At 64.4% G+C, this 115343-nt stretch carries 92 protein-coding genes, 3 tRNA genes and 3 rRNA genes (2 of these 98 only partly in view); 74 read left to right on the forward strand and 24 right to left on the reverse strand.

The features are described 5' to 3' along the window. Positions 1-1420, reverse strand: partial view of a ribonuclease G gene (gene rng, locus AB3147_RS08720; RefSeq protein ID WP_218345251.1) — the 5' portion only. The gene continues 44 nt to the left of window position 1, outside the view; only the first 1420 of its 1464 coding nucleotides appear in the window; its start codon is at positions 1418-1420; its stop codon lies off the left edge, out of view. 884 nt (positions 1421-2304) lie between these two features. Between rng and AB3147_RS08725 the strand changes: the two genes are divergently transcribed. The 5 genes from AB3147_RS08725 to rrf all read left to right on the forward strand — a co-directional run bounded on the left by AB3147_RS08725 (position 2305) and on the right by rrf (position 7642). Continuing rightward, positions 2305-3835 (forward strand): 16S ribosomal RNA (locus tag AB3147_RS08725). Between the two features lie 132 nt (positions 3836-3967). Next, a tRNA-Ile gene (locus AB3147_RS08730) sits at positions 3968-4044 on the forward strand. 24 nt (positions 4045-4068) lie between these two features. Beyond that, a tRNA-Ala gene (locus tag AB3147_RS08735) sits at positions 4069-4144 on the forward strand. 297 nt (positions 4145-4441) lie between these two features. Next, a 23S ribosomal RNA gene (locus AB3147_RS08740) occupies positions 4442-7326 on the forward strand. A gap of 203 nt (positions 7327-7529) precedes the next feature. Next, positions 7530-7642 (forward strand): 5S ribosomal RNA (gene rrf / locus AB3147_RS08745). The 16S, 23S and 5S rRNA genes sit together here with 2 tRNA genes alongside, the layout of an rRNA operon. A 296-nt stretch (positions 7643-7938) precedes the next feature. Here the strand turns inward: rrf and AB3147_RS08750 are convergent. Both AB3147_RS08750 and AB3147_RS08755 read right to left on the reverse strand, forming a co-directional pair. Continuing rightward, a complete protein-coding gene (locus AB3147_RS08750; protein WP_367351731.1) occupies positions 7939-9309 on the reverse strand; it encodes a sigma-54-dependent transcriptional regulator in 1371 nt (456 codons plus the stop codon). A gap of 91 nt (positions 9310-9400) precedes the next feature. Then, on the reverse strand, positions 9401-11347 hold the full coding sequence (locus tag AB3147_RS08755) for a sensor histidine kinase (RefSeq protein ID WP_367351732.1): 1947 nt from the start codon (positions 11345-11347) through the stop codon (positions 9401-9403). A 293-nt stretch (positions 11348-11640) separates the two neighbouring features. Here AB3147_RS08755 and AB3147_RS08760 point away from each other — a divergent pair, with 293 nt between their 5' ends. Then, a complete protein-coding gene (locus AB3147_RS08760) occupies positions 11641-12993 on the forward strand; it encodes a dicarboxylate/amino acid:cation symporter (protein ID WP_175125085.1) in 1353 nt (450 codons plus the stop codon). Between the two features lie 122 nt (positions 12994-13115). Here AB3147_RS08760 and AB3147_RS08765 read toward each other — a convergent pair whose 3' ends face one another. The 7 genes from AB3147_RS08765 to AB3147_RS08795 form a co-directional block, all read right to left on the reverse strand. Further along, positions 13116-13742 carry a Maf family protein gene (locus AB3147_RS08765; protein WP_367351733.1) on the reverse strand — a complete coding sequence of 209 codons (627 nt, stop codon included), beginning with the start codon at positions 13740-13742 and terminating at the stop codon, positions 13116-13118. Positions 13743-13773: 31 nt separating this feature from the next. After that, entirely contained in the window at positions 13774-14244 is a 471-nt protein-coding gene (gene rlmH / locus AB3147_RS08770; RefSeq protein ID WP_056315576.1) for a 23S rRNA (pseudouridine(1915)-N(3))-methyltransferase RlmH, read from the reverse strand. Positions 14245-14251: 7 nt separating this feature from the next. Beyond that, positions 14252-14662, reverse strand: a complete 411-nt coding sequence (rsfS, locus tag AB3147_RS08775) for a ribosome silencing factor (protein WP_191577071.1) — start codon at positions 14660-14662, stop codon at positions 14252-14254. A 62-nt stretch (positions 14663-14724) separates the two neighbouring features. After that, the gene (nadD, locus tag AB3147_RS08780) at positions 14725-15312 is read right to left on the reverse strand and encodes a nicotinate (nicotinamide) nucleotide adenylyltransferase (RefSeq protein ID WP_175139271.1); all 588 of its coding nucleotides are present in this window, start codon (positions 15310-15312) and stop codon (positions 14725-14727) included. Beyond that, positions 15309-16220 carry an oxygen-dependent coproporphyrinogen oxidase gene (gene hemF / locus AB3147_RS08785; RefSeq protein WP_191577069.1) on the reverse strand — a complete coding sequence of 304 codons (912 nt, stop codon included), beginning with the start codon at positions 16218-16220 and terminating at the stop codon, positions 15309-15311. Before hemF ends, nadD begins: the two co-directional genes overlap by 4 nt. A 12-nt stretch (positions 16221-16232) precedes the next feature. Further along, positions 16233-17540, reverse strand: coding sequence for a phosphoribosylamine--glycine ligase (gene purD / locus AB3147_RS08790; protein WP_175125079.1), 1308 nt, complete (start codon positions 17538-17540; stop codon positions 16233-16235). A gap of 63 nt (positions 17541-17603) precedes the next feature. Further along, positions 17604-18335 carry a YebC/PmpR family DNA-binding transcriptional regulator gene (locus AB3147_RS08795; protein ID WP_175125078.1) on the reverse strand — a complete coding sequence of 244 codons (732 nt, stop codon included), beginning with the start codon at positions 18333-18335 and terminating at the stop codon, positions 17604-17606. A gap of 159 nt (positions 18336-18494) precedes the next feature. Here AB3147_RS08795 and AB3147_RS08800 point away from each other — a divergent pair, with 159 nt between their 5' ends. The 3 genes from AB3147_RS08800 to AB3147_RS08810 all read left to right on the forward strand — a co-directional run bounded on the left by AB3147_RS08800 (position 18495) and on the right by AB3147_RS08810 (position 22220). Beyond that, positions 18495-20033, forward strand: a complete 1539-nt coding sequence (locus AB3147_RS08800) for a helicase HerA-like C-terminal domain-containing protein (protein ID WP_175125077.1) — start codon at positions 18495-18497, stop codon at positions 20031-20033. 127 nt (positions 20034-20160) lie between these two features. Beyond that, a complete protein-coding gene (locus AB3147_RS08805; protein WP_191577066.1) occupies positions 20161-21228 on the forward strand; it encodes a tartrate dehydrogenase in 1068 nt (355 codons plus the stop codon). A 32-nt stretch (positions 21229-21260) separates the two neighbouring features. After that, on the forward strand, positions 21261-22220 hold the full coding sequence (locus tag AB3147_RS08810; protein WP_367351734.1) for a hypothetical protein: 960 nt from the start codon (positions 21261-21263) through the stop codon (positions 22218-22220). 92 nt (positions 22221-22312) lie between these two features. Here AB3147_RS08810 and AB3147_RS08815 read toward each other — a convergent pair whose 3' ends face one another. The 5 genes from AB3147_RS08815 to AB3147_RS08835 form a co-directional block, all read right to left on the reverse strand. Then, entirely contained in the window at positions 22313-23926 is a 1614-nt protein-coding gene (locus AB3147_RS08815; RefSeq protein WP_367351735.1) for a DHA2 family efflux MFS transporter permease subunit, read from the reverse strand. Continuing rightward, positions 23923-25116: an HlyD family secretion protein gene (locus tag AB3147_RS08820; protein WP_175125074.1), complete on the reverse strand. Its 1194-nt coding sequence runs from the start codon at positions 25114-25116 to the stop codon at positions 23923-23925. Before AB3147_RS08820 ends, AB3147_RS08815 begins: the two co-directional genes overlap by 4 nt. A 21-nt stretch (positions 25117-25137) precedes the next feature. Continuing rightward, a complete protein-coding gene (locus AB3147_RS08825; protein ID WP_367351736.1) occupies positions 25138-26553 on the reverse strand; it encodes an efflux transporter outer membrane subunit in 1416 nt (471 codons plus the stop codon). Positions 26554-26647: 94 nt separating this feature from the next. Beyond that, a complete protein-coding gene (locus tag AB3147_RS08830; protein WP_175185189.1) occupies positions 26648-27172 on the reverse strand; it encodes a MarR family winged helix-turn-helix transcriptional regulator in 525 nt (174 codons plus the stop codon). Between the two features lie 31 nt (positions 27173-27203). After that, a complete protein-coding gene (locus AB3147_RS08835) occupies positions 27204-28091 on the reverse strand; it encodes a DMT family transporter (protein WP_175184936.1) in 888 nt (295 codons plus the stop codon). Positions 28092-28160: 69 nt separating this feature from the next. Between AB3147_RS08835 and AB3147_RS08840 the strand changes: the two genes are divergently transcribed. Both AB3147_RS08840 and AB3147_RS08845 read left to right on the forward strand, forming a co-directional pair. Then, complete coding sequence (locus tag AB3147_RS08840) at positions 28161-29138, forward strand: DMT family transporter (protein WP_175125071.1); 978 nt, start codon at positions 28161-28163, stop codon at positions 29136-29138. Between the two features lie 50 nt (positions 29139-29188). Continuing rightward, positions 29189-30178 carry a quinone oxidoreductase family protein gene (locus AB3147_RS08845; RefSeq protein ID WP_175125070.1) on the forward strand — a complete coding sequence of 330 codons (990 nt, stop codon included), beginning with the start codon at positions 29189-29191 and terminating at the stop codon, positions 30176-30178. Positions 30179-30292: 114 nt separating this feature from the next. Here the strand turns inward: AB3147_RS08845 and AB3147_RS08850 are convergent, their stop codons facing one another. Both AB3147_RS08850 and glnE read right to left on the reverse strand, forming a co-directional pair. Continuing rightward, positions 30293-30967 carry an epoxyqueuosine reductase QueH gene (locus AB3147_RS08850; RefSeq protein ID WP_218345294.1) on the reverse strand — a complete coding sequence of 225 codons (675 nt, stop codon included), beginning with the start codon at positions 30965-30967 and terminating at the stop codon, positions 30293-30295. A gap of 48 nt (positions 30968-31015) precedes the next feature. Beyond that, positions 31016-33811 carry a bifunctional [glutamate--ammonia ligase]-adenylyl-L-tyrosine phosphorylase/[glutamate--ammonia-ligase] adenylyltransferase gene (glnE, locus tag AB3147_RS08855; RefSeq protein WP_367351737.1) on the reverse strand — a complete coding sequence of 932 codons (2796 nt, stop codon included), beginning with the start codon at positions 33809-33811 and terminating at the stop codon, positions 31016-31018. Positions 33812-33914: 103 nt separating this feature from the next. Here glnE and AB3147_RS08860 point away from each other — a divergent pair, with 103 nt between their 5' ends. Beyond that, the gene (locus AB3147_RS08860; protein WP_367351738.1) at positions 33915-37547 is read left to right on the forward strand and encodes a YhdP family protein; all 3633 of its coding nucleotides are present in this window, start codon (positions 33915-33917) and stop codon (positions 37545-37547) included. A gap of 63 nt (positions 37548-37610) precedes the next feature. On the opposite strand, the gene rho is transcribed toward AB3147_RS08860, so the two are convergent. Further along, a complete protein-coding gene (gene rho, locus AB3147_RS08865) occupies positions 37611-38870 on the reverse strand; it encodes a transcription termination factor Rho (RefSeq protein WP_043541410.1) in 1260 nt (419 codons plus the stop codon). 116 nt (positions 38871-38986) lie between these two features. Further along, positions 38987-39313: a thioredoxin TrxA gene (gene trxA, locus AB3147_RS08870; protein ID WP_006218534.1), complete on the reverse strand. Its 327-nt coding sequence runs from the start codon at positions 39311-39313 to the stop codon at positions 38987-38989. Positions 39314-39636: 323 nt separating this feature from the next. Between trxA and parE the strand changes: the two genes are divergently transcribed. From parE to AB3147_RS08890, 4 genes are all read left to right on the forward strand, one after another. Next, positions 39637-41598: a DNA topoisomerase IV subunit B gene (gene parE / locus AB3147_RS08875; protein WP_175125067.1), complete on the forward strand. Its 1962-nt coding sequence runs from the start codon at positions 39637-39639 to the stop codon at positions 41596-41598. Continuing rightward, on the forward strand, positions 41598-42197 hold the full coding sequence (locus tag AB3147_RS08880; protein ID WP_175125066.1) for a YcxB family protein: 600 nt from the start codon (positions 41598-41600) through the stop codon (positions 42195-42197). The genes parE and AB3147_RS08880 overlap by 1 nt, the downstream gene beginning before the upstream one ends. A 45-nt stretch (positions 42198-42242) precedes the next feature. Next, positions 42243-44579, forward strand: a complete 2337-nt coding sequence (parC, locus tag AB3147_RS08885; protein ID WP_367351739.1) for a DNA topoisomerase IV subunit A — start codon at positions 42243-42245, stop codon at positions 44577-44579. 79 nt (positions 44580-44658) lie between these two features. Continuing rightward, positions 44659-45861, forward strand: coding sequence for a DUF418 domain-containing protein (locus tag AB3147_RS08890; RefSeq protein ID WP_367351740.1), 1203 nt, complete (start codon positions 44659-44661; stop codon positions 45859-45861). Between the two features lie 52 nt (positions 45862-45913). Here AB3147_RS08890 and AB3147_RS08895 read toward each other — a convergent pair whose 3' ends face one another. Beyond that, complete coding sequence (locus tag AB3147_RS08895) at positions 45914-47254, reverse strand: aspartate aminotransferase family protein (RefSeq protein WP_367351741.1); 1341 nt, start codon at positions 47252-47254, stop codon at positions 45914-45916. A 47-nt stretch (positions 47255-47301) separates the two neighbouring features. Continuing rightward, a complete protein-coding gene (locus tag AB3147_RS08900; RefSeq protein ID WP_367351742.1) occupies positions 47302-48234 on the reverse strand; it encodes a MurR/RpiR family transcriptional regulator in 933 nt (310 codons plus the stop codon). A 274-nt stretch (positions 48235-48508) separates the two neighbouring features. Here AB3147_RS08900 and AB3147_RS08905 point away from each other — a divergent pair, with 274 nt between their 5' ends. The 6 genes from AB3147_RS08905 to AB3147_RS08930 all read left to right on the forward strand — a co-directional run bounded on the left by AB3147_RS08905 (position 48509) and on the right by AB3147_RS08930 (position 53378). Beyond that, entirely contained in the window at positions 48509-49057 is a 549-nt protein-coding gene (locus AB3147_RS08905; protein ID WP_246282994.1) for a MarR family winged helix-turn-helix transcriptional regulator, read from the forward strand. After that, positions 49054-49614 (forward strand): diaminobutyrate acetyltransferase, encoded by a 561-nt coding sequence (gene ectA / locus AB3147_RS08910; protein ID WP_175125060.1) that lies wholly within the window; start codon positions 49054-49056, stop codon positions 49612-49614. Before AB3147_RS08905 ends, ectA begins: the two co-directional genes overlap by 4 nt. Positions 49615-49738: 124 nt before the next feature. After that, positions 49739-51046 carry a diaminobutyrate--2-oxoglutarate transaminase gene (gene ectB / locus AB3147_RS08915; RefSeq protein ID WP_239214650.1) on the forward strand — a complete coding sequence of 436 codons (1308 nt, stop codon included), beginning with the start codon at positions 49739-49741 and terminating at the stop codon, positions 51044-51046. After that, complete coding sequence (locus AB3147_RS08920; protein WP_056571502.1) at positions 51043-51441, forward strand: ectoine synthase; 399 nt, start codon at positions 51043-51045, stop codon at positions 51439-51441. Before ectB ends, AB3147_RS08920 begins: the two co-directional genes overlap by 4 nt. A 15-nt stretch (positions 51442-51456) precedes the next feature. After that, complete coding sequence (thpD, locus tag AB3147_RS08925) at positions 51457-52383, forward strand: ectoine hydroxylase (RefSeq protein ID WP_175125058.1); 927 nt, start codon at positions 51457-51459, stop codon at positions 52381-52383. Positions 52384-52505: 122 nt separating this feature from the next. Further along, entirely contained in the window at positions 52506-53378 is an 873-nt protein-coding gene (locus AB3147_RS08930; protein ID WP_367351743.1) for an MOSC domain-containing protein, read from the forward strand. 67 nt (positions 53379-53445) lie between these two features. On the opposite strand, the gene sugE is transcribed toward AB3147_RS08930, so the two are convergent. Continuing rightward, positions 53446-53763, reverse strand: a complete 318-nt coding sequence (gene sugE, locus AB3147_RS08935; RefSeq protein WP_367351744.1) for a quaternary ammonium compound efflux SMR transporter SugE — start codon at positions 53761-53763, stop codon at positions 53446-53448. 207 nt (positions 53764-53970) lie between these two features. On the opposite strand from sugE, the gene panD reads away from it, so the two are divergent. From panD to AB3147_RS09005, 14 genes are all read left to right on the forward strand, one after another. After that, positions 53971-54339 carry an aspartate 1-decarboxylase gene (gene panD, locus AB3147_RS08940; protein ID WP_343738505.1) on the forward strand — a complete coding sequence of 123 codons (369 nt, stop codon included), beginning with the start codon at positions 53971-53973 and terminating at the stop codon, positions 54337-54339. A gap of 69 nt (positions 54340-54408) precedes the next feature. Continuing rightward, positions 54409-55455 (forward strand): CDP-6-deoxy-delta-3,4-glucoseen reductase, encoded by a 1047-nt coding sequence (locus AB3147_RS08945; RefSeq protein WP_175139257.1) that lies wholly within the window; start codon positions 54409-54411, stop codon positions 55453-55455. Positions 55456-55582: 127 nt separating this feature from the next. Continuing rightward, a complete protein-coding gene (locus AB3147_RS08950; protein ID WP_367351745.1) occupies positions 55583-56839 on the forward strand; it encodes a D-amino acid dehydrogenase in 1257 nt (418 codons plus the stop codon). Positions 56840-56843: 4 nt separating this feature from the next. Continuing rightward, a complete protein-coding gene (locus AB3147_RS08955; protein WP_175125053.1) occupies positions 56844-58184 on the forward strand; it encodes an extracellular solute-binding protein in 1341 nt (446 codons plus the stop codon). A 211-nt stretch (positions 58185-58395) separates the two neighbouring features. After that, positions 58396-59307, forward strand: coding sequence for a TcpQ domain-containing protein (locus AB3147_RS08960; RefSeq protein ID WP_218345285.1), 912 nt, complete (start codon positions 58396-58398; stop codon positions 59305-59307). Further along, entirely contained in the window at positions 59304-60929 is a 1626-nt protein-coding gene (locus tag AB3147_RS08965; RefSeq protein WP_367351746.1) for a hypothetical protein, read from the forward strand. The genes AB3147_RS08960 and AB3147_RS08965 overlap by 4 nt, the downstream gene beginning before the upstream one ends. 2 nt (positions 60930-60931) lie before the next feature. After that, positions 60932-62293 carry a hypothetical protein gene (locus AB3147_RS08970; protein ID WP_367351747.1) on the forward strand — a complete coding sequence of 454 codons (1362 nt, stop codon included), beginning with the start codon at positions 60932-60934 and terminating at the stop codon, positions 62291-62293. Then, entirely contained in the window at positions 62280-62774 is a 495-nt protein-coding gene (locus AB3147_RS08975) for a hypothetical protein (protein WP_367351748.1), read from the forward strand. The genes AB3147_RS08970 and AB3147_RS08975 overlap by 14 nt, the downstream gene beginning before the upstream one ends. Continuing rightward, positions 62771-64546, forward strand: a complete 1776-nt coding sequence (locus AB3147_RS08980) for an ATPase, T2SS/T4P/T4SS family (protein ID WP_367351749.1) — start codon at positions 62771-62773, stop codon at positions 64544-64546. Before AB3147_RS08975 ends, AB3147_RS08980 begins: the two co-directional genes overlap by 4 nt. Then, positions 64539-65675: a type II secretion system F family protein gene (locus tag AB3147_RS08985; RefSeq protein ID WP_367351750.1), complete on the forward strand. Its 1137-nt coding sequence runs from the start codon at positions 64539-64541 to the stop codon at positions 65673-65675. The genes AB3147_RS08980 and AB3147_RS08985 overlap by 8 nt, the downstream gene beginning before the upstream one ends. 61 nt (positions 65676-65736) lie before the next feature. Next, the gene (locus AB3147_RS08990) at positions 65737-66354 is read left to right on the forward strand and encodes a type 4 pilus major pilin (protein ID WP_175184951.1); all 618 of its coding nucleotides are present in this window, start codon (positions 65737-65739) and stop codon (positions 66352-66354) included. Continuing rightward, positions 66351-67427 (forward strand): prepilin, encoded by a 1077-nt coding sequence (locus AB3147_RS08995; protein ID WP_367351751.1) that lies wholly within the window; start codon positions 66351-66353, stop codon positions 67425-67427. The genes AB3147_RS08990 and AB3147_RS08995 overlap by 4 nt, the downstream gene beginning before the upstream one ends. 80 nt (positions 67428-67507) lie before the next feature. Then, positions 67508-70132, forward strand: coding sequence for an alanine--tRNA ligase (alaS, locus tag AB3147_RS09000; protein ID WP_367351752.1), 2625 nt, complete (start codon positions 67508-67510; stop codon positions 70130-70132). Then, a complete protein-coding gene (locus tag AB3147_RS09005) occupies positions 70132-70401 on the forward strand; it encodes a sulfurtransferase TusA family protein (RefSeq protein WP_239214620.1) in 270 nt (89 codons plus the stop codon). Before alaS ends, AB3147_RS09005 begins: the two co-directional genes overlap by 1 nt. 122 nt (positions 70402-70523) lie before the next feature. Here AB3147_RS09005 and AB3147_RS09010 read toward each other — a convergent pair whose 3' ends face one another. Then, positions 70524-71105, reverse strand: a complete 582-nt coding sequence (locus AB3147_RS09010) for a hypothetical protein (protein WP_239214619.1) — start codon at positions 71103-71105, stop codon at positions 70524-70526. Positions 71106-71587: 482 nt separating this feature from the next. On the opposite strand from AB3147_RS09010, the gene rpsP reads away from it, so the two are divergent. From rpsP to AB3147_RS09050, 8 genes are all read left to right on the forward strand, one after another. Then, positions 71588-71848, forward strand: a complete 261-nt coding sequence (gene rpsP / locus AB3147_RS09015; protein WP_008165084.1) for a 30S ribosomal protein S16 — start codon at positions 71588-71590, stop codon at positions 71846-71848. A gap of 126 nt (positions 71849-71974) precedes the next feature. After that, entirely contained in the window at positions 71975-72592 is a 618-nt protein-coding gene (gene rimM / locus AB3147_RS09020; RefSeq protein ID WP_175125044.1) for a ribosome maturation factor RimM, read from the forward strand. Next, entirely contained in the window at positions 72592-73494 is a 903-nt protein-coding gene (gene trmD, locus AB3147_RS09025) for a tRNA (guanosine(37)-N1)-methyltransferase TrmD (protein ID WP_367351753.1), read from the forward strand. Before rimM ends, trmD begins: the two co-directional genes overlap by 1 nt. 105 nt (positions 73495-73599) lie before the next feature. Next, on the forward strand, positions 73600-74271 hold the full coding sequence (locus AB3147_RS09030; protein ID WP_218345281.1) for a helix-turn-helix domain-containing protein: 672 nt from the start codon (positions 73600-73602) through the stop codon (positions 74269-74271). A 96-nt stretch (positions 74272-74367) separates the two neighbouring features. Then, positions 74368-75123 carry an ABC transporter substrate-binding protein gene (locus AB3147_RS09035; protein ID WP_367351754.1) on the forward strand — a complete coding sequence of 252 codons (756 nt, stop codon included), beginning with the start codon at positions 74368-74370 and terminating at the stop codon, positions 75121-75123. 145 nt (positions 75124-75268) lie between these two features. Then, positions 75269-75922, forward strand: coding sequence for an amino acid ABC transporter permease (locus AB3147_RS09040; protein ID WP_175125042.1), 654 nt, complete (start codon positions 75269-75271; stop codon positions 75920-75922). Continuing rightward, positions 75919-76650: an amino acid ABC transporter ATP-binding protein gene (locus AB3147_RS09045; RefSeq protein WP_175139245.1), complete on the forward strand. Its 732-nt coding sequence runs from the start codon at positions 75919-75921 to the stop codon at positions 76648-76650. The genes AB3147_RS09040 and AB3147_RS09045 overlap by 4 nt, the downstream gene beginning before the upstream one ends. A 13-nt stretch (positions 76651-76663) precedes the next feature. Continuing rightward, positions 76664-77953: an NAD(P)/FAD-dependent oxidoreductase gene (locus AB3147_RS09050; RefSeq protein ID WP_367351755.1), complete on the forward strand. Its 1290-nt coding sequence runs from the start codon at positions 76664-76666 to the stop codon at positions 77951-77953. 115 nt (positions 77954-78068) lie between these two features. On the opposite strand, the gene AB3147_RS09055 is transcribed toward AB3147_RS09050, so the two are convergent. Next, positions 78069-80963, reverse strand: coding sequence for a valine--tRNA ligase (locus AB3147_RS09055; protein ID WP_367351756.1), 2895 nt, complete (start codon positions 80961-80963; stop codon positions 78069-78071). Positions 80964-81284: 321 nt separating this feature from the next. Here AB3147_RS09055 and ndk point away from each other — a divergent pair, with 321 nt between their 5' ends. The 30 genes from ndk to AB3147_RS09205 form a co-directional block, all read left to right on the forward strand. Then, the gene (gene ndk / locus AB3147_RS09060; protein ID WP_175125038.1) at positions 81285-81710 is read left to right on the forward strand and encodes a nucleoside-diphosphate kinase; all 426 of its coding nucleotides are present in this window, start codon (positions 81285-81287) and stop codon (positions 81708-81710) included. A 44-nt stretch (positions 81711-81754) separates the two neighbouring features. Further along, a complete protein-coding gene (rlmN, locus tag AB3147_RS09065) occupies positions 81755-82909 on the forward strand; it encodes a 23S rRNA (adenine(2503)-C(2))-methyltransferase RlmN (RefSeq protein ID WP_105238151.1) in 1155 nt (384 codons plus the stop codon). Next, entirely contained in the window at positions 82906-83400 is a 495-nt protein-coding gene (locus tag AB3147_RS09070) for a helix-turn-helix domain-containing protein (RefSeq protein ID WP_175184960.1), read from the forward strand. Before rlmN ends, AB3147_RS09070 begins: the two co-directional genes overlap by 4 nt. 14 nt (positions 83401-83414) lie before the next feature. Beyond that, a complete protein-coding gene (ispG, locus tag AB3147_RS09075) occupies positions 83415-84701 on the forward strand; it encodes a flavodoxin-dependent (E)-4-hydroxy-3-methylbut-2-enyl-diphosphate synthase (protein ID WP_175125035.1) in 1287 nt (428 codons plus the stop codon). 54 nt (positions 84702-84755) lie between these two features. Further along, positions 84756-86042 carry a histidine--tRNA ligase gene (hisS, locus tag AB3147_RS09080; RefSeq protein ID WP_175125034.1) on the forward strand — a complete coding sequence of 429 codons (1287 nt, stop codon included), beginning with the start codon at positions 84756-84758 and terminating at the stop codon, positions 86040-86042. Between the two features lie 3 nt (positions 86043-86045). Next, positions 86046-86684, forward strand: a complete 639-nt coding sequence (locus AB3147_RS09085; protein WP_175125033.1) for a YfgM family protein — start codon at positions 86046-86048, stop codon at positions 86682-86684. A 5-nt stretch (positions 86685-86689) separates the two neighbouring features. Continuing rightward, positions 86690-87847 carry an outer membrane protein assembly factor BamB gene (bamB, locus tag AB3147_RS09090; protein ID WP_175125032.1) on the forward strand — a complete coding sequence of 386 codons (1158 nt, stop codon included), beginning with the start codon at positions 86690-86692 and terminating at the stop codon, positions 87845-87847. 25 nt (positions 87848-87872) lie between these two features. Continuing rightward, complete coding sequence (gene der, locus AB3147_RS09095) at positions 87873-89225, forward strand: ribosome biogenesis GTPase Der (protein WP_105238156.1); 1353 nt, start codon at positions 87873-87875, stop codon at positions 89223-89225. A gap of 3 nt (positions 89226-89228) precedes the next feature. Beyond that, positions 89229-90302: a histidinol-phosphate transaminase gene (gene hisC / locus AB3147_RS09100; RefSeq protein ID WP_367351757.1), complete on the forward strand. Its 1074-nt coding sequence runs from the start codon at positions 89229-89231 to the stop codon at positions 90300-90302. Positions 90303-90458: 156 nt separating this feature from the next. Then, a complete protein-coding gene (gene hfq, locus AB3147_RS09105; RefSeq protein ID WP_006218585.1) occupies positions 90459-90695 on the forward strand; it encodes an RNA chaperone Hfq in 237 nt (78 codons plus the stop codon). Between the two features lie 84 nt (positions 90696-90779). After that, positions 90780-91886: a GTPase HflX gene (hflX, locus tag AB3147_RS09110; protein ID WP_175125030.1), complete on the forward strand. Its 1107-nt coding sequence runs from the start codon at positions 90780-90782 to the stop codon at positions 91884-91886. Beyond that, on the forward strand, positions 91852-93150 hold the full coding sequence (gene hflK / locus AB3147_RS09115; RefSeq protein ID WP_175125029.1) for an FtsH protease activity modulator HflK: 1299 nt from the start codon (positions 91852-91854) through the stop codon (positions 93148-93150). The genes hflX and hflK overlap by 35 nt, the downstream gene beginning before the upstream one ends. Positions 93151-93168: 18 nt before the next feature. After that, a complete protein-coding gene (gene hflC / locus AB3147_RS09120; RefSeq protein ID WP_175125028.1) occupies positions 93169-94071 on the forward strand; it encodes a protease modulator HflC in 903 nt (300 codons plus the stop codon). A gap of 267 nt (positions 94072-94338) precedes the next feature. Beyond that, positions 94339-95496 carry an ATP phosphoribosyltransferase regulatory subunit gene (locus AB3147_RS09125; protein WP_175139278.1) on the forward strand — a complete coding sequence of 386 codons (1158 nt, stop codon included), beginning with the start codon at positions 94339-94341 and terminating at the stop codon, positions 95494-95496. Between the two features lie 76 nt (positions 95497-95572). Next, positions 95573-96868: an adenylosuccinate synthase gene (locus tag AB3147_RS09130; RefSeq protein ID WP_218345276.1), complete on the forward strand. Its 1296-nt coding sequence runs from the start codon at positions 95573-95575 to the stop codon at positions 96866-96868. Positions 96869-96949: 81 nt separating this feature from the next. Further along, on the forward strand, positions 96950-97492 hold the full coding sequence (locus AB3147_RS09135) for a phosphoribosyltransferase (RefSeq protein WP_056315724.1): 543 nt from the start codon (positions 96950-96952) through the stop codon (positions 97490-97492). A 257-nt stretch (positions 97493-97749) separates the two neighbouring features. Further along, a complete protein-coding gene (rpsU, locus tag AB3147_RS09140; protein ID WP_006218592.1) occupies positions 97750-97962 on the forward strand; it encodes a 30S ribosomal protein S21 in 213 nt (70 codons plus the stop codon). Between the two features lie 19 nt (positions 97963-97981). Next, the gene (gene dnaG / locus AB3147_RS09145; protein ID WP_367351758.1) at positions 97982-100063 is read left to right on the forward strand and encodes a DNA primase; all 2082 of its coding nucleotides are present in this window, start codon (positions 97982-97984) and stop codon (positions 100061-100063) included. Positions 100064-100758: 695 nt separating this feature from the next. Then, the gene (rpoD, locus tag AB3147_RS09150) at positions 100759-103026 is read left to right on the forward strand and encodes an RNA polymerase sigma factor RpoD (protein ID WP_175139236.1); all 2268 of its coding nucleotides are present in this window, start codon (positions 100759-100761) and stop codon (positions 103024-103026) included. Between the two features lie 7 nt (positions 103027-103033). Continuing rightward, positions 103034-103112: transfer RNA gene (locus AB3147_RS09155), tRNA-Ile, on the forward strand. A gap of 987 nt (positions 103113-104099) precedes the next feature. Then, positions 104100-106670: an autotransporter family protein gene (locus AB3147_RS09160; protein ID WP_367351759.1), complete on the forward strand. Its 2571-nt coding sequence runs from the start codon at positions 104100-104102 to the stop codon at positions 106668-106670. Between the two features lie 361 nt (positions 106671-107031). Then, on the forward strand, positions 107032-107298 hold the full coding sequence (locus AB3147_RS09165) for a hypothetical protein (RefSeq protein WP_367351760.1): 267 nt from the start codon (positions 107032-107034) through the stop codon (positions 107296-107298). A 14-nt stretch (positions 107299-107312) separates the two neighbouring features. Continuing rightward, positions 107313-108716, forward strand: a complete 1404-nt coding sequence (locus AB3147_RS09170) for a hypothetical protein (RefSeq protein ID WP_367351761.1) — start codon at positions 107313-107315, stop codon at positions 108714-108716. Next, on the forward strand, positions 108713-109330 hold the full coding sequence (locus AB3147_RS09175) for a TadE/TadG family type IV pilus assembly protein (protein ID WP_367351762.1): 618 nt from the start codon (positions 108713-108715) through the stop codon (positions 109328-109330). Before AB3147_RS09170 ends, AB3147_RS09175 begins: the two co-directional genes overlap by 4 nt. Further along, positions 109327-110028 carry a hypothetical protein gene (locus AB3147_RS09180; protein WP_367351763.1) on the forward strand — a complete coding sequence of 234 codons (702 nt, stop codon included), beginning with the start codon at positions 109327-109329 and terminating at the stop codon, positions 110026-110028. Before AB3147_RS09175 ends, AB3147_RS09180 begins: the two co-directional genes overlap by 4 nt. After that, a complete protein-coding gene (cpaB, locus tag AB3147_RS09185) occupies positions 110025-110828 on the forward strand; it encodes a Flp pilus assembly protein CpaB (protein WP_367351764.1) in 804 nt (267 codons plus the stop codon). The genes AB3147_RS09180 and cpaB overlap by 4 nt, the downstream gene beginning before the upstream one ends. After that, positions 110825-112192: a type II and III secretion system protein family protein gene (locus AB3147_RS09190; RefSeq protein WP_367351765.1), complete on the forward strand. Its 1368-nt coding sequence runs from the start codon at positions 110825-110827 to the stop codon at positions 112190-112192. The genes cpaB and AB3147_RS09190 overlap by 4 nt, the downstream gene beginning before the upstream one ends. After that, complete coding sequence (locus AB3147_RS09195) at positions 112192-113883, forward strand: ATPase, T2SS/T4P/T4SS family (protein WP_367353525.1); 1692 nt, start codon at positions 112192-112194, stop codon at positions 113881-113883. The genes AB3147_RS09190 and AB3147_RS09195 overlap by 1 nt, the downstream gene beginning before the upstream one ends. Beyond that, positions 113880-114725: a type II secretion system F family protein gene (locus AB3147_RS09200; protein ID WP_175184973.1), complete on the forward strand. Its 846-nt coding sequence runs from the start codon at positions 113880-113882 to the stop codon at positions 114723-114725. Before AB3147_RS09195 ends, AB3147_RS09200 begins: the two co-directional genes overlap by 4 nt. Positions 114726-114736: 11 nt before the next feature. Further along, positions 114737-115343, forward strand: partial view of a type II secretion system F family protein gene (locus tag AB3147_RS09205; protein WP_438860969.1) — the 5' portion only. The gene runs 266 nt beyond the window's last position; the window shows 607 of its 873 coding nt (coding positions 1-607); it begins with the start codon at positions 114737-114739; the stop codon falls past the right edge of the window.

The following is a 115343-nucleotide window of genomic DNA, read 5'->3' on the forward strand; positions in this document are numbered from 1 at the left end:
CCACTTCCAGCGACACCCGCTTGCCCACGAAGTCACCCAGCATCGCCAGGTGCTGGCTTTCCTCTTCCAGAAAAAGGTCGACCACTTCCTGCGAAGCCAGAATGCGAAACTCCTTCGGGTTGAACTGCCGTGCTTCTCGCAGAATCTCCCGCAGGATTTCGTAGCAGACCGTGCGCGGCGTGCGCACATTGCCGCGCGACTCGCACATGGGGCAGGGCTCACAAAGCTGATGCGCCAGCGAATCGCGCGTGCGCTTGCGCGTCATTTCAACCAGACCCAGCTGCGTAAAGCCATTGACCGTCATGCGGGTCCGATCGCGTGACAGCGCCTTCTTCAGTTCCGCCAGCACCGTGTCACGGTGTTCCTGTTCCTCCATGTCAATGAAGTCCAGGATCACGATGCCACCCAGGTTCCGCAAACGCAGCTGGCGCGCGATCGCCTGCGCAGCCTCGAGGTTGGTCTTGAAGATCGTGTCATCGAAATTGCGGCCGCCCACAAAGCCACCCGTGTTGACGTCCACCGTCGTCAACGCTTCCGTCTGGTCGATGATCAGATAGCCGCCCGACTTCAAGTCGACCCGGCGCGACAGTGCGCGCGCAATCTCGTCATCCACATTCGCCGTATCGAACAAGGGCCGTTCGCCGCTGTAATGCTGAATGCGGTCCACCACCGACGGCGTGTAGACACGCGCCCATTCCAGCATCGCGGCAGTCGTCGTCCGCGAATCGACCAGAATCGACCCGGTATCGGGCCCGACCATGTCACGCAGCACGCGCTGCGCCAGCGTCAGGTCCTGGTGCAACAACGCGGGGGCGGGCTGTGTGCGGGCCGACGCCTGCACACTCGTCCACAGCTTGCGCAGATACTCCACGTCCGCCGTCAGCTCAGCGTCATTGGCGCCCTCGGCCTGCGTGCGCACGATGAACCCGCCTTTTTCATCAGACGGCATCAACGCTTGCAGACGTTCCCGGAGCTGGATGCGTTCCGACTCCGAATCGATCTTTTGCGAAATCCCGATATGCGGATCGTGCGGCAGGTACACCAGCATCCGCCCCGCCATACTGATCTGCGTGGAAAGCCGCGCGCCCTTGGTGCCAAGCGGATCCTTGACGACCTGCACCATCAGGGTCTGTCCCTCAAAAATCAGCTTTTCAATCGGCGTGGGCGTCAGCCCTTGACTGCGTTCGGCGCGATTCTCACGAAGATCCGCAATATGGATGAACGCCGCACGCTCCAGCCCAATGTCGATAAAGGCGCTTTGCATTCCTGGCAGCACGCGGACGACCCGCCCCAGATAAATGTTGCCGACGTGGCCCCGTTGAATGCTTCGTTCGACGTGCAGTTCCTGAACCGAACCTTGTTCCACCAGCGCAACGCGGGTTTCGAACGGGGTGACGTTGATCAGGATGTCTTCGCTCATGGCGATCGCAGGGGGCATAACGGGTCTGTCTCCAATGAGATGCGGCGTACAGGCGAATAGTAAACGTACATGCTAGCCCCGCCATCAGGGGCTGCCGCCCTCTATATATATAGGGAAGACCGTTCGCAGGCCATGCCGCTGTCGACGGAGCAGGGCAGTCGGCCGGAAACCGCAGAGACCAACAACAATTTTGCGACGCCGCCATGACAGCGCAAAATTCTGTGCTATAGTCTCGCTCCTTCGCAGCTCACACAGTTTTTGAGACGCGAAGCCAAGCAAGTGCAACAGGCGAGGCGGGGCATCCCGACATCACCTGCCGCAACGGCAATCAGAAATGAGCGCTCCGCGGTTATTGCAAAGATCGGCGCAAATTAGGCAAAAGCCAGTTGCAAGATCTGCAAAAATTGTGCTATAGTCTTGGGCTTGGCAGTTGCTGAAAAATTAGGGTTTACCCTGATGTTTCGACAGCTGCTAGGGCAGGACGAAAGTCCTGGCGAGACCTGAAGAGGTCGCCGCAAGAAAGCAAAGCAAAATGCGAAGCTGACTTGACAAGCGATAAAAACTTCTTCATAATCTCGCTTCTCTGCTGCAACGACAGCGACGACGCGAAAGCGAAGTTGGCCGAAGTCGAAGGCAGGAACCAGTAGTACAGAATTTAGCAGTACCGCTCTTTAACAATTAAACAACCGATAAGTGTGGGCGCTTGATGCGAGTGCAGCGTTTTGGGTTTCGGCCTGGATCGCAAGCACAAGAAATCAAGTGCTCACTAGAAGTGAAGTACCTTAGACGTCAAGTTTAAGAACATACCTCACTTCCTTTGAGTAGCGACGTATGACCTGGTTTGGATTTATCCGGACCAAGAATACGAAACAAATACAGAGATTAAACTGAAGAGTTTGATCCTGGCTCAGATTGAACGCTAGCGGGATGCCTTACACATGCAAGTCGAACGGCAGCACGGACTTCGGTCTGGTGGCGAGTGGCGAACGGGTGAGTAATGTATCGGAACGTGCCTAGTAGCGGGGGATAACTACGCGAAAGCGTAGCTAATACCGCATACGCCCTACGGGGGAAAGCAGGGGATCGCAAGACCTTGCACTATTAGAGCGGCCGATATCGGATTAGCTAGTTGGTGGGGTAACGGCTCACCAAGGCGACGATCCGTAGCTGGTTTGAGAGGACGACCAGCCACACTGGGACTGAGACACGGCCCAGACTCCTACGGGAGGCAGCAGTGGGGAATTTTGGACAATGGGGGAAACCCTGATCCAGCCATCCCGCGTGTGCGATGAAGGCCTTCGGGTTGTAAAGCACTTTTGGCAGGAAAGAAACGTCGTGGGTTAATACCCCGCGAAACTGACGGTACCTGCAGAATAAGCACCGGCTAACTACGTGCCAGCAGCCGCGGTAATACGTAGGGTGCAAGCGTTAATCGGAATTACTGGGCGTAAAGCGTGCGCAGGCGGTTCGGAAAGAAAGATGTGAAATCCCAGAGCTTAACTTTGGAACTGCATTTTTAACTACCGAGCTAGAGTGTGTCAGAGGGAGGTGGAATTCCGCGTGTAGCAGTGAAATGCGTAGATATGCGGAGGAACACCGATGGCGAAGGCAGCCTCCTGGGATAACACTGACGCTCATGCACGAAAGCGTGGGGAGCAAACAGGATTAGATACCCTGGTAGTCCACGCCCTAAACGATGTCAACTAGCTGTTGGGGCCTTCGGGCCTTGGTAGCGCAGCTAACGCGTGAAGTTGACCGCCTGGGGAGTACGGTCGCAAGATTAAAACTCAAAGGAATTGACGGGGACCCGCACAAGCGGTGGATGATGTGGATTAATTCGATGCAACGCGAAAAACCTTACCTACCCTTGACATGTCTGGAATGCCGAAGAGATTTGGTAGTGCTCGCAAGAGAACCGGAACACAGGTGCTGCATGGCTGTCGTCAGCTCGTGTCGTGAGATGTTGGGTTAAGTCCCGCAACGAGCGCAACCCTTGTCATTAGTTGCTACGAAAGGGCACTCTAATGAGACTGCCGGTGACAAACCGGAGGAAGGTGGGGATGACGTCAAGTCCTCATGGCCCTTATGGGTAGGGCTTCACACGTCATACAATGGTCGGGACAGAGGGTCGCCAACCCGCGAGGGGGAGCCAATCCCAGAAACCCGATCGTAGTCCGGATCGCAGTCTGCAACTCGACTGCGTGAAGTCGGAATCGCTAGTAATCGCGGATCAGCATGTCGCGGTGAATACGTTCCCGGGTCTTGTACACACCGCCCGTCACACCATGGGAGTGGGTTTTACCAGAAGTAGTTAGCCTAACCGCAAGGAGGGCGATTACCACGGTAGGATTCATGACTGGGGTGAAGTCGTAACAAGGTAGCCGTATCGGAAGGTGCGGCTGGATCACCTCCTTTCAGAGCTTACGTGCTCGTGTTAAGCGTCCACTCTTATCGGTTGTTTGATATAGCTGGGATCAGTTGTAGGCTTGGGTCGAGGGAATCTTCCCTGGGTCTTCAGCTTCCTGACTACTGATCCGAGAAGGTTTTGGGTCTGTAGCTCAGTCGGTTAGAGCACCGTCTTGATAAGGCGGGGGTCGTTGGTTCGAATCCAACCAGACCCACCAGGTATTTCGCGATGTGCGGAATATGGGGGTGTAGCTCAGCTGGGAGAGCGCCTGCTTTGCAAGCAGGATGTCATCGGTTCGATCCCGTTCACCTCCACCATTGATTCTCATTGATCGCCGGTGGCGATGTAGAGGCCAACTCATAGTGTCGTATCTCACGGTGTTATGAGTTGGGTTTTACCCAACAGCTATATTTGTTCTTTAACAATCTGGAAGAAGCACAACGAAAAGGTGTTCATCGAGTAATCAGCATTGCTGATGAAGATGGGCACGGGTTGTGATTGCATTATTTTTTGTTCCAAGTTCTCAAGACTGAGGTGATAAGCCTCAGACTGCTTTGAAACTTATGAACGGCACAAACGCTAATACTCAGGTCCTATAGCCTACAGCGTTATAGGATCAAGCGACTAAGTGCATATGGTGGATGCCTTGGCGATCACAGGCGATGAAGGACGTAGTAGCCTGCGAAAAGCTGCGGGGAGCTGGCAAACAAGCTTTGATCCGCAGATATCCGAATGGGGAAACCCACTGCAGCAATGCAGTATCCCTAGCTGAATACATAGGCTAGTGGAAGCGAACCGGGTGAACTGAAACATCTCAGTAGCTCGAGGAAAAGAAATCAACCGAGATTCCGAAAGTAGTGGCGAGCGAAATCGGATGAGCCTTTACGTTTTAGCGCGCAGGATAGTCGAACGGAATGGAAAGTCCGGCCGTAGCAGGTGATAGCCCTGTAGACGAAATTCTGTGCGTGGAACTAAGCGTAAGACAAGTAGGGCGGGACACGTGAAATCCTGTTTGAAGATGGGGGGACCATCCTCCAAGGCTAAATACTCGTGATCGACCGATAGTGAACCAGTACCGTGAGGGAAAGGCGAAAAGAACCCCGGAAGGGGAGTGAAATAGATCCTGAAACCGTATGCATACAAACAGTAGGAGCCTCCTTGTGGGGTGACTGCGTACCTTTTGTATAATGGGTCAGCGACTTACATTCAGTGGCAAGGTTAACCGAATAGGGAAGCCGTAGCGAAAGCGAGTCCGAACAGGGCGAATTAGTCGCTGGGTGTAGACCCGAAACCAGATGATCTATCCATGGCCAGGTTGAAGGCACGGTAACACGTGCTGGAGGACCGAACCCACTAATGTTGAAAAATTAGGGGATGAGCTGTGGATAGGGGTGAAAGGCTAAACAAATCTGGAAATAGCTGGTTCTCTCCGAAAACTATTTAGGTAGTGCCTCAAGTATTACTGCGGGGGGTAGAGCACTGTTATAGCTAGGGGGTCATGGCGACTTACCAAACTATGGCAAACTCCGAATACCCGCAAGTACAGCTTGGGAGACAGAGCACCGGGTGCTAACGTCCGGACTCAAGAGGGAAACAACCCAGACCGCCAGCTAAGGTCCCAAATTATCGCTAAGTGGGAAACGAAGTGGGAAGGCATAGACAGTCAGGAGGTTGGCTTAGAAGCAGCCATCCTTTAAAGAAAGCGTAATAGCTCACTGATCGAGTCGTCCTGCGCGGAAGATGTAACGGGGCTAAGCGATAAACCGAAGCTGCGGGTGTGCACTTTTAGTGCACGCGGTAGGAGAGCGTTCTGTAAGCCTGCGAAGGTGGCTTGTAAAGGCTGCTGGAGGTATCAGAAGTGCGAATGCTGACATGAGTAGCGATAAAGGGGGTGAAAAGCCCCCTCGCCGTAAGTCCAAGGTTTCCTGCGCAACGTTCATCGGCGCAGGGTGAGTCGGCCCCTAAGGCGAGGCAGAGATGCGTAGCTGATGGGAAGCTGGTTAATATTCCAGCACCGTCGTACAGTGCGATGGGGGGACGGATCGCGGAAAATCATCAGGGTGTTGGATGTCCCTGTTGCTGCATCGAAGATGGCGCTTAGGCAAATCCGGGCGCGTAAATCAAGGGTGTGGCACGAGCGAGCATTGCTTGCGAAGTGATCGGAAGTGGTTCCAAGAAAAGCCTCTAAGCTTCAGCTGTACGAGACCGTACCGCAAACCGACACAGGTGGACGGGATGAATATTCCAAGGCGCTTGAGAGAACTCAGGAGAAGGAACTCGGCAAATTGATACCGTAACTTCGGGAGAAGGTATACCCCGGTAGTGTGAAGCGCCTGCGCGCTTAGCATGATGGGGTCGCAGAGAATCGGTGGCTGCGACTGTTTATTAAAAACACAGCACTCTGCAAAGACGAAAGTCGACGTATAGGGTGTGACGCCTGCCCGGTGCCGGAAGGTTAAGTGATGGGGTGCAAGCTCTTGATCGAAGCCCCGGTAAACGGCGGCCGTAACTATAACGGTCCTAAGGTAGCGAAATTCCTTGTCGGGTAAGTTCCGACCTGCACGAATGGCGTAACGATGGCCACACTGTCTCCTCCTGAGACTCAGCGAAGTTGAAGTGTTTGTGATGATGCAATCTACCCGCGGCTAGACGGAAAGACCCCATGAACCTTTACTGTAGCTTTGCATTGGACTGTGAACCGGCCTGTGTAGGATAGGTGGGAGGCTTTGAAGCGTGGTCGCTAGATCACGTGGAGCCATCCTTGAAATACCACCCTGGTTTGTTTGCGGTTCTAACCTTGGTCCGTTATCCGGATCGGGGACAGTGCATGGTGGGCAGTTTGACTGGGGCGGTCTCCTCCCAAAGTGTAACGGAGGAGTTCGAAGGTACGCTAGGTACGGTCGGAAATCGTGCTGATAGTGCAATGGCATAAGCGTGCTTGACTGTGAGACTGACAAGTCGAACAGGTGCGAAAGCAGGACATAGTGATCCGGTGGTTCTGAATGGAAGGGCCATCGCTCAACGGATAAAAGGTACTCTGGGGATAACAGGCTGATACCGCCCAAGAGTTCATATCGACGGCGGTGTTTGGCACCTCGATGTCGGCTCATCTCATCCTGGGGCTGTAGCCGGTCCCAAGGGTATGGCTGTTCGCCATTTAAAGAGGTACGTGAGCTGGGTTTAAAACGTCGTGAGACAGTTTGGTCCCTATCTGCCGTGGGCGTTGGATACTTGACGGAGCCTGCTCCTAGTACGAGAGGACCGGAGTGGACGTACCTCTGGTGTACCGGTTGTCATGCCAATGGCATTGCCGGGTAGCTAAGTACGGAAGAGATAACCGCTGAAGGCATCTAAGCGGGAAACTCGTCTGAAGATTAGGTATCCCGGGGACTTGATCCCCCTGAAGGGTCGTTCGAGACCAGGACGTTGATAGGTCGGGTGTGGAAGCGCAGTAATGCGTTAAGCTAACCGATACTAATTGCCCGTGAGGCTTGATCCTATAACACTGATGGTTATGACCTGGTGATATGGCGTTCCAAGTGTCGTTCAATACAAAATACTGGCTGCCCCGTCAGCAGCCAGCCAACACAATTACACCCCACTGTGCGCCGATCATCGAGCCCTAGCGCTCTGATCGCCACACGTTGCGCTTCTTCCAAGATTGGAGCCGTTGCCTGAACCGCAACCGCTCAACCAGTTACGCCTGACGACCATAGCAAGGTGGTACCACTCCTTCCCATCCCGAACAGGACAGTGAAACGCCTTTGCGCCGATGATAGTGGACGGACGTCTGTGAAAGTAGGTCATCGTCAGGCTTTTATTGCTCAAAACCCCGCAGGTATCCCCTGCGGGGTTTTGTCTTTGTGGCGTCGGGAGTAAGCCGGCTGCATTGCCGGCGCGTGTCGAGCGGTGCCCTATGCCTGACAACAGAAGCAGGTCGGGCGCGGAGCGCTAATACGTCGGCGCGGGGCGCGGCTATGCGCTGCTGGCCTCAAAACATCCTTGGTATATCGCTTTAATTAAGAAACCCCTCGCGGCTGGCGCCGCGAGGGGTTTTGTTTTGTTGCGAGGGGGATGGCATGCGCTGCAGCGGATTCTCGACGTGGCTGCTTTATACAGGGCTACGGGATCCGCCGACGTAATCCTGGCGGTCAATGCCGTGGCGTTGGAGTTTGTCGTAGAACGTCTTGCGCGGAATGCCTAGCGCGTCGAGTGTGGCCTTGATGTCGCCGCGGTGGGCGGTGAGGGCGTCGCGGATGATTTGCGCTTCGATCTGCTCCATGCGTTCCGGAAGGCTGAGGGCGCCCGCTTGCGGTTGGACAGGCTCAGGTGCGGAGCTATTGAGAACCCCAAGCACGAAACGTTCTGCGAAGTGCGCGAGTTCGCGAACGTTGCCGGGCCAGTCGTGCGTCATCAGGTGTTGGCGGATCGAGGCGGGCATGTCGGGGATGTCGCGCTGGAATCGGCGTGAGGCGTGGCCGAGGTAGTGGGCGAAGAGTAGCGGGATGTCCTCACGGCGTTCCCGCAACGGTGGGAGGCGGATCGTGACGACGTTGAGGCGGTAGAACAGATCTTCGCGGAACTTGGCGCGTATGGCGGGGCTACCTAGATCTTCTTTTGTGGCGGCGACAACGCGCAGGTCGAGATTGCGGACTTCGTTGCTGCCGAGCGGCGTGATCTGGCGTGATTCGAGCACGCGCAGCAGTTTGACCTGGACGGCGAGCGGCATGCTTTCGATTTCATCGAGAAACAGGGTGCCGCCGCTGGCATGTTCGATGCGGCCGATTCGTTTCTTTTGGGCGCCCGTGAAAGCGCCAGGCTCGTGACCGAAGAGTTCGCTTTCGATGACGCTTTCGGGCAAGGCGCCGCAATTGATGGCGACCAGCGCACGGTGCCGGCGGCGGCTCAGGCGGTGCAGTGCGGTTGCGACGACTTCCTTGCCGGTGCCCGTTTCACCTTCAACGAGCACATCGACGTCGGCGTCTGCAATGTGGCGCAACGTTTGCTTGATGCGCTGCATGGCGGGCGTGGTGCCGATGAACGGCACTTCGTCGGCTTCGACGGTGAAGGCGGCTTCGCGCAGACGGCGGTTTTCGAGAACGAGGCGCCGCTTTTCGGCGGCATGACTGATGGCGGCTACCAGGCGATCGGCCGGATAGGGCTTTGACAGGAAGTCGTACGCACCTTCCTGCATGCATTGAACTGCTGTGGCGATGTCGCCGTGGCCTGTAATCAGGATGACTGGAATGTCAGGGTCGATGGCGCGTAGCCGCTGGAAAAGCTCGAGGCCGTCGATATCAGGCATGCGGATATCCGTGACCACTACGCCGTCGAAGTTCCGGTCCAGGGCCGGCAACGCAGCACGCGCGTTGGCGTGCGCCTCGACCGAGATGCCGTGAAGCTTCAGCGTCTGCTGGGCCGCGCGGCGCAGTTCGTCGTCGTCGTCAATGAACACGGCGTGGGGCGCGACGGGCCGTTGCATGCGGTCGTCCGTCACGTCCGCGACCTTTGCTGTATTACGGGCATTTGCGGAATTTGCGGAAGTTGGGGCCTCGGCGCCGGGGGATTGAGGATCAGGGGCACGCGTCATGGTGAGTGCTCGGGGTGTGAGTTTGATCCGGCGCTTTGCGCAGGGTCAGAATGAACAAGGCGCCGGTCGCGGGCGCATGAGGGGACGGCAAGCTGGCATCGCCTGGGCGGGCGGCGCGGAGTTCGCCGCCGAACTCTGTGACGATGTCGCGGCTGATGACGAGACCCAGGCCCATGCCGTCCGGCTTGGTCGTGTGAAAGGGGGTGAAGAGGTGGGCGCGGGCTTGGTCGGACAGGCCGGGGCCGTTGTCGTGAACCTGCAGCTGCACGGTGTCGCCGAGGTCTTGCAAGGCGATGATGATTCGCCCGTTCTGGGCGCCTTCCAGCGCCTCGAGCCCGTTCTGCAGCAGATTGACCAAAACCTGCTCCAACCGAACGCGATTGGCCAGGACGTGGCAGTTCTGGTTGCGAGGCGGGCTTTTCAGCGTGACGCCTTGGCGGCGGGCGCGGGGACCCACGAGGAGAATCGCCCCTTCCAGAGCTTCCATCAGCTCGGTCGGGCCGACTGTTGCACCTGCCTTGCGCGAAAAGGCGCGAAGCTCGCCGGTGATGTGGCCGATTCGATCGGTCAGTGCGGCGATGGTGCTCAGGTTCTCCTGGACGGCGCTTTCGTCGCGCCGTCGCAGAAACTCGGCGGCATTGTCGGCGTAGGCGCGGATGGCAGCGACGGGCTGGTTGACCTCGTGCGCGACGCCGGCCGCGACCTGGCCCAGCAATGCCAGCTTGCTGGCTTGGACGAGTTCGTCCTTCATGGTGTGAAGCTGGGATTCGGCGCTTTGGCGTTCGTCCATTTCGTCGACGAGCTTGGCGTTCACGTCTCGCAGCTGCGCTGTGCGCTCGTCCACCAGCGCTGCGAGCTGTTGTTGAATCGCGGCCTGTTGCTCGGCGCGTTCCTGGTTGCGATGACGGCGGTACAGCACCACGCCGATCAGCGCGGCGAGCACGCTCTGCGTAAGTAATGCGCCGAGTTGGGCATTGGCGCTGGCCTGATTCATGGCCGCCTGCACCGGGGATAGCTGGTGCAGCGTCCAGCCGGGCGATTCGATGACCGGCAGGGTGGTGTGCAGCAGTGGAGCGCCGGCGGCGGCGCGGGGCAGCGCGTCGTCGGTGCGGATGAGTTGGCCGTTGCTGGCCGGTTGCAGGGGCGGTGTGACGGGAAGCGGTTGGAATTTTGCGTCACCGAACTGCAGGCTGGTGCGCAGCGTCTCTGCCAGCGCGGCCGACAGCGGCGCCAGTACCCGGAAGCGCCAGTCTGGAATATTGCCCAGCAACACCACGCCATGTTCGTCGGTCACGAAGATGACGGCGTTGGCTTGGCGCCAATCGGCCTCCAGGTCCCGGAAGTCGACCTTCAAGACCACCACGCCCAGCATTGCGCCCTGCGCGTCGTCCACACGCCGCGACAGGTACAGGCCCGCTTCGTGACTGACCGTGCCCAGTGCGAAGTGTTCGGCCGAGCCGTGCAGGACCGATCCCTGGAAGTAGGGGCGGAATTTGTAGTCGACGCCGACGAAGGTGGCTGGTTCGCGCCAATTGCTGGCGGCGATCGCCAGCCCTTTTTTGTCGAGCACGTAGATGGCGGAGGCGCCGACGCCGCGGCTGAGCGCTTCGAGCTTTTCGTCCAACGCCTCGATCTGTCTTGAACTGGCTCCTTGAAGCGCTGCGCGCAGGTCGACGTCCTGGGTCAGCACAAAGGGCAGCGCCCGGAATTTGTCGAGGTTGTTGCGCAGCAGCGCGGCGTTGATCTGGCCGGTGCTGCGGGCCTGGAGGGCGGCCTCGCGCAGCGCCCCGTCGCGCGCCCACTGGGTGGCCGCGTGCAGCGTGATCGCGACGATGCCGACGGCCAGCAGTGTCAGCGCGACGCGCCATGGCCAGGACCGGGCGCGGGGAGAGGTGGTTGGGGGGAGGGGTGAGGAAGAGGAGCCGTTCATGGTGTGCGGTTTTCCGCACATTTTAGCGGGTTTCTGTGCGGAGATTCGCCTATTAATGCTTCTCGGTGGACAAGGAGCGATTGCGAAATCCTATATTTTTCAATGCTTTATCTGAATTGTTGCGGGGCCGCCTGACTTGGCATGGGTATTGCGTTTATACCGGCAAGCCGCGCGGCACACCCCCGCGGTGAAATCGGCCGGCGGCAGGATCGCATGGCCATAAAACAGATAACGCCCCGACGTCGCACGCGCCACGCTGCGCGGAGCAAGGGGCCCTGGTGGGGACAATCCCAATGATCGAAGTGGATCAAAGCGCGCCCGCGCGCAAGCTCAAGTTCTATCAAATCCTGTACGTGCAGGTGATCTTCGCCATCGTGGTGGGCATCTTGCTTGGCGCATTCAAGCCGGAACTCGGCCAGCAGATGCAACCGCTGGGCGACGCCTTCATCAAGCTGGTGAAGATGATCATTGCGCCGGTCATCTTCCTGACCGTGGCAACCGGCATTGCCGCCATGAGCGACCTGAAGAAGGTCGGGCGCGTGGCCGGTAAGGCCATGCTGTATTTCCTGGTGTTCTCGACGTTGGCGTTGGTCGTCGGCATGGTGGTCAGCCATATCGTGCAGCCCGGCGCCGGCATGCACATCGACCCGACCACGCTGGATCAGAAGGCCGTATCCGGATATGTCGCCAAGGCGCATGATTCGACGATCACCGGCTTCCTGATGAACGTGATTCCCACGACCATCTTCAGCCCGTTCGTCGGTGGCGACATCCTGCAGGTGCTGTTCGTGGCGGTGCTGTTCGGCATTTCGCTCGCCATGGTCGGCGAGCGCGGCAAACCGATCCTGAATTTCATGACGGCGCTGGCGCAGCCCATCTTCAAGATGGTGGCGATCCTGATGAAGGCCGCGCCCATCGGCGCCTTTGGCGCGATGGCGTTCACCATCGGCAAATACGGCATCAAGTCAGTCGTGAACCTGGCGATGCTGGTGGGCACGTTCTACGCGACGTCGGTGCTGTTCGTGGTGGTCGTGCTGGGCCTGGTTGCCCGCTACAACGGCTTCTCGATCTTCAAGCTGGTCCGCTACATCCGCGAAGAACTGCTGCTGGTGCTGGGCACGAGCTCGTCGGAAGCCGCTCTGCCGACGTTGATGCAGAAGATGGAACGCGCTGGCTGCTCGAAGTCGGTGGTCGGCCTGGTGGTGCCTACCGGTTACTCGTTCAATCTGGACGGCACCAACATCTACATGACGATGGCCGCGCTGTTCATTGCGCAGGCGTGCGACATTCCGCTGTCGCTGGGTGATCAGATCCTGCTGCTGCTCGTGGCGATGCTGAGCTCGAAGGGCGCGGCCGGCGTGACCGGCGCGGGTTTCATCACGCTGGCGGCCACGCTGTCGGTGGTGCCTTCGGTGCCGGTCGCCGGCATGGCGCTGATCCTGGGTGTGGATCGCTTCATGTCGGAATGCCGCGCCCTGACCAACCTGGTCGGCAACGCGACTGCGACCGTGGTCGTCGCGCGCTGGGAAGGCGAGCTCGATCAGGAGCAATTGCATGCCACGCTGGACAGCGCAGGCACGCCCGCGGCGGCGCAGACGCAATCGCAGCCGCAAGTCGCCATCGGCGAACCTGCCCGCCAGAGCTGAACTTCTTCGCCGCGCACGCCCGGCGGCGAATGAAACATGGCCTGCGCCGAATCGCGCCCCGGTCAAAAAAAATCCCCCGAAAGCCTTGCGGCGCGGGGGATTTTTTTCGGGCTGGATTGGTGTCAGGGCACTTGGATGCCGGCCTCGCGGAGCAGGTTGGCGGTTTCGAAGAGCGGCAGGCCCATTACGCCGGTGTAGCTGCCGGCGATGCGCGAGACGAATGTGCCCGCCAGGCCTTGAATGCCATACGCGCCCGCCTTGCCGAAGGGTTCGCCGCTGTCGCAATAGCGGCTGATTTCGTCGTCTTGCAGGGCGCGCATGTGGACTTCGGTGATGGAGACGGCTTCCAGCAGGCGGTCGCCACTGCACACGGCAATCGCGGTATGGACTTCGTGCGAGGCGCCGGACAGCGCTCGCAGGATACGGATCGCGTCGTCGCGGTCTGCGGGCTTGCCCAGGACCTCGCCCGCCAGGATGACGGTGGTGTCGGCGGCAAGCAAGGGCAGGACGGGCATGGCGTGCGCGCGCATCCAGTCGCGGCCGCGCAGGGCTTTGTCCCGGGCGGTGCGCTGCACGTAATCAGCGGCGCTTTCGCCCGGATGCTGCGGTTCGTCCTCGCCGGGCGGGGCCGGAACGAGCAGGACCTCGTGCGCGAGGCCGATCTGATTCAGCAATTCGCGGCGGCGCGGGCTGGCGGAGGCGAGATACAGGCGCAGGGAGGAACGGGAGAGAGTGGCGGTGTCGGTCATGCGCAGCAGGGCAGGCGCCGCCGGGCGGCGGTCACGCGCGGTGGTAGGGATGGTTGGTCATGATGGCCCAGGCGCGGTAGAGCTGTTCGGCCAGGACCACGCGCACCATGGGGTGGGGCAACGTGAGGGACGACAGGCGCAACTGGCCGCTGGCGGATGCCTTGAGGGCGGGATCCAGGCCGTCGGGGCCGCCGACAAGAAACGCGACATCCTGCCCGCCCGCGCGCCACTGTTCGAGTTTTTGCGACAGCGCCATCGTGGTGAGGTCGCGGCCGCGTTCGTCCAGGGCCAGGCGCAGCGCATTGGCGGGCAGGGCGGCCTCAATGCGCTTGGCCTCCGCCGCCATCATCTGGGCCGGGGTCTTGCCTGTGGTGCGGGGCTCTGGCTTGATTTCGCGCAGTTCAAGCGCGCAGTCGGCCGGCAGGCGCTTGGCGTAGTCGTCCCAGGCGGTCTGCACCCAGTCCGGCATCCGCGTGCCCACCGCGACGACGATCAGCTTCACGGCGTGATCAGTCTTCGGTGTCGTCGTAACCGCTGCCGCTGTCGCTGGGGACAGGCGCGACGCGGGTCGATTCGGGCAGGAGCTTCACGCGCACCGGCTTGCCGCCCCAGATTTCTTCGAGGTTGTAATACTGGCGAATGGCCGGCTGCATGATGTGCACCACGACGTCGCCAAGGTCGACGACGACCCATTCACCGGTGTCCTCGCCTTCGATGGTGATGCCGGTAAGCGACATGGCGCGGCCGCGATCGGCGACGCTGGATGCCAGCGCGCGGGTCTGGCGATTGGAGGTGGCGCTTGCAATCACGACGCGATCGAACAAGCTGGTCAGATGCGTGGTGCTGAAGACCTTGATGTCTTGCGCCTTGACGTCTTCGAGGGCGTCGATGACGGCGCGTTGGAGTTTCTGTATATCCATAGGTGCAAATATAACCCGCTCGAGGGCGGCGGCGGCTGACCGGCCGCGCCGGGCGGGAAGGTTTATCGGTAGAGTTTGTGCGCCGCAATATAGGCGGCGACGGACGCGTCGAGCAGTCCGTCGGTGGATTCGCCCTGCGCCAGGCGCTGGCGGATTTCGGAAGCCGACACCGGCATGGGCGGAAAAGGCAGTTCTTGCAGCGTGCGGCCCTGGTCCTCTAGCCATTGCGCAAGTTCCGGCGGTGCGCTGAGGGGCGTGCCGGGGCGGGTGGCCACGGCCAGGTCGACCAGGCTGGAAATGTCGCGCCAGTTGCGCCAGGTGCAGAAATTGGCGAGCTGGTCGGCGCCCAGCAGCCATGCATAGCGCGCGTCCTGCGGCAGGGCGCGCAGCGTGTCGATGGTGTAGGTGGCGCCGCCCCGCTCGATTTCAATGGGGTTGACCGCCAGTCCCGGATGGCCGGCGATGGCCAGTTCCAGCATCGCAAGGCGATGTTCGGCGGTGGCGTTCAGCGCAGCGCGCTGCCAGGGGTTGGCGGCGGGGATGAGCTGCACCTGGTCTAACCCCAGCGACTGCAGGGCATTCTGCGCCAGCGCGATGTGGGCGACGTGAACGGGATCGAAGCTGCCGCCGAAGAGGCCGATGCGTTTCAAACCCAGTCCCGCGGTTTGAGATAGGCGGCCAGTTCGGCCTCGGGGGTGCCGGCTTCAGGCTGCCAGTCGTAGCGCCATTGCGCGAGCGGCGGCATGGACAGCAGGATTGATTCGGTGCGGCCCCCGGATTGCAGGCCGAAGAGGGTGCCGCGGTCGAAGACCAGGTTGAATTCGACGTAGCGGCCGCGGCGGTAGGCCTGAAAATCGCGCTCGCGTTCGGTGTAGGCGATGCCGCGGCGCTTGTCGACGATGGGCAGGTAACTGTCCAGGAATGCGTCGCCGACTGAACGGGTCAGGGCGAAGGACGCGTCGAAGCCGGGGGCGTTCAGGTCGTCGAAGAAGACGCCGCCGATGCCGCGGGTTTCGTCGCGATGCTTGAGGAAGAAGTATTCGTCGCACCAGCGCTTGTAGCGCGGATAGTAATCGGGCCCGTGGGGCGCCAGCGCGTCCCGGCACACCGTGTGGAAGTGGCGGGCATCTTCTTCGAAGGGATAGTACGGGGTGAGGTCGATGCCGCCGCCGAACCAGAAGACGTCGGCCTCGTCATGGCCGGGCCGCGCGGCCGCGACGAACATGCGCACGTTCATGTGCGTGGTGGGCACGTACGGATTGCGCGGGTGCAGCACCATGGACACGCCCATGGCTTCCCAGGAGCGGCCGGCAAGTTCTGGGCGGTGCGCGCTGGCCGACGGCGGCAGCTTGGAACCCTTGACGTGGCTGAACAGCACGCCGGCGCGTTCGAAGAGCTGGCCGCCTTCGAGCAGGCGCGACAGACCGCCGCCGCCCTCGGGCCGCACCCATTCGTCGGCGCGGAAGGGGCCGCCTTCGGCCGCTTCCAGCGCGCCCACGATACGGGCCTGCAAGCCGGTGAGGTAGTCCCGGACAGCGGAGACGGGCAGAGCGGTCATGGGCGGTTCCGGTTACGCGTTGGACTTGGGCTTTTGCTGCGACGGCTTGAGCGCGCGCCAGCCGATGTCGGAGCGGTACTGGCGGCCATCGAAGTGGATGCGGTCAATGGCTTCGTAGACACGGTCGCGCGCCATTTTGACGGAATCGCCCAGGGCAGTGACGCACAGTACGCGGCCGCCAGTGGTCTTGACTTCTTCGCCATCGAGCTGGGTGGCGGCGTGAAAGACCATGCAGTCTTCGGCGTCGGCGGGCAGGCCGCGGATGACGTCGCCGGTGCGCGGCGTGTTGGGGTAGTTGTGAGCGGCCAGCACGGCGCCCAGGGCGGTGCGGCGGTCCCAGACGATGTCAGCCTGGTCGAGCGTGCCTTCGACGGCGTGCTCGAGGGCATCCAGCAGGTCGCTCTTGACGCGCATCATGATGGGCTGGGTTTCGGGGTCGCCCATGCGGCAGTTGAATTCCAGCGTTTTGATTTCGCGGTCGGGGTCATCGCCCGGGGCGATCATCAGGCCGGCGTACAGGAAACCCGTGTACGGAATGCCGTCGCGCGTCATGCCCTGCACGGTAGGCAGGATGATTTCGCGCATGATGCGGTGATGCAGTTCGGGCGTGACGATGGGCGCGGGCGAGTAGGCGCCCATGCCGCCCGTGTTGGGACCGCGGTCGCCGTCCTGCAGGCGCTTGTGGTCCTGGCTGGTGGCCAGGGCGAGCACGTTGCGGCCATCGCACATGACGATGAAGCTGGCTTCTTCGCCGATCAGGCATTCTTCGATGACGACGCGCGCGCCGGCTTCGCCCATGGAGCCGTCGCCCAGCATGGCGTCGACGGCGGCGTGCGCTTCTTCGAGGGTGGCGGCAACGACCACGCCCTTGCCCGCGGCCAGACCGTCAGCCTTGATGACGATGGGCGCGCCTTCCTGGTCAATGTAGGCATGAGCCTTGGCCGGGTCGGTGAAGGTTTCGTAGCGCGCGGTCGGGATGTTGTGCCGGACCATGAAGGCCTTGGCGTAATCCTTGGAGCTTTCAAGCTGCGCGGCGGCCTTGGTGGGCCCGAAGATCTTCAGGCCACGGGCGCGGAAGACGTCGACGACACCGGCGGCCAGGGGCGCCTCGGGGCCGACGACCGTCAGGGCGATGCCCTCGCGCTGGACGAAATCGGCCAGTTCCTCGGCATTGGTGAGCGGGATGTTCTCCATCTGCTCGGCCCGTTGCGTGCCGCCGTTGCCCGGAGCGACATACACCTTGTGCACGCGCGGGGAGCGGGCCAGCCGCCAGGCGAGGGCATGTTCGCGGCCGCCCGAGCCAATTACCAGGAGTTTCATGTTGCGTGAGTCTGAAGAGGCGCGCAGGCAGACGGAACCGCCGGCGCGCCAGGAAAGGGAGAGTTACTGCGCTTCGTCGAAAATGACGGTCGTATAGACTTCCTGCACGTCGTCCAGGCTTTCCAGGGCGTCGAGCAGTTTCTGCATCTTGGCGGCGTCGTCGCCGGCGAGTTCGGTTTCGTTCAGGGCCTTCATGACGATGCCGTCGACTTCTGCCTTCAGGCCGGCCTCGTCGAAGGCCTTGCGCACGGCAGCGTAATCGGACGGCGCGCAGACGACTTCGATCACGCCTTCTTCGTCGGTGGTGACGTCTTCGGCGCCGGCCTCGAGGGCGGCTTCCATGACCTTGTCTTCAGGGGTGCCCGGGGCGAACACGAATTGGCCGCAGTGCTTGAACATGAAGGCGACCGAGCCTTCCTGGCCGAGGTTGCCGCCGTTCTTGGAGAACGCGTGGCGCACTTCAGCGACGGTGCGGGTGCGGTTGTCGGTCATGCAGTCGACGATGACCGCTGCGCCGCCAATGCCGTAGCCTTCGTAGCGGACTTCTTCGTAGGCCTCGCCGTCGGCGCCGCCCGCGCCACGCTGGATGGCGCGCTGGATGTTGTCCTTGGGCATATTGGCGTCGGTGGCCTTGTCCCAGGCCATGCGCAAACGCGGGTTGCTGTCCGGGTCGGGGCCGCCGGCGCGCGCCGCCACGGTGATTTCACGAATGATCTTGGTCCAGAGCTTTCCGCGCTTGGCGTCTTGGCGCCCTTTGCGGTGCTGAATATTGGCCCATTTGCTGTGTCCGGCCATGGCTTCCCAGGGTAATGTGTCTGCAAAAACGGCATTTTACCGTGCCGGCGGCCCTCCCGTCCGGCAAGAGGGACGCTTGTGTCCATATAGCCACGCGCACAAGGCGGGCGGCAGGCTCTACACTTGGGCATCCATCTGATCCCTGGTCCGGAGCCGCCCATGCCCAACCCCCTTGTCATCGCCAAGAACGCGCAGACCGAGTTGGCGCTGCTGCCGGCCCTGGCCAACCGCCACGGGTGCATCACGGGGGCCACCGGCACGGGCAAAACCGTCACCCTGCAGGTCCTGGCCGAGTCTTTTTCCCGGATCGGCACGCCCGTGTTCATGGCGGACGTCAAAGGCGACCTGACCGGCATTTCGCAGGCGGGCGTGTCCAGCCCCAAACTGCAGGAACGCCTGAAGAACCTGGGGCTGCCGGAGCCCGCCTGGGGCGCCAGCCCGGTCGCCCTGTGGGACGTCTTTGGCGAGCAGGGGCTGCCGGTGCGGGCCACCATTACCGATATGGGGCCGCTGCTGCTGTCGCGCATTCTTGAACTGAACGACACGCAGGAAGGCGTCCTGACCCTGGTTTTCAAGGTGGCGGACGACGAGGGACAGCTGCTGCTGGACTTGAAGGATTTGCGGGCGATGCTGCAGGACGTCGCCGACCGCGCCGGCGAACTGAAGACGCGCTACGGCAATGTGTCCTCGGCCAGCGTCGGCGCCATCCAGCGCGGTCTGCTCGCGCTGGAATCGCAAGGCGCGGAACGGTTTTTCGGCGAGCCGATGCTGGACGTTGCCGACCTGATGCGCACCGACGCGCAGGGCCGCGGCATCGTCAACGTGCTGGCGGCCGACAAGCTGATGCAGGCGCCGCGCCTGTACGCCATCTTCCTGCTGTGGCTGCTGGCCGACCTGTATGAAAAGCTGCCCGAGGTGGGTGACATGGACCAGCCCAAGCTGGTCTTCTTCTTCGACGAGGCCCACCTGCTGTTCAACGACGCCCCGCAGGCGCTCCTGACCAAGATCGAGCAGGTCGTGCGCCTGGTCCGCTCAAAGGGCGTGGGCGTTTATTTCGTGACGCAGAATCCGCTGGATATCCCCGACACCGTGCTGGGCCAGTTGGGCAACCGCGTCCAACATGCCCTGCGGGCGTTCACGCCGCGCGACCAGAAGGCTGTCAAGACTGCGGCGCAGACCATGCGGCCCAATCCCGGCCTGGACATCGAGGCCGCGATCACCGAGCTGGGCGTGGGCGAGGCGCTGGTGTCGCTCCTGGATGCCAAGGGCCGCCCGATGCCGACCGAGCGCGCCTACATCGTGCCGCCGGGCAGCCGTATCGGGCCGGCGACGGACGCGGAACGTCAGGCGCTGCGCCAGGGCAATCCCCTGGCGCCCAAATATGAAAAGGCGGTCGACCGGGAGTCCGCCTACGAAATCCTGGCGGGCCGCGCGGCGGCGCCGGCAGAACCTCCGGTCGCCAAGGATGTACCGGCCCGGGCCGGGCAGCCGTCCGCCAAGACGTCCCAGCCGCCTGCCGACGAGAGCGGCGGGCTGATGGACAGCCTGAAGGACGTGCTGTTCGGGTCGACCGGACCGCGCGGCGGCAAACGCGACGGCGTGGTGCAGACCATTGCCAAAAGCTCGGCCCGCTCCATCGCGCGGGAACTCACGCGAGGGATCCTCGGGTCGTTGCTGGGTTCGAAGGGCCGGCGCTAAGCCTCATCGGCGCAACGTGGCGTATCGGTTAGTCCGACCGTCCGTTTCGTAAAGTGGGGTATTGTGTGGCCGGCATTTATGCCTGACATTGCGGGCGGTGTATCAATGAAAACCAAAGGAAGACGTGGTGGCTAAGAAACACAAGATTGCGGTGCTCCCAGGAGACGGGATCGGCAAGGAAGTCGTGCCGGAAGGTTTGAAGGTGCTGGATGCCGTGGCGACGCGGTTCGGAATCGAGTTCCAATGGGACCATTTCGACTGGAGCTGCGACTACTACGCCAAGCACGGCAAGATGATGCCGGACGACTGGAAGGACCAGATCGGTCAGCACGAGGCCATTTTCTTCGGTTCGATCGGCTGGCCCGCCACCGTGCCCGACCACGAGGCCTTGTGGGGCTCGTTGTTCAAGTTCCGCCGTGAATTCGATCAATACATCAACCTGCGCCCGGTGCGTCTGATGCCAGGCGTGCCGTCGCCGCTGGCCGACCGCAAGCCCGGCGAGATCGATTTCTTCATCGTGCGTGAAAACACCGAAGGCGAATACTCCAACAGCGGTGGCCGCCTGTTCGAGGGCACCGATCGCGAAGTGGTCATCCAGGAAAGTGTTTTTACGCGCATCGGCGCCGAGCGCGTGCTGAAGTTCGCATTTGAACTGGCGCAAAAGCGCGGCAAGCACCTTACCGCCGCCACCAAGTCCAATGGCATTTCGATTTCGATGCCGTGGTGGGACGAGCGCGTGGCCGAGATGGCCGGGAACTATCCCGACGTGCGCTGGGACAAATATCACATCGACATCCTGTGCGCGCACTTCGTGCAGCATCCGGACTGGTTCGATGTCGTGGTGGCTTCCAACCTGTTTGGCGACATCCTGTCGGACCTGGGACCGGCCTGCACGGGCACCATCGGTATCGCGCCGTCCGCCAATCTCAACCCGGAACGCAAGTTTCCGTCGCTCTTTGAACCGGTGCATGGCTCGGCGCCGGACATTTATGGCAAGGGCATCGCCAACCCCATCGGTCAGATCTGGAGCGGGGCATTGATGCTGGATTTCTTGGGGTATCCCGACGCGTCGGCCGCCGTTGTCAAGGCAATCGAGACCGTGCTGGCCGAAGGTCCGCGGACGCGGGATATGAAAGGCAACGCTTCAACGGCCGAAGTCGGCGACGCGATCGCTGCGCTGGTCCGAGCCGGCTGATTGCATTGTCGGCAGGCCCGTTCGATTAATTGATGAACGACTCGATTATTTCTCCCCCCTCCGATCACGTGGGCGGCGGGCGGGCCGACCGCTTCGTGCGCAAGCTTTTTCGCATGCTGCGCTCGCGCACGCAGCGGCACAATCAGCATCTATGGCCGTTCGTCCGTATCTGGCGCGACAAGGAAGGCGCGATCAGCGGGTATCGCGCCTTCGGTCGTTCGCTGCCCGTCACGCCGTTATCCCAAGGCTACGACCCCGCCGACAAGGTGGTGCATCTGATCCTGAGCGGCCCGTCGATCGCCGAGATTCCCTATGACCGGATGGATATCGGCGTGGCGATGGGCGTCAATGGTTCCATCGCGCTGTCGCGCAAGTTTGGTCTGAAGTTCAAGTATTACTGCATCATTGACCAGAACTTCGTGCGCGACCGCATCGACCTGGTGCGAGAGATCGTCGCGAGCGACCTGACCTTGTATGTGTTTCCGGAGGTGCTGCGCTACATCATGCAGGGCATCGCCCAGGAACACATCCGCTGCCGCATCTGCATCATCGAACTGATATCCAAGCGCGCTTACGAGCGTAGCGCCGCGCCGGCAGTGCTCAAGCGCATTGCGGCGGCCTCGGCTGACGTCGAACTGCTGGACGCCAAGCAGGGGCTGGGCTACAGCTTCGATGCCTCGCTGGGGGTATTCGATGCCGATACCGTCGCGTATGCGGCCCTTCAGGTCCTGATGTCCGGCGGGGTGCGCGAGGTCTACGTGCACGGGCTGGACCTGACCGTGCAGGGCGGATTGCGTTTCTACGACGAGGGCGGCAAGCCACAGACCAGCCGTCTGACACGCAACTTTCCGCGCTACATCGAACCGTCTTTCCGCTTTGCATCGCCGCTTTGGCGCGCGCGGGGGGTGTCCGTGTTCAATCTGTCGCCGGTCAGCGCGTTGTCGGCTGACATCATCGAACGCAAGGACTGGCGCACGCTGCTCAAGGACTGATCCGGCGGTGCGGACGCCGCCAGGCCAACCCGAGCATCAGAAAAAAACAAGGCGCCGCAAGGCGCCTTGTGCTTTTGCCGATGCCGATCGTATCAGTGCGCGCCGGCAGCCGCTTCCGCCGCACCGCCGCCTCCCGATTTGGACGCGCGCGGCCGCGCGAACCAGACCAGGCCCGTCAGCAGCAGGAAGATGATGGCGGACGCGTAGAACACGTCCGTCGCCGACATCGTGAAGGCCTGCGCATTGATCAGCCCGTCCACCATGGTGAGTGCTTGCTGGTGCGAGACGCCCAGCCCGTTCTGCAAGCTGTTCATGGTCTGGTCGAACGCCTGCTGGCCGGGGCGGGCAATCTCGGTCAGCTGCGCGTGATGCAGCGTTGCGCGGCTTTCCCAAAGCGTCGTCGAAATCGACGTGCCGAACGCGCCCGCCGTCAGCCGCAGGAAGTTCGACAGCCCGGATGCCGCCGGGATGCGCCAAGGCTCCATGCTGGACAGCGTGATCGACGTGAGCGGCACGAAGAACGCCGCCATCGCTGCGCCCTGGATGATGGTCGGGATCATCAGTGTGCGCACGTCCGTCTGGGTGTTGAAGCCCGCGCGCATGAAGCAGACCAGCGCAAAGATCAGGAAGGCGACCGTGACGATCTGCCTGGGGTCGCGCGTGGCCAGCATCTTGCCCACGATGGGCGTGAGCAGGATCGCCAGCAGTCCGACCGGCGCGGTGACGAGGCCCGCGTAGGTCGCCGTGTAGCCCATGTTGCTTTGCAGCCAGAGCGGCAGCAGCACCACGTTGCCGAAAAAGACGCCATAGGCCACCGCCAGCGTCAGCGCGCCCACCGTGAAATTGCGGACCTTGAAAAGGCGCAGGTCCACCACGGGGTGCGCGTCGGTCAACTCCCAGATCAGGAAGAACACGAAGGCCACGAACGCAATCGCCGCCAGCGCGATGATGGTGGGGCTGGCAAACCAGTCCAGCTCCTTGCCCTTGTCCAGCATGATCTGCAGCGCGCCTACCCAGACCACGAGCAGGACGAGGCCGAGCTTGTCGATCGGCAGCTTGCGCGTGACGGATTCGCGGTTGCCGTAGATGCGCCAGCTGATCCAGGCGGCCAGGAGGCCCACCGGCACGTTGATGTAGAAGATCCAGGGCCAGGTGTAGTTGTCGGAAATCCAGCCGCCGAGCAGCGGGCCGGCCACCGGCGCCACCAGTGTCGTCATGGACCAGACCGCCAGCGCCATGCCTGCCTTGGACTTCGGAAAGCTGGCCAGCATCAGCGTCTGCGACAGGGGGATCATCGGGCCGGCCACCGCGCCTTGCAGCACCCGGAACGCGATCAGCGCCTCGAGCGAGGGCGAAAAGCCGCACAGCCAGGACGCCAGCACGAAGAGCAGCGTGGAGATCAGGAACAGGCGCACCTGTCCGAAGCGCTGCGTCAGCCAGCCGGTCAGCGGCACGGTGATGGCGTTGGCCACCGCAAACGATGTAATGACCCACGTGCCCTGGCTGGTGCTCACGCCCAGGTCGCCGGAGATGGTGGGAATGGACACGTTCGCGATGGACGTGTCCAGCACGTTCATGAAGACCGCGGTCGATAGGGCAATGGACCCGATGATGCGGGTCGCGCCCTCCAATGGCGGATGGGTGCCCGGCGGGCGGGCGGCTTCTTGGGGCGCGCCGGCGCCCGCGGGCTGGGCGGCCGTGCTCATGATGCGACGTTGGCGGCGATGATCTTCGCGATCATTGCGTCGACTTCATTGTGGGCGGGCTCGAAGGCGCGGGTCGACCAGGCCGGTTCCTTGCGCGCCACCTGCGTGAGCGGGGCGCCATCGTCCTTGCCGACGTCAACTTCCACGTCCATCGACAGGCCCACGCGCAGCGGATGCTGCTTGAGGTCTTCGGGGTCCAGCGTGATGCGCACGGGGACGCGCTGCACCACCTTGATCCAGTTGCCGGTGGCGTTCTGGGCGGGAAGCAGGGCGAAGGCGGCGCCAGTGCCGGCATCCAGCCCGGCGACGGTGCCGTGGTAGGTGACCGAGCTGCCGTACAGATCGGCCACCATCTTGACCGGCTGGCCGATGCGCATCTTGCGCAACTGGCCTTCCTTGAAGTTGGCCTCGACCCAGACCTGGTCCAGCGGCACCACGGTCATCAGCGCGGCGCCGGGGGCGACGCGCTGACCGACCTGCGCGCTGCGACGCGCGATCACGCCGCCCACGGGGGCGGGCAGCACGGTGCGCGACTGCGCAAGCCAGGCGTTGCGCAGCTCGGCGGCCGCCTGGCGCACGTCGGGGTGATCGGCTACCGAGGTGCCTTGCGTCAGCGCCTGGTTGGTCGCCAGCTTGGCCTGCGCGGCGGCCAGCGCCGCCTTGGCTTGCGCAACGCCGGACTGCGCGGACTTGAGCGCGACCTCGGCGTGCAGGATTTCCTCGCCGCTGACGCCGCCCGACTTGGCGAGCTGCTGGCGGCGCTTCACGTCGCTCTGCGCGCGGGTCAGTTCAGCCTGGGCGCGCAGGATGTCGGCATTGCGCAGGTCGACGTCGGCCGCCAGCGCATCGTTCTGCACGTAGTAGGTCTGCACCTGGCGCACGGTCTGCGCCAGCTTGGCTTGCGCCTGCTGCAGGGCGACGTCGGTGTCGGCGGGGTCCAGGCGGACCAGCGGCTGGCCGGCGGTGACGGTTTCGGTGTCGTCGGCTTCGATGGCCACCACGGTGCCGGGCACCTGCGGGGTGATCTGCACCAGATTGCCGTGCACGTAGGCATCGTCGGTGCTTTCAAAATGGGCGCCGAACAGCGCCCACCAGATGCCGTAGGCAATGCCGGCAACGATGAAAACGCCGGTCGCCGTCAGCAGGAGGCGTTTACGGGCGGGATGGGTGGTGGGAGTGGCAGCGTTCATGACGTCTGAATCCGGGATCGTTCAATGAATGGAGTTCGGGGCAGGCTCGGCCTGCGCCGCATAGCCGCCGCCCAGGGCGGTGGCAAGGTTGGCGTCGAGCTGATAGGCGCGGATGCGCAGGTCCGTTTCAAGACGGGCCTGCGTCAGCACGCCGGTCTGCGCAATCAGCACGGTGATGTAGTTGCCCATGCCGGCCTTGTAGCGGTCGACGGCCAGGGCGTAGGCGGCCTCGATGGCCTCGCGCGCCTGGCGTTGCTGGGCCTTTTCCTGGTCCAGCAGGCGCAGGCCGTCCAGGGCGTCGGCGACCTGATGTGCGGCGTCCAGCACGGTCTGGTTGTAGTCCGACACCGCCAGGTCCGCATCGGCGCGGCGGCCCGCGAGATTGGCGTTGAGTTCTCCGCCGTGGAAGATGGGCAGCGTGATGGCCGGACCGATGCCGGCCATGCGGGCGTCGGCGCCCAGCAGGTTGCCGGTGCCGATCGCCTGAAAGCCGACGAACGCGGCGAGGTTCACGTTGGGATAGAACTCGGCCTTGGCCGTGTCGATGGCGTGGCGCGCCGCCTCGGCGCGCCAGCGGGCGGCCGTGACGTCGGGCCGGTGACCGAGCAGGTCGAGCGGAACACTGGCCGGGACCGCGCCGGCCGGTGCGGTCAGCGACACCTGAACCAGATCCTGTCCCCGCTGCGGGCCGGCGCCGGCCAAGGCGGCGACCTGGTTACGCAGTTGGGCGAGCGTGGTGTCGGTCTGGGTCAGTTCGACCTTGCCGGAGGCCAGCGACGACTCGGCCTGCTTGACTTCAACCTGCATGTCCAGCCCGGCCGAGTAGCGGCCCTGGGTCAGCGACAAAACTTCAGCGCGCTGCGCGATCACGCGGTTCAGCACGTCGCGCTGGGCAAATGCGTTCTGCAGGTTCAGATAGGCGCGCACGGTCGCGCTGGCGAGCAGGTTGCGCGCGGCTTGCGCGTCGGCGCTGGCGGCTTCCTGTTGCGACACGGCGGACTGCAGGCGCGAACGGTTCTTGCCCCAGAAATCGAGCTCGTAGCTGAAGTCCAGCGCCAGCCGGTTGTCGCTGACGACGGAGCCGCCCAGCGGCGCCGGGTAGATGTAGGCCTTGGACAGGTGCTCGCGATTGAGGGTATAGCCCGCGTCCACGCGCGGCAGCAGCGGCGCGCGCGCGATGCCGACGGCGGCGTTGGCCTTGGCCAGGCGCGCCTGGGCGGCGCTCATCGAGGGACTGTTGGCCAGCGCTTCTGTCATCAGTGCGTTGAGCTGCGGGTCGCCGTAGCGTTCCCACCATTGGGCGGCGGGCCATTCGGTGGCTTGACCGGTCAGCCCGAGCTTGGCGGCATCAAGCGCGGCGACGGGCTTGGGCGCCGGCTCCATCAGCGCGCAACCGGCGAGGGCGAGCACCAATGCGGTAGATAAAAGGCGTTTCATCCTGACTGTTAGCTGAAAGTAATTGATTGATCTGTATTTGCCTAGGCAACGATTATGCCAAATAAAAACCCCGGCTCCAGCACGGGGCGTCGGGTCAGCGGTCAGCCGGGGAGCCGGACGCGGACCCGTTTGCGATCATTCGTCGCATGAAGTGCATGAGTTGCTTGACCTCGTCGGTCGAAAAGCCGCGCAGGTGATGATTGAGCGCGCGGGCAATGTTGGCGGGGATTTCGCGGGCCTTGGCCTCGCCCAGTTCGGTGAGCTCGATCTTGACGACGCGGCGGTCTTCCTGGCTGCGGTTCCGGCGCAAGAGCCCCTTGGCTTCCAGGCGGTCCAGCGCACGCGTCATGGCGCCGGTGTCCATGTCGTTGAGCCGCGCCAGTTCGGCGGGCGTATCGGCACGGCCCAGAAACACCATGGCCAGCGGACGCCATTGCATGGCGGTGAGGTCAAGCGGCGCCATCTCCTGGTCCAGCATGCGGTTCAGGGAGTGATAAGCCAGCTTGATGAGGTAGCCCGCGTTGTCTTCGGCCATGCAACGCGTGTCGTTGCGGTAATGGACCGGGGTGTCGGGCGACTCGGAGGATACGGGCGTGGGCAGGGAAGGCGCGGCAGTCATGCGGCGCATTTTACTGCCTAGTCAGTTATTGTCAAGGCTGTATCTTTGCCGCGGGTTCGGCCGCCGGCGCCTGCTTGCGCAGACCGGACCAGACGATGGCGGCCACGATCAGCGCAGCGCCCGCCAGCATGCGCGGCGTCGGCTCCTGGCTGAACAGCACCCAGGCGAAGGCAATGGCATAGACCGGTTCCAGCGCAATCACCAGCCCCGCGCTGCGGGCGTTCAGCCGGGTCAGGCTGGAGACGAACAGGTAATGGGACAGCCCGGTGCAGAAGACGCCCAGCAACGCCAGCCAGAACCAGTCCAGCGCGGGCAGGGCAGGCAGTTGGCCGATCGCGAAGGGCACCATCACCAGCGCCACCACCACGTTCTGCCAGCAGGCCACCTGCATCGGATCCATGCCGGAGGCCGAGCGGCGGTTGCTCAAGGCCAGCAGCGCAAAGCTCAGGCCGGACAGCAAGCCCCACGCGAGTCCGATGGTGCCCTGGTCGGCCAGGTTGAACGAAGGCGTGACGAGCACCAGGCCGGCAGTCACCAGGCCCAGCAGCAGCCATTCGGCAAGACGGACGCGCTCGCGGAAGATGAGGCCTTCGAACAGGGTGATAAAGGCGGGAAAACTGGCAAAGCCGAGCGTCGCGATGGCAATGCCGCCCACCTTCACGGAAATGAAGAACGTGACCCAGTGCGCCGCGAGCAGCGCGCCCGCGAGGACCAGCACGAACAGCTGCGCCGGGGTCAGCACGCCCAGCAGCGGCTTGCGGCGCATGCGCGCGAAGATGCCCAGCGCCACGACCGCGAACAGCGCCCGTCCCAGCGTGATGACGGCGGCGCTGGCCTGGATCAGTTCGCCGAACACGCCGGTCAGGCCGAATAGCACGGCGGCAATATGGATATATGTAAGGGCGCGGTGTCGGGTCATGCTGCGAAGGAAGCGGTCTGCATCAGAGAAGGCGTGCAATTATTTTTGCGGTGAACTTAAAATCATCGCATGAATCGTATTGCCAAGCTTACGGCGCTCCCGCTGGCCTCCAGCCGCGCCGCCGGGATCGCCATGGCGGTGCTTGGCGCCATCCTCTTTTCCGCCAAGGCCATCGTCGTCAAGTTCACCTACCGCTACGGAATCGACGCGGTCACGCTGATCGCGTTTCGGATGCTGTTCGCGATGCCGTTCTTCGCGGTGGTGGCGTGGCGCCAGTCGCGCCGCGCGGCGCGGGGCGAGATCGTGGTGATGACCACCAAGGAACGCCTGCAGGTGTGCGTGCTTGGTCTTCTGGGCTATTACCTGTCCAGCTTCCTCGACTTCCTGGGGTTGCGCTACATCACCGCCAGCCTCGAACGCCTGATCCTGTTTCTGTCTCCCTCGCTCGTCGTGCTGCTGTCGGCCCTTTGGTTCAAGCGGCCGATCGAGCGCCGGCAATGGCTGGCCATGGTGCTGTCGTACGCCGGCGTGGTGCTCGTGTTTGCGCACGACCTGTCCTTCGGCGGGGGCGGCGAGGTGCTGTTAGGGTCTTTGTTCGTTTTCGGCTCGGCTGCAAGCTATTCTGTGTACCTGATTTGCTCCGGGGAACTGATCAAGCGGATCGGCCCGACGCGGCTGGTGGCGTATGCCATGCTGGTGTCGTGCGTGGCCTGCATCATCCAGTTCTTTGTCGTGCACCCGCCGTCGATGCTGATCCAGCCCGCCGCGGTCTATGGCTATTCCATCATTCACGCCACGCTGAACACGGTGGTGCCGGTATTCATGCTGATGTGGGCAGTGTCGCTGATCGGCGCACCCACTGCTTCGCTGCTGGGCATGGTGGGACCGGTGTCGGTGCTGTTCCTGGCCTCGTGGTTCCTGGACGAGCCCATCACCGTGTGGCAGATGGGCGGAACCGTCCTGGTGCTGGCGGGGGTGTTTGCGTTGATGGGGGGCGGCGCCATGCGCACGCCGCCCGCGCAGGACGACAGGCAGTCCACGCGGTGAAGTCTGCATTTTTGGTCAATTCGCATTATTTCCAATGAAAGGAGGCCAGCATGGCCAGCAATCTCGTCAAGGCAATTCGTATCGAGCAGCACGGTGGTCCTGAAGTTTTGAAGCTGGTTGAGGTGGAAGTGCCGCCGCCGGCCGCCAACGAAGTCACGATCGAGCAGCACGCTGCCGGTCTGAACTTCATCGATATCTATTTCCGCACGGGCTTGTATCCGCATCCGCTGCCGCACGGCCTGGGTTTCGAGGGCGCTGGCGTGGTGACCGCTGTGGGCGCTGACGTCAAGCACCTGAAGAAGGGCGACCGCGTGGCCTACGGCCAGAGCCCCATCGGCGCCTATGCCAAGGCTCGCAACGTGCCGGCCCTGCAGGTCGTCAAGGTGCCCAAGGGCATTGAATTCGATGAAGCGGCCGCGCTGATGCTCAAGGGCCTGACGGTGCAGTACCTGTTCCGCCAGACGTACCGCCTGCAGGGCGGCGAGACCATCCTGTTCCATGCCGCGGCTGGCGGTGTCGGTCTGATCGCTTGCCAATGGGCCAAGGCGCTCGGCGTCAAGTTGATCGGCACGGTCTCCAGCCCGGAAAAGGCGGAACTGGCGCGCGAGAACGGCGCCTGGGAAACCATTGATTATTCGCGTGAAAACGTGGTCGAGCGCGTGCTGGAACTGACGGGCGGCAAGAAGGTGCCCGTGGTGTATGACGGCGTGGGCAAGGACACGTGGGAAACCTCGCTGGACTGCATCGAGCCGCGCGGTTTGATGGTCAGCTTCGGCAACGCCTCGGGTCCCGTGGCAGGCGTGAACCTGGCCGTCCTGAACCAGAAGGGCAGCCTGTACGTGACGCGCCCCTCGCTGGGCATCCACGTGAACACGCTGGAAAAGCTGCAGTCGGCTTCCGAAGAACTGTTCGACCTGGTGCTCAAGAAGAAGATCAAGGTCCGCATCGACCAGCGCTACACGCTGGAGCAGGCGGGCGAGGCGCAGACGGCGCTGGCTTCGCGCAAGACGACGGGCGCGACGGTGCTGACGCTGGACTGATCGCAACACAAAGCATTGCGGCGCCCCGTGGGGCGCCGCAGCGGGCCTGGAGGACGCGCGATGCGCGGACTGCCAGGCTTTTTTATGGGCGGTGCGGAGCGCACCGCCCGCTGATCAGAGATTTTCTTCGTTGATCAGGTCTTCCTTGCCGTAGAACTTGACGCCGATGTGAATGCGTTCGCGGCCCTGCGAGCGGCGATGGCGGTTGGTATCGCGCAGCGAGTAGACGCAGCCGCAGTATTCCTGCTGGTAGAAGTTCTCGCGCTTGCTGATTTCGATCATGCGCGCCGAACCGCCGCCCTTGCGCCAGTTGTAGGTCCAGTAGATCAGGTCGTCGTAGCGCGCGGCGGCGCGTTCGCCGCAGCCGTTGATCTGGTTCATGTCCTTCCAGCGCGAGATCCCGAGCGAGCTGGTGATGGTGTCAAAGCCATGCTCGTGCGCGTAAAGCGCGGTGCGCTCGAAGCGCATGTCGAAGCAGGCCGTGCAGCGCTCGCCGCGTTCGGGCGCGTTTTCCATGCCCTTGACGCGCTCGAACCAGTTGTCCATGTCGTAGTCGGCGTCGATGAATTCGATGCCGTGCTGCTCGGCGAAGCGGATGTTCTCCTGCTTGCGGATTTCGTACTCTTTGACCGGATGGATGTTCGGGTTGTAGAAGTAGATCGCGTAATCGATCCCGGAGGCCGTCATGGCCTCCATGACCTCGCCGGAACAGGGCGCGCAACACGAATGCATCAGCACCTTGCTGCGGCCGGCGGGCAGGTCGAGTTTGGGGCGGACGAGTTCAGACATGGCGGTCAGGCAACAGCGGAAAAACCCTTATTTTACGACGAGTTGCCATCAGCCCAGCACCGTCGTCCAGAGCTCGCGGACTGCGGCCCGTTCTGACTGCAGCTGGTCGGGCGCCACGCGGGCCTTTTCCACACCCTGAAGACGCAATTGGTGCTGGACGCGCCGCAGCGTGCGGTAGGCGTCGCCCGACCGCGCCGCCAGGTCCGGCGGGATCAGCCCGGCTTCGCCGGCCAGGCGCAACAGCGCGATGTTGCCCAGGTTGCGCACCAGCACCGGATGCGTGCCCGCGTGGCACAGCACCAGGTACTGCGTCACGAATTCCACGTCGACCATGCCGCCGCGATCGTGCTTCAGATCGAAGCGGTCGGTGGTGTTGGGATGGCCGGCATTGATCTTTTCGCGCATCGCCAGCACCTCGTTGCGCAACGCGGCCGTGTCGCGCGGCGCCACCAGGATGTCCTCGCGGATCTTCTCAAAGCGCTCGCCCAGGTTGGCGTCGCCCGCCGCGAAACGCGCCCGGGTCAGCGCCTGGTGTTCCCACGCCCAGGCGTGCTTGTGCTGGTATTGCTCGAAGGCCTCCAGCGAGACCGCCAGCAGCCCCGCGTCGCCGTCGGGCCGCAGGCGCAGGTCGGTTTCGTACAGCCGGCCCGAGGACGTCATGGTCGACAGCCAGGACGACATGCGCCGTCCCAGCTTGGCGTAGACCTCCGCCGCGTCGTCGCGCGGGTCGTCGAACAGAAACACCAGGTCAAGATCGGACGCATAGCCCAGTTCCTTGCCGCCCAGCTTGCCGTACGCGATGACGGCAAAGTGCGGCTCGGCGCCCGGGACCTTGTTCACGAGCGGCCAGGCGCGACGGATGGTTTCGGTAAGCAGCAGGTCGGCCAGCGCCGACAACTGGTCGGCCAGCTTTTCGACGGTGAGCTCGCCTTCCAGGTCCTGCGCCAGCAATTGGAAGCTGGCCTGGCGCTGCACGTCGCGCATCAGGTTCATCTGGCGTTCGACGTCCGGATCGCCGTCCGGCAGGCGGCAGGCGTCCATATCTGCGGTGAGCTGCCGGGCAATCTGGCCGAAGTCGAGCGGCTCGAAGAGCGTGCGCCAGTCGATCAGGCTGTCGAGCAGCAGCGGATGCTGCGTCAGGTACTGCGCGGCCCACGGACTGGCGGCCACCATGCGCGCCACGCGCGCCAGCGTGTCCGGATACTCGGCAAGCAAGGCAAGGTACGCGCTGCGTTGCGCAATCTTTTCGATCAGGTCGAACAGGCGCACCGCCGCTTCATGCGGCGCCGGCGTCTGCAGCGCGGCGCGCAGGGCGGCCGGCAGCAGAACCTCCATACGGCGGCGGCTGCTTTCCGGCAGGCTGCGCACGCGATGGCTGCCCGATAGCGTCTCGGCGCGGCGCAGCAGATCGTCTGCATCGTTGCCGAACGCCTGGCGGATCTGCTCGCTCAGTTCGCATTCGCTGTCAGGCTCGGGCTCGCTGGACGGCGTGGCGTCTGCGGTGGCGTCCGGGGCGGTGGCGGGTGCGGCTTCTTCCTCGCCCATGCCGACCATGCGGAACACGTTGCGGAAGGTCTGCGACACGAACTCGCGGTGTGCCGCCAAGGTGCTTTCAAAGTCTTCGGCGGTCATCCCCAGCGCCGCGGCCAGGGCGGCCCGCAGGTCGGGGTCGCCGGGCAAGAGGTGGGTCTGCTCGTCTTCGCGGTACTGCAGCGCATGCTCGGTGCGGCGCAGGAAACGATAGGCCTCTTCCAGCCGGCGGGCATCGTCCTCGGGGATCAGACCCGCCACGCACTCGGCATGCAGCGCTTCCAGCAGCCCCCGCTTTTGCAGCGCCGGCATGCGGCCGCCGCGAATCAATTGCGCAAGCTGCACCACGAACTCGATCTCGCGGATGCCGCCGTCGCCCAGCTTGATGTTGTTGGCGCTGTCGATGCCATTGCGCGCCGACGCGCGGCGCTGCCAGTCCTGGCGGATGCGCTCGCGCAGCGCGCGCAGCGCGGCCAGCGCGTCAAAATCGAAATACTTGCGGTAGACGAAGGGCACGCGCAGGCTTTCCAGTTGCCGGGCCTGCGCGGCGCTGTCGCTGTCTTCGAACGCCTGCGCGGGCATCAGCCGCGCCTTCAGCCATGCATAGCGCTCCCATTCGCGGCCCTGGCCGATCAGGTAGTGCTCCAGGGCATCCAGGCTCCAGGCCAGCGGACCGGCGTCGCCGTCCGGGCGCAGGCGCAGGTCGGTGCGGAACACCTGGCCGTTGGCGTCCACCTCGGACAGGACCGGCATCATCCGGCGGGTCAGGCGCCCGTAGAACTCGTGATGGCTGATGCGGCGCGGGCCGTCGGTTTCGCCTTCTTCGCCGTACAGCATGATGAGGTCGATGTCGGACGAAACGTTCAGTTCGCAGCCGCCCAGCTTGCCCATGCCGACGATGAGCATCTCCTGCGGTTTGCCGGTGGCCGGGTCGCGCGGCATGCCGTGCACGGCCGACAGTTCCGCCGCCACGCTGCGGTAGGCGGCAGCCACTGCCATGTCCGCCAGCGTGGTCATGGCGCCCACCACCTCTTCAAGCGGCGCTTGCCCGGTCAGGTCGCGCACGATCAGCACGCTGAAGACGCGTTCGCGCAGCTTGCGCAGCACCATGCGGCAGACGTCCACCGGCAAGGCGGCGGAGGCGGCCGAGGCGGGGCCGGCCAGTTCGTTCTGCCATTGCGCCATCAGGTCGGGTGTCACGGGGTGTTTCACGGCCTCGTCCAACCAGGCGGCCAGGTCCGGGTGGGCGTCCAGGCGGCGGCGCAGATGGCCGGACCAGGCGAGGGCGGGAGCGATCAAGGATGGTTTCGACATGGTGCAAAGGGCGGCAGACGGATGGACGTGTTTCAGGTATAAGTGGGGACGATACTGCAAGACATCTCCTCCTGCCCACTGATCCGTGTCTGTTCCAAAAAAAGTGCTCCGCAGCCTGTACTGGGCCGCGCTGACCGTCTATGGCGTCGTCGCCATCGGGTTTCTGGGCGTGCGCTACTGGGTCCTCCCGCGGGTGGATCAGTGGCGCCCTCAGATCGAAGCCTACGCCAGCCAGGCGTTGGGCGCCCGCGTTACGATCGGCGCGATCAAGGCGAACTGGCAAGGGCTCAATCCCAGGCTCGATCTCGCTGCCGTCCAGGTCTACGACGACGAGGCCGATCCGGTATTGAGCCTGCCGTCCGTGTCCGCGGTCGTGGCATGGCGCAGCCTGCTGTCGCTGTCGCCCACGCTGGTGCGGCTGCGGCTGGAAAAGCCGGAACTCACGCTGCGGCGGGACGCGTCCAATCATCTGTGGGTCGCCGGTCAGGACATCGACCTGAATGCGAGCGACCATGCCTCCGACCTCAATCATCCGGGCCTGCGCTGGCTGGCGGCGCAGCGCGAGCTGCTGGTCAGCGACGCCACGCTGCGCTGGCAGGACGAATTGCGCCAGGCGCCGGAACTGACACTGGAAGGCGTCGACTTCCTGGTGCGTAATGGCAGCCTGTCGCACCGGTTCGTGCTGCAGGCCTCCGCAGGGCCCGCGCTGGCGCATAAGCTGGAACTGCGCGGGGAATTCAACCGTGGACTGTTTGGCGTCGACGCCAAAAAGCCCGCCAACTGGAGCGGCCAGATTTTTGCGCAGGCCGACGACGTGGAGCCGCAGGCCTGGGCGCCGTGGATCGACGTGCCCGCGGTCGCCGGCCGGCTGGCGGCTCGGGCGTGGTGGCAATTGGATCATGGCAAGTTCACCGAACTGACCAGCGATGTCGCCGTGCGCGGCGTGTCCTGGATTTCGGCGCCGGACGGCCCCGCTGTCCAGAGCGGCTCGGGGCAGTTGCGCTTTTCCGTGTGGCCTGGCGATTACGTGAAGATCGAAGGCGTGCCGCTGGGGCGCAGCAAGGGCGCGCCTGACGTGGCCGTCAAGGGCGCGGTGCATCAACTGCGCGTGACGCTGCCCGGCGTCTTCGAGACGCCGACGCTACGGGCCGACGACCTGGAGCTCGATGCCCAGGTCAAGGGGCCGGATCCAGCGCATTGGTTCGTGGACGTGGCGCAGTTGCGCCTTGCCAATGAAGACCTGGAAGCACGCCTGCAAGGCCAATGGCGGCCCGAAGGCAAGACCGCGGCGGGCAGCGTCGACGTGCGCGGCACGATGGTCCGCGGGTCGATGTCGGCCATTCACCGGTATCTGCCGCTCGAGGTGAATGCGGACGCCCGTGAATGGCTGGCGACCGGCCTGCCCGCCGGGCAGATGCATTCGGCGGCCATCACGCTCAAGGGCGATCTGGACGACTTTCCGTATGGCGCACCGGGCTCGACCGGCGAGTTCGTCATCGCCGGCAACTATTCCGGCGCCAAGGTCGATTACGCGCCGGCGCGCAAGCACCACAAGGGCTGGCCGATGCTTGAAAACCTGTCGGGCAGTTTTCGCATCGACAAGGTGAGCCTCGCGCTGGATAGCGCGGGCGGCGCTGTGGCCCATACCGGGCAGGGACATACCGTCACGCTGGGCAAGGTGAAAGCCGCCATTCCGAACATGGAGCACGACTCACAGCTTCGCGTCACTGGCGACACCTCCGGGCCGGTGGCGGCGTACCTGGCGCTGGCGGCGAATTCTCCGCTGGGCGAGCTGCTGGACGGGGCGCTGGACGAGGCGCACGGCACCGGTGACTGGCGCATGCCGCTCGATCTGACCGTGCCGCTGCTCAACACCGATGACACGCAAGTGGTGGGGCGCATCAAGTTCTCGGACAATTCGTTCAGCTTCATGCCCGAGATTCCGGTGCTCAGCCAGATCCACGGTGATCTGGAATTCTCGGAAAAAGGCGTGCAGACCAAGGGCATCCGCGCGCAGTTCCTGGGCGGCCCCGTCAACATCTACGGCACGCTGGCGCAAGGCACGGACGCGCTGCGTTTTGACGGCACGCTATCGGGGCCCGGCCTGTCGCAGTTGAGCCGCGCGCCGTCGATGTCGCGCTTTACCGGCCGTGCGGCGTACAAGGGCCGGCTGATCTACCTGAAGGGCGGTGCAATCGACATCTCGGCCGAGTCCGACCTGGTCGGCATGGCGATCGACATGCCCGCGCCGGCCGGCAAACCCGCCAAGTCCGCGCAGCTGTTGAAGCTGCAATGGTCGCCGGCACAGGACCGCGGCGCGCGCGACCGGCGCTGGCTCACGGCCAGCCTGGGCGACAACGTGAATGCGTTGTTCGAGCGGGACCCGGCCGATGGCTCGTCGTCGTATTTTTCGCGCGGGGCGCTGGGCGTCGGGCGGCCAGCCAGCCTGCCGGAACGCGGGCTGAGCCTGAACGCCAGCCTGCCCGAGCTGGACATGGACGGCTGGGAAAAGGTTTCGGACGGATTCGACGAGCCGCCCGTCAAGGGCAGGCCGCCCGCCAAGCCCATCCTGCCGCAGCCCGAGCGCATCAGCCTGGCGGCCAGCGTGCTGCACGCCAGCGGTTTCACCTTCAATGACCTGACGCTGTACGCCACGCGTCCCGCGCCGGCGCGCTGGCGCGTCGAACTGGAATCGCGGCAGGCGGCGGGCACGCTGGAGTGGCGTGAGGCGCAGGGCGCCATCGCCGGCCAGATCACCGCTCGCCTGAAACATCTGTCGATCGCGGGCGAGGGCGACGCCAATCAGGCCGACAAGGCGCTGGCGTCCGGCAACGACCTGTCCGACATCCCCGCCATCGACCTGCAAGCCAACCAGTTCATGCTGTACGGCAAGAACCTGGGGGCGCTTCAGGTCACGGGCACCAATCTGGAACGCGGACGGCAGTGGCGGCTGGACAAGCTGTCCATCACCAACGATTCGGCGGCCCTGAACGCCACGGGGAGTTGGGGGCTGGAAGGTCCGAACCGCGGCCTGACCGTCGACGCGTTGCTGAAGCTGGAGAACGTCGGTGACTTCATGGGCCGGATCGGCTTCGAGAACGTGGTGTCCAACGGCAAGGGAACGATCCAGGGCAAGGCGACCTGGCGCAATCTGCCGTGGACTCACAACATTGCCGACGTGGTGGGGGACGTGGTCGTCAGCCTGGACAACGGCCGCTTCATGCACGTGAATTCCCGCACCGCGCGCCTCTTGGAGTTGCTGTCGCTGCAATCGCTGCAGCGGTTGGCACGGCTGGACGTCAATCCCACCAACCTGCTGCGCGACGGCTTTCCGTTCGACACCATTCGCGGGAACGTGAAGGTGGCCGACGGCATGCTGACCACCGAAGGCTACAAGATCAACGGGCCGGTCGCGGCCATCGTCCTGGCCGGAGGCGTGAACCTCGTCAAGGAACGCTGGGACATGAAAGCGGTGGTGATTCCGAATCTGGACGCCAGCGGCGCGGCGATGGTTACCGCCCTGGCGGTCAATCCGCTGATCGGCCTGGGCGCTTTTGTCACGCAATGGTTGCTCAAGCAGCCGCTCGCCCGCGCGATGACCATGGAATACGCCGTCACAGGCAGCTGGGACGATCCCAGCATCGAGCCGATCGAAGCCGGCAAGGAACCGGCCAAGCAGACGCCGCGCCCCGCGAATGCCACGCCGCGCCGGATGCCGGAATTCATCGAACATTGAGCCGCCGCCCATGAAAAAAGCCGCCCTTGGCAAGGGCGGCTTTCTTTGGCGCGGACGTTGCGCTTACTTCTTCTTCATCATGTCGAAGAATTCGGCGTTGGTCTTGGTGGCGCGCATCTTGTCCAGGATGAACTCCATGGACTGGACTTCGTCCATGTCGTGAATGAACTTGCGCAGCACCCACACCTTCTGGAGCAGGTCGGGGGCGATCAGCAGCTCTTCGCGGCGGGTGCCCGACTTGTTCAGGTTGATGGACGGGTAGACGCGTTTTTCTGCGAGGCGGCGCTCGAGGTGGACTTCGGAGTTGCCGGTGCCCTTGAATTCTTCATAGATGACTTCATCCATTCGGCTGCCGGTTTCGATCAGCGCGGTGCCCAGGATGGTCAGCGAGCCGCCTTCTTCCAGGTTACGCGCCGCGCCGAAGAAACGCTTGGGGCGTTGCAGGGCGTTGGCGTCCACACCGCCGGTCAGCACCTTGCCGGAAGCCGGCACGACGGTGTTGTAGGCGCGGGCCAGACGGGTGATCGAGTCCAGCAGGATCACGACGTCCTTCTTCATTTCGACCAGGCGCTTGGCCTTTTCGATGACCATTTCGGCCACTTGCACGTGACGCGTGGCGGGTTCGTCGAAGGTCGACGCCACCACTTCACCGCGCACGGTGCGCTGCATTTCGGTCACTTCTTCCGGGCGTTCGTCGACCAGCAGGACGATCATGACCGCATCGGGATAGTTGGTGGTGATGGCATGCGCGATGTGCTGCATCATCACCGTCTTGCCGGACTTGGGGCTGGCGACGATCAGGCCGCGCTGGCCCATGCCGATGGGGGCGAAGACGTCGAGGATCCGGCCGGTGAGGTTTTCCTCGCTCTTGATGTCGCGTTCCAGGCGGATGACGCGATTCGGATGCAGCGGCGTCAGGTTCTCGAACATGATGCGATGCTTGATCGCCTCAGGGGCCACGCCGTTGACCTTGTCCACCTTCACCAGGGCAAAGTAGCGCTCGCCATCCTTGGGGGTGCGCACTTCGCCTTCGATGGAATCGCCGGTGTGCAGATTGAAACGGCGGATCTGCGACGGAGAAATATAGATGTCGTCGGTGCTGGCCAGATACGAGGTTTCCGGCGAACGCAGGAAACCAAAGCCGTCGGGCAGGACTTCAAGAACGCCGTCGCCGAAGATCTGCTCGCCCTGCTTGGCGCGCCGCTTCATGATGGCGAACATCAGTTCCTGCTTGCGCAGGCGGTTGGCGTTCTCGATTTCCAGGCCAGCGGCCATTTCGAGCAGCTGCGAGACGTGCAGCGCCTTCAGTTCGTTGAGGTGCATCGCGGTGAGTGTTGGGGGAAAAGTAAAGGAGGGTCTGGCGGCGTGCCACGGACGGGCTCGCGCGGTACTGAATGAGCGCCGCCTATGCGGCGGCGCCCTCGTTTACAGCACGCGATTTACAACGCGCCGTCCAGGAATGCGGTGAGTTGCGACTTCGACAGCGCGCCAACTTTGGTGGCGGCAGCTTGGCCGTCTTTAAAGAGCATAAGGGTCGGAATGCCGCGGATGCCGTACTTGGTGGCGGTGCCCTGGTTCTCGTCCACGTTCAGCTTGGCGATCGTCAGACGGCCAGCGTATTCGGTGGCGACTTCTTCCAGGATCGGGGCGATCATCTTGCAGGGGCCACACCAGGCAGCCCAGTAGTCCACCAGCACCGGCTGGCCGGATTTCAACACATCGGCATCGAAGCTGGCGTCACTGACGTTCTTGATTTGGTCGCTCATGATGGTGATTCTCGGTTCGGCAGCAAAAGGCGCGTGAAAACGCGCCTTGCCTTGTTCTTGTTTGTGGAATGGACTCAAGCATACCACTGTCAATAACAACAGGCATACCACTGTTAATAACAACAGGGTTTGCAGGTTTTTGTGTAGGATGTTGCGGCGCAGCTGTCGCGGTCCGGGAAGTCAAAGCCCGGATCGGCGGTTGTGACTGTCATCATCCTACCGAAATCGGACCTGGTCAGGTCGTGCGCATCCCACCCGGAGCCGCGCAGAATCTAGGCTTATCCGTAAAATGTCGGTTTTTTTCCACAGATGTTGGGGATAACTTGGCCACTCCACGTTACAACGAGGCGTCCATCCGCGTCCTGAAGGGGCTGGAACCCGTGCGGCAGCGCCCGGGCATGTACACCCGCACCGAAAACCCCCTGCACGTCGTGCAGGAGGTCATTGATAACGCCGCAGACGAGGCCCTGGCCGGCTACGGCAAACAGATCCAGGTCACGCTGCATGCAGATGGCAGCGTGTCCGTCGAGGACGACGGCCGCGGCATTCCCGTCGGCCTGCACCCCGAAGAAAACGCGCCCGTCGTCGAACTCGTGTTCACGCGCCTGCATGCGGGCGGCAAGTTCGACAAGGCGGGCGGCGGCGCCTACGCCTTCTCGGGCGGCCTGCACGGCGTCGGCGTGTCCGTCACCAACGCGCTCGCCACCCGCCTGGAGGTCATCGTCTGGCGCGACAACGCCGTGAGCCGCCTGGTGTTCAAGGGCGGCGACGTCGCCGAACCCCTGGCGCCCTACGATCAGGGCGGCCGCAAGAAGTCCGGCACCCGCGTGCGCGTCTGGCCGGACGCCAAATACTTCGACAGCCCCAATATCCCGCTGGGCGAGCTGACGCATCTGCTGCGCAGCAAGGCCGTGCTGCTGCCGGGCGTGAAGGTCACGCTCGTCAACGAGAAAACCAACGACACCAAGACCTGGCAGTATCAGGACGGCCTGCGCGGCTACCTGGCCGAGGCCCTGGCGGGCGCCGAACTGATGGTGCCGTTCTTCGAAGGCGAACAGTACGCGGGCGCCGACCACGAAAACTTCGCCGAAGGCGAGGGCGCCCAATGGGTGGTGGCCTGGACCGACGACGGCAACGCGGTACGCGAGTCCTACGTCAACCTCATTCCCACGCCGGCCGGCGGCACGCATGAGTCCGGCCTGCGCGAAGGCCTGTTCGGCGCGGTCAAGGGCTTTGCCGAACTGCACAGCCTGCTGCCCAAGGGCGTGAAGCTGCTTCCCGAAGACGTGTTCGCCCGCGCCAGCTTCGTGCTGTCGGCCAAGGTGCTGGACCCGCAATTCCAGGGCCAGATCAAGGAACGCCTGAACAGCCGCGACGCCGTGCGGCTGGTGGGCGGTTTTTCCAAGAGCGCGCTCGACCTCTGGCTGCACAGCAACGTCGAATACGGCAAGAAGCTCGCGGAACTGGCCATCCGGCAGGCGCAGGCGCGCCAGCGTTCGGCCCAGAAAGTCGAAAAGCGCAAGAGTTCCGGCGTGGCGGTGCTGCCCGGCAAACTGACTGACTGCGAGTCCAGCGACGCCACGCGCACCGAAGTGTTCCTGGTCGAGGGCGACTCGGCCGGCGGCTCGGCCAAGATGGGCCGCGACAAGGAATTCCAGGCCATCCTGCCGCTGCGCGGCAAGGTACTCAATTCCTGGGAAGTCGACCGCGACCGTCTTTTTGCCAACAACGAGATCCACGACATTTCCGTGGCCATCGGCGTCGACCCTCACGGTCCCAACGATACGCCCGACCTGTCCGGCCTGCGCTACGGCCGCATCTGCATCCTGTCGGACGCGGACGTCGACGGCTCGCACATCCAGGTGCTGCTGCTGACGCTGTTCTACCGGCATTTCCCCAAGCTCGTCGAGGCTGGCAACGTGTACGTCGCCAAGCCGCCGCTGTTCCGCCTGGATGTGCCCGCGCAAGGCAAGCGTCCCGCGCGCAAGATCTACTGTCTTGATGAAGGCGAACTTGAGGCCGCGCAGGACAAGCTGCGCAAGGAAGGCGTGCGGGAAGGCGCGTGGGCCGTCAGCCGGTTCAAGGGCCTGGGCGAAATGAACCCCGAGCAACTGTGGGAAACCACCATGAACCCGGACACGCGCCGCCTGCTGCCGGTGGGCTACGGCGACCAGACGCCCGACGACACCACCCGCATGTTCGACATGCTGATGGGCAAGGGCGAGTCCTCGCAACGCCGCGCGTGGATCGAAGAAAAGGGCAACCTGGCGGAGCTCGACATCTGATGACGCCGTCCGCGCCCGGGCAAGCCCGCATGGTCGTCGACCTGACCGCCGACGACTACGCGGATTTTGCCGCCTATGTGTACAAACGGCCGGAACTTCGCCGCCGCCGCTACCGGTCTCATTTGCGCTTCGGCATCCTGATGATCGTCGCGCTGCTCGCGTACCTTATCTGGCAGACCTGGGACGGCAAGGGTCCCAATTGGGGCGCGATCCTGCCGGTGTACTTCCAGGGGCTGGCGGTCGGGCTGGGCATCCTCGCGCTGCTGGCCCTGGCCTACGAATACGTGCTGCCCGGACTCGTGCGGATGAACACGCGCCGCATGCTGGCCAAGCAGCCGGACACCCTGTATCTGGGTCGGCACGAACTTGATTTCGGCCCCGACGGCGTCACCGACAGCACCGCCTCTGCTTCCGGGCAGATGGCGTGGACCGACGTGCGGCGGGTCGAAGAAACCCCCGAACATCTCTACGTCATCCTCGGCACCCTGCAGGGCGTGATCATCCCCAAGCGCGGGCAGGACGCCGCCACGCTGCAAGCCGTGCGCGCCCAGATCCGCGCGCACGTTGCCGACACCCAGCTCATGGCCCCGTCCGCCTGAGGCGCATTGACGCCGTTTCGAAGAATTTGTTTACCTGAAACCATCATGACCGACAGCAATCAACCCGGCCTGTTTGACTCCAACCCGCCCGGCGGCGACGGCGACGGTGACGGCAACGCCGCCATCACGCTGGCGCGCTACGCGGAACAGGCCTATCTGGACTACGCGGTTTCCGTGGTGCGCGGCCGCGCGCTGCCCGACGTGGGCGACGGGCAGAAGCCCGTTCAGCGCCGCATCCTGTTTGCGATGCAGGCGATGGGGCTGGGCTCCGGCGCCAAGCCCGTCAAATCCGCGCGCGTCGTGGGCGACGTGCTGGGTAAATATCATCCGCATGGCGATCAGGCCGCGTACGACGCGATGGTCCGCATGGCGCAGGATTTCTCGTTGCGCTATCCCTTGATCGACGGCCAGGGCAACTTCGGTTCGCGCGACGGCGATAACGCCGCCGCCATGCGTTACACGGAAGCGCGGCTCACGCCCATTGCCAAGCTGTTGCTCGACGAGCTGGACGAGGGCACCGTCGATTTCGTGCCCAACTACGACGGCAGCCAGCAAGAGCCGCAGATGCTGCCGGCGCGGCTGCCCGTGATGCTGCTGAACGGCGCGTCGGGCATCGCCGTTGGCATGGCCACCGAGATTCCGCCGCACAACCTGCGCGAAGTCGCCCAGGCCTGCGTGGCGCTCATCAAGCAGCCGCAGTTGCCGGACGCGGAGCTGTACGCCATGATCCCCGGCCCGGACTTCGCGGGCGGCGGACAGATCATCACCCCGGCTGCCGATATCGCGCAGATCTACGGAGGGGGCCGCGGCTCGCTCAAGGTGCGCGCGCGCTGGCAGTTTGAAGAACTGGCGCGCGGCCAGTGGCAACTGGTCGTCAACGAGCTGCCCCCGGGCACGTCCGGCCAGAAGGTGCTGGAAGAAATCGAGGAAATCACCAATCCCAAGGTCAAGACGGGCAAGAAGAGCCTGACGCCCGAGCAGACGCAGGCCAAGGCCGTGATGCTGAACCTGCTGGATGCCGTGCGCGACGAATCCGGCAAGGACGCCGCGGTGCGCCTGGTCTTCGAACCCAAGACTTCGCGGGTGGACCGCGACGAGTTCGTCAACACGTTGCTGGCGCAGACCAGCATGGAAGGCAGCGCCAGCGTCAACCTGGTGTGCATCGGCACCGACGGCCGGCCGCGCCAGAAGGGCCTGCGCGACATCCTGGTCGAGTGGCTGGCATTCCGCACCAACACCGTCGTGCGCCGCACGCGCTTCCGCCTGGATAAGGTCATCGACCGCATCCATGTGCTGGAAGGCCGCATGGTCGTCTACCTGAACGTGGACGAGGTCATCCAGACCATCCGCGAATCCGACGAGCCCCGCGCCGCCCTGATGGAACGCTTCCAGCTGTCCGAGCGCCAGGCCGAAGACATCCTGGAAATGCGCCTGCGCCAATTGGCGCGCCTGGAAGGCTTCAAGATCGAGCAGGAACTGGCCGACAAGCGCAAGGAGCAGATCTCGCTGCAGGAGCTGCTGGACAACCCCACGACGCTCAAGCGCCTGCTGATCAAGGAAATCGAAGCCGACGCCAAGCAATATGGCGACGAGCGCCGCACCCTGATCGAAACCGCCGAGCGCGCCGTGCTGGAAACCAAGGTGCTGGACGAGCCGGTCACCGTGGTCGTGTCGCAGAAGGGCTGGCTGCGTGCGCGTCAGGGCCACGGCCACGACGCTTCGCAATTCGGCTTCAAGCAGGGCGACGACCTGTACGGCGCCTTCGAGTGCCGCACCACCGACACGCTGATTGCGGTCGGCGACAATGGGCGGGTCTACTCGGTGCCGGTGTCCGGACTGCCGTCGGCGCGTGGCGACGGCCAGCCGGTCACCACGATGATCGACCTGGAATCCGGCACGCGCATCGTCCATACGATCGCTGCCTCGGCCGACAGCCGCTGGCTGCTGGCAACCCGCGGCGGTTATGGCTTCGCGGCCAAGCTGTCCGACATGGTCAGCCGCCAGCGCGCGGGCAAGCAGTTCATCACGCTGGAAACGGGCGACGAACTGCTGCGTCCGGTGCCGCTGTTTGCGGGCGCCCAGCAACTGGCGCTGCTGTCGCAAAAGGGCAAGTTCCTGGTCTTCGGCCTGGACGAGGTCAAGTCGCTGTCGGGCGGCGGACGCGGCACCATCCTGATGGGACTGGACGGTGCGGACAAGCTCGACCAGACCGTGCCGATCGGCCCGAAGGGCTTGCGCGCCACCGGCATCTATCGCAACAAGATGACCGAGGACATCCTGGCGGGTGCGGACCTGGCCGTCTACGTCGGCAAGCGGGCCCGCAAGGGCCGCGCGCTGGACGTGCGGCCCAAGCAGCCGTTGCTGTCGCCGGTGCTGGGTTGACGCCTGCGCGCCGCCTGACGCCGAACACGCCCGGCGGCGCGCGCCACTTGCGCCGCCGGGTTGCCTTCCAGAGGCCCGCATGAGCATCGACCTCGCCGCCCGGCCGCGCCTTGCGCACGTCGATGCCCTGCGCGGCTTCGCGCTCTTCGGCATCCTGGTCGTCAATATCAACGTCTTCGCCTTTCCGTTCTATGGCGGGGGCGTGCCGGATCCGGTGTATTCCAGCCCCGTGGACGTGACGGTCCGCTGGCTGGTCGCCTGGTTGTTCGAAACCAAGTTCTACCTGCTGTTTTCCTTCCTGTTCGGCTACAGCTTCACGCTGCAGATGTCGGCGGCCGAGCGCGCCGACGCGGCCTTCGCACCGCGCTTTCTGCGCCGGTTATTGGGACTGGCGGCCTTGGGCATGGTGCACGCCATCCTGTTCTACCAGGGCGACATCCTGGTCACCTACGCGTTGTTGGGCCTTGCGCTGCTGTTATGCCGGCGCATGGACCCGGGCCGGGCGCTGCGCGTTGCCCTGTGGCTGATCGCGCTGGCGTCGGCGGTGTGGGGGATTCTGGGCGCGTTGAGCTTTCTGAACCCCGTTCCGGCCGGCTGCGCGCTGCAGTACAAGGCCGACGCGCTGGCGTCCATCGAGGCGTACCGCGGCACCGTGGGCACCACGATCGCGCAGCACATCAAGGAACTCACCGAAGCCATCTGGTTCACGGTGCTGTTCGTGCAAGGGCCGTTCGTCTTCGCCATGTTCCTGGCCGGGTATGCGTTGGGGCGGCGCAATGCGCTGGCGGATCCCTGGCGCTCGCGCCGCGCCCTGGGACTGCTGTGCGCACTGTGCGTCCTGCCCGGACTGGCCGGCGCCGCGGCGTATGCCACCAGCGCCTTGCCGCAGGCGCGCGTGATGTGGGAATTGCCGGGCCTGGCCGTGGGCCTGTTCACCGCGCCGCTCCTGAGCCTGTCGTACGGGGCGGCGTTCCTGCTGGCGCTCCGCACGGGGCCGGGCGAGCGCCTTGGGGTCTGGCTGGCACCGGCCGGGCGGATGGCGCTGAGCAACTACCTGATGCAGTCGGTGGTCTGCGCGTTTCTCTTCACGGCGTGGGGCCTGCGGCTGTACGCCGCCGTGACGCCCCTGGCTGCGTTGCTGATTGCGGTGGCCATCTTTGCCGCCCAGTTGCCGTTGTCTGCCTGGTGGCTGCGACATCACGCCTATGGACCCGTGGAATGGTTCCTGCGCGCGCTCACCATCGGCGCGCGCCCGCCCTGGCGGCGGGCGGGCGCAGGCTGATCAGGCGGCGCGGGGCGGAGGATCGCCGCCCGGCGGCCGTTGCGGGGGACGCCTAACCCCGCGTCTGCGCGATCGCGGCGTCGATGGCGCCGGTCAGCCGTTCCGTCAGTTGATCCAGTTCGTCGTCGGAAATGATGAAGGGCGGCGCGAGCAGGACGTGATCGCCCTGTCGTCCATTGAGGGTGCCGCCCATCGGATACACCATCAAACCCCGCGCCATCGCCTCGCGCTTGATCCGCGCATGCAGTGTCAATTCGGGATCGAAGGGCTGCTTGGTGGCGCGGTCCTGAACCAGCTCCACGCCCATGAAGAGACCCCGGCCGCGGATGTCGCCCACGTGCGGGTGTTCGCCCAGCGCCGCCTGCAGACGCTGCGCAAGGCCTGCGCCTTGCACCCGCACGCGCTCAAGCAGCCCGTCGCGCCGGATCACGTCCTGCACTGCCAGCGAGGCCGCGCACGCCAGCGCGTGGCCAAGATACGTGTGGCCATGCTGGAAAAAGCCACTGCCTTGCTGCATGGCCTGCACGATGTGCTGTTGCGCCATGACTGCCCCGATGGGCTGATAGCCGCCGCCCAGCCCCTTGGCGATGGTGATGAGATCCGGCGTCACGCCCTCCTGTTCGACGGCGTATAGCGTGCCGGTCCTGCCCATGCCACACATCACTTCGTCGGCGATAAACAGGACGCCGTGGCGGTCGCAGACCTCGCGGATGCGGCGGAAGTACCCCGGCACGGCGGTCACCGCGCCAGACGTCGCACCCACCACCGGCTCGGCCACGAATGCCATGACGGAGTCGGGGCCGAGGCGCAGGATGGCCGCGTCCAGTTCCTGTGCAAGCCGCTCGCCGTATTGTTCGGCGGTTTCGTCGCTGCGCTGGTCGCGGTAGGCATAGCACGGCGAGACGTGCTCGACGTCGATCAACAGCGGCGCGAACTGCGCGCGCCGCCAGGCATTGCCACCGACTGCCAGCGCGCCCAGCGTGTTGCCGTGATAGCTCTGCCGCCGCGCGATGATGTGGCGGCGCTGCGGCTGGCCGATTTCGACGAAATACTGGCGCGCCATCTTGAGCGCCGCTTCCACCGCTTCGGACCCGCCCGATACGAAGTACGCATGGGAGGTGCCGGCGGGCGCGTCCGCCACCAGGCGGGCCGCCAGCTTTTCAGCGACGTCGGTGGTGAAGAAGCTGGTGTGGGCATAAGCCAGAGCGTCGATCTGCGCGTGCAGGGCCGCCTGGACGTCCGGATGATTGTGGCCCAGGCAGGACACGGCCGCGCCGCCTGAGCCGTCCAGATACGCGCGGCCCGCGCTGTCATGGATCCAGACGCCCTGGCCGCGCACGGCGACGGGGGGCGTATGGCGAAGGGAGCGATGCAGGATGTGGGTTTGGCTCATGCTGCGGGTTCCTGGGTCAGGTTGAGGGTGGCATTGGCTCGGGCGCCTCAGCCGTGGCGGCGCGCGGGGGCGCCGGTCCAATAGACGTTGTCAGTGCGCAGGCGCTGCTCGACTTCGGCCAGCCGGTCCAGCACCGCGTCGCCGCCGAGGGCCGTCAGCCGTGCGATCAGGTGTTCGGCCAGCCCAAGCAGACCGGCGGTCGTGTGGAAGAACGAGCCCGGCCCCTGGCGCGCCGGCCTGGCTTGCACGCCATCGCGGTCGGACGGGGCGAAGCGCAGCGTGTGGCGGGCGTCTCCGGCAAGCGGCGACAGCGGGTCGTCGGTCAGCGCCACCACGGCCACGCCGCGCCGCGCGGCCTGGCGCGCCAGATCCACGGTGGCGGCGGGGTAGGGGGCCTGCGAGATGACGATCAGCGCATCGCCCGCGCCCAGGTTGTCGATCTGCTCGGCCGGCGCGCCGCCCAGCCCGTCGATCAGGACACTGTTGCGCCGCACGAGCTGATAGGCGTAGCGCATCTGGAATGCAATGCCGAAGGCCGAGCGCGTGCCCAGGAAACCGACCTGACGCGCGTCCAAAAGGGTTTGCACGGTGGCGTCGAACGTTGCGGGCGGGTTCAGCGCGCAGACCGAGGAAATGGCCTGGACCTGATACCCGGTCAATGCATCGTGGCCGGGTTCGGCGGACGCACCCGCCGCAGCCTGCAGGGCAGCGGCGCGGTCGCGCAGGCCCGGCTCGCCCTGTGCCGCCAGCGCCTGCTGGAACGGCTGGCGGAAATCCTCGTAGCTGCCATAGCCCAATGCGCGAGCCAGGCGCAACATCGTGGCGGGCGCCACGCCGAGCGTCTGCGCCTGCCGGCGCATCGACCAGAGTCCCACCTGCGCGGGATTCGCCACGACCCAGCGCGCCGCCCGCTGCAATTCGGGCGGCAGTTGTTCCAGCTTTGCCTGGAGGGTTGCGAGCAGGGAAACGGGCAAGGACATGTTGGCAGGACCGGATAAACGGTAAAAACATATGATAAATAAAACATCATGAACAAAACATATGTTTTTTTGTTCGGGCCGGCCAGCAGGCGGATGCCGCTCACAGCCCCCTGGCATAGCGGACACAGCATGCTGACAAGTCCGTTCATACTGCGGTCATCCTCGCCAAATCCGCGTTCATTTATTTACATCGTGCCCGGGTTTTTGTTTGACTCGAATAAATCGGGCGCATATGATTCGTGTAGAAATGATTTTGCCCGAACCATCTGTATCCATGACTGACGCCGCGAAAACCGAAACCACTCAGCAGTACGACCTGCGCATTTTGCGAGCCCTGCGCCGCATCACGCGTTCGATCGCGCTGCATTCGCGCCAGTTGTCCGCGGTCAGTCACATCACTGCGCCGCAGCTGATGTGCCTGCGCACCGTGATCGCCAACGGTCCGATGACCGCCACCGCGATCAGCCGCGAGATGCACGTCAGCCCCAGCACGGTGGTCGGCATCCTGGATCGCCTGGAAGACAAGGCGCTCATCCGCCGCGAGCGGGGCCGTGAAGACCGCCGCATCGTGTTCGTCACCGCCACCGAGGCGGGACAGGAATTGGCGCAAGGCGCGCCGTCGCCGCTGCAAAAGCATCTGGCTGACGCGCTCAATGCCCTGCCGGAATTGGAACAGGCCACCATCACCCTGTCCCTGGAGCGCATCGTGACGCTCATGGAACAGGACGGTCAGGCCGCAGTCGACACGCATGGAGACGTGTCGTCGCCCATCCTTGAAGTGCCCACGGGCGGGGCACCCCCAGAATCGGGAATCGTTGCATGAAGAAAAACGAACTGGACTCCCCCATACTCTCAAGTGCCGTGGCGCCGGCGGTCAGCGCGCAGACCCATACCATGCGTCTGCCCGACCGCAAAGACGGCGCCGCGATCCACCGCCTCATTTCCGAGTGCCCGCCGCTCGACCTGAATTCCCTCTACGCGTACCTGCTCCTGTGCGAGCACTTCCGCGACACCTGCGTCCTGGCTGAAAGCGCCGGGGGGCGCATCAATGGTTTCATCTCCGCATATGTGGACCCGTCCCGCCCCGACGTCCTGTTCGTCTGGCAGGTTGCGGTGCACGCCCGCGCTCGCGGCCAACGACTTGGCCGCGCCATGCTCCGGGAACTCTTGCAGCGCAAGGGCCTGGCGCATGTCCGCTATCTTGAAACCACGGTGGGGCCTGACAACCAGGCTTCGCGCCGCACCTTCGCCGGCCTGGCCGCCGAAGTAGGCGCCCACGTTTCCGAACAGCCGTTCTTCGACCGGCAACTCTTCGGCGGCGCGGACCATGACGACGAGATGCTGTTAAGGATAGGTCCGTTCGCCTTGCCGTCCCCGTAGGGGCGTCACAGGCCTGAAGGGCTTATCGAGTTACCGGGATGGTTCTAACTGTCCGGGTGCGCTTGCCGCACCTGGCGGGATCAGGCCGTCCGTCAATTAATGAGTTGAAAAGGGAGGATTAATCATGGACTTGAAGATCTTTGACCGCATGGAGTCTGAAGTGCGGGGCTACATCAGGTCGTTTCCCGTGATATTCAATCAGGCCCGTGGCTCGACGCTCATCGATGAAGATGGCGCCGAATACATCGACTTCTTCAGCGGCGCAGGCACGCTGAACTACGGCCACAACAATCCTGTTCTCAAGGAAAAGCTGCTGGAGTATGTGCAGGCGGACGGCGTCGTCCACGGCCTGGACATGGCCACCAGCGCGAAGAAGCGTTTCCTGGAGACGGTGGATCGCGTGCTGCTCAAGCCGCGCAACTGGCAGTACACGCTGCAATTCACCGGCCCGACCGGCACCAATGCCGTCGAAGCCGCGCTGAAGATCGCGCGCCAGGTCAAGGGCCGTCCCAACGTGATCTCGTTCACGCACGGCTTTCACGGCGTGAGCGGCGGCTCGTTGGCCGCCACGGCCAACATGAAGTTCCGTGACGCCGCCGGCTACGCGCTCGGCAACACGACCTTCATGCCCTACGACGGCTACTTCGGTCCGGACGTGGACACCATGGCGTACATGGAACGCATGCTGGAAGACCCGAGCAGCGGCATGGACAAGCCGGCAGCCGTCATCGTGGAAACGGTGCAGGGCGAAGGCGGCGTCAATGTGGCCACGCTGCGCTGGCTCAAAGAGCTGGAAAAGCTGTGCAAGCGCCACGACATGCTGCTGATCGTGGACGACATCCAGGTCGGCTGCGGCCGCACGGGCACGTTCTTCAGCTTCGAAACCGCCGGCATCCGCCCCGACATCATCACGCTGTCCAAGTCGCTATCCGGCTTTGGCCTGCCGATGTCGCTGGTGCTGATGAAGCCCGAACTGGACATCTGGAAGCCCGGCGCGCACAGCGGCACCTTCCGCGGCAACAACCTGGCGTTCGTCACCGCGACGCAGGCGCTGGAAACCTACTGGACCAACGCCGCATTCACGGCCGACATCCAGCGCAAGGAACGCCTGGTCGGCGACTGGCTTGAAAACCTGGTGCACAGCTATCCCAACGCCGGCCTGTCGGCGCGTGGCCGCGGCCTGATCCAGGGCCTCGTGTCCAACGGCAATCCGGCGCTGTCCAACCGCATCGCCCAATGCGCTTTCAAGAAGGGCGTCGTGATCGAAACGTCGGGCGCGCACGATGAAGTGCTGAAGTTGCTGCCCGCGCTGACGATCGAGGAAGACCTGCTGGCCAAGGGCCTGGATCTGATCGAGGCCAGCGTGGCCGAAGCGCTGGCCGATGAGGGGCAGTCTGCCCGCATCCTGAAATTTGGAGGAAAACGTCAATGATCGTACGTAATGTCAAAGATGTGATCGGCACTGCCGACGAAGTCCGCACCGACACCTGGGTCAGCCGCCGCGTGCTGCTGAAGAAGGATGGCATGGGCTTTTCATTCCACGAGACCACCATCTTCCCGGGCGGCCGCACGCACATCCACTACAAGAACCATCTTGAGGCGGTGTGGTGCATCGAGGGCGACGGTTCGATCGAGACCATTGCCGACGGCAAGAAATACGACCTGGGCCCCGGCGTGGTCTACGCGCTGAACGAAAACGACGAGCACTGGCTGTGCGGCGGCAAGGAGCCGCTGCGCGTCATCTGCGTCTTCAATCCGCCGCTGACCGGCCAGGAAGTGCACGACAAGGAAGGTGTCTACGCGCTGCCCGATGCGGTCGCGGCCTGATAAAAGGAGGTTCGCATGATCTCACCCGCGCAGGATCCGTACGCCTCCCGTACGGATCGCAGTTCCGCCATCATTTCCCGCCAGGATCCGGTTGTCTATGAAGACGGCAAGTATGCCAACGCCCTGAGCGAAGAGCAGGTCGGCCAGTACGACCGCAACGGCTTCCTGCTGCTGGAAAACCTGTTCACGGAGGCCGAGGTGCGTGCGCTGTCGGCCGAGGTCGAGCGCATGACGCGCGACCCGTCCATCGTCCGCCGGGAAGAGGCCATCACCGAGCCGGGCAGCAACGCCGTGCGTTCCATCTTCATGGTGCACGTGCTCAATCCGATGCTGGCACGGCTGGTGCGCGATCCGCGCCTGGTCAACGTGGCACGTCAGATTCTCGGCTCCGAGGTCTACATCCACCAGTCGCGTGCCAATATGAAGCCGGGCTTCAAGGGCAAGGAGTTCTACTGGCACTCCGACTTTGAAACCTGGCACGTCGAAGACGGCATGCCGTCGATGCGTGCGCTCAGCTGCTCGGTGCTGCTGACCGACAACAACGAGTGCAACGGCCCGCTGATGCTGGTGCCCGGCTCGCATCGGCAGTTCATCTCGTGCGTCGGCGAGACGCCGAATGAGCACTACAAACAGTCGCTGAAGAAACAGGAATACGGCGTGCCGGATCCTGTCAGCCTGCAATTGCTGGTGGAGCAGGGCGGCATCAGCACGATGACGGCCAAGGCCGGCTCGGTGGTGTTCTTCGACTGCAACACGATGCACGGTTCGAACAGCAACATCTCGCCGTGGCCCCGCGCCAATGTCTTCATGGTCTACAACAGCATGGAGAACACCCTGAACCCGCCCAAGTACGGGCTGACCCCGCGTCCCGAGCACATCGCGACGCGCAAGGGATTCAAGGCGGTCACGCCGCTGGACACCTTGAAGCTGGTCGGCGGCTGAGCAACCGCCACCTCATCTGGCCCGGGCTAGTCCCGGGCTTTTTTTGTCTCTTTCGGGCGGTCCGGCGCGCCGCATTTCTTGTATTCTCTGCGGCATTCGCCACTCGTTGAGCCATCGCCGCCATGTCCGCCCGCATCCTCAGCCTGCATATCTACCCCGTCAAATCCTGCGCGGGCATCGATCTGACCGAATCGCCCATCGATCGCGCGGGCCTTGTGCATGACCGGCGGTGGATGGTGGTGGACGCCGCGGGCCAGTTCATGACGCAACGGCAATGGCCGGCCATGGCGCTCATCCGCACGGCGCTCACTGCTGACGCGCTGCGGCTGTCTGCGCCTGGCATGTCTGACCTGGATATCGCGTTGGACGGATCGGGACTGCACGGCGAAGCCCTCACGGTCGGCGTCTGGGCCGACACCACCACGGCCCGGCGCGAAAGCGAAGCGGCCGCCCAATGGCTGACCCAGTTCCTGCAAACGCCGTGCGGCCTGCTCAAGGTGGACGCCGCGGCGCGCCGCGACGCCAAGCCCGACTGGGTGTCGCGCTGGGTCGATGCGCACCCGGACCTGTCCGACGCCTTCGTGGGCGAGCATTGCTTCGGATTTGCCGACGGATTTCCGCTGCTGATCGCCAACCAGGCGTCGCTGGACGACCTGAATGCCCGCCTGCGGGCCAAGGGCGCCGACCCCGTGCCCATGGACCGGTTCCGTCCCAATATCGTGGTCGAGGGCGAATGGGAAGCCTTCGAGGAAGACCACACCGCCATGATTTCGGCGGCCGGGGTGCGGATGGCGTTCGTCAAGCCGTGCACGCGTTGCTCGATTCCGGACATCGATCAGCGCACGGCCAAGCAGTACGAGGAACCGGGCCGTACGCTGGCGGGTTACCGCAATCTGGACATCGGCGTGGTGTTCGGCCAGAACGCCATCCTGGATGCGCCGGCGGGGGCGCGGCTCAAGGTGGGCGACGCCGTCGAGATCGAACTGGATTTCTGACGCGCCGCCCGAACGGGGCTGGGGGCTGGTCTGGACCCTGTGCCTTAAGCCCAGCCCGGCCGGAGCCTTACGGCGTGGAAAGCTTCAGGCCCACGAGGCCCAGCACGATCAACGCGACGCTGGCGATTCGCAGCCAGCTCGCCGACTCCCCGAACAGCACGATGCCGGCCACAAAGGCGCCAATCGTGCCGATACCCACCCACACGGCGTAGGCCGTGCCCAGCGGCAGGGTTTTCATGGCCAGGGCCAGCAGCCAGAAACTGACCAGCATGCCGCCCACCGTAACGATGGAGGGGACAAGCCGGGTGAATCCGTGCGTATATTTCAGGCCGACGGCCCAGACGATTTCAAATAGGCCAGCCAATACCAGGATGATCCAGGTCATTCACGACTCCCATGTTGCGTTGCCGGCAAGGCGCCGGCATAAATGGGGTCGTCCCCGGAAAACGCGCCAGCCGTTTGACTGTGCGCAGCAACGGGCCGTCCCGCTGCGGCAAAAATTATAGAATACCGGCTTTCGACGGCAAATCCGGATGCCGGGCATCAACCTTGCAACACTTCGCGGTCCGGGCCGCGAAACCAGGAATTTTTTATGCAACGCATCATGCTGCGGGCAAAGCTGCACCGCGTCACGGTCACCGAAGCCGACCTTCACTACGAAGGATCTTGCGGCATCGACGAAGACCTCCTCGACGCTGCCGGCATGCGCGAGTTCGAACGTATCGAACTCTACAACGTGACTAACGGTGAACGCTTCGACACCTACATCATCAAGGCGGCCCGCGGCAGCGGCGCCATCTCGCTGAACGGCGCGGCTGCGCGCCGGGCCCAGGTGGGCGACCTGCTCATCATCTGCACGTACGGTCCGATGTCCGAAGAAGATTCGGTCAAGCACAAGCCCCAGGTGGTGCTCGTGGACGACGCCAACCGCGTCAAGGAAATCCGCAAGTTCCCGGCATGACGCCGGGCCGGGCGGAGCGCCTTCCCGGCACAGCCGGATAGCGCTTCGTCGCCTCTGAACCGTTTCATCATGAGCTTCCAGGTCATCATCCAACCCAGCAAGCATCAATTCCCGGTCGAGCCCGGCCAGACCGTGCTCGACGCCGCGTTGGCGGCGGGCATCGTCCTGCCTTACAGCTGTCGCAACGGCGCGTGCTCCACGTGCAAGGGCAAAGTGGTGTCCGGGGAGTTCGATGCCGGCCAGTACCCCGCGCAGATCCTGTCGCCGGAAGAACTGGCCGACGGCTACACGCTGTTCTGCCAGGCCCGGCCGGAATCCGACCTCGTGGTCGAATCCACCGAGGTCCGGCTGGCCAGCGACATCCAGATTCGCAAGCTGCCGTCGCGCGTCCAGACCATGGAACGCGTCGCGCCGGACGTCACGGTCCTCAAGCTGCAATTGCCGGCTTCCGAACAGTTCCGCTATTACGCGGGCCAGTACGTCGAAATCATCCTGAAGGACGGCCGCCGCCGCAGCTATTCGATGGCTGGCGCGCCGCACACCGGCAGCCCGCTGGAACTGCACATCCGGCACATGCCGGGAGGACTCTTCACCGATCACGTATTCGGCGCCGGCGACACGCAGATGAAGGAACGCGAGATCCTGCGCCTGGAAGGGCCCTTCGGATCGTTCTTCCTGCGCGAAGACAGCGACAAGCCGATCGTTCTGCTGGCCAGCGGCACGGGCTTCGCGCCCGTCAAGGCGATCGTCGAACACATGATCCACAAGAACATCAACCGTCCGGTCGCGCTGTACTGGGGCGGCCGCCGTCCGCAAGACCTTTACATGGACGCGCTGGCGCAGTCCTGGTCCGCGCAACTGCCGAACTTCCGCTACGTGCCGGTGGTGTCCAATTCGCTGCAGGAAGACAACTGGACCGGCCGCACGGGCTTTGTCCACGAAGCCGTGATGCACGACATCGCGGATCTTTCCGGGCACCAGGTCTATGCCTGCGGCACGCCGCTGATGGTCGATGCGGCCCGCCGCGAGTTCAGCGCCCAGAACGGTCTGCCGCCGGAAGAGTTCTACGCGGACGCCTTCACGTCCGAGGCCGATCTGGCGAAGGCCGGGTCTTAAGTAATATGTTTTTTTATTACTTAGGCGGCTGCAAAGCGGCAAGGTAAACTGCTTTGGCAGCGGCCTGCCGGGGGTACGCGGACATCGGGTCCGCGCACGCAACCGGCATGCAAGGAGCGATGCGGGCATGAAAGTAGCGGTATTGGGTAGCGGCATTATCGGCATCTCCAGCGCCTGGTGGCTCAGCCAGGCGGGTCATGACGTCGTGGTCATAGACCGCTGCACCGGTCCCGCGCAGGAAACCAGCCTTGCCAATGGCGCGCAGATTTCCGTCTCCTACGCCGAGCCCTGGGCCAATCCCCAGGCGCCGATGAAGCTGCTCAAGTGGATGTTCCGCGACGACGCGCCGCTCCTGTTCCGTCCGCAACTGGACTGGCGGCAGTGGATGTGGGGCCTGGCATTCCTGCGCGAATGCCTGCCTGGCCGGCTGGCCCCCAACATCCGCGCCATGGTGCGGATGGCCGAATACAGCCGCGCCACCCTGCGCGGCATGCGCGCCGAACTCGGCATCCAGTACGACCACCTGGAACGCGGCATCCTGAATTTCTACCGCGATCCCCACGAATTCGAAAACTCCCAGCGTGCCGCCGGCCTGATGCGCGACTTCGGCGTCGAGCGCCGCGTCGTGAACACCGACGAAGTCATCGCCATCGAGCCCGCGCTGGCGCCGCATCGCTCCACGATCGTGGGCGGCGACTACACGCCCGAGGACGAAAGCGGGGACGTGCACCTCTTTACCGTCGCGCTGGCCGAACACTGCGCCCGCGCGGGCGTCGAATTCCAGTACAACACGCGTGCCACCCGGCTCCTGACGCAGGGCGGCGCGGTCACGGGCATCGAACTCATCCAGCCCGACGGCCGCTATGCCACGCTGTCGGCCGACGCCTATGTGGTCGCCATGGGCAGCTTCAGCCCCGCGATGCTGCGTCCCCTCGGCATTCCGTGCAACGTGTATCCGGCAAAGGGCTATTCGGCCACGTTCCCGGTGCGCAATCCGGGTGCGACCCCCACCGTCAGCCTGACGGACAGCAGCCACAAGATCGTCTTTTCGCGGCTGGGCGACCGGCTGCGCATGGCAGGCACGGCGGAACTTTCCGGCTATTCGCGCAGCCTGAATACCGGCCGTTGCGAGGCCCTGACCCGCCTCGCCAAAGAACTCTTTCCCGACGCGCTCGATTTCGAGCGCGTCAGCTATTGGTCGGGCCTGCGCCCGTCCACTCCCTCGAACGTGCCCATCATCGGCCGCAGCCGTATTCCGAATTTGTATATCAATACCGGACACGGTACGCTTGGCTGGACGATGGGTGTTGGCTCGGGCCGGGCATTGGCCGATCTGCTCAGTGGACGGCGGCCAGAACCGGAATTCCCTTTTCTTGGTCTGTGAACCTATGAAGAAACTGCAATTGGCGGGCGTTGCCCGCGCGATGTTCGCCAGCCGGCGTGCATGGGTGTTTGGCGCCGCGATGGCGATGGCCGGCGTGGCAAACGCCGCACCCGTCGAAATCCAGGTCTGGCACACCCTGACAGATGCAAACAAGGCCGAGTTCGAAAAGCTCGCCAAGCAATACAACAAGGAGCAGGACGACGTCAAAGTGACGCTGCGCGGCTTCGCCTCGCCGACTGCCTTGGAGCAAGAGGCGGTGTCCGCGGTCAAGGCCAAGAAGGGCCCGAACCTGCTGCAACTGTCCGATAACCACTCGCCCGAAGTCGTGGCCCAGCACAAAGCCGTGCTGCCGCTCTACGAACTGCTGGCCAAGTATCCGATCAAGGACCTGAACTGGTTCGTGCCGGCCACCAGCAGCTTTACCCGCGACAGCAAGGGCCGCCTGCTGGCTTTCCCCTGGATGGCCGAAGTGCCGGTGATGTTCTACAACACCGCCGCCTACAAGAAGGCCGGTCTCGATCCCAACAAGCCGGCGCGCACCTGGACCGCGCTGCAGGCCGAACTCCTGAAGCTGCGCGACGTGGCCGATATCGACTGCCCCTACGCGTCCAGCGATCAGGTCGCGGTCCACCTCGAGAACCTGGCGCCGGTCAACAACCAGCTGTTCACCAGCAACAACAACGGCCTGGACGCGGTCACCAAGAAATCCGCCGCGCCCGCCATGCAGTTCGACACGCTGTACATGCGCCACATCTCGCTGATGGTCAGCTGGAAGCGCTCGCTGCTGTTCACGGCGTATTCCGGCGACAACGCCTCCGACAAGCTGTTCGCCAAGGGCGAATGCGCCGTGCTGACGGCCAATTCGGGCGCGCTCGGCCAGTTCCTCGCCACCAAGTCGCTGTCCTTCGGCGTCTCGCCGCTGCCTTATTACGAGCAAGCCACGAAGGAGGGCGGCAAGCCCTTCGTCAGCGGTTCGGCGCTGTGGGCGCTTGAAGGCCATCCGCAGGCCCAGGAAAAGGCCACCGCGCAGTTCCTGGCGTGGCTGTCCAAGCCGGTGGTCGCCGCCGAATGGCATCAGCGCACGGGTTACCTGCCGCTGACCGAAGCCGCCTTCCGTGCCTCGGACGTGTCGTTCTACAGCAAGATCCCGGGCGCGCAGGCGTTCGTGGCTTCGATGAGCGCCAAGCCCGTCCAGAACGCACGCGGTTTCCGCATGGCCAACTACGAGCGCATCGAACCCGTGCTGAACAAGGAACTCACCGACGCCTTCGATGGCAAGGTGCCTCCCGTTTCTGCGCTGAACAATGCCGCCGCGCAGGCGCGCACCATTGCCACGCAGCGCTGATCGCGCCGCATAGCGGCGCGCTCTCGCAGCGCCGCGCAGCAGAAGAAAGCCTGGTCTACGGACCAGGCTTTTTTGTTGTCCGGATTCGTCGCGCGCGCTGGGTGGATGAATCCATCCGTCCGTACATGCCAGTCTGGCGGCGCCTCCGGCGCTCGGCCACCATGCCGTTCAAGCGTGTCGCTTCCGATGCGCGCTTTGTTCGCGGTGAGGCATGGTACGAATCTTCTTTCTGGCGGCCGGGCTGTCTTGCCTGGGCGCATGCACGTGGTCGGGCCCGGGCTCAGGCCGAGACACAACCTCCTGGCAGGCGGCCAAGCCGTTCTCGCAAGGGTTCCGCTTCGACTGGCAACTATCCGGCGATCCCGCCGTCGCGCCGCTGCAGGTCTTCGACGACGGGCGCGAGACCTGGCTGCAATTCCAGCCGGGCCAGCCGTTGCCGGCCATCTTCGGTGCAGGCGATGGCGGCGAACTCCCGTTGCCTTATGTGCGCCGCGACCCTTACGTCGTGGTCGCTGGTGCATGGAAAGCACTGCGCTTTCGCGGCGGCAGGCTGACTGCTCACGCGCAGCGGGCGCATGGTGCGGCGGACATTTCGTCGCCCTTGACCCAATCCGCCTCGCGTATGGTGCAGACCCCGGCAACTGCCGTAGATGCATCGCAGCGTCCGCGGGCGGATTTCACCTCGCACACCAAGCTCGTCGATGACCTGGCTCCGCGCTCGGATGGGAGCGCGCTGGCCGGCACAGAAGCGTCGAGCCGTCATGCCGCGCAGTCCGCCACGCTTGCGGGCGCGACGTCCACCGACACGCACGATGGCGCGCAGGCTGCCCCGTTCCGGGCCGCGCCACCCGACGCCACGCTGCGCGCGGTGCTGGCGCGCTGGGCCGGCGCGTCGGGCTGGACGTTCGAACCACAGCATTGGGCCGTAGACGTCGATATCCCGCTGGCGGCCACGGCCGAATTCTCCGGCGACTTCAAAACGGCAGTGCGTGGGCTGCTCGGCGCCACCGAACTGGCCGACCGGCCGCTGCAACCCTGCTTCTATGGCAACCGCGTCCTGCGCGTCGTGCCGCTTGCGCAATCGTGCTCGCGGGCGGCCACGCCCAAAGGAGCCGCGGCATGAGGTTCCTCTCGTTTGCTTGCGCCACGCGCGCTCCGGCAACCAGAACGTTTGCCTGCACGGTGCTCTCGTGCGTGCTCGCTGGCTGCTCGGTGTCCGAGCAGGTCACGATCATGCAACGCGCGGCCAGCGGCCGGCATGCGGACGCCGCTACCCGCCATCAGGCCTTTGCGGACGGTTTGTCTGATCGGCAGGCTCGCATCGCCGCGCAGGAAGTCTCCACGCCCTGGCTGGCGGGCAAGCCGCAACCGCTCGCGCGCGAGGTCGCGCTGCCGCCCGCATTACGCGAAAACGTCAAAACCACGCTCATGCTGGCCGACGACGCAGATCTTTCCACGCTGGCGCAGCGCCTGACAGCCGCCACGGGCATTGCGGTTCGAGTGCGTCCCGACGCATTGCTTCCCCCCGACCAATTCCTGCCGCGTCTTGCCGTCAGCGGCGCGGTGGCTCTCGCCGCACCGGCGCGCATTGAAGTGCGGGCGGAACCTCAGCCGCTCGCCGATCTGCTCGACGCGCTGGCCGCACGCTTTTCGGTGCACTGGCGCTACGAACACAACGCGCTCGAGTTCTACCGCACCGAAACGCGCGTCTTCGATCTGCGCGCCCTGACGCTCGCCAGCAAGGTCGACGTGCGGCTCGGCCGCTCAGGCAGCGCGGAAGGCGAGGGCTTCGAAAGCACCTCCAACACGACGCTGGCCGCGGGCGAACACAACGCGCTGGCTATCCTGCGCGCAAACGTTCTGCCTTTCCTCACTCGATCCGGCGTTATTGCAGAGCCGGTGGAAGGCGCAGCCACGTTGGTCGTCACCGATACGCCGGACGCGCTGGACCGGGTCGCACGCTATCTGGAACGCGAGAACAAGGCGTTGACCCGCCGTGTCCGCCTGCTTTTCGAGGAAATCACCTTTATCGCCAACACGGAAGCCACGGGGGGACTCGACTGGAATGCCCTTTATGCAGCCGCAGGCGCCACGGCGCGGCTGGCCGTGCCCGGCGTGCCGGCCACCGGCGCAGGGTTGCTTCAAGCCGCATCCAGCGCGGGGCCATTCCAGGGCTCGCAGGCCATCGTGTCCGCCCTCAGTGCGATGGGCGCGGTCGTGCGGCACAGCAAGATCCCGGTTCTCACCTTGAACCGCCGGCCGGTCTCGCATGCCGTCAGGACCACGTTCTCCTACATTGATCGCGTGCAGAGCACTGCCATGCCCGGCATGACCGCCACTGGCGCGAACGGCTCGCTGCCTGCCGTCTCGATCAGCCAAAAAGAAGAAACCGTCGGCTCGTTCCTGACCCTGGTGCCGGACATCCAGGAAGACGGGCAGATCCTGCTTTCCATCGCGTATGACAACGCGGTCGCACAGCCCCTGAAAACAATCACCTTCGGCGAAAGCGCCAATCAGGTGCAAGTGCAGCAGATCACGGTCGATGGCAGCGGCACGGTACAGCAGATCGAACTGCGGCCGGGGCAGCCCATGATTGTGGCTGGTTTTGACCGCACGCAGGACCAGCACGATCGCCAACGGCTGGCGCCCGGACTGCCGCTGTTCGCGGGCGGCCTGGACCGCGCCGCCACTGAACGCCACACGACGCTGATCCTCGTGACGGCTCAGGTCGAGGAAGGGTACTGATCGTGAACCGGGCCCCTCAACTCCTGCTGATCGACTGCCCGGGCGCCGAACGAACGCTGGCGTTCGGCTTGCGCTGGTTCGCGCTTATCGGTTCCAACGTCCCCAAGCTCGCGCGGTCGCGCGGACGGCGCCTGCGGGCCACGCATTACGTGGTGGGCGGATCGCCCGCCATGGTCGCGGGCTATGGACGCACCCGCGCCGGAATCCGGGGCGCGCGATTCAAGCGCCGCGCCGGCGCACCGGCCGCGATGCCGCCGCGGTCGGCCGCGCAGTTGTTTGCCTTGCTGTACCCCGAGGGCGGTCATAGCCTGGTTCGGCTGCCGGACGGGCGCCATTGGCTTGTCGCCGCGCACGGCGGCGCAGTCCTCTCGCAGACCGACCGGGTGTTCGGTTCGCTTGACGAAGCCCAGCAGGAACAGCGGGCGCTGCTCGCGCAGCGTCCGTCCCTCGCGGAGCGCGCGCCGGACCAGGTGTGGTCCGCGTTGATTCAGGCCGTGGATGCCGGCGCCGCGCTTACCGCGCTGCCCTCGCGCTGGGCCGAGCTGCCCGTCGCATTGCGTCTCTTTCTGGCGTGCGTCGGGCTTGCCGCGGCAGCGCCGCCGCTGTGGAACGCCGGCGCCAGCACGTTCTCGCAAAGACAGGCAGCGCCGCCGCAGCCCGTTGCCGTTCGGGACCCGGTGGCCGATGCCTACGAGGCGATGTTGCGCGCCACCACAGTCCAGCCGCCGACGGAGCTGACGCGCCTGCTCGCAAGCGTGGCGGCGCTGCCGGTGCAGGTGCAGGGCTGGGCGTTGCGGCGCGCGCACTGCGACGCCGGCGCGCAGCATTGGAATTGCGCGGCCGTGTACGCCCGCGTTCACCCATTGGCCACGAATCATGGCCTGCACGCGTTGTTGCCAGCGGGCTGGCAAGTGTCGTTCAAGCCGCTCGAGGAAGCCACGCTGGCGTGGCGCTTGGCGTCCGAGCCGATCCGGATTGCCGACATGACGTTGCCTTCGTCGCTGCACGTCGACACGCGGGTGGCGGGCGGACTGCAAGGACTACGCCCGGCATTCGCTTCCGTCGCGCTGTCGCATTCCGTGCCGCTCATGCCGCATGGGCCGCGCCAGCCTGCGGCCCAGCAGCCGGCGGCCAGGCAGGCGAGCGCAGTGCAATCCAATTCAGCGCGGTCGGGCATGCCCGTCGTGCGGCGGCGCAGTCTGGCCTTGCATGGGCCATTGCGGTCCATGGCGTTGATGCCGGGACCGGTATCCGCGGCACGCTGGTCGCGCCTTGTGGTGACCGTGCAGCCGCAACCGCGGCCCAGCCTCGTGGCCAGTGCGCTAGTCGCCGAATTGCAGGGAGAACTTTATGAACAGGAATGAGCTTTGCATCCCGCGCCGGTGCGTAGCCCGGCGAACGCTTGCCGGTATCGCACTGAGCGCCGCAGTGGTATCGGCGGGCCATGCGCAAGGCGCGGATCCGGCGTCCGCGCCGCAACCTTGGCCCGAGGTGGAAACCGTACGCACGTTGCTGCGCGCGGACGCGGCGGCCGCGATGTCCGACTGCCAGATCCCGGGTCTTTGCACGATGAACGAAGGGAAAGGCCTGATGGCGCCGCCCGCGGGACGCCCGGCGGACGACATACGCGTGACCGCAATCTTCGGCACAGCGAGCCGCTTGAACGTTGACATCGTCGTCAATGGCACGCTGCAGCGCTATCGGGCTGGCCGCGCCGATCCCGTGGCGGGAGGCAGCCTGGCCGCGCCGTATCGTCTGCTGGCCATCGACGGCGCCTGCGTCCGCGTGCAGCGCGACGGCCGCGATCGGACCGCGTGCCTTGACGCCGGGGGCGGACACCCATGATGACGCAGACCCAGCCCATCGCGGACACGTTCGTTCGCCCGCCCGAGCTGCATACGCCCGAAGACGTCGCTGGCATGGATCCCGCCTTTGTGCGCGCTCTGAGCCGTCAGTTTGATTTGGCTGCGCTGGCCGGACGCTTGTGCCCGGTCCTGCTCGAGGGCGGCCAAGCCGCGATCTTTGCCGTCAAGGAATACACCGTCGGCGATCAGATCGACGAGGTCGAGCGCATGGTGAAGGCGGCTGGCTATCGCATGGCAAGTCCCGCGCGATACGTCGTCCCGGCGCCGCTCCTGCTGATGATCGCGCGCGGCCAGTACACGGCGCCCAGTCCCGGGCGCTCAGCGCGGGCCAACCCGGCCGAACGCGCCTCGGCGCTCGCCGCCCTTTTTCTCGACATCGTCCGCTGGGGCGTGGATCAAGGCGCCAGCGACGTCCACATCAACGTGGACCAGCGGCGTGACGCCAGCGAAATTCGCTACACCATCCACGGCGAGTACGTCGGCTCCGACCGTTTCGCCGGCCTGTCCAGCGCCACGCTGCTCGAAGTCCTTGCCGTGGCGTGGATGGACGTACGCGGCGGCAATGGCGCCGTGTTCGATCCGGCGCTCGAGCAGCAGGGGCGCATTTCGCTAACCGTGGACGCGGCGCCCATCGTGCTGCGCTGGGCGTCGCTGGCGGCGGACGCGGGGCCTTCCGTGTGCCTGCGGATCCTGCGGTTGGACGCAACCGTCAACGGCGACCTCCTGGCCTTGGGATACCTGCCTGGCCAGGCGGAAACCCTGTTGCGAGTGCGTGAGCGCGAGGGTGGGGCCATCGTGCTGGCGGGCGTGGTCGGCTCGGGCAAGTCCACCACCATCGCCGCGCTGATGCGCGGCATCGCGTCCACGCGCAAGGTCATCACGCTTGAAGACCCGGTGGAATACCACATTGGCAACGCGTTGCAGAACACGCTGACGGGCGCGCTGGCGGACGCGGCGTGGCCGACGCTGGATGCCAAGCTCAAGACCATCAAGCGCTCGGCGATGAACGACCTGCTGATCGGCGAGATCCGCGACACGCAGACCGGCCGCGCGTTCATGGATCTCGCCAGTTCCGGCGTCAGCCTGTACGCCACGACACACGCCGGATCGGCCGCGATGATTCCCGAGCGCCTGGCGTCCGACGCCATAGGCGTGTCACGCGAGTTTCTTGCGTCGCCCGGCATCCTGAAGCTCCTGATCTATCAGACGCTGCTGCCACGCCTGTGCCCCGGCTGCGCGTTGCCCGTCGACAGCCTGTGGTCGGGCGTCCACGCTCGGCATGCGCAAGCATGGGACTGGCGCGGCTGGGTGCTGGGGATGCAAGACGCGTTCGATCTGCACGCCGAGTCGCTCCGGGTCAGAAACGACGCAGGCTGCCCCGCGTGCCGGCGCGATCACATGCCGGAATTGAACGGAACGGCGGGGCGCAGCGTTGCCGCCGAAATGATCGAACCCGATCGCGTGCCGGGCTTTCTAGACCAAGTGCGGCAGCGCGACAACCACGCACTGAAGCAACAGTTCCAGCCTGCCACGCGCAGTGCGTGGCGAGACGCCGGCACGCGCGGCGCGCGGGCGCTGGATTGCGCGCTGTATCGGACGAGCCTGGGAGAGATCGATCCGCGCACGCTGTTGCGCCGGTTCGAATTGCCCATCGTGCCCAGCCTGCGCACGGGATTGGCCGCTCCGCTACAGCCCACGGCGCTTGCGCAGGAGGCCGGCACGGCCCGCTCTGAAGGAGCGCACCATGGCTGATCTCGCGTTGCCGGCATCGCGCGGGTCCCTGCGGTCAGCAGGTACACGCCAGCTACGGCTGGACGCGCTGCGCTTTCGGCCGCAGCGCGCGGATTATTACGAATATCTGGCGGATGTCGTCGAAGGCACGCAAGGCCGAAAGAGCCTGCGCGACATCTTCGAGGACGACGCCAGCCGTTACGGGCCCGAGACGGTGCGCGGCCGCCTCTGTCAGCACTGGGCTGCCGCATATCTGGGCGCCGGCGGGGACCTGGGCGTCGCCTGGTCCGACACGCTGCCGCACGACGAATGCCTGTTGCTCAGTTGCGTGCAGGAAGAAGGCGGCGATCTGCCCGCGGCGCTGCGCGATCTGGCGCGCGCCGTCCGCCTGGCGTCCGAGGCTTGGTCGGCATTGCTGTCGGCAGCCGCCACGGGCGTCGTTGCCGCCTTGGTGGCCTTCGCGTTGCTGTGCGCCATTCCGTTCTTCAGCGTGCCACGGCTGCAGCAGGTCTTCCAGGCCGTGCCCGCCGAAGACTATGCGTCGCTCACGCGCGGGCTGTTCGCTTTGGCGGGCGGCTTGAAGCAGTGGCTTGCGCTGTGGGTCGTCCTGATATTTGGCGTGGTCATGCTCGCCCTCTGGTCGCTGGCGAACTTCACCGGCGATCTTCGCGCCGTGCTCGACCGATGGCTGCTCTGGCGGCTGTATCGCGATTTCCAGGCCATCCGCTTTCTGTCGCTGCTGGCCGTGCTCATCCGGCAGCACGGCGCGGCCGACACGCGATTGCGCCGCGCGCTGGCCGTGCAGGCGCGCGACGCCTCGCCGTGGCTGCTCTCGCATCTGCACGCCATGCTTGGCCGCATCGACGCAGGCGCCAGCGGCGCGGAAATCTTCGGCACCGGACTGCTGGACTCCCAAACGTGGTGGTACATGGCGGACCTGATGGACGCGCTCGGCGTCGAGCCGGGCCTGGCCCGCGTGCGCCAGCGCGTCGAAGTCCGCCTGTTGGCCCGGGTGCGGCGCCAGGCGCTCGTGCTGCGCTGGTGCTTGCTGATCCTTTCCCTGGCCACGGTGCTGGGCATCACGCTGTGGCATTACGCGGTGATAGACGAGCTGCGCCACGCACTGACCAATTTCTATGCCAGCCAGTAGTGCTCCGCGGGTTGGCGGCAACGGCGCGGCTCGCCGCGCACTTTAATCAATGAGGATATTCATGAACGCAGTCAGTCTGTCCCGATCCCTTGGTGCGAACCAGCGTGGATTTTCCTTGATGGAAGTGTCCATCGTCACGGCCATCGTCCTGCTCATCGCCATCGTCGGCATCCCTGCCATTGGCGGGTATGTCATTGAAAACAAAGTGCCGAAGGTCGGCGAAGAATTGCAGCGGTTCATCGCCAGCATGAAGATCAACGCGCAAGGCGGTGGCGTGACACCGTACACGGGGCTGGACACCGGCGCCCTGGCCAACGCGCTGCGCGACTCTACGGTGCTCTCGGTGCAGGGCGCGGGCGCCGCGGCGAGCGTGGCGCACGGCCTGGGCGGCTCCGGCATCGGCGGCAGCGGCGTAGTGCAGGTCGAGCCCGCGTCCGTCGATGGCGCGGGGATGGGCTCGGCGTTCACGCTCACGCTCACCAATGTCAGCCACGCAGCCTGCCCAGCGCTCGCGTCCGTGCTTCAACGCGTGTCGGAAATCATCTCCATCAGCGGCAGCAGCGGCGCCAAGGTCGTCAAGGATTCAATCGCCAATCCCGCGACGCCATACCGCGCCGCGCAGGCCCAGGCGCAGTGCAGCCAGGGCGACGTAAACACTTTTGTCTTCACTGCACGATGAGCGCGCACCGGGTGGTTCGGCTTTTCCCGGCGGGGCATCAGCGTCCGTTGTTGTCCCGGCAGCAGGCAGGCTTTTCGCTCATCGGCCTGGCGCTGGCGCTGGCCATCAGCACGGCCATCGCCATCTGGGCATCCAACGCGGTCGTCCACGGCATCGAGGCATCTGCCGCCCGTTCAACGGGCGTTTGGCTGACGCAGATTCGGCTGGCGGTGACGGATATGCTGTCCCGGCACTCCGAGGCGCTGACCAAGGGGGAGCCTCCTCAGGACAGCCAGGGCCAGCCGCTGTTCGCCGATGCGCTGCGGCCCACGCTTTCCGAGCTTCGGGTGCAAGGCCACCTGCCTGCGGACTTTCCCGACCGGTCGGCGCTGGGTTTCGGCGCGGACATCCGGCTCCTGCGCAGCCAGGCCTGCCCCGACGAGCCTTGCCGGATCGACGGCGTCGTCGCTGCCGACAAACCTTTGCTGAAAAAGGGGACGCAATTGCCGGACGAGGTCGCCATGGCTTCGGTCATCGCGTCCGCAGGCGGCTATGGTGGGGCCGTGTGGCCGCAAGCGCCGTTTCAGTTGCGAGGCGCCGCCTATGCGTTTCCCAACCCGCCGGCGGTCGACGCGCTCGCGTATCCGCCTGGCACGCTTGCCCTGTGGGCGGGCGCTGGCGCCGGGCAGCCAGACATGAGCGGCTATGTGAAGATGCGCGACACCCGCGATCCGGATCTGCAAGGCAATCTGTCTGTCGCAGGCAACGTGGACGCCGGTGGTTACGTCACCGTCGGAGCCCGGGAGATGCCAGGCCATGCCTGCGGCGTTTCAGGCGGAACGCTGGCCACCTCGGCCGCCGGTCAGCTGCTTTCCTGCGAATCCGGCATCTGGACCCAGGCAAGCGGAGGGTTCGGGGGCGCCTACAGCACCAACTATCCGCTCGGCTGCTTCCATTACACGGGCTTGTCTACGGCCAATCCTCGCACGGGCCAATGTTCCTGCCCCCCCGGCTACGCCGAGGTCATCGTGTCCGCCGGCGGAAAATGGACGGAAACCGAGGGTTGGACCACGGGTTTCGTCTGCGTCCGATGATGGCCATTCCGCCCATATCCCGCGTATCCCCGCCAACCCTCTATAATTGGCGATTCGCCCTAAATTCTGCTTCATCCACGATGAAATCCTCCGAGATTCGCCAGCAGTTCCTGCAATTCTTCAAGTCCAAGGGACACACCATTGTTCCCTCGTCGTCGCTCGTCCCGGGCAACGACCCGACCCTGCTCTTCACCAATTCGGGCATGGTCCAGTTCAAGGACGTCTTCACGGGCAAGGAATCGCGGTCGTACACGCGTGCCACCTCGTCGCAGCGCAGTGTGCGCGCCGGGGGCAAGCACAACGACCTGGAGAACGTGGGCTACACCGCCCGCCACCACACGTTCTTCGAAATGCTGGGCAATTTCAGCTTTGGCGACTACTTCAAGCGCGACGCCATCCAGTACGCCTGGGAGCTGTTGACGCAGGTCTACAAGCTGCCGGCGGAAAAGCTCTGGGTGACGGTCTACCAGGAAGACGACGAGGCCTACGACATCTGGGCCAAGGAAGTGGGCGTGCCGACCGAACGCATCATCCGCATCGGCGACAACAAGGGCGCACGCTACGCGTCCGACAACTTCTGGCAGATGGCGGACACCGGCCCCTGCGGTCCGTGCTCCGAAATCTTCTTTGACCACGGCCCCGAGATCTGGGGCGGCCCTCCGGGATCCCCCGAAGAAGACGGCGACCGCTACATCGAAATCTGGAACCTGGTGTTCATGCAGTTCGAACGCGACGCCGCCGGCAACATGCCGCGCCTGCCGCGTCCCTGTGTCGACACCGGCATGGGTCTGGAACGCATCGCCGCCGTCCTGCAGCATGTGCATTCCAACTACGAAATCGATCTCTTCCAGCATCTGATCGCCGCCGCCGCGCGCGAAACCGGCATCAAGGACCTCGAAGACAACTCGCTCAAGGTCATCGCCGACCACATCCGCGCCTGCTCGTTCCTCATCGTCGACGGCGTGATCCCCAGCAACGAAGGCCGCGGCTACGTGCTGCGCCGCATCGTGCGCCGCGCGCTGCGCCACGGCTACAAGCTGGGCCAGACCAAACCCTTCTTCCATCGCCTGGTGCCGGATCTCGTCGCCGAAATGGGCGAGGCCTACCCGGAACTGGCCGCCGCCGCGGATCGCGTGGCCCAGGTCCTCAAGCAGGAAGAAGAACGCTTCGGCGAAACCCTCGAACACGGCATGCGCATCCTGGACACCGCCTTGGCCAACGTGCCCAAGGGCGGCGTGCTGGACGGCACCACGCTGTTCACGCTGTACGACACCTACGGCTTCCCGGTCGACCTCACGGCCGACATCTGCCGTGAACGCGAAGTCGAAGTCGACATGGCCGGCTTTGAAGTCGCCATGGAACGCCAGCGTGACCAGGCCCGCGCGGCCGGCAAGTTCAAGATGGCCGAAGGCCTCAGCTACGAAGGCGCCGAAACGCGTTTCGAAGGCTACGAAAAGCTTGAGCTGGACAACGTCAAGGTCACGGCCCTGTACGTGGACGGCACGCAGGTGCAGGAAGTCAAGGCCGGCCAAAGCGCCGTCGTCGTGCTGGACGCCACCCCGTTCTATGCGGAGTCGGGCGGCCAGGTCGGCGATACCGGTCTGCTCGAAGCCGATGGCGTGCGCTTTGCCGTCGCCGACACCCTCAAGATCCAGGCCGGCGTGTTCGGCCATCACGGCACGCTGGAGTCCGGCTCGCTGGCCGTCGGCGACACGCTGCTGGCCCGCGTGGACGCCGTCCGCCGCGCCCGCACGGTGCGCAACCACTCGGCCACGCACCTGATGCACAAGGCGTTGCGCCAGGTGCTGGGCGCGCACGTGCAGCAGCGCGGCTCGCTCGTTGATCCCGACAAGACCCGTTTCGACTTCGCGCAGGATGCCCCGCTGACGGCTGAGCAGATCGCCCGCGTCGAAGCCATCGTCAACGCCGAAGTCCTGGCCAACCATCCCACCGTTGCCCAGGTCATGGGCTACGACGATGCGGTCAAGGGCGGCGCCATGGCGCTGTTCGGTGAAAAATACGGCGATACCGTGCGCGTGCTCGACATCGGCTTCTCGCGCGAACTCTGCGGCGGCACGCACGTCACCCGCACGGGCGACATCGGCCTGTTCAAGATCGTGTCCGAAGGCGGCGTGGCCGCGGGCGTCCGCCGCATCGAAGCCATCACCGGCGACAATGCGCTGGCTTGGGTGCAGAACCAGAACGCCTTGCTGACCCAGGTGGCCGGCATGCTGCGCAGCACCCCGGCCGATCTGCCGGCGCGCATTGCGCAGGTGCAAGACCAGGTCAAGACGCTCGAAAAGGAACTGGAGCAGTCGCGCAACAAGCTCGCGGCCAGCGCCGGCAATGACCTGGCCTCCAGCGCCGCGGTCGACGTCAAGGGCATCAAGGTTCTGGCGGCCAGCATCGGCGACGTCGATCCCAAGGCGCTGCGCGGCATGGTCGACAACCTGAAAGATCGCCTGAAGCCTGCTGTCGTGCTGCTGGCCACCGGCTCGGCCGATGGCAAGATCAGCGTGGTCGGTGGCGTCACCGCCGACCTGACCGACCGCATCAAGGCGGGCGATCTGGTGGGCTTTGTGGCCAGCCAGGTGGGCGGCAAGGGCGGTGGCCGTCCCGACATGGCCATGGGCGGCGGCACGGATATCGCTGCGCTGCCCGCAGCCATCGCTGGCGTGCAGAAGTGGGTGGACGAGCGCCTCTGATGAGCGACGTCGATTCCCGTCTCGATGTCGGCGCCGAGGCGCCGGTGTTCGACCAAGACGTCGATGCCAGCGGGCTGACGTGCCCCTTGCCCATCCTGCGCGCCAAGAAGGCGCTTGCAACGATGGCAAGCGGGCAGGTGGTGCGCGTCATCACGACGGACCGCAATGCGATCCGCGATTTTCAGGCGTTTGCGCGTCAGACCGGCAATGCGCTGGTCGCGCAGCAAGAGGCCGACGGTCGCTGCGTGCATTTCCTGCGCCGGCGCTAGCCGGGCGGGCAGTCGCTTCATGAACAGGGCCCGCTTGAAAGCGGGCCTTGTTCTTTGCGGGCGTCAGTATGGCGAATTTTTTTGCCTTTTTGGGGCGGCCCTTTATACCGGCGTGTCCTTGCCTACCTGTGAATGGCCGCGGCGACCGCCTGCGTGATCGTGAAGTCCACCAGATCACCTTCCTTCAACTGCTGAAGTTTTTCGCGCAGCGCCGGATCTCTGACCTGGATGGTGCGCCTGCCGCCTTGGGGTCCCTTCAGGATCACCAGGTTTGCGCTCCGGTTGATGTGCCAGATCTCGGCCGTGATCGTGGTCTGCCGGCCCACTGCGCCGCCGGGCATCGCGCCCTTGGCCGACCGTGTCGCGGCGGTCTCGGTCACGACTTCAGGTGCACCGGAGCCGGCGGGACGCACGTCCACGGCCACCGACTCGTAATAGTCCAGCGTCAGCGTGTCGCCCGCCTTGATCTGCTTGAAGTTGCGGATGTCCGGTCCGGCCACGATGTCCACGGTATTGCCGTCGGCGCCGCGCAGGGTGATGGTCCGGCTGGCCTGGTCCACCGCCGTCACCTGGCCGGAGGCCGTCGTCAGTGCCGCCCCGATCACGCGCGCGGGCGCCTCGGTGGGCAACGCCAGCGCTCCCGCCAGCAATCCCGCCATCGCCAGGCGCGCAACGGGTGAGAAGACTGATTTTTGGTTCTTCATGGTTTGCACACTCCAGTTAAACGACTTTTTGTGGGGAAAAAGCGGAGTCAGGCAGGGGCGCGGCAACGCAGCCTGGATCTTCCGGGCGCTTGCAGCAAAGTCGGGGTGGCAGGAGGAGGCTGCCGCTTCATGGCGGCCAGCAAGGGCAGGGCGTAGCGTATTGCGCGGGTCGACATGAAATCCGATCTCTCCAATCAGATTGCTCTTCAGACGCACCAACTGCTCAAACGCATGACAACCGGGGTAGGCCGCAGATGTGGCCGCCGGCGAAACCGCACGCTCAGCCTCGAACGCAATGATGTCGGGGCCACCAGCAGATCGAGCCGCAGCAGGGCTGGGCTCGTGCTTGTAGAATACCCGGATGTGGTGTTTTAGGATACAAATCGCACCGCATCACAGATTCTTCGGCACTCGCATTTGCCAGCAGGCTCCTTTCAGTGCTAGAATTTCCCGTTTTTCACAACTAATTCAAGGGATTACCTATGGTGGTGATTCGCCTGGCCCGCGGTGGGTCCAAGAAGCGTCCGTTCTACAACCTGGTGGCCACCGATTCGCGTAACCGTCGCGACGGCCGTTTTATCGAGCGCGTGGGTTTTTACAACCCCGTGGCTAGCGAAGGCACGGAAAACCTGCGCATTGCGCTGGATCGCGTGCAGTACTGGACCGGCACCGGCGCGCAACTGTCGCCCGCCGTCGAGCGTCTGGTCAAGGAATACTCGGCCAAGGTTTCCGCCGCGGCCTAATTGCCCGCGACGCACATCCTTAGCTGATTCTGGAGCAGCAGGTTTTCCACGCTTAGAGCCTCGCGCTTGAAAGCGGATATTCCTGGCTGCTTCATTGCTATCCAAGCCTGATAAAGAGCACGATAAATGCCTGATGCCGCAACCTCAAACGCGGCGCCTACGGATTTGGTCGAGCTGGGCCGCATCACTGCAGCCTACGGTGTGAAAGGCTGGGTTAAAGTGCAGCCGCATTCGGCCAACGCCGAAGTGCTGCTCTCAGCGTCTCAATGGTGGTTGACTCGCCCTGTGCCTGAATTGGCGCGGGGCGCTGTCGCGTCTGCGCCTGTCGCATTCAAGATCTTGCAAGTCCGTTCGCAGGGAGCCACCGTGGTGGCGCAACTGCAGGGCATCACGGATCGCGACCAGGCCGAAGCGTTGCGCGGACATACCGTGCAAGCGCCGCGCGGATCATTTCCCGCGCCCGAGGAAGACGAATACTACTGGGTTGATCTCATTGGTTGCGCGCTGTACTCCAGCGCCAACGGCGAACCCGCCCGAATTGGCGTGGTCAGCGAGGTCCTCGACAACGGCGCTCACGCCGTGTTGAAGGTCCTGCTGCAGAAGGGTGAAGGCGAAAGCCCCGAACCCGTCCTGGACGCCAAGGGCCGACCCGCCGAAATGCTTGTACCGTTCGTACGCGCGCATATCCACGCCGTTGATCTGGCTGCCCGCCGCATCGACAGCGACTGGCCCGCGGATTTTTGATGCGTATCGACGTCGTTACGCTATTTCCCGAAATGTTCGGGGTGGTGCGCGACCTCGGCGTCACCGGCCGGGCCCACGCCCAGGGCCGGTGGCAGCTCCATGCCTGGAATCCCCGCGATTTCACGCATGACGTACACCGCACCGTGGACGACCGCCCCTATGGCGGCGGCCCCGGCATGGTGATGATGCCGGGCCCGTTGGAAGCCGCCGTCAATGCCGCCCAGCAGGCGCGCGCCGGACAGGGCCTGGGTCCCGCCCCGGTGGCGCTGCTTGCGCCGGTCGGCCGGCGCTATGACCAGGCGGGCGCCGAAGCCTTGGCTGCCAGCGATGGCCTCATTCTCATCTGCGGCCGCTACGAAGGTGTGGACCAGCGCTTCATTGATCGCTGCGTCACGCAGGAAATCTCGCTCGGCGACTTCGTCCTCTCCGGTGGTGAAATCGCGGCGCTTGCCGTGATCGATGCCGCAGTGCGCCTTTTGCCAGGCGTGCTCAACGACGGCGATTCCGCCCTGCAGGATTCCTTCAACGACACGTTGTCCGGCCTGCTGGACAGCCCGCATTACACGCGCCCGGAAGTCTACGAGGGCGAAGCGGTGCCGGCGCCGCTGCTAAGCGGCCATCACGCCAATATCGCGCGCTGGCGGCGCGAGCGGTCGCTGGCGTTGACTGCCGCACGCCGGCCCGAACTCATCGAATCGGCGCGCGCGAAAGGCTGGCTGAGCAAGCTGGACGAGCGCTATCTGGCCGAGTTGGCCGGCACGCCGTTGCCTGCGGAGCCGGGCACAAGACGCCGTCGCCCGCGCAAGCCCGCCGCGGATGCCGCGCCCACGGGGCAGAACCAGCCCGACACCACCCCGGATTCCAGCCCCGATCCCAAGCCCAATTCGTCCGACGCTTCCTGACGGTAGCGCCGGCCCGCCACGCCCACAACGCTAGGGAAGTCCCTGGATTGTGGGCGTTTTTGCGGCTCCTTAGTATTGAAAATTACATGCACATGAAATTTTCATATGAGCCGCTCTGCCGCCGTTCGCCGTGCCAGCGCAGCACCCTCGTCGCCCGCCCACGCGCAGCGGCCGGAGTCGGCCGTCGATCTGTGGCTGGGTCAGCAGTTGCGTCAGTTGCGCAAGCAACAGGGACGGTCGCTGGCTGACGTCGCCCGGGCCTGCGGCATGTCGCTCGGCCTGCTGAGCCAGATCGAAAGAGGGTTGAGCTCGGCCTCCGTCAAAGTCCTTCATCTCCTGGCGCGCGAGTTTCGCGTGTCGGTCAATGCGTTGTTGCGCAACGCCGAGCATACCGGCGGCGAAGAGGATGGCCGCGTAGCCCGCGCGGGCACGCACCGCCATATCGACCTGAAGGAAAAGGGCATCAGCAAAGAGATGTTCACGCCCGCGGCCTGCCGCAGCATGGACCTGTGCCGCGCATCCATCGCGCCCGGCGGCTCCACCGGCACCGAGCTCTTCGTGACGGGGCAGGGCGAGCAGATCGGCCTGGTGCTCAAGGGCGTGCTCGAACTGTGGGTGGGCGACCGCGTCATCCGCCTGCAAGCGGGCGACAGCTTTTGCTACGCCAGCAGCACGCCGCGCCGCTGGTGCAATCCGGGGACGCAGACGACCGAGGTCATCTGGGCCATCTCCAACATCACTCAAGCCGCGGAGGACAACACGCCACAAGCGCCCTGAGCGCGCAGCACTCAAGCGGCGGAACGCGCGGGGAGCGTGCCGCCACCGGACGCGTCACGCGCGGCCCGGCCTTCTTTGCCACGATGAGGATATGTCATGAAATTCAAGACTCTTGTTGTCTCTGTATTCGCAGCATTGTCCATGGCGGCGGGCGCCCAAGCCCAGACGGTATTGAAGGTGGGGTCCACGCCCACCGGCAGCCCATTCACCTTTCTCGACACCAAGACGAACAGCATCGAGGGCGTGATGGTCGATATCGTGAAAGCGGTGGGCAAGGAGGCCGGTTTCTCGGTGCAGATCGAGCCCATGGCATTTTCCGCGCTGATCGGATCGCTGACATCCAAGCGCATCGACATCGTGTCGGCGGCGATGTTCATCACGCCGCAGCGCCAGCAGGTGGTGAGTTTTTCCGAGCCCGTCTATCGCTACGGCGAGGGCCTGATGGTGCTCAAGACCGACAACAAGGAATACAAGTCCTTCGCCGATATGAAGGGCATGACCGTCGGCGTGCAGGTCGGCACTGCCTTTGTCGAGCCCATTCAAAAGAGCGGCGTCTTCAAGGAAGTGAAGCTTTACGACAACCCGCCAGACATGATGCGCGACGCCAACGCCGGCCGCATCCAGGGCGGCTTCATGGACTATCCCATCGCCGCGTACGTCCTGTCGCAGGGCAACTATCCCAACCTGAAGATGGCGCAGTCGTACCAGCCGACGATCATGGGAAGCCTTGGGCTTGCCACGCGCAAGGACGACACCGAGCTGCTTGATCGGATCAACAAGGTGCTGGTCAAGCTGAAAGCCGACGGCGCCATCGACGCGATCCTGAAGAAGTGGGGCCTGGGCGGCGCGTGATGCCGGTCGGGCCGCCTCAGTTCAAGCATTTGCAGCATCCCGCCGGCGCGTTCGGTCGCGTCGGCGGACGCAGCGCATCCGCGGCACTTCTCTGGCCGTTTCCCAAGCGGTCATCGCGGGCTGTCTTCTCGGAGCGGGTGGACTCATGACGGAATTCTTGAAAGACGCGGCAGAGTTCATGCCGATCCTGCTGGAGGGCGCCAAGCTTACCATTCTGGTCACGCTGGGTTCCCTTGCGCTGTCCACGGTGCTGGGCCTGGTATGGGCGTTGATGCGGGTGTCCGGCAACAAGTATCTGTCGGGCTTCAGCGCGGGCCTTGTCAATCTGTTGCGCGGCATTCCGATCATCGTGCTGCTCTTCTACATCTACTTCGTGATGCCGGACATGGGCGTGTCGCTGAGCGCCGTGCATGCGGCCATCATCGGCCTGGGCATCGCCTATTCGGCCTATCAGGCGGAGAACTTCCGCGCCGGCATCCAGGCGATCGACCGAGGTCAGATCGAGGCGGCGATGGCCATGGGCATGGGTTGGGGCCTGACGATGCGGCGCGTCGTGCTGCCGCAGGCCGTCAAGATCGTCCTGCCGCCGTACGGCAACATCATGATCATGATGCTGAAGGACTCGTCGCAGGCGTCCACCATTACCGTCGCCGAGCTGGCGCTGCAAGGCAAGCTCATCGCCGTATCCACCTTCAAGAACGCCACGGTGTTCACGCTGGTGGCGCTGATGTACCTGGTGATGTGCGTGCCGCTCATCCTGCTGGTGCGGCATCTGGAAAAGCGGAGCGCCATCAAATGATCAGCCTGCAAGGCGTAAGGAAGAGCTTTGGTCCGCTCGAGGTCCTGAAGGGCATCGACGCCGAAGTCGAGCAGGGCGAGGTCGTGTGTGTGGTGGGTCCGTCCGGCTCGGGCAAGTCGACCATCCTGCGGTGCATCAACGGACTGGAACGCTACAACGCCGGTCGCATCACCGTGGACGGCGAGCTCGTCGATTGCGATGCGCCTTCCATCGTGTCGATCCGCACGCAGGTGGCGATGGTGTTCCAGCGCTTTAACCTGTTTCCGCATCGCACGGCGCTGGAAAACGTCATCGAAGGCCCGATCTTCGTGAAGAAGGAACCTCGCGCCCAGGCGGTGGAGCGCGGCCGCGAATTGCTGGCCAGCGTGGGGCTGGCGGACAAGGAGCACGCGCATCCGAATCAGCTATCCGGCGGCCAGCAGCAGCGCGTGGCGATCGCGCGGGCGCTCGCGATGCAACCCAAGGCGATCCTGTTCGACGAGCCCACCTCGGCGCTCGATCCCGAACTGGTCGGCGATGTGCTGGGCGTCATGCGCAAGCTGGCCGAGGCCGGCATGACGATGGTCGTCGTCACCCACGAAATGAGCTTTGCGCGCGAGGTCGCCGACCGTGTCATGTTCTTTGACGGCGGCGTCATGGTGGAGCAGGGCGCCGCCCGCGAAGTGCTGAATCATCCGCAGCATCCGCGCACGCAGGACTTCCTGCGGCGCGTGCTGCATCCCATGTAAGGAAGGAAGCCCCATGCAGCCAGCGCCGTTTCCGCTTTCCCCGTCACTGTGGGCGGCCACCGCGGCGCCGCCGCCGCCCACCGGGCCGCTGGACGCGTCCGCGCAGGCCGATGTCGCCGTGATCGGTGGCGGCTATGCCGGCTTGTCCACCGCGTTGCACCTGGCCGAGCGCGGTGTGAAGGTCGTACTGCTGGAGGCGCGCGAGATTGGCTTCGGCGGATCGGGCCGCAACGGCGGTCAGGTCATTCCCGGTTTGAAGTACGACCCGGATGATCTGATTTCGATGTTCGGCCCCGAGCGCGGGGAGCGGCTGACACGGTTTGCCGGCGCGACGGCGGACGCGGTTTTTGACCTGATCGAACGGCATGCGATGGACGTGCCCCGCGTGCGCGCCGGATGGATCCAGGGCGCGCACACGCCGCAGGCGCTACGCATCGCGCAAGGCCGCGCGGCGCAATGGGCGCGCCTTGGCGCGGACGCCCAGCCACTGGACCGCGCGCAGGTCGCGCGCCTGATCGGCACGGATAAATACCTGGGCGGATGGGTCGACCGGCGGGCAGGGGCGGTGCAGCCGCTGAGTTACGCGCGGGGCCTGGCGCGCGCTGCGCTGAATGCGGGCGCGACGCTGCACACCGACACGCCCGTCACCGGTCTGAGGCGTGACGGCGGCAAGTGGACGGTGTCCACGGCTCGCGGGCCCTCGGTCAGCGCCGATCGCGTGGTGATGTGCACCAATGCCTACGGCGGCGATCTGTGGCCCGGTCTCAAGCCGTCCATCATCGACGCCAACACGTTCCAGGTGGCAACCGCGCCGCTGCCGGACCGCATCCGCGCGGGCATATTCCCCGAGGGCCACGTCACTTCCGACACGCGCAATCTGTTGCTGTACTTTCGTCTGGATCACCAGGGCCGCTTGCTGATGGGTGGCCGCGGCCCCTTCCGCGAGCCCAAGGGCGAGTCGGACTGGGCGCATCTTGAGCGCGTAATGGTGAAGATGTTTCCGCAGGTCGCGGGCACGCCCTTTGAATTCCGCTGGTGCGGCCGGGTTGCAGTCACGCGCGACTATCTGCCGCATCTGCATGCACCGCAGCCCGGGTTGCTGGTGGACATCGGCTGTCAGGGCCGCGGCGTCGGCTTGCAGACCTGCATGGGCGCGGCCATGGCCGAATACGTCGCCACCGGCGATGCCAATGCGTTGCCCGTGCCGCTGTCGCCGATCGTGCCGTTTCCGCTGTATCCGCTCCGCCGCCTGTACGTCAATGCGGTGGTGAGCTGGTATCGGATGACGGACGGCGGCGTTTGAGGGGCGGCCGCGTCCGCGACCCAATCCCCGCCAACCCCCTCAAAAAACAACCCCCCCAAAACAAAAACCCCGGAACGGTGTCCGGGGTTTCTGGGCTTCACATCAGGCGCTGGGATCAGTCGCCCAGTTTGGCGCGCTGCTCCTGCACCTTCTGCAGGGTTTCGCTGAACTGCGCCATGCGGGCCTTTTCCTGCTCGACGACGGCGGCGGGGGCGCGCTCGACGAAGCTGGCGTTGGACAGCTTGCCCTTGGCCTTGGCGATTTCACCGGCCAGACGGGCGATTTCCTTGTCCAGGCGCACGCGCTCGGCGGCCACGTCGACTTCAACGTGCAGCATCAGGCGGCTGCTGCCCACGACCTGCACCGGCGCACCGGCGTCGGGCAGCACGTCCAGCACGTCGACCTGGCTCAACTTGGCCAGCGCGGCCAGGTACGGCGCGTTGCGCGTCAGCATCGGCGCGTCGCCCTGGGCGCACAGCGGCACCTTCTGGGCGGGCGACAGGCTCATCTCGCCGCGCAGCGCGCGCACGGCTTCGACCTGCGCCTTCAGTTCGGCCACGTCGGCTTCGGCGGCGGTGTCCACCGCATCCGGGTTGGCCTTCGGGTAGGGCTGCACGCTGACGCTGGCGGCAACGCCTTCCTTGCGCTTGCCGGCCACGACAGACACCTTCTGCCACAGCTCTTCCGTGATGAACGGGATGATCGGGTGGGCCAGGCGCAGCACGCATTCCAGGACGCGGATCAGCGTGCGGCGGGTGCCCAGTTGCTGGGCCGGCGTGCCGGTCTGGATCTGCACCTTGGCCAGTTCCAAATACCAGTCGCAGTATTCGTCCCACACGTAGCGATAGAGCGCGTTGGCGATGTTGTCGAAACGGTAGTCGGCAAAACCGCGCGCCACGTCGGCTTCCAGCGTCTGCATCTGGCTGATGATCCAGCGGTCCACGAAGGACAGCTCGCCGGCATCCGGCACTGTCAGGTCATGGCCTTCGGTGTTCATCAGCACGAAGCGCGTGGCGTTCCAGAGCTTGTTGCAGAAATTGCGGTAGCCCTCGCAACGCTTCAGGTCGAAGTTGATGTTGCGGCCCAGCGTGGCGTAGGCCGCCATGGTGAAGCGCAGCGCGTCGGTGCCGTAAGCGGGGATGCCGTCCGGGTACTGGCGGCGCGTGGCCTTTTCGATCGCGCCGGCCTGCTTCGGATTCATCAGGCCGTAGGTGCGCTTGGCGACCAGGCCGTCCAGGTCGATGCCGTCGATCAGGTCCACCGGGTCCAGCGTGTTGCCCTTGGACTTGCTCATCTTCTGGCCGTCGGCGTCGCGGATGAGACCGTGCACGTAGACGTGCTTGAACGGGATCTGGCCGGTCAGGTGCGTGGTCAGCATGACCATGCGCGCCACCCAGAAGAAGATGATGTCAAAGCCCGTGATCAGGACGCTGGAGGGCAGGTAACGCTGCAGGTCCGGCGTGTTTTCCGGCCAGCCCAGCGTCGTGAAAGGCACCAGACCCGACGAGAACCACGTGTCCAGCACGTCGGGATCGCGCGTGAGCGGACCCGTGACGCCAGCGGCGCGCGCCTGTTCGATCGCGCCGGCTTCGTCGTGGGCGACGAACACCTGGCCGTCTTCCGAGTACCAGGCCGGAATCTGGTGGCCCCACCAGAGCTGGCGCGAAATGCACCAGTCCTGGATGTTGTTGAGCCACTGGTTGTAGATGGTGGTCCAGTTGTCCGGGTAGAACTGGATGCGGCCGTCGGCCACGACTTCCAGCGCGACCTCGGTGATGCTCTTGCCCGGGTTAAGCGTGCCTTCCGGCGCGGGCTTGCTCATGGCAACGAACCACTGGTCGGTCAGCATGGGCTCGAGCACGACGCCGGTACGGTCGCCCTTGGGCTGCATCATCTTGTGCGGCTCGACCTTGACCAGATAGCCCTCGGTCTCCAGTTGCGCAACAACGGCCTTGCGGGCCTCGTAGCGTTCCATGCCCTGGAACTGCTGGGGACCGTTTTCGTTGATGTGCGCGTCCAGCGTGAAGATCACAATCAGGGGCAGATCGTGGCGCATCGCGCAGGCGTAGTCGTTGAAGTCGTGAGCGCCCGTGATCTTCACGCAGCCCGTGCCGAATTCGGGGTCGACGAAGTCGTCGGCAATGATGGGAATGTTGCGGTCGCAAAGCGGCAGTTCGACCTGCTTGCCCACCAGGTGCTTGTAGCGGGGATCATCGGGATGCACGCAAAGCGCGCCGTCGGCCAGCATGGTTTCCGGACGGGTCGTGGCGATGGTCATGCCGCGCAGGGTGACGGTCTGGCCATCCTTGTCGACGATGGTCTGCGGGCCGTCAACGAACGGGTACAGGATGTGCCACATGTGGCCATCGGTCTCTTCGGACTGCACTTCCAGGTCGGACACGGCCGTGAGCAGCTTGGGATCCCAGTTGACCAGGCGCTTGCCGCGATAGATCAGTCCCTGTTTATGAAGACGGACAAAGGTTTCCACCACGCCGCGCGACATGCGGTCGTCCATGGTGAAGTATTCGCGCGGCCAGTCGGCCGAGGCGCCCAGGCGGCGCACCTGCCCGGTGATGGCGCTGCCCGACTTTTCCTTCCATTCCCACACTTTCTCGACGAACTTCTCGCGGCCCAGGTCGTGGCGCGAAACCTTTTGGGCGTCGAGCTGTCTTTCAACGACGATCTGCGTGGCGATGCCGGCGTGGTCGGTGCCGGGAATGAACACGGTGTCGTCGCCCGACATGCGGTGGTAGCGCACCAGCCCGTCCATGATGGTCTGGTTGAACGCGTGGCCCATGTGCAGGGTGCCCGTGACGTTGGGCGGCGGGAACTGGACGACGTACGGCTGGCTTTCCGTCCCCGTTTCCACATGCTGGCCCGCGGCGAAGTACCCGCGCTTGTCCCACTCGGCATACCAGCGGGATTCCAGTTCGGAGGGTTCGAAGCTCTTCGAGAGTTCCGGGGTTTCGCCGGCGATGGGCGCGGCGTTCGGGGGAGCAGCTTGAGTCATTACTAAGTTCCGGCAGACAGGGGCGCCCGGGTAGGGAGCGGGCAGCAAACCGCTCATTTTAAGATGTATTGCGGTCTTCTCGGCGTGTTAGAATGCCGGGTTGCTGTAAACCTTTTAGAAGTCCCTGAATTCATTGAGGATTCCTTCGGAAATGCGTGCAGAATCATCGGATTCGCGTGCAACCGGAATCCCGCTTGCATTCCAGGATGCGTCCGACAGGTCGGCAGTGTCGAATCCTGTTTTGGCGGTGGTTCAGAACGGCCCGAGCCCCGCCAAGCAATTAACTAGAAACCCGTCAGAAATCAGTTTTCGGAGTCTTTTATGTCCATCCAACGCACCCTCTCGATCATCAAGCCCGACGCCGTCGCCAAGAACGTGATCGGCCAGATCGTCGGCCGTTTCGAGCAAGCCGGCCTGAAGGTCATCGCCGCCCGCCTGACCCAACTGTCGCGCGCCGACGCCGAGCGTTTCTACGCCGTGCACGCCGCCCGTCCCTTCTTCAAGGACCTGGTCGACTTCATGATCTCGGGCCCCGTGTTCGTGCAAGTGCTGGAAGGCGAAGACGCCATCCAGAAGAACCGCGACCTGATGGGCGCCACGGACCCCAAGAAGGCTGAAGCCGGCACCATCCGCGCCGATTTCGCCGACAGCATCGATGCCAACGCCGTCCACGGCTCCGACGCTCCGGAAACGGCCGCTGTCGAAGTGGCTTTCTTCTTCCCCGAAATCAACATCCACAGCCGTTAATTTTTGGCTTAAGTTGTTGAAAGCGCTTTAAGTTTTACCTGGTTATGGAATCCGTCGAACGAATCAATCTGCTGGGGCTGGACGGCTCCGCCCTGTCCGAATTGGTCGGGCAGTGGGGCGGCAAGCCGTTTCGTGCCCGCCAGTTGCAGCGCTGGATGCACCAGCGCGGCGCCGATTCGTTCGACGCCATGACCGATCTGGCCCGCGATTTTCGCAGCCAGCTTGCGTCGCATTGCCGCATCGAGGCATTGCCCGTCAACATCGAGCAGCGCTCGACCGACGGCACCCGCAAGTGGCTGTTTGACGTGGGGCAGGGCAACGCCATCGAAACCGTCTTCATCCCCGAAGACGACCGCGGCACACTGTGCATTTCCAGCCAGGCCGGCTGCGTGGTGAACTGCCGGTTCTGCTCGACCGGCCACCAGGGCTTCAACCGCAACCTGAAGACCAGCGAAATCATCGGCCAGTTGTGGTGGGCCAAGCGCGTGCTCGAAGCCGACATCGGCACGGCCCGCCTTGAAAGCGCCCGCGCCACCGAAGACACGCGCGTCATCAGCAACGTCGTCATGATGGGCATGGGCGAACCCCTGCTCAACTACGACCAGGTCCTGCCCGCGCTGCGCCTGATGCTCGACGACAACGCGTACGGTCTGTCGCGCCGCCGCGTCACCGTGTCCACCTCCGGCGTCGTCCCCATGATGGACCGCCTGTCGCAAGACTGTCCCGTGGCACTGGCCGTTTCGCTGCACGCGCCCAACGACGCGCTGCGCGACGAGCTCGTGCCGCTGAACAAGAAATACCCGCTGAAAGAGTTGCTGGCTGCCTGCGAACGCTATCTCGCGTTTGCGCCCCGCGACTTCATCACGTTTGAATACTGCATGCTGGACGGCATCAACGACACCGACCAGCACGCCAAGGAACTGATCCACATTGCACGCCAGGTGCGCTGCAAGCTGAACCTCATCCCGTTCAACCCATTCCCCGCCTCCGGCCTGAAGCGATCGGCCTCGGCGCGGGTGAAGGTGTTTGCCCAACGTCTCATGGACGCCGGCATCATCACCACGGTCCGCAAGACCCGGGGCGACGACATCGATGCGGCTTGCGGCCAGCTGGCCGGAGAGGTGCGGGACCGCACTCGGATCACCGAGCGCAATGCCGCACAGCGCCAGACCATACCAATTAAACAGGTGCACGCATGACGCAGGATTTCGCTTCTGCAGTTTCCGACTCGTCCGCCGCCGCGGTGGGCAGCGTGGGCGCCGCCTTGCGCGGCCTGCGCCTATCCAAGGGCTGGTCGCTCGACGAGGTCTCCAGCCGCATCAAGTTTTCTACCAAGCAGATCGAAGCCCTTGAAAACGAACAGTGGGATCACCTGCCCACCGGCGTTTCCTTGCGCGGCCTCGTCCGCAACTATGCACGCCTGCTGGGCGCCGACGCCGAGGCCATCGTCGATTCGCTCGACCCCAAGGCCCGCGTCACCGGCCCGGCCAAGCTCAGCCCCAGTTCGCTGCATTCGGCGCATTCCATTCCCCAATCCAGCGCCGACGACGACCGCTCGTCCACGACGTCCTGGGGCTGGCTGATCGCCATCGTGCTGGTGCTGGCCGCCGGCGTGGCATATGCCTTCTGGCAAGGTTGGCTGCCGCAGCAGTGGCTGCCGGCCGACTGGCTGCCGAAGTCGACCAAGTAACACGGTTCCACCCGATGCAAGATTCTTCTCTGCCTTGCCAGGACGCGCCGCCTCCCCCGGTGGGAGCCGCAGCGCGCCGCGCCACGCGTTCCGTGGCGATCAAGTGGGGTGATCGCGTCGTGACGGTGGGCGGAGACGCCCCGGTCGTGGTCCAGTCCATGACCAACACCGACACCGCGGACGCCATCGCCACCGCGATCCAGGTCAAGGAGCTGGCGCTGGCCGGCTCCGAGCTCGTGCGCATCACCGTGAACACGCCGGAAGCCGCCCGCGAGGTCGTCGCCATCCGCGAACAGCTCGACCGCATGGGCGTGAACGTGCCGCTGGTGGGCGACTTCCACTACAACGGCCACAAGCTGCTGACGCAGTTTCCGGAATGCGCCCAGGCGCTGTCCAAATACCGCATCAACCCCGGCAACATGGGGGGCGGCAAGCGCCGCGACGACAACTTCGCGCAAATGATCGAAGTCGCCTGCCGCTACGACAAGCCGGTGCGCATCGGCGTCAACTGGGGCAGCCTCGACCACGAACTCATGGCGCGCAAGATGGACGAAAACAGCCGGCGCGCCCAGCCTTGGGAAGCGCAGGCCGTCATGCGCGATGCGCTCGTTGTTTCGGCCATCAGCAATGCCCAGCGCGCCGAAGAACTCGGCCTGCGGCGCGACGCGATCATCCTGTCGTGCAAGGTCAGCCATGTCCAGGATCTCATCGCGGTCTACCGTGATCTGTCCGCCCGTTGCGACTATCCCCTGCATCTTGGCCTGACCGAGGCGGGCATGGGCAGCAAGGGCATCGTGGCTTCGACCGCCGCGCTTGCCGTGCTGATGCAGCAAGGCATCGGCGACACCATCCGCATTTCGCTCACGCCTGAACCCGGCGGCGAGCGCAGCCGCGAAGCCATCGTCGCGCAGGAAATCCTGCAGACCATGGGACTGCGCGCCTTCACGCCCATGGTCGTCGCCTGCCCGGGCTGCGGCCGCACCAGCAGCACGTTCTTCCAGGAACTTGCCGACAGCATCCAGTCGTTCCTGCGCCGGCAGATGCCGGTGTGGCGCGCGCAATACCCCGGCGTCGAATCCATGAACGTCGCGGTGATGGGCTGTGTGGTCAATGGGCCGGGCGAAAGCCGTCATGCCGACATCGGCATCAGCCTGCCGGGTACCGGCGAAGTGCCGGCCGCGCCGGTGTTCGTCGACGGCGAGCGTACGGTGACGCTCAAGGGCGACCATATCGCCGAAGAGTTCCAGGCCATCGTTGAAGAATACGTTGCGCGCCGTTATGGCGCGCTCGCCTCTCACTAAAGTAAGGGTGTAGCCACTGGCGCGCGTCTCGGGCGCGCCCGTGGCATGATCAAGATGACTCAAGCTTTCCAGAAAGTCGCCGCCATACGCGGCATGAATGATCTGCTGCCGGGGGCTAGCGCCCGCTGGGAGCAATTCGAGGAAATCGTGCGCGGCTGGCTGCGCGGCTACGGCTATCGCAATGTGCGCACGCCGGTGCTTGAGCATACGCGCCTGTTTGCGCGCGGTATCGGCGAAGTCACCGACATCGTCGAAAAAGAGATGTACACGTTCACCGACGCGCTCAACGGCGAATCGCTGACCATGCGCCCCGAGATGACCGCCGGCATCGTGCGCGCCTCCATCGAGCACAACCTGCTCTACGACCGTCCGCAACGCGTCTACTCCATCGGTCCCGTCTTCCGCCACGAGCGCCCGCAGCGCGGCCGCTACCGTCAGTTCCACCAGATCGACGTCGAGGCCCTTGGCTTTGCCGGTCCCGATGTGGACGCGGAACTCATCGTCATGCTGGCCCGCCTCTGGAAGCTGCTGGGCCTGAAGGACGTGCGCCTTGAACTCAATTCGCTGGGCCAACCCGCTGAGCGCGCCGCGCACCGCGCTGCCCTGATCCAGCATCTGGAAAAGCACCGCGACATCCTCGACGAGGACGGCCAGCGCCGCATGTACAGCAATCCGCTGCGCGTGCTGGACACCAAGAACCCCGCCATGCAGGAAATGGCCGACAGCGCGCCGCGCCTGTTCGACTTCCTGGGCGAAGAGTCCCGCGCGCACTTCGACGGCGTGTGCCAGCGCCTCACCGACGCCGGCATCGAATACCGCTTGAACCCGCGTCTGGTCCGCGGCCTGGACTACTACAACCTCACCGTCTTCGAATGGGTCACCGACCGTCTCGGTTCCCAAGGCACGGTTTGCGGCGGCGGCCGCTACGACGGCCTGGTCGAACTCTTGGGCGGCAAGACCGCGCCGGCCGTGGGCTTTGCCATCGGCATGGAGCGTCTGCTCGACCTCTGGGAACAAAGCGTTGAAATCGCCGCGCCGGCCGAGTGCGATGTCTACATCGTGCATCAGGGCGAAGACGCGCAGCGCCTGGCTGCCCGGGTCGGCGAAGACCTGCGCGACGCGGGCCTCTCGGTCATCGTGCATGCCGGATCCGCAGGCTTCAAGTCGCAATTCAAGCGCGCGGACGCCAGCGGCGCCCGCGTTGCGGTTATCCTTGGCGCCGACGAAGTGGCGTCGCAGACGGCCAGCGTCAAGTTCCTGCGCGCAGAAGAGCAGGGCGAGGCGGCGCAGCAACAGGTTCCGCTGGCAAAGCTGGCCGACGCATTGAACAACAAGGGTTAAGGCATGGCATACGATCTTGAAGAACAGGAAAAACTCGACGCGATCAAGGCGTGGTGGGCCCGCTATGGGACGCTGCTGCTGGCCCTGACGACGGTGGTGCTCCTGGCTTGGGGCGGCTGGTGGGGCTGGAAGGCGTACGAATCGCATCAGGCCAACCAGGCCATGGGTTACTTCGAAGCGCTGGAAGACGCCGCTCGCCTGGGCGGCGCCGATTCCTCGGTGCGCATCAAGACAGCCGCCTCGACGCTGCGCGAAAAATATCCCAACACCGGCTATGCCGCGCGCGGCGCCCTTGTGGCGGCGCAGGCTCTGCAGGCGCAAAAGGACGACGCCGGCGCCCGCGAACAGCTCGAATGGCTGGCTGGCCAAGGCAAGAACCCCGCCATGCAAGCCGTGGCGCGCCTGCGCTTGGCAGGCATGATGCTGGACCAGAAGCAATACGACGCCGCGCTGGCGCAGTTGAACAATCCGCCGGCCGCCTTTGCCGCCTTGTTCGCTGACCGCCGCGGCGACGTGCTGGCTGCGCAAGGCAAGCGCGAGGAAGCGCGCGCGGCCTGGCAGAGCGCCATTGATGGCCTGGGCCTGGCCAATCCCCTGACCCAGGTTGTGCAACTGAAACTGGATGCCTTGAGCGGAGCGTGACTGTAATGCGTAAATTTGCACCTGGCCGTACGTGGCGCGGCGCCGTTCTGCTGGCAAGCCTGCTTGCCCTGGGTGGTTGCGGCATGTTTTCCCATGACGACGGCCGTTACGATCCCGCGCCCTTGACCGAATACAAGGCCGGCATGTCCGTGCGCCAGGTCTGGTCCACGTCCATCGGCAGCGGCTCCGGCCTGGGCTTCGCGCCCACCGTGCTCGGCGACGCCATCTATGCCGCGACGCCTGACGGCTCCGTCGGCAAGTTCGATCTTCAGAGCGGCCGTGTCATCTGGAAGGCCAAGGCCGACACCAAATTGTCTGCCGGCGCCGGCAGCGATGGCACGACCACCGCCGTGGCGTCCCCCAACGGCGACGTCATCGCCTTCGACGACACCGGCAAGGTGAAATGGAAGGTCCGCGCCACCAGCGACGTCGCCATCCCGCCGGTTGTCGGCTACGGCATCGTCGTTGTTCGCAGCGGCGACTATCGCATCCAGGCCTTCGACGCCAACAGCGGCGAGCGCGTCTGGAGCGTGCAGCGTCCCGGCCCCTCGCTCGCCTTGCGCAGCGTTGCGCAGATGGTCCTGGCCGAAGGCCTGGTCATCACGGGTCTGCCTGGCGGCAAGCTCCTTGCCATCGCGTCCAACAGCGGCAACGTGCAATGGGAAGGCACCGTCGCCACGCCGCGCGGCGCTGGCGACCTGGAGCGCCTGACCGACGTGGTCGGCGCGCCTCGCATCGCCGGCAACCTGCTGTGCGCCGTCGCTTATCAGGGACGTATCGTTTGCTTTGACGTCACCGCCGGCGGCCGTCCGCTCTGGACGAAAGACTTCTCCAGCGTCAGCGGTCTCACCCTGGACGACCGCTTCGCCTTTTCCGCCGACCAGAACAGCGTGGTCAATGCGTTTGCGCTGGATAATGGCGGTAATCTCTGGAAGCAGGCCGCCCTCAAGAACCGCCAGGTCACCGCTCCGGCTATGCTGGGGGGTGCGCTGGCTGTCGGCGATCTGGACGGATATGTGCATTTCCTGTCGCGCAGCGATGGCAGCCTGATGGCGCGTCTGTCGGTGGGTGGCGGCGCGGTCGTGTCGCCGCCGCAGACGACGCCCCAAGGCGTGCTGGTCCAGACGGGCAATGGCAATCTCGTCCTGATCGGCACCAACTGAACCTTATAAAACAAAGCCTTTTACCGTGTCTTTCAAGCCTGTCGTTGCCCTGGTCGGCCGCCCCAATGTGGGGAAATCGACCCTTTTCAACCGCCTGACGCGATCGCGCGCCGCGCTGGTGGCCGATTATTCCGGCCTGACCCGCGATCGCCATTACGGCGAGGGCAGGGTGGGCGATATTCCGTTCATCGCCATCGATACCGGCGGCTTCGAGCCCGTGGCCAAGGACGGCATCCTGCTCGAAATGGCCCGCCAGACCCGGCAGGCCATCGCCGAGGCGGACGTCGTCGTGTTTCTGGTGGATGCGCGCGCGGGCATCAATGCGCACGACCACGAAATTGCGCAACTGCTGCGCAAATCCGGCCAGCAGCGCGTGCTGCTGGCGGTGAACAAGGCCGAAGGCATGGGCCTGGGGCCCGCCATCGCCGAGTTCCATGAACTCGGCCTGGGCCAGCCCTATCCGATTTCGGCGGCGCATGGCGATGGCATCGTCGACCTGATCGAGCTCGCGCTCAAGGATCTGGCCGAACCGCCTGCCGAAGAAGAACCCGCCGAAGAAGGCGAACACGATCATCGCATCAAGCTGGCGATCGTGGGCCGTCCCAACGTGGGCAAGTCCACGCTTATCAACACGTTCATGGGCGAAGAACGCGTCATCGCGTTCGACATGCCAGGCACCACGCGCGACGCGATCGAAATCGATTTTGATCGCGACGGACGCCGCTACACGCTCATCGACACCGCCGGCCTGCGCAAGCGCGGCAAGGTGTTCGAGGCCGTCGAAAAGTTTTCCGTCATCAAGACCTTGCAGGCCATCGAGGCCAGCAACGTCGTGCTGCTGATGCTCGACGCGCAAACCGAAATCTCCGAGCAGGACGCCCACATCGCCGGGTTCGTGCTCGAAACCGGGCGTGCCGTGGTCGTGGCCGTCAACAAGTGGGATGGCCTGGACGGCGAAGAAAAGGAACGCATCGAGCGCGAGTTCAACCGCAAGCTGCGCTTCCTGTCGTTCGCGCGCGTCCACACGATCTCGGCGCTGCGCGGGCAGGGCATCAAGCCCTTGCTCAAGTCCATCAATGCCGCACACGCCGCCGCGTTTGCCAAGCTGTCCACGCCCAAGCTCACGCGCGAGCTGCAAGCCGCAGTCGAACAGCAGCAGCCGCCGCGCAAGGGCATCTTCCGTCCCAAGTTGCGCTACGCGCACCAGGGCGGACAGAACCCGCCGCTGGTCGTCATCCACGGCAATGCGCTGGACGCTATTCCCGACTCGTACCGCCGGTACCTCGAAACGCGTTTCCGCAATGCGTTCGACCTGGCCGGTACGCCGCTGCGCATTGAATTCAAGTCTTCGCACAACCCCTACACGCAGGAAAGCTGATCCATGAGCCGTTTCTGGAGTCCCGTTGTCGGGACGCTCAGTCCGTATGTGCCGGGCGAGCAGCCCAAGCTTCAGAATCTGGTCAAGCTGAACACCAACGAGCATCCTTACGGGCCGTCGCCCAAGGTGCTCGATGCGATCCGCGCGGCCTGCGACGATACGCTCAAGCTCTATCCGGATCCCTCCTCGGACCGCCTGCGCGAGGCCATCGCAACGGCCGTCGGCGCGCAGCCGCAGCAGGTGTTCGTGGGCAACGGATCCGACGAGGTGCTGGCGCACGCATTTCTTGCGCTGCTCAAGCATGATCGCCCGCTGCGGTTCCCGGACATCACCTACAGCTTCTACCCGGTGTATTGCGGCCTGTACGGCATCGAGTTCGAAACGATGCCGCTCACCGCGGACTTCCGCATCGACGTCGAAGACTACCTGCCGGCGCGCCACGGGCAGGCCGGCGCCATCATCTTCCCGAACCCCAATGCGCCCACCGGCCGTGCGCTCAGCGCCGCCGAGGTCGAACGCATCGTCGCCGGCAACCCTGACACGGTCGTCGTCGTGGACGAGGCGTACGTGGATTTCGGCGCCGAATCGGTGATCCCGCTGGTCTCGCGCTACGACAACCTGCTGGTGGTGCAGACGCTTTCCAAGTCGCGCTCGCTGGCCGGTTTGCGCGTGGGCTTTGCCGTGGGCAGCGCTGCGCTCATCGACGGCCTGGAGCGGGTAAAGAACAGTTTCAACTCCTACCCCATCGATCGGCTGGCATCCGCCGGCGCAGTGGCGGCGCTGGAGGATACGGAGTATTTTGAGCAGACCCGCAAAGCCGTGATCGAAACCCGGTCGCGCATGACCGCAGGGCTGGATTCGCTGGGCTTCGAGGTGCTCCCGTCGGCGGCGAACTTCGTGTTCGCACGCCACCCGGAAAAAGACGCCGCGACGCTCGCCACCGCCCTGCGTGAACGCAGCATCATCGTGCGTCATTTTCGTCATGCGCGAATCGACCAATTCCTGCGCATCACGGTGGGTACGGAAGGCCAATGCGACATGCTTCTGCAAGCGCTCGACAAGATCCTGCAGGCGTGATTTCAAGGGCTTTTCAGCTGGAAAACTCTGGTCTCATTTTTGCTTCCCGGCCAAGTAGCACGGGCCGGGAAAACCCTGTAGAGTACGTGTTTCGGCGTGCTCCACCAGTACAAAAAGCGCGTCATCACTCAATAACAATCAAATGGAGCCTGGCCAATGAGCAATAAAGGGCAAACTCTGCAAGATCCGTTCCTCAACACGCTGCGCAAGGATCATGTGCCCGTGTCGATCTACCTCGTGAACGGCATCAAGCTTCAAGGGCAAATCGAATCCTTCGACCAATACGTGGTGCTGCTGCGCAATACGGTCACCCAAATGGTCTACAAGCACGCCATCTCGACCGTCGTTCCCGCGCGTGCCGTCAATTTTCAAGTGGAAGTCCCTGCTGAGTAATCTCGCTCCAGCTTTACCTTTTATTGCCCGCCAGACGGTTCCCGTCGGCGGGCATTTTCGCTTTGGCTCGAATATGGTGCATGTATGCGCGCTCTGATCATCAGTGTGGATCTCGGTGATCCGGACTTCACGGCGCACGCCGAGGAATTCGCCATGCTGGCCAAGGGCGCGGGCGCCGAAATCGTCGGCACCCTGACGGCCCGCCGCGATCGTCCCGACGCCAAGTTCTTCATCGGCTCCGGCAAGGCCGACGAGGGCGTCGCGATGGCGCAGGCGCTGCTCGCCGATATCGTCCTTTTCGATCAGCCTTTGTCGCCCGCCCAACAACGCAACCTTGAACGCGCCTTCAACTTGCGCGTGGTGGATCGCGTCGCCCTCATCCTTGATATCTTCGCGCTGCGCGCAAAGAGCCACGAAGGCAAGCTGCAGGTCGAACTGGCGCAGCTCCAGCATCTGGCCACGCGCCTCACGCGCATGTGGAGCCACCTGGAGCGGCAGCGTGGCGGCATCGGGATGCGCGGCCCCGGCGAATCCCAGCTCGAAATGGATCGCCGCATGATCGGCGCCAAGGTCAAGACGCTGCGCGAACGGCTCGACAAAGTCGAGCGCCAGCGCATCACCCAACGGCGCGCCCGCGCGCGGGGTGGGGCGCTGTCGGTGTCCCTGGTCGGCTATACCAACGCCGGCAAGTCGACGCTGTTCAACGCGCTGACCCGGGCCGACGCCTACGCCGCCGACCAGCTCTTTGCCACGCTGGACACGACGACGCGCCGCATCTGGATCGAAGGCGCCGGATCGGTGGTGGTGTCAGACACCGTGGGCTTCATCCGCGACCTGCCTCACAACCTTATTGCTGCCTTCCGGGCCACCCTCGAAGAAACCGTGCACGCCGACCTGCTGCTGCATGTGGTGGACTCGGCCAGCCCGCAGCGGGATGAGCAGATTTTCGAAGTGAACAAGGTCCTCGCCGAAATAGGCGCTGCCGCGATTCCCACCATTCTGGTATACAACAAGATCGACCGGGCGGGATTGGAACCGCGGGTGGAGCGCGATGCACATGGTACGATTGCGCGAGTATTTGTAAGCGCCACCGAGCGCGCCGGTTTGGATGCGTTGCGCGGGGCAATTGCGGAGACCGGACAGATTGTGGGAAACAATGCCGCGAATTATCAAACTCTTCAATCTGAATGACCCCGGTTGGGGTCGTGGAAACAACAATGGCTCCGAGCCGCCGCCCAAGCGGCCCCAAGGCAACGGAGACGGCCCTCCTGACCTGGACGAGGTCTGGCGCGATTTCAACAATCGCATCGGGAACCTGTTCGGGCGCAAGGGCGGTGGCGGCAATAACCGCCCCGGCAACCGTGGCGGCATGACGCCGCCATCCCCGCGCGGCACACGCATCGGCCTGGGCGTCATTGCTCTGGTCGCGGCGGGCATCTGGCTGGCCAGCGGCTTTTACATCGTGCAAGAAGGCCAGGTCGCGGTCGTGACCCAATTCGGCAAATACAAGAGCACGTCGCAAGCCGGTTTCCAGTGGCGTCTGCCGTACCCCATTCAAAGCCATGAAATCGTCAACGTGTCGCAACTGCGCACGTTCGAAGTCGGATTCCGTGGCGGCGCGCGCAACAAGGTTCTGCCCGAAGCGCTGATGCTCACGACGGACGAGAACATCGTCGATATGCAGTTCGTCGTCCAGTACCGCCTGAAGGCAGACGGCGCGCCCGACTATCTCTTCAAGACGCGCGACCCGGACGAGTCCGTGCGCCAGGCATCCGAAACCGCCATGCGCGAAGTCGTGGGCAAACAGTCGATGGACTTCGTGCTGTACGAAGGGCGTACGACGGTGGCTTCCCAAGTCCAGGCGCTGATGCAGCAGATCCTCGATCGCTACCAGACGGGCGTGCAGATCAGTACTGTCGCCATCCAGAACGTGCAGCCGCCCGAGCAGGTGCAGGCCGCGTTCGACGACGCCGTCAAGGCCGGTCAGGATCGCGAGCGCCAGATCAACGAAGGCCAGGCCTACGCCAATCAGGTCGTGCCGCTGGCCAGCGGTCAGGCATCGCGCATGACGGAACAGGCTGAAGGTTACAAGGCCAAGGTCGTCGGCGATGCGCAAGGTAATACGTCGCGCTTCACCAGCATCCTGGGCGAATACGAAAAGTCGCCCCAAGTCATGCGCCAGCGCATGTACCTGGAAAGCATGCAGGACATCTTCACCCGCGCCAGCAAGGTCATGGTCGACACCAAGAGCAACAACAACATGTTGTATTTGCCCCTGGACAAGATCATGCATCTGGCCGCTCAGGACGCAGGCAAGTCGAACATCGGCAGCTCTGGCTCGCCCGTGTCCAATGCGCCTGTCCAGCAGCCTCCGCGCGGTACGGCCGCGCCGGTGCCGCAGCCTTCCGGCAGCAGCAATAGCAACACGCTGCCCCGCGACCGTATGTCGCGCTAATCCGGAGGAGTCCTGAACATGAATCGTCTTATGCCCATCCTGGTCGGCCTGCTCATCGTGCTGGCCCTCCTTTCCTCCAGCGTTTTCGTGGTGCGCGAGCGCGACTATGCCTTGGTGTTCTCGCTGGGCGAGGTCCGCCGCGTCATCAGCGAACCTGGCCTTTACTTCAAGGTTCCGCCGCCTTTCCAGAATGTCGTCACGCTCGACAAGCGCATTCTGACCATCGAAACCAACGAAGCCGAGCGCATCCAGACTTCCGAAAAGAAGAACCTGCTGATCGACTCCTACGTCAAGTGGCGCATTGCGGATCCCCGCGTGTTCTACGTGACGTTCGGCGGTAACGAGCGCGCGGCCCAAGAGCGTCTGCAGGCTCAGATCCGCGACGCCCTGAACGCGTCGGTCAACGTGCGTACCGTGCGGGACGTGGTCTCGACCGAACGCGACAAGATCATGACGGAGATCCTGGAAAACGTCGCCAAGCGTGCCGAGCCCCTGGGCGTGCAGATCGTCGACGTGCGCCTGCGCCGCATCGAGTTCGCACCGGAAATCTCCGAGTCGGTCTACCGCCGCATGGAAGCCGAGCGTACCCGCGTCGCCAACGAGCTGCGTTCCATCGGCGCCGCCGAAGGCGAGAAGATCCGCGCGGAAGCAGATCGCCAGCGCGAGGTCATCGTGGCCCAGGCGTACGCCAAGGCCCAGGGCATCATGGGTGAGGGGGACGCCGCAGCGGCAGCCATCTACGCCCAAGCCTATGGCAAGAACCCGGACTTCTACACGTACTACAAGAGCCTGGAAGCCTATCGCGCATCGTTCTCCAAGCCGGGCGATGTGCTGGTCGTGGACCCCAGCTCCAGCTTCTTCCAGTTCATGAAGGATCCGGCGGGCGCTGCCTTGGCGCCGGTCACCGTGCCGGCCAAGTGATCTTGCCCAGCTAGCACGAACGAAAAGCCCCTCGGGTCCCCGAGGGGCTTTTCTGCTTCAGGCGGGACGACTTCCGCCCGGTATCGAGGGCGCAGCCGGGCAGTCCGGCCACGCCCGACCCACGGCTGGCGCTCGCGGCTGAACCATGTACAATACCGCGTAAGCTAGAAAACATTCCGCAGCGGCTGAGCGGGCTTACGCCCCTCAGCCGCTTTTCGTTTGGGCGACGCCCACGCATCACTTGGCGTTATTCAGGTAAACACATTCATGGGTAACTGGCTGCTGCCCGAAAGCCTTGCCGACGTACTTCCGGCAGAGGCTCGGCGCATCGAGGAACTGCGCCGCGAACTTCTCGATCTTTACCGTACTTACGGGTTCGAGCTGGTCGCGCCGCCCCTGGTCGAGTACATCGATTCATTGCTGTCGGGCACCGGCAGCGATCTGGATCTGCGCACCTGCAAGCTGGTCGACCAGCTTTCAGGCCGCACGCTGGGCGTGCGCGCGGACATGACTCCCCAGGTTACGCGCATCGACGCGCACTTGCTGAACCGCGCGGGCGTCACCCGCCTGTGTTACTGCGGCAACGTGCTGCATGCGCGCCCCTCGGACTTGCTGTCCAGCCGCGAACTGCTGCAGATCGGCGCTGAAATCTACGGCCATGCCGGATTCGAAGCCGACCTCGAAATCATCCAGCTCGTGCTGGAAACGGTTGCCATCGCTGGCGTGCGTAATCCGCGCCTGGACCTGTGTCATTCCGGCGTGCTGCGCGCCATCCTGAAATCGGACCCGGCAGCGGCCGAACTGGCGCAGGACGCCATCCGGCTGATGCGCGACAAGGATGTGCCCGGATTGGGTGAGCTCGTGGCACGCGCGCCCGGCATTCGTCCGGAAACGTTGAAGGCGCTGCAGTTGCTGCCCACGTTGTACGGTGGTCCCGAAGTGCTCAAGGTTGCCCGTCGCGACCTGCCGGCACTGCCGGGTGTCGCCGAGGCGCTCGACGCGCTTCAGGCGGTGGTGGATGCGATGCCGAACGTGTCGTTCAGTGTGGATCTGGCCGACGTGGGCGGTTACGCTTACCACACGGGCGTCAAGTTCGCCCTGTACGCCGAAGGCTGGCACGACGCGTTGGTCAGTGGTGGCCGCTACGACGACGTCAGTCGCGCGTTCGGCCGCGCGCGTCCGGCCACGGGCTTCAGTCTTGATTTACGCAAGCTGGCGGCGGGTCTGCCGCCGGCGGAAAGGGCGCGAGCGGTTCGTGCGCCCTGGGGGCAAGCCCCCGCTCTGACGGAGGCGGTTCGCCGCTTGCGCCGGTCAGGGGAAATCGTCGTTCAGGTATTGCCCGGTCACGAGCAGGATCAGGACGAATTCGTTTGCGATCGCGAGCTGGCGCTGCAGGATGGCGTCTGGACGGTCAAAACGCTGTGACTAACTCCCTCTCGGAAACGAGGGGGCCGCGGGGAGATTTCCGGATTTCCCGAGAAACTCGAAATTGATTCGTATCATGAGCAAGAACGTAGTCGTAATCGGCACCCAATGGGGTGACGAGGGCAAGGGCAAGATCGTCGACTGGCTGGCGGAATCCGTCCAGGGCGTGGTCCGCTTCCAGGGCGGTCACAATGCCGGCCATACGCTGTGGATCAATGGCAAGAAGACGATTCTTCGCCTGATCCCGTCGGGCATCATGCACCCCGGCGTCACCTGCTTCATCGGCAATGGCGTCGTGCTGTCCCCGGAAGCCCTGCTCAAGGAAATCGAAGAGCTGGAGGCCGCCGGCCTGGATGTGCGTTCGCGCCTGCAGATCTCCGAAATCTGCCCGCTGATCCTGCCGTACCACGTCGCCATCGACAAGGCGCGTGAAGCACGCAAGGGCGAGGGCAAGATCGGCACCACCGGTCGCGGCATCGGCCCGGCCTACGAAGACAAGGTCGCCCGCCGTGCCCTGCGCGTGCAAGATCTCTTCAATCCTTCGCTGTTCGACGAAAAGCTCGCCGAAGTGCTGGATTACCACAACTTCGTGCTGACCAAGTACCTGGGCGCGGAAGCCGTTTCGGCCAACGAAGTCCGCGATCAAGCCATGGCGCTCGCGCCGGCCATCGCCCCGATGGTCAAGGATGTCTCCAGCAACCTGTACGCCATGCAGCAGGAAGGCAAGCGCCTCCTGTTCGAAGGCGCACAAGGCGCGTTGCTGGACGTCGATCACGGCACGTACCCCTTCGTCACCAGCAGCAACTGCGTGGCAGGTGCGGCCTCGGCCGGCGCCGGCGTGGGTCCCCAGCAACTGGATTACGTCCTGGGCATCACCAAGGCGTACACCACGCGCGTCGGCTCCGGCCCGTTCCCCACGGAACTGGTCGACGAGATCGGCACCCGCCTGGCCACCATCGGCAAGGAATTCGGTTCGGTCACGGGCCGTCCGCGCCGCTGCGGTTGGTTCGACGGCGCGGCGCTGAAGCGTTCGGTCCGTCTGAACGGCATTTCCGGTCTGTGCATCACCAAGCTGGACGTGCTGGACGGCCTGGAAACCATCCAGTTGGGCGTCGGTTATCGCGTCGATGGTGAATTCCGCGACGTGCTGCCCTATGGCGCGCACGCCGTGGCGCAGGCGCAACCGGTGCTCGAAGAGCTGCCCGGCTGGAGCGAGTCCACCGTCGGCATCACCGAATACGCCAAGCTGCCCGCCGCGGCCCGCCGCTATCTCGAGCGCGTGGCGGAAGTCTGCGGTGTGCCGATCGACCTGGTGTCCACCGGTCCGGACCGCAACGAGACCATTGTTTTGCGTCATCCCCTGAAGGGCTGACATCGGGTTATTATTCCCAAGGCCGCCGCCGGTCATACCGGCGGCGGCCTTTTCGTATTTTTGTGCAGGAGATGCTTGCCTATGAGCACGCCGACCAGTGACGATAGCCATCTGTGGGTAACGTGGGACGATTACAACCGCTTGATCGAGCGCCTTACTTTGCAGGTGCATCAGTCGGGCTGGAAGTTTGACAAGATTCTTTGCCTGGCGCGCGGCGGTATGCGTGTGGGCGACGTCATGTCGCGTATTTTTGACGTGCCGCTGGGCATTCTTGCCACCAGCAGCTATCGCGAGGCAGCCGGCACCAAGCAAGGCGACATGGACATCGCCCAGTTCATCACCATCACCCGCGGCACGCTTTCCGGCCGGGTGTTGCTGGTGGACGACATGGTTGATACCGGCAAGACGTTCAACAAGGTGTTCGATCACCTGAAGAGCCAGTTCGCCGACATCACCGAATTGCGCAGCGCCGTGCTGTGGTGGAAGGGACATTCCCTGGCAACGCCCGACTATTACGTCGAGAAGCTGCCCACGAATCCCTGGATTCACCAGCCGTTTGAAGATTACGACAGCTTGCGTCCCCATCAGCTGGAAGCCTGGATCCGCAAGGGTTCCCAGAGCTGATCGCCGGCGGGGCAGGGACGGGGTGCTGGCCGCGGTCGAGCGCTGGCAGTAGGCAAACCGTCCTTACCCATGCTAGAATCGCTGGTTATCGCTAAACCGAACTTGGCTTGTTACTCTCTGGGTAGTCTTTGGGTAACGGAAACAGCCAGCTCAAACCCGGGCGAAAGCGTGCCCGGGTTGCGCTTTCAAGGCGTTGCTGGAAAAGCAAGCCAGGTTTGTCATCAACTTTGTTACCCTACAAGCAGGCCAATTACTTTATGCCTATCGTTCGACTGAAGGAAAACGAACCGTTTGAAGCCGCTCTGCGCCGCTTCAAGCGCACCATCGAAAAGACCGGTTTGCTCACCGAACTGCGCTCGCGCGAGTTCTATGAGAAGCCCACCGCCGAGCGCAAGCGCAAGCATGCCGCCGCCGTGAAGCGCCACTACAAGCGCATCCGTAGCCAACAACTGCCCCCGCGCCTGTATTGATTTCTGATTCCCGAATCTATTGATTCCAGAATCATTCATCCAGGATTTGCTCGCCCGAGTCGACGTCGTCGACGTTGTCGGGCGATATGTGCAGTTGCGAAAGGGTGGGGCCAACTTGCTTGGCCTGTGCCCCTTTCATAACGAAAAAAGCCCCTCGTTCACTGTCAGCCCCACCAAGCAGTTCTATCACTGCTTCGGATGTGGTGCACACGGCAGCGCCATCACCTTCTTGATGGAACATACGGGCGCCAGTTTCCCCGACGCCGTGCGCACGCTCGCGGCGTCGGCGGGAATGACGGTCCCCGAAGAAAACCGCAGTCCCCGCCAGCAGCAGGAATCGGCGCGCCGCAAGGCCGAAGAGTCCCGCCATACGCAGGTGCTCGATGCGGCCCAAGCCCATTACCTGAAACAGTTGCGTGCTTCTCCCGCGGCCGTCCGCTATTTGAAGCAGCGCGGTCTGACCGGCGAAATTGCTGCGCATTTTGGATTGGGTTGGTCCGGTACGGACCGCCACGGCTTGTCCCAGGTGTTTCCCAATTACGAAGACCCCACGCTGGTGGAGTCCGGACTCGTCATCGAGTCCGAAGACGGGCGCCGCTACGACCGCTTCCGCGAGCGGGTGATGTTCCCGATCCGCAACGCGCGCGGCAGTCTTATCGGATTTGGCGGCCGGATCATCGGCAAAGGCGAGCCCAAGTACCTGAACTCGCCCGAGACGCCCTTGTTTTCAAAAGGGCAGGAGCTCTACGGCCTGTGGGAGGCGCGTCAAGCCATCCGCCAGGAAGGTCAGGTCATCGTCGTCGAAGGCTACATGGATGTGGTCGGGCTGGCGCAGCAGGGCATCGCCAATGCCGTCGCCACGCTGGGCACCGCCACCACCCCGGATCACGTCAAGAAGCTGCTGCGGTCCAGCGACAAAGTCATCTTCAGCTTCGACGGTGACAAGGCCGGACGGCGTGCAGCCTGGCGCGCGCTGCAGGCCTGTCTGCCGGTGCTCAGGGACGATATCGCGATCCGCTTTCTGTTCCTGCCGGCCGAGCATGATCCCGATTCGTATGTGCGCGAATTGGGGGCCGAAGCGTTCCGCGCGTGTCTGGGCGATGCCGTGGCGCTGTCCCGGTTCCTCCTGGACGAGCTTGCATCGCATCACAACATGAACGAAGCCGAAGGCCGCGCCAGTTGCCTTCACGAGGCCAAGCCGCTGTTGTCAGCGATTCCTGAATGTGCGCTGCGCGTGCAGATCGAACGGGAAATGGCCAAGCTGGTTCAGCTGACGCCCGAGGAAATGGCGCAGGTCTTGGCGCAGCAACCCGCCAAACCGTTCGCACCCGGCCCGCGGCCAGCGCCCGGCGCGGGTGAAGCCGGAATGCCTTCGGGTGGCGAGCCCGGTCATGACGGCGGTCCGCCCGACATGGGCTACGACTTCGGCAACCCCGACTTCAGCGACATTCCGGCAGACGAGTCGGACTTCACCGATTACGGCCAGTACGCCTCGCACGGCGACGAGCCGAGCGGCGGCGCGGGCGGCTGGCAACAAGGCGGCAAGCAGGAATGGAAGGGCAAAAGCGACTGGAAAGGTAAGGGCGACTGGAAGGGCAAGGGCGATTGGAAAGGTGGCAAGGGCAACTGGAAAGGCCGGCGCGACAATGACGTTGGCGGCTTCGAGGGGCGCCGCACCATGCCGTCCCTGGCCAAGCGGCTGTTGAGTCTGCTGCTTGCCCATCCCGAACTGGTGGACTCCATGGGCGACCAGCAGCTTGAAGTCATCGACCATGGCCCCCATCTAGGATTGGTACGGGACCTGATCATGCTGGCGCAAACCAGCGGTGCGCGCCATGTCGGTGCGTTACTGGAGGCCGCTGAGCCGGACTCGGACCTGGCCACTGTCTTGAAAGGGTTGCGGGCGGACATCCTCGCTCAGGAAGACCTGCCTGATCCCCAGACCGAATGGGACGACGCCTTGCGGCGAATCGAATTCGATTCGGCGAAAACGGAAATGGCCAAGCTGGCCGCTTCAGGGCTTGCTTCGGAAGAGGCGCGCAAACGCTATCTGGAGCTGTCTAGCCGTATGACGGTCTTGAAAGGTGCTGGGTTGCGCTAAATACGCTAAAATCAAAGGTTTTCCGCTCATGCGGGGTGCCCAAGTGCGCTGGTCAAGGCTTAACGCCATTGCCAGTTGCGACCCGACTGTTGCATGATCGACAAAATTGAAGGTCGGTATGGAAGTTGATTGTTCGCCATACCGATACAGCAGTAGCAGGAACGTGAAATGTAGTTGGGCACCGGAATCTATTCCGGATGCCGGAATCTAATACTTATTGTGCCAATTGGACGAGAGCGGCAAGCCGCTCGGGCACCCGGTAGTTGAACGCTTCAAAAAATCCGGATGCGTGTGTCTGAATTGTTACATGGTTAATTAATATAGCTGAGCGGTGGATCAATAGCAGTTCAGCGGCGGTCAATCCGCGTGGCGTTAGTGGTTCGGGTGCTGTGTATACCTAGCTGCTTGGGGCAATGGCCCGATAAGCGAGCAAAGCCTATTTATAGGCAGGCAGCCCCCCCAACGTCCGGAATCCGCCGGTGAATGAGGTCATGCACGTCTTGCGCCAGAACGGTAAAGCACCCGGTACGGCGCCAGAAGGGCTCGAAAGAGCCGGTGCTGCGAACAACGCAGCCGCGTGAACTCCGCCGATCCACCAGATTTACCCGTATTCCAAGCCGCCCCGGGTCCGTACCCGGCGCGGCGTTATGCGGTGCAACATGCCCAAACGGGTTGCGACGACCACGGAAGCGACTATGACCAAATCCACCGGCAAATCCTCCTCTGCAATTGATGCGGCCGAAACCCAGGCTGTGGCGCCCAAGCGCGCCGTCAGCATGGCCGCGGAAAAAGCGCCCGCCAAGACGGCGGTGAAGGTCGCCAAGCCCGCTGTCAAGACGGCCGCCAAAAAGGCAGCCAAGACGGCCGTTGCCGCGGACAAGCCTGAAAAGGTGACGAAGGCCCGCGCCAAGAAGGCCGAAGACAAGCTTGCCGACCTGGTCGGCAGCGCACGCCCCGCACCGAGCGGCCGCCGTCCGGGCCGCCCCGCCAAGAACGCCAACAACGACTCCGATGGTTTCGACGATCCGATGGACGGCGAAGGCGAAGTCCTGCCCGACCTGAAGCCGCCGAAGCGCGGCGGCAAACGTGGCAAGGCCGATCCCAAGGATCTGATCGCCCGCGGTCCCGTCACGCCGGAAGAATACGAAGCGCGCCGCAATCGCCTGAAGCAGCTGATCAAGCTGGGCAAGGACCGCGGCTACCTGACGTACGGTGAAATCAACGACCATCTGCCCGACGATCTGGTCGACGCGGAAGCCATCGACGGCATCATCAGCACCTTCAGCGACATGGGTATCGCGGTCTATGACCAGGCGCCCGATGCCGAAACCCTGCTGATGAGCGAAAACGCGCCGGTGGCGTCCAACGACGACGACGTCGAAGACGAAGCCGAAGCCGCGCTCACGACCGTGGACTCCGATTTCGGCCGCACCACCGACCCGGTCCGCATGTACATGCGCGAAATGGGCTCGGTCGAGCTGCTGACCCGCGAAGGCGAAATCGAAATCGCCAAGCGCATCGAAGACGGCCTGAAGCACATGGTCATGGCCATCTCGGCCTGCCCGACCACCATCAACGAAATCCTGGCCCACATCACCCGCGTGCGTGAAGGCCAGGCGCAGATCGACGAAGTCGTCGACGGCCTGGTCGATCCGGAAGACGGCGAAGAATACGCCGGCGCCGGTGTCACCGCGGATGAAGACGAAAGCGACGACGGCCCCGCCGGCGGCATGTCCAGCAAGCAGCTGGAAGACCTGCGCGTCAAGGCTCTGGCCAAGTTCGACGAGGTCAACAAGCAGTTCGACAAGATGCGCCTGTCGTACGAGAAGGACGGCTACAAGTCGGACATCTACGTGCGCGCCCAGGAATCCATCCAGAACGAACTGATGGGCATCCGCTTCACCGCCAAGATGGTGGAAAAGCTGGCCGACACGCTGCGCAACCAGGTTGAAGAAGTCCGTCAGCTCGAGCGCGCTGTCCTGCATACGTGTGTGGACCGGGCCGGCATGCCGCGCCTGCACTTCATCAAGGTGTTCCCGGGCAACGAAACGAATCTGCAGTGGGTCGTCGACGAAGTGGCCGCTGGCCATCCGTACGCCGAAACGCTGGAGCGCCAGATTCCCGCCGTGCAGGAACTGCAGCAAAAGCTGATCGACCTGCAAACGCGCGTCGTGCTGCCGTTGAAGGACCTGAAGGACGTCAACAAACGCATGGCCACCGGCGAAGCCAAGGCTCGCAAGGCCAAGCGCGAAATGACCGAAGCCAACCTGCGTCTGGTGATCTCGATCGCCAAGAAGTACACGAACCGTGGTCTGCAGTTCCTGGATCTGATCCAGGAAGGCAACATTGGCCTGATGAAGGCCGTGGACAAGTTCGAATACCGTCGCGGCTACAAGTTCTCGACCTACGCAACGTGGTGGATCCGTCAGGCCATCACGCGCTCCATCGCCGACCAGGCACGCACCATCCGTATTCCGGTTCACATGATCGAAACGATCAACAAGATGAACCGCATCAGCCGTCAGATTCTGCAGGAAACCGGCGCTGAGCCGGATCCCGCGACGCTGGCGCAGAAGATGGATATGCCCGAGGACAAGATCCGCAAGATCCTGAAGATCGCCAAGGAACCGATCTCCATGGAAACGCCCATCGGTGACGACGACGATTCGCACCTGGGTGATTTCATCGAAGACACGTCCACGCTGGCGCCTTCGGATGCAGCGCTGCATGGTTCGATGCGCGACGTGGTCAAGGAAGTGCTAGACTCTCTGACCCCGCGTGAAGCCAAGGTCCTGCGCATGCGTTTCGGTATCGAAATGAGCACGGACCAGACCCTGGAAGAAGTGGGCAAGCAGTTCGACGTCACGCGCGAGCGCATCCGCCAAATAGAGGCTAAAGCGCTGCGCAAGCTGCGTCACCCCAGCCGGGCCGACAAGCTGAAGAGCTTCCTGGAAGGGCAGTAAATTTCCTGGGCCTCTAGCTCATGCCTGGTTAGAGCAGCGGACTCATAATCCGTTGGTGCCGAGTTCGACTCTCGGGGGGCCTACCAAGAATTGACGCGGGTTTGCATGAAGTTCATGCAGCCCGCGTTTTCTTTTGTGTGGGGGTTTTTTTGCCAATCTGGCTGCGCGCAGTTTTGAGGGCATTTGTATTGTGGAACTGAGCCCGCTGGACCGGGTCCAGCGCCACTCGCGAGGGCCATTGGGGCTACCAAGTAGCATTCGCTCATGCGATGATGACCACGACAGCGCCGGGTAGGCGCTACTGCGTGTGAGGTTTCCCGATGAGCGATACCCCGAAGGATGGCAATACCCAGCGGCCAACCCCGCCTCAAGATTCCGAGCGGCCGGTAACTCCTCAGCCCAAGGACGCGCCAGACGCGCCGCGTCGCATGCGGTGGCCGGCCGATTTCCCAGCCAAGCATTGACCTCTACTTTTCCACGGTGCCCTTAGATCTAGCTGGGCGCGTCTGGTTACGCTTCACGAACAGAAATATCGAAATCCTTTCCCATAGTTCGCAAGGCCGCTGAGATCGTGTCGATCCTCGTGGAGTGCCCAAGATTGACGATGCGGGTGACATCTTGAGGAAGGGTGTCAAGCGGCGTGCCAGCTCGGCGGGTGTGTTGCGCTGAGCCAGCATCTCATTTAGCAGAAGTACCTTCGCCCACACGCTCGGGGGAGGGGAATGAGTACTCCAGCGTCTTCAGGGTGGACGGAAGAGGAACGGGTCCGCGGTGGCCACTGTGACGACGAGCTTTTCGGAAGGCTACGAAAGAAACCTGAGCAATCAGGTACCGCAGCCGCCAGCAATGGCGGCTGTTTTGTTTTTGGCGTCCAGGCGTACGAGAAGGCTCAATGACCGCGCATCGTTGACCGTCCCGTATTGGTAACCCCGCGTAACACTTCGTCGTCCAAAAGGACTATTCCTCAATAATCCTCGAAACCGCCCACGGCTGTGGGCGATGAGGGGAGGGCCCATCCGCCCCGTCCGATGTTTGGCATGTGCTGATACCGAAGCCCGATCGGAGGAAGTTTCATGAAAAACAACGCTGTGCACGCCGGTGTGCTTTCTCGCTCGTCGCTGCTCCCTCTCCTGGCATTTCCTTGGCTATCGGCCGCTCAGATCACCATCGAGAGCGGGCAGACGGTATCCGTCCCGGGCACACAGGCTTCCCCCTGGAACATAAATACTTCTCTCCTTGTCGGTAACGCGGGAACCGGCACGCTGAATGTGTTGAGTGGCGGCCTGGTGAGCAGCCCCGACGCTTATCTGGGGGGTATTTCCGGCGGCGCCGGGTTGGTCTCGGTGACCGGACCGAACGCGCGATGGGAGGTGTCCTTCAACGGTTTAAGCATGCTGAATGTTGGGTGGAGTGCGGCAGGGACGCTGACGATTGCCGGTGGCGGCGTGGTCCAGAGTCAGCGCGCCACCCTCGGGGAATTCGACGATGGCGTAGGCGTTGTGACCGTCACTGGCGCGGGCTCGCAATGGATAAACAATCAGCTGCTCTTCATCGGGATGTCGGGTGTGGGGAGTTTGAACATCGCGGACGGCGGCTATGTTTCGACGGGTTCAGGCTCCATTGGCGTCTTTGGCGGCAAAGGAGCGGTAATGGTTAGCGGGGCCAATTCTCAGTGGCTTTCCGGCTCGCCCATTCAGATTGGCTCGTTCGGAAGTGGCAGCCTGACGATCTCCGAAGGCGGGAAGGTGATCGCTCCCGGCGCGTTGATAGGCTCGACAACTTCCGGGATCGGCAAGCTTGTCATCGGCAGCGATGTGGGCACTGCGCCGGTCGCGCCTGGCACGCTGCAAACGACGCGCGTTTCATTTGGCCCGGGCGACAGCCGGGTGATTTTCAATCACACGTCTTCCAGTTATGTGTTCGATGCGACGATCAACAATGGCGCCAACAATGCTGCGGGGTCCAATACTGGATTGGTTGGCGGCGGGCGGCTCGAAGCGATGGCGGGGCGCACCATCCTGAATGCGGACCACAGGGACTTTACGGGTGACGCGCGAATAGGCGGCGCGGGCATTCTTCAGGTCAATCGCGATCTGTCGGGCGCGTCGATGCAGATTCTCACGGGCGGTATGTTGGAAGGGCGTGGACGGGTGGGCAGTGTCGTCAACGCAGGCACCGTATCGCCCGGGGCATCGTTGGGCACGCTGACCATCAGCGGAAACTACACGGGTAGCAGCGGTTCGTTGCTGCAACTGGAGACGGTGCTTGGCAATGATGCGTCGCCCGCTGACAAACTGGTTGTGACAGGCAATGTTGCGGGCAATACCGCTGTCAAAGTCACCAACCTGAGTGGCAGCGGGGCGCAGACGGTAAACGGCATTCGCGTTATTGAGGTCGGCGGAGCGTCCCCCGCAAATGCCTTCATACTTCAGGGCGATTACCGGGCTGAAAACGGTCAGCAAGCCGTGATCGCCGGCGCGTATGCGTACACGCTTGAACACGGCGGCAGCGAGACGCCCGCGGACGGTCACTGGTACCTCGTATCCGAGTTCAGGGAGCCCGGGACGGCTCCCGAACCGGAACCAGGGCCCGGACCCATTCCGGAACCCGAACCCGGGCCTGGCGCACCGGTGGAGGAAATTCCCGGCATGCCCGAAGAGGGGCCGCGCTATCAGCCTGGCATACCGCTTTTCGAGCAGTATCCCCAAGTGCTCGCTTCCCTCAATACGGTGCCGACGTTGCAGCAACGCATCGGGAACCGGTTCTGGCGAACTGACGGTCAACTGCCCGCAGCCGGAGAAAAATACGGGGGGTGGGCTCGCATCCAAGGCTCCACCAGTTCAATGAACCCGGCACAGTCGGCGACGAAGTCGAGCCGGGATATCGATCTGTGGAAGCTGCAAACCGGCATTGACGTCGTGGCGAACCGCTGGCCGGATGGGTCGATGCTGGTGGCCGGCGTGAATCTTTCTCATGGCAACGCGTCCGCCGATATTGCGTCTCCGTATGGTCGGGGCGAGATCGACACGACCGGCACGGGCGTGGGCGCCAGCCTGACGTGGTACGGCGCCAGCGGGTTCTACGTGGATGGACAATTGCAGGCCATGTGGTTCGACAGCGATATCTCGTCGCGCACGATCGGGCGTGATGAGGTGAAGGGCAACAACGGAAACGGCGTCGCCATCTCCGTGGAGACGGGCTATCGCTATGACATCGGCAAGGGGTTCTCGCTGACTCCGCAGGCGCAGTTGATTCGGTCTCGCGTGGACTTCGACAGTTTCACGGACCCGTTCGGCGCGAAGGTGCGGCTTGACGATGGCGACAGTCTGACCGGACGTTTGGGCGTGTCGCTCGACTATGAACCTGAGTCTTCTGGTACGAAGGGCGCGGCGGGCCGAACGCATGTGTACGCCATCGCGAATCTCTATAACGAGTTCATGAATGGCACAAACGTCAACGTGGCCGGCGTATCTTTTCGAAGCCGCGATGAGCGTCTGTGGGCCGAGCTTGGCGTCGGTGGAACCTACCTGTGGAACAAGGGGCGCTACGGTGTGTATGGCAACCTGAGCGTAGCCGGCGCCACCAACAACATGAGCGACAGCCATTCCGTGGGCGGCATGATCGGATTTCGCGTGCAATGGTAGGGACCGTCCAAGGCTCGTACGCGAAAGGGCAATAGCTCCCGCGAATAGCAAAGCCCCGCCAGCAGGCCCCCCCAAATGGAAGAGCGCCCCAGCTCAAGATGAGTCTGAGGCGCTCCTGCCCGGCTTCGCACGCGATGGGTGTCAGACAGCCCGGCAACTCAAATCTACTGCTGGCAATCCGGCCCGGCAATAGGGGAAACCCTTGCGATAAACGGGGTTGAATCATCTTCTTCTGCAGGTTCCCCGACGGGTCGCGCGTCAAGGTGCGGGGGCAAATTTGTCCGTCTCGGCATCCACGAATTGTTCGCCGGCCGCCGGCTGGCGACACTGGCCTCCACGTTCATTGCACGGGAGAGCAGACATGTGGGGGCATCGAAAACGCCAGTTGGGCCAAGGTATGACCGAGTACATTGTCATGGTGGCGCTGGTCGCCGTCGCGGCAATCGCGGTCTATCAGTATTTCGGACAAGTGGTGCGTTCGCAGACGGCAGCGATGGCCCGCGAGCTGGCTGGCGAAGATGGCAGCACGCAGTCCAAAGCCGCGCAGCAGGCGGCCCAGAAGGCCGCCGCCCAGACCAAGGCGCGGTCGCTCAAGTCATTTACCGGCAATGCCGAGATCGCGAATTGAGGGCGCATCCCATCATGTTCGCCGATCAACAGCGCGGCCAAGCCCTGGTCTTGGGTATCGTCATTGCGGCCGTCGGTGCGGCGTCGCTGGTGGTCCTGTACAACTTTGGCCAGACCATCGAGGCTCGAGGCCGCCTCACCCATGCGGCCGACGCGGCCGCCTATAGCGGCGCGCTGGTTCAGGCGCGCGCACTCAATGCCATTGCCTACGTGAATCGTAGCCAGATCGCGCATCAGGTTGCCATGGCGCATCTGGTGACGTTGGGAGCGTCCGCGCAATATCTCGATGCGATGCAATCGCAGCGCCAGCGAGGCAACCCGCCGGCCAGCCTGATCGCCATGCTTTTCGGACCCGACGCCGGGGCGGCCTATCAGGGCGCGCGGGGGCCTTCGAATGCCGGAGGCCGGCTCGCCTCTGCTTTCGCGCAACACGATCGCGTCGTGCATCAGGTGCTGGAAATGGCGGCGCGAGAGATTGTGGGTGACCTTACGGCATCACGGGACCGTGCAATGCGTGAGGTGCTGACTGCCAACTATCCGGCGTTCGGTGAGATCAACGCTGGCGGGGCGTCCGCTGCTGCATCGCCAATTGATCTGAGACTGCTGGCCGACGGGTGGCCTGGCTACACGGAGCGCCACGCCGCGACGCGCATGGCCGGCTTGCGCCCTGCAACGGAAGACGCGGTGGCTCGCTATGGGTTCCTGAATCGCCGCAACGACACACGTCGCAATCCTTGGGCAGTCAGCTCACGTTGTCCCTTGCATCGGCACGAGCTCAGGCGGCGCGGTTCGACCTGGCTGGGGCCGGACGGCCATTGGGGCGCGTTGGACACGCAGTCCTACCACGCGCTGCGCTCGAACCGTTGGATCGGCTGCTATTTTCGCGAGTACGCGATGGGATGGGGAACCGTGCAGGGCGAAAAAAGCCGTGCCCCAGACGACGTGGAATATGTCGAGGATCCGCCCGCGGACTTTTCGCAGGAGGACTTCTGGCGGTGGGTCGAGCACGCCACCTCGTGGAACATCTTTGACGGGGCCACCAATCCGATGGCGAACTCCTACGCCATGGCGTCGACCCGGCGCTGGCCGGGGCGCGGATTGCCGGCGTATCGGGAAGTCGCGTCGAAGCGTCTTGCTGAGCCCTTACGGTTTGCCATTGCGGTCAGCCTGGATTCCTCCGTCGTTAAAACCACGGATGCCGACAGTGCCGTCACCGCGCCAAATGGTCAGTTTCGCTACACCGCATTGGGGCGGACCGGCGCCGTCACGGTCAGCACGGCGGCCGAGACGCACTTTGCGCGGCCGGAACGGCGCGCCGACGGCAGGTCGGAACTGGCCACGCTCTTTCGGCCCTATTGGCAGGCTCGCCTGTCCGCGCTTACGCAGCAGGAAGCCGTGCAGGCCGGGAGGCTTCGATGAAGAGGCGCGGGTCAACCGAACGCGGGCAGGCGGTGGTCGAGGCGTTGCTGATGTTGCCGCTGTTGGCAGTGCTGCTCTGGGCGGTCTCCGATATCGGCGCCATGCAGTTTTCAGCGCAGCGCACCACGCAAGCCAGCCGGCAGGCTGTCATGGCGGTGGCGTTGGGGCAGCCGGCGGCAACGCTACGTGCGCCGTCAGGAATGGTCCTGACTGACGCGGCCCAGAGTTGGCCGGGGACCGCCGCGGCCGGCGCAGCGGCGTTGCAGAACGACTGGTTTGGCGGGGCAATGCAGTTGTTGTCCGTGCAGACCCGTTCGCTGCCGCTTCCGGGGAACGCCATGTTTGGATTGCCGATCTCGCGTCACATCAGTGTCGCAAGCGGAGCGGGCTATGCGCATGGCGACGCCGACGCGCAACGACGCGTAGGCGCGTCGTCGGCAGGGTGGTTGCAGGCCGGCCGCACGTCGCTGGCCGAGGCCGAGCGCATGCAGCGTCAGGTCAGCAAGGTCGAGGTCCCATGGAGGCGGCCTGCGTTGTCGCTGGATTGGCTTTCGGCGTGGCATGACGTGGTGCCGAATGATCGGCTTGGCAAGCGTGTGGAGGACGGAAGATGAATCGGGCCCGAACGTTTCCCAAGCGGTGGGGCATGTGGCGCCGCGTTGGTTTCCTCGCAGTCGGCGTTGGCCTGTGCGGTGGATTGTTGCTGCCTCAGCGCGCCAGTGCGTCAGCGGGCGTCCTCAGGCTTGAGGGGCTGCGATTGCCTGCGGGGGCTGTGCGCGAGCGCCTGGCGGACCGGATGTGGCTGCACGGGATGCCGGCGCAGGTGTGGGTGCTCGATGTGCCCCAAAGCCCGTCGGCCGTAGCCAAAACGCTGGCTGCCCAGCAGCCTGCATTGGCAGATCTGCACGTGCTGCCCGGACAACTCATCTTGTCCGGCCGCGTCGGCAATGACCGCTGGGTTGCACAATTGGAAAGTGCTGGAATGGACCGCACTGTCGGCAGCCTTTCGGCGATCAGTGTTCGTGCGGCTCCCACCGCGCAGTTGCCCGGGTGGCTGCCGAAGGGCGCGCGCGTCAAATCGGATGTCGCCGTGATGGAGTCCGGCGTCAAGGTTTCCGACCGCATCTGGCAGTACGCGGTGCCGCCGCAAAAACTGGCCGAACTCCTCGATGCCGGAATGCGGCGGGCAGGATGGGTTCAGCAGGGCGATGGCGCCGATCAATGGTGGGCGCGTGAACGCGAGCGGATGAAGCTGTGGTTGGTGCCTTTGGACGGCGGCAGCGGGCTGCGTGCACTTGGGTGGGCGCCATGAATCCCTGGATCATTCGCGGCGCCGCGCGGCTGCGCCGTACCGGCGTGTACGGATTGGCCGTGCTGGCAGGACTGGTGGCCGCCTGGGCCGTGCGGGAACACGTCCAGCAGCGCGTCCAGGCGCTGGAGGCCGAGGCGCACACGCCGTCGGTCAGTCGCCTGGTGGCTGCTTATGACCTGCCGGCCGGCACGCTACTCGAAGAGGTGCACCTTGCTGTGCGCCAGATTCCGCAGCCCTGGGCGCCGGGGGCCAGTGTGGATCCCCTTGAGATCGGCAGCGTGATCGGCGCCACGCTTCTTGCTGATGTCGCGCATGGCGAACCCCTGCTCAGAAGTTTCATGACCTTCGAAGCGCCGCAGCCCTCGCTGGCCGCGCGGCTTCGGGCGGGGCAGCGCGCTCTCACGGTTGCCGCCACCGATCTGGGCGGGCTGGCGGACATGCTGAAGGGCGGCGACGCGATCGACATCTATGTGACCTTCAATCACCGCCAACGCGAGCTCACCGTGCCGGTGCTGCAGAGCATGCGCGTCCTGACCGTCGGGGGCGAGGACGGCGCGGGCAACATTACCTTGGCGGCGACGCCCGATGAAGCCATGCGGTTCATCGCCGCGCGGCAGGCTGGGGTGTTGACTGCAATGTTGCGTCATCGCGATGACGCAGCATCCGTGAACCCCGCCGCGCAAAGCGATCTGGCTTCGCTCATCGGACTGGACGCTGAACCCAAGCCTGCGCCGGGCGTTGCCATTCTTTATGGCGATCGCCTGGACGCGTGGGCAAGCATCGACTCGGAGGGGCCATGACGCCAATAAGAGCTTTCCTGGTCTTCGTGCTGTGCCTGGTTTGCCACCCCGCATGGTCTGACACCCAGACATTGGAACTGCAGGTCGGCGAGACCCGCGTGTTGCCGCACCCTGGCGTGAGGCGGGTGGCCATCGGCAATAGCCAGGTGGTCAGCGCCCTGGCTGCCGAAGGGCGCGAGATCGTGGTGTTCGCACGGGCGGAAGGCGTGTCGTCCGTGCATGTCTGGGCAGGCCGCGATCGCATCGCGGCCTATGAGCTGCGCGTGGTGGCCGCCGGTACGCCGCGCTTGCGCGAAGAGGTTCATAGCCTGCTCTCCCGCATTCCGGGTGCGCGAAGCTCGAGCGTGGGCGGCCGCATTTTGATCGAAGGCGACGATCTGTCCGACGATGACCGCTCGCGCATCGCGGCGCTGGCGGACCGGTATCCGGAGGTCGTGGATTTCACGGGACAGGTCGGGTGGGACCGCATGGTGCTGCTGGACGTGCAGGTGGTCGAAATTCCCACGTCGCGGCTGCAGGAGTTTGGCGTGCGCTGGGATGGCCTGACGCAGGGGGGCGTCAATGCAGGATTGGCGTGGGATGGCGGATCTCGTGGCCGCATGACCCGGCCGGGCGAGCAAATCATCGAGACGGCGGCACCGGTCTCGTCGGCCGCGGGTTACTTCGGCGTCAACGCGTTGCTGTCGGCACGTATTGCCGCGCTGGCGCAAACCGGAGAAGCGGTCATGCTCGCGCAACCGCAGCTTCTTGCCCGAAGCGGCGCGAGCGCGACCTTTCTTGCAGGCGGGGAAGTGCCTTACGCTTCCACCGATGCGCAAGGCAATCCCACCACGCTATTCAAACCCTATGGCGTGTCGCTGAACATCACGCCTCGGATCGACCGCAACGGCGTCATCCGGTCGCTCATCGAAGTGGAGGCCAGTTCAGTCGACACCTCGCTAAGCCTTCCCGGCGGCCCGGCGCTGCGGACACGCCGCGCGTCCACCGAGTTCAATGTGCGTTCCGGCAACACGCTTGTCATCGGCGGCTTTCTCTCGCGCGAGCAGGGCTCCGACGTCAGCGGCTTGCCGGGCCTGCGAAACATCCCGATCCTGGGCGCGTTGTTTTCCTCTACCCGCTATCAGCGCCGCGAGACCGAATTGGCTATCTTCGTGACGCCAAAGATCGTGTCGCAGGGCGAGCCCGCCATGGCGGATCGCGTTCGGCGCGGACGCGAGATGCTTGAGTCGACGTTTCCGGATCCTCCCCAACTGGGAACGGCGGTGCCTTCCGATGCGGCTGGGTGGGATCCCTACGCGGGCGCCGGCTCGCAATGGGTCACGCGTTCGGTGGGTGGAGGTTCGACATTGGCGAAAGGGCCGTGATGCTAAATATTGAACTGACCTTTGAGGACGCCGCGCAGCAGCAGCTCAAGCTGCCCGCGCCGGTGCTGATTGGAAGGGGCGCTGATTGCGCGTTGCGGATTCCAACCTGGAGGATCGGCCGGCAACATGCCCGGCTGGTTTGCGAAGCAGACGTCATCGTCCTGGAAGACCTGGGTACGCTGGCGGGTACGATGGTCAACGGCGTGAGGGTGGTGCGGCACGCGCCGGTGCTGCCTCACGACGAGATCCTTATCGGGCCTTGCAGGCTACGCGTGTCGAGGCTTGCGCCCGAGGCAGCCGACCGCGTCGACACTCCGGATGCCGCGCCTCAGGCCGCCGCGCAATCCGGACAACCTCCAACGTACGATGCTGTTTGCGTCCCGGCGGCGGTGGCTTCGCCGGCCCCCGCTCATCGGCTGCCCGACCGCCGCCGCCTCCATGCGGCCCTGCTGAACGCGTTGGACCTGCGCCGGCGCGATGTGGCCGGGATGAGCGATGGCATGCTCCGCGCCGAGGCCGAGCGTCTTTTGATGCAGATCGTGGCCACGGACGCCGAACTTCCGTCGCAGGCCGACAAGGCGGCGCTCTGCCGCGAGGTGCTGGATGAAGCGGTGGGACTCGGGCCGCTGGAACCGTTGCTCGCTGCGCCGGATATCACGGAAATCATGGTCAACCGCTACGACGAAATTTACGTCGAGCGTGCGGGCCGCCTGTGGCGCGAACCGGCTGCGTTCACCAGCGAGCAATCGGTGCGCTGGGTGATCGAACGCATCGTGACCCCATTGGGACGCCGCATCGATGAAAGTTCTCCGATGGTGGATGCGCGGCTGCCCGATGGGTCACGGGTGCACGCCATCATTCCGCCCGTGGCGATGAAGGGCGCCAGCCTGACCATCCGGAAGTTTCCGCAGCGGCGGCCGCAGATGCCAGACCTGATTGCGCTGGGCGCGCTGAGCGACCCGATGGCACGATTTCTGTCGCTATGCGTCAGGATGCGCAAGAACCTGGTCGTGTCGGGCGGTACGGGTTCCGGCAAGACGACGCTGCTGAACATCCTGTCGAACGAGATTCCTGACGGCGAGCGCGTGCTCACGATTGAAGACGCGGCGGAGTTGCGGCTGAACCATGCGCATCTGGTCGCGCTGGAGGCGCGGCCGGCGAACCAGGAAGGCAGAGGCCGAGTCGACATCCGGGAACTCGTGCGCAACGCGTTGCGTATGCGGCCGGACCGCATCGTGGTGGGCGAGTGCCGGGGCGCCGAGGCGTTCGACATGTTGACGGCCATGAATACGGGCCACGAAGGCTCCCTGACCACACTGCACGCCAATTCTCCACGGGACGCCTTGGCCCGGTTGGAATCCATGATTTTGATGGCGGGGCTGGACCTGCCGCTGTCGGCGGTCCGTGAGCACATTGCCGCCAGTGTGGATGTAGTCGTGCAGCAGGCGCGGTTGTCGGATGGACGCCGCGTCGTCACGGCGATCGTTGAAGTGGCAGGCATGGAAAGCGGCCGCATTCAGTTGCAGGACCTGTTCGGCTTTGATCGAGCCCATGGGTTTCGCGGATGCGGCGCGCTACCTGGATTCGCGCAGGAATGGGCGGACATGGGCGTCAGCCTGGATACCGCATGGTTTTCGGACTCGGCGGGCCGGGTGCCTGACTTCGGCGCTTTTGCGCAGGGCTTGCCATGATCTGGCTTGCGGCAGCGGCCGCCATGGTGTGCGCCGGGTTGCTGGCGTGGCGTGCGCAGAACTGGTTTGCGCCGGCGCTTCGGCGCTACCGCGAGGTCTACACCCAGGACGCGAGCGTGCGCTTGAGCGAAGTGTTTTTGTTCATCGACCCGCGCCAATTGTGGGTGGGCGCAGTTGGCTGCGGTGTAGCGGCCGCGGTCGCCGCGTTCACGGCCACCGGCAGCGCGCTGGTGGCGGTCTTGTTCGCCCTCCCGTCGGCGCGGCTGCCACGAATGGTTGTAGAAGGTTTGCGGCGACGGCGTGCGCGACGCTTTGAAGCGCAATTGCCCATGGCGCTGTTGATGCTGGCATCCGCGTTGCGGGCCGGCGTGGCCATGACGACCGGTTTGCGCCATGTCGTGGAACAAAGCAGCGCACCGCTCGCCCAGGAGTTCGGTCTGATGCTGCGGGAACAGCGTCTGGGCGTGCCGTGGGACGTTGCGCTGGACAACCTGCAGGTCAGGATGCCGGCTGACTCGACCTCGCTGGTGGTGGCGGCAATGCGCATCGCGGCAAAGACCGGCGGCAATCTGGCGGAAGCTCTGGAAAGCATCGCGCAGACATTGCGTGTCCGCCTTCAATTGCAGGCAAAGCTGCTGGCGTTGACGTCCCAGGGGCGGCTGCAGGCATGGATCGTGGGCGCATTGCCTTTGCTGCTGCTGGCGGTGCTCGACCGGTTGGAGCCGGAAATCATGGGATTGTTGTGGCATACGCCGATGGGGTGGGGCGTGCTGGCCATCGTGGCGGTGCTGGAGACGGCCGGCGTGCTGCTGATCCGGCGAATCATGCGGATTGATATCTGAGCGGGGGCGGGATGTGGCTATACCTGAGCATGTCCGCGACGGCGGCCGGGACGGCCTGGCTTGCGTGGGTGTTGTTGAGACCGTTGTTGAAGGCGGAACAGAATGCGGCGCGCGCCATGCCGTGGTGGTGGCGCGTCGCATGGCCCTGGATCGCTGCGGTGGCGCCGTTGGCGGGTCCGCTCTGCTCGTGGCGGTGGCGGCTACGGCTGGACCAGGCAATAGAACGGGCGGCGTTGCCGCGGGAAGTCGGGTATGCGCACATCGCGGCGCTGTGCGCTAGCGCGGCTATCGCTGCCGGCGGCATGGCCGCCGCCGGAGCGCTTGCGCTGGCGCCGCCGGGCGACGCGGCGCTGCTGCCCTGGGCGCTGGCGTGTGCGCTGGCCGCCGGCATGGCGCCGGCGTTGTGGTTGAAGGGGCTGGGTGCGCAGCGATGCCGCGCCATCGAACGGGATCTGCCCTTCGTGTTCGACATGATGACGCTGTGCGTCGAAGCGGGCTTGAGCGTGCAGGGCGCGCTGCAATTGGCGGCACAAAGCGGTCCGCCGGGTGTGCTGCGCGACGCGCTCACGGATGCCCTGGCAGAAATGCGGGCGGGCGTGTCCAGAACCGTGGCGATCA

This window comes from Achromobacter animicus, from assembly GCF_040775605.1.
Taxonomy (GTDB): domain Bacteria; phylum Pseudomonadota; class Gammaproteobacteria; order Burkholderiales; family Burkholderiaceae_B; genus Achromobacter; species Achromobacter animicus.

Bases quoted from the DNA above. Each gene is read 5' to 3' on its own strand.
- thpD (WP_175125058.1), top strand. From the start codon at position 51,457: ATGATCTCACCCGCGCAGGATCCGTACGCCTCCCGTACGGATCGCAGT.
- hisS (WP_175125034.1), top strand. From the start codon at position 84,756: ATGACTCAAGCTTTCCAGAAAGTCGCCGCCATACGCGGCATGAATGAT.
- ndk (WP_175125038.1), top strand. From the start codon at position 81,285: ATGTCCATCCAACGCACCCTCTCGATCATCAAGCCCGACGCCGTCGCC.
- hflX (WP_175125030.1), top strand. From the start codon at position 90,780: ATGCGCGCTCTGATCATCAGTGTGGATCTCGGTGATCCGGACTTCACG.
- hfq (WP_006218585.1), top strand. From the start codon at position 90,459: ATGAGCAATAAAGGGCAAACTCTGCAAGATCCGTTCCTCAACACGCTG.
- AB3147_RS08895 (WP_367351741.1), bottom strand. From the start codon at position 47,254: ATGAGCCAAACCCACATCCTGCATCGCTCCCTTCGCCATACGCCCCCC.
- AB3147_RS08840 (WP_175125071.1), top strand. From the start codon at position 28,161: ATGAATCGTATTGCCAAGCTTACGGCGCTCCCGCTGGCCTCCAGCCGC.
- AB3147_RS09035 (WP_367351754.1), top strand. From the start codon at position 74,368: ATGAAATTCAAGACTCTTGTTGTCTCTGTATTCGCAGCATTGTCCATG.
- AB3147_RS09135 (WP_056315724.1), top strand. From the start codon at position 96,950: ATGAGCACGCCGACCAGTGACGATAGCCATCTGTGGGTAACGTGGGAC.
- AB3147_RS09160 (WP_367351759.1), top strand. From the start codon at position 104,100: ATGAAAAACAACGCTGTGCACGCCGGTGTGCTTTCTCGCTCGTCGCTG.
- AB3147_RS08900 (WP_367351742.1), bottom strand. From the start codon at position 48,234: ATGTCCTTGCCCGTTTCCCTGCTCGCAACCCTCCAGGCAAAGCTGGAA.
- AB3147_RS09190 (WP_367351765.1), top strand. From the start codon at position 110,825: ATGACGCCAATAAGAGCTTTCCTGGTCTTCGTGCTGTGCCTGGTTTGC.
- AB3147_RS08765 (WP_367351733.1), bottom strand. From the start codon at position 13,742: ATGACCGACACCGCCACTCTCTCCCGTTCCTCCCTGCGCCTGTATCTC.
- AB3147_RS09030 (WP_218345281.1), top strand. From the start codon at position 73,600: ATGAGCCGCTCTGCCGCCGTTCGCCGTGCCAGCGCAGCACCCTCGTCG.
- AB3147_RS08890 (WP_367351740.1), top strand. From the start codon at position 44,659: ATGAGCATCGACCTCGCCGCCCGGCCGCGCCTTGCGCACGTCGATGCC.
- rimM (WP_175125044.1), top strand. From the start codon at position 71,975: ATGCCTGATGCCGCAACCTCAAACGCGGCGCCTACGGATTTGGTCGAG.
- rpoD (WP_175139236.1), top strand. From the start codon at position 100,759: ATGACCAAATCCACCGGCAAATCCTCCTCTGCAATTGATGCGGCCGAA.
- AB3147_RS08820 (WP_175125074.1), bottom strand. From the start codon at position 25,116: ATGAACGCTGCCACTCCCACCACCCATCCCGCCCGTAAACGCCTCCTG.
- AB3147_RS08995 (WP_367351751.1), top strand. From the start codon at position 66,351: ATGAGCGCGCACCGGGTGGTTCGGCTTTTCCCGGCGGGGCATCAGCGT.
- rlmN (WP_105238151.1), top strand. From the start codon at position 81,755: ATGGAATCCGTCGAACGAATCAATCTGCTGGGGCTGGACGGCTCCGCC.
- hisC (WP_367351757.1), top strand. From the start codon at position 89,229: ATGAGCCGTTTCTGGAGTCCCGTTGTCGGGACGCTCAGTCCGTATGTG.
- AB3147_RS09045 (WP_175139245.1), top strand. From the start codon at position 75,919: ATGATCAGCCTGCAAGGCGTAAGGAAGAGCTTTGGTCCGCTCGAGGTC.
- AB3147_RS08905 (WP_246282994.1), top strand. From the start codon at position 48,509: ATGACTGACGCCGCGAAAACCGAAACCACTCAGCAGTACGACCTGCGC.
- hemF (WP_191577069.1), bottom strand. From the start codon at position 16,220: ATGACCGCTCTGCCCGTCTCCGCTGTCCGGGACTACCTCACCGGCTTG.
- AB3147_RS08825 (WP_367351736.1), bottom strand. From the start codon at position 26,553: ATGAAACGCCTTTTATCTACCGCATTGGTGCTCGCCCTCGCCGGTTGC.
- AB3147_RS09175 (WP_367351762.1), top strand. From the start codon at position 108,713: ATGAAGAGGCGCGGGTCAACCGAACGCGGGCAGGCGGTGGTCGAGGCG.
- AB3147_RS09170 (WP_367351761.1), top strand. From the start codon at position 107,313: ATGTTCGCCGATCAACAGCGCGGCCAAGCCCTGGTCTTGGGTATCGTC.
- AB3147_RS08815 (WP_367351735.1), bottom strand. From the start codon at position 23,926: ATGAGCACGGCCGCCCAGCCCGCGGGCGCCGGCGCGCCCCAAGAAGCC.
- bamB (WP_175125032.1), top strand. From the start codon at position 86,690: ATGCGTAAATTTGCACCTGGCCGTACGTGGCGCGGCGCCGTTCTGCTG.
- AB3147_RS08955 (WP_175125053.1), top strand. From the start codon at position 56,844: ATGAAGAAACTGCAATTGGCGGGCGTTGCCCGCGCGATGTTCGCCAGC.
- AB3147_RS08795 (WP_175125078.1), bottom strand. From the start codon at position 18,335: ATGGCCGGACACAGCAAATGGGCCAATATTCAGCACCGCAAAGGGCGC.
- rsfS (WP_191577071.1), bottom strand. From the start codon at position 14,662: ATGGATATACAGAAACTCCAACGCGCCGTCATCGACGCCCTCGAAGAC.
- hflC (WP_175125028.1), top strand. From the start codon at position 93,169: ATGAATCGTCTTATGCCCATCCTGGTCGGCCTGCTCATCGTGCTGGCC.
- cpaB (WP_367351764.1), top strand. From the start codon at position 110,025: ATGAATCCCTGGATCATTCGCGGCGCCGCGCGGCTGCGCCGTACCGGC.
- AB3147_RS08850 (WP_218345294.1), bottom strand. From the start codon at position 30,967: ATGTCTGAACTCGTCCGCCCCAAACTCGACCTGCCCGCCGGCCGCAGC.
- glnE (WP_367351737.1), bottom strand. From the start codon at position 33,811: ATGTCGAAACCATCCTTGATCGCTCCCGCCCTCGCCTGGTCCGGCCAT.
- ectA (WP_175125060.1), top strand. From the start codon at position 49,054: ATGAAGAAAAACGAACTGGACTCCCCCATACTCTCAAGTGCCGTGGCG.
- AB3147_RS09165 (WP_367351760.1), top strand. From the start codon at position 107,032: ATGTGGGGGCATCGAAAACGCCAGTTGGGCCAAGGTATGACCGAGTAC.
- sugE (WP_367351744.1), bottom strand. From the start codon at position 53,763: ATGACCTGGATCATCCTGGTATTGGCTGGCCTATTTGAAATCGTCTGG.
- AB3147_RS08920 (WP_056571502.1), top strand. From the start codon at position 51,043: ATGATCGTACGTAATGTCAAAGATGTGATCGGCACTGCCGACGAAGTC.
- AB3147_RS08835 (WP_175184936.1), bottom strand. From the start codon at position 28,091: ATGACCCGACACCGCGCCCTTACATATATCCATATTGCCGCCGTGCTA.
- AB3147_RS08975 (WP_367351748.1), top strand. From the start codon at position 62,280: ATGAACAGGAATGAGCTTTGCATCCCGCGCCGGTGCGTAGCCCGGCGA.
- alaS (WP_367351752.1), top strand. From the start codon at position 67,508: ATGAAATCCTCCGAGATTCGCCAGCAGTTCCTGCAATTCTTCAAGTCC.
- AB3147_RS09125 (WP_175139278.1), top strand. From the start codon at position 94,339: ATGGGTAACTGGCTGCTGCCCGAAAGCCTTGCCGACGTACTTCCGGCA.
- AB3147_RS09180 (WP_367351763.1), top strand. From the start codon at position 109,327: ATGAATCGGGCCCGAACGTTTCCCAAGCGGTGGGGCATGTGGCGCCGC.
- AB3147_RS08760 (WP_175125085.1), top strand. From the start codon at position 11,641: ATGATCGAAGTGGATCAAAGCGCGCCCGCGCGCAAGCTCAAGTTCTAT.
- AB3147_RS08800 (WP_175125077.1), top strand. From the start codon at position 18,495: ATGCCCAACCCCCTTGTCATCGCCAAGAACGCGCAGACCGAGTTGGCG.
- AB3147_RS08960 (WP_218345285.1), top strand. From the start codon at position 58,396: ATGGTACGAATCTTCTTTCTGGCGGCCGGGCTGTCTTGCCTGGGCGCA.
- AB3147_RS09195 (WP_367353525.1), top strand. From the start codon at position 112,192: ATGCTAAATATTGAACTGACCTTTGAGGACGCCGCGCAGCAGCAGCTC.
- AB3147_RS09005 (WP_239214620.1), top strand. From the start codon at position 70,132: ATGAGCGACGTCGATTCCCGTCTCGATGTCGGCGCCGAGGCGCCGGTG.
- AB3147_RS08845 (WP_175125070.1), top strand. From the start codon at position 29,189: ATGGCCAGCAATCTCGTCAAGGCAATTCGTATCGAGCAGCACGGTGGT.
- AB3147_RS09085 (WP_175125033.1), top strand. From the start codon at position 86,046: ATGGCATACGATCTTGAAGAACAGGAAAAACTCGACGCGATCAAGGCG.
- rpsP (WP_008165084.1), top strand. From the start codon at position 71,588: ATGGTGGTGATTCGCCTGGCCCGCGGTGGGTCCAAGAAGCGTCCGTTC.
- AB3147_RS09070 (WP_175184960.1), top strand. From the start codon at position 82,906: ATGACGCAGGATTTCGCTTCTGCAGTTTCCGACTCGTCCGCCGCCGCG.
- rpsU (WP_006218592.1), top strand. From the start codon at position 97,750: ATGCCTATCGTTCGACTGAAGGAAAACGAACCGTTTGAAGCCGCTCTG.
- AB3147_RS08755 (WP_367351732.1), bottom strand. From the start codon at position 11,347: ATGAACGGCTCCTCTTCCTCACCCCTCCCCCCAACCACCTCTCCCCGC.
- AB3147_RS08990 (WP_175184951.1), top strand. From the start codon at position 65,737: ATGAACGCAGTCAGTCTGTCCCGATCCCTTGGTGCGAACCAGCGTGGA.
- AB3147_RS08965 (WP_367351746.1), top strand. From the start codon at position 59,304: ATGAGGTTCCTCTCGTTTGCTTGCGCCACGCGCGCTCCGGCAACCAGA.
- AB3147_RS09055 (WP_367351756.1), bottom strand. From the start codon at position 80,963: ATGACTCAAGCTGCTCCCCCGAACGCCGCGCCCATCGCCGGCGAAACC.
- AB3147_RS09200 (WP_175184973.1), top strand. From the start codon at position 113,880: ATGATCTGGCTTGCGGCAGCGGCCGCCATGGTGTGCGCCGGGTTGCTG.
- rho (WP_043541410.1), bottom strand. From the start codon at position 38,870: ATGCACCTCAACGAACTGAAGGCGCTGCACGTCTCGCAGCTGCTCGAA.
- hflK (WP_175125029.1), top strand. From the start codon at position 91,852: ATGCCGCGAATTATCAAACTCTTCAATCTGAATGACCCCGGTTGGGGT.
- ispG (WP_175125035.1), top strand. From the start codon at position 83,415: ATGCAAGATTCTTCTCTGCCTTGCCAGGACGCGCCGCCTCCCCCGGTG.
- purD (WP_175125079.1), bottom strand. From the start codon at position 17,540: ATGAAACTCCTGGTAATTGGCTCGGGCGGCCGCGAACATGCCCTCGCC.
- AB3147_RS08980 (WP_367351749.1), top strand. From the start codon at position 62,771: ATGATGACGCAGACCCAGCCCATCGCGGACACGTTCGTTCGCCCGCCC.
- AB3147_RS08930 (WP_367351743.1), top strand. From the start codon at position 52,506: ATGTCCGCCCGCATCCTCAGCCTGCATATCTACCCCGTCAAATCCTGC.
- trmD (WP_367351753.1), top strand. From the start codon at position 72,592: ATGCGTATCGACGTCGTTACGCTATTTCCCGAAATGTTCGGGGTGGTG.
- AB3147_RS08985 (WP_367351750.1), top strand. From the start codon at position 64,539: ATGGCTGATCTCGCGTTGCCGGCATCGCGCGGGTCCCTGCGGTCAGCA.
- AB3147_RS09040 (WP_175125042.1), top strand. From the start codon at position 75,269: ATGACGGAATTCTTGAAAGACGCGGCAGAGTTCATGCCGATCCTGCTG.
- AB3147_RS08750 (WP_367351731.1), bottom strand. From the start codon at position 9,309: ATGCAACGGCCCGTCGCGCCCCACGCCGTGTTCATTGACGACGACGAC.
- panD (WP_343738505.1), top strand. From the start codon at position 53,971: ATGCAACGCATCATGCTGCGGGCAAAGCTGCACCGCGTCACGGTCACC.
- trxA (WP_006218534.1), bottom strand. From the start codon at position 39,313: ATGAGCGACCAAATCAAGAACGTCAGTGACGCCAGCTTCGATGCCGAT.
- AB3147_RS08950 (WP_367351745.1), top strand. From the start codon at position 55,583: ATGAAAGTAGCGGTATTGGGTAGCGGCATTATCGGCATCTCCAGCGCC.
- AB3147_RS08880 (WP_175125066.1), top strand. From the start codon at position 41,598: ATGACGCCGTCCGCGCCCGGGCAAGCCCGCATGGTCGTCGACCTGACC.
- AB3147_RS08945 (WP_175139257.1), top strand. From the start codon at position 54,409: ATGAGCTTCCAGGTCATCATCCAACCCAGCAAGCATCAATTCCCGGTC.
- AB3147_RS08810 (WP_367351734.1), top strand. From the start codon at position 21,261: ATGAACGACTCGATTATTTCTCCCCCCTCCGATCACGTGGGCGGCGGG.
- AB3147_RS08830 (WP_175185189.1), bottom strand. From the start codon at position 27,172: ATGACTGCCGCGCCTTCCCTGCCCACGCCCGTATCCTCCGAGTCGCCC.
- AB3147_RS09010 (WP_239214619.1), bottom strand. From the start codon at position 71,105: ATGAAGAACCAAAAATCAGTCTTCTCACCCGTTGCGCGCCTGGCGATG.
- AB3147_RS09130 (WP_218345276.1), top strand. From the start codon at position 95,573: ATGAGCAAGAACGTAGTCGTAATCGGCACCCAATGGGGTGACGAGGGC.
- ectB (WP_239214650.1), top strand. From the start codon at position 49,739: ATGGACTTGAAGATCTTTGACCGCATGGAGTCTGAAGTGCGGGGCTAC.
- AB3147_RS09050 (WP_367351755.1), top strand. From the start codon at position 76,664: ATGCAGCCAGCGCCGTTTCCGCTTTCCCCGTCACTGTGGGCGGCCACC.
- parC (WP_367351739.1), top strand. From the start codon at position 42,243: ATGACCGACAGCAATCAACCCGGCCTGTTTGACTCCAACCCGCCCGGC.